74 protein-coding genes and 6 pseudogenes are annotated in these 105206 nt (G+C 65.5%); 50 read left to right on the forward strand and 30 right to left on the reverse strand.

All coding sequences use genetic code 11. The annotated features are described in order from the left end of the window. Positions 1 to 489: 489 nt before the first annotated feature. Positions 490 to 1962 carry a DUF2130 domain-containing protein gene (locus tag FS885_RS06390; RefSeq protein ID WP_144744245.1) on the forward strand — a complete coding sequence of 491 codons (1473 nt, stop codon included), beginning with the start codon at positions 490 to 492 and terminating at the stop codon, positions 1960 to 1962. A 442-nt stretch (positions 1963 to 2404) separates the two neighbouring features. On the opposite strand, the gene FS885_RS06395 is transcribed toward FS885_RS06390, so the two are convergent. Beyond that, positions 2405 to 3298, reverse strand: coding sequence for a D-2-hydroxyacid dehydrogenase (locus FS885_RS06395; protein ID WP_246060832.1), 894 nt, complete (start codon positions 3296 to 3298; stop codon positions 2405 to 2407). 208 nt (positions 3299 to 3506) lie between these two features. On the opposite strand from FS885_RS06395, the gene FS885_RS06400 reads away from it, so the two are divergent. The 10 genes from FS885_RS06400 (at position 3507) to FS885_RS06445 (ending at position 14457) form a co-directional block, all read left to right on the forward strand. Next, the gene (locus FS885_RS06400) at positions 3507 to 4937 is read left to right on the forward strand and encodes an amidophosphoribosyltransferase (RefSeq protein WP_144744246.1); all 1431 of its coding nucleotides are present in this window, start codon (positions 3507 to 3509) and stop codon (positions 4935 to 4937) included. A 3-nt stretch (positions 4938 to 4940) separates the two neighbouring features. After that, entirely contained in the window at positions 4941 to 6410 is a 1470-nt protein-coding gene (locus FS885_RS06405; RefSeq protein WP_144744247.1) for a zinc ribbon domain-containing protein, read from the forward strand. Positions 6411 to 6518: 108 nt separating this feature from the next. Further along, complete coding sequence (thpR, locus tag FS885_RS06410) at positions 6519 to 7073, forward strand: RNA 2',3'-cyclic phosphodiesterase (protein WP_144744248.1); 555 nt, start codon at positions 6519 to 6521, stop codon at positions 7071 to 7073. Between the two features lie 75 nt (positions 7074 to 7148). After that, positions 7149 to 7751: a type IV toxin-antitoxin system AbiEi family antitoxin domain-containing protein gene (locus FS885_RS06415; protein ID WP_222419888.1), complete on the forward strand. Its 603-nt coding sequence runs from the start codon at positions 7149 to 7151 to the stop codon at positions 7749 to 7751. Then, positions 7748 to 8599, forward strand: coding sequence for a nucleotidyl transferase AbiEii/AbiGii toxin family protein (locus tag FS885_RS06420; protein ID WP_222419889.1), 852 nt, complete (start codon positions 7748 to 7750; stop codon positions 8597 to 8599). The genes FS885_RS06415 and FS885_RS06420 overlap by 4 nt, the downstream gene beginning before the upstream one ends. Before the next feature lie 178 nt (positions 8600 to 8777). Further along, the gene (locus FS885_RS06425) at positions 8778 to 10370 is read left to right on the forward strand and encodes an aminotransferase class I/II-fold pyridoxal phosphate-dependent enzyme (RefSeq protein ID WP_144744250.1); all 1593 of its coding nucleotides are present in this window, start codon (positions 8778 to 8780) and stop codon (positions 10368 to 10370) included. 277 nt (positions 10371 to 10647) lie between these two features. Next, positions 10648 to 11118: a deoxycytidylate deaminase gene (locus FS885_RS06430; protein WP_144744251.1), complete on the forward strand. Its 471-nt coding sequence runs from the start codon at positions 10648 to 10650 to the stop codon at positions 11116 to 11118. Between the two features lie 34 nt (positions 11119 to 11152). Then, positions 11153 to 12325 (forward strand): hypothetical protein, encoded by a 1173-nt coding sequence (locus FS885_RS06435; RefSeq protein WP_144744252.1) that lies wholly within the window; start codon positions 11153 to 11155, stop codon positions 12323 to 12325. A gap of 374 nt (positions 12326 to 12699) precedes the next feature. Next, positions 12700 to 13212, forward strand: coding sequence for a hypothetical protein (locus tag FS885_RS06440; protein ID WP_144744253.1), 513 nt, complete (start codon positions 12700 to 12702; stop codon positions 13210 to 13212). Between the two features lie 237 nt (positions 13213 to 13449). Next, positions 13450 to 14457, forward strand: a complete 1008-nt coding sequence (locus FS885_RS06445; protein WP_144744254.1) for a hypothetical protein — start codon at positions 13450 to 13452, stop codon at positions 14455 to 14457. A gap of 240 nt (positions 14458 to 14697) precedes the next feature. On the opposite strand, the gene FS885_RS06450 is transcribed toward FS885_RS06445, so the two are convergent. Both FS885_RS06450 and FS885_RS06455 read right to left on the reverse strand, forming a co-directional pair. Then, positions 14698 to 15258 (reverse strand): ferritin family protein, encoded by a 561-nt coding sequence (locus FS885_RS06450; protein WP_144744255.1) that lies wholly within the window; start codon positions 15256 to 15258, stop codon positions 14698 to 14700. Between the two features lie 295 nt (positions 15259 to 15553). Continuing rightward, positions 15554 to 15964 carry a peptide deformylase gene (locus FS885_RS06455; RefSeq protein ID WP_144744256.1) on the reverse strand — a complete coding sequence of 137 codons (411 nt, stop codon included), beginning with the start codon at positions 15962 to 15964 and terminating at the stop codon, positions 15554 to 15556. A gap of 180 nt (positions 15965 to 16144) precedes the next feature. On the opposite strand from FS885_RS06455, the pseudogene FS885_RS10035 reads away from it, so the two are divergent. After that, positions 16145 to 18121 (forward strand): annotated as a pseudogene (locus tag FS885_RS10035) (Sau3AI family type II restriction endonuclease); the annotation flags it as partial. Between the two features lie 503 nt (positions 18122 to 18624). Next, on the forward strand, positions 18625 to 18819 hold the full coding sequence (locus FS885_RS10190; protein WP_425458925.1) for a DNA cytosine methyltransferase: 195 nt from the start codon (positions 18625 to 18627) through the stop codon (positions 18817 to 18819). An 18-nt stretch (positions 18820 to 18837) separates the two neighbouring features. Here FS885_RS10190 and FS885_RS06475 read toward each other — a convergent pair whose 3' ends face one another. Next, positions 18838 to 20565, reverse strand: a complete 1728-nt coding sequence (locus tag FS885_RS06475; protein ID WP_222419891.1) for a DUF262 domain-containing protein — start codon at positions 20563 to 20565, stop codon at positions 18838 to 18840. Between the two features lie 154 nt (positions 20566 to 20719). Here FS885_RS06475 and FS885_RS06480 point away from each other — a divergent pair, with 154 nt between their 5' ends. Then, positions 20720 to 21049, forward strand: a complete 330-nt coding sequence (locus FS885_RS06480; RefSeq protein WP_144744257.1) for an HIRAN domain-containing protein — start codon at positions 20720 to 20722, stop codon at positions 21047 to 21049. A gap of 172 nt (positions 21050 to 21221) precedes the next feature. On the opposite strand, the gene FS885_RS06485 is transcribed toward FS885_RS06480, so the two are convergent. Both FS885_RS06485 and FS885_RS06490 read right to left on the reverse strand, forming a co-directional pair. After that, complete coding sequence (locus tag FS885_RS06485) at positions 21222 to 21962, reverse strand: SDR family NAD(P)-dependent oxidoreductase (RefSeq protein WP_144744258.1); 741 nt, start codon at positions 21960 to 21962, stop codon at positions 21222 to 21224. Between the two features lie 358 nt (positions 21963 to 22320). Further along, the gene (locus FS885_RS06490) at positions 22321 to 25107 is read right to left on the reverse strand and encodes a DEAD/DEAH box helicase (RefSeq protein ID WP_144744259.1); all 2787 of its coding nucleotides are present in this window, start codon (positions 25105 to 25107) and stop codon (positions 22321 to 22323) included. Positions 25108 to 25320: 213 nt separating this feature from the next. Between FS885_RS06490 and FS885_RS06495 the strand changes: the two genes are divergently transcribed. Further along, positions 25321 to 26352 carry a bile acid:sodium symporter family protein gene (locus FS885_RS06495; RefSeq protein ID WP_144744260.1) on the forward strand — a complete coding sequence of 344 codons (1032 nt, stop codon included), beginning with the start codon at positions 25321 to 25323 and terminating at the stop codon, positions 26350 to 26352. 114 nt (positions 26353 to 26466) lie between these two features. Here the strand turns inward: FS885_RS06495 and trmB are convergent, their stop codons facing one another. Further along, entirely contained in the window at positions 26467 to 27339 is an 873-nt protein-coding gene (trmB, locus tag FS885_RS06500; RefSeq protein ID WP_144744261.1) for a tRNA (guanosine(46)-N7)-methyltransferase TrmB, read from the reverse strand. Between the two features lie 10 nt (positions 27340 to 27349). Continuing rightward, positions 27350 to 28147, reverse strand: a complete 798-nt coding sequence (locus tag FS885_RS06505; RefSeq protein WP_144744262.1) for a class I SAM-dependent methyltransferase — start codon at positions 28145 to 28147, stop codon at positions 27350 to 27352. Between the two features lie 264 nt (positions 28148 to 28411). Between FS885_RS06505 and FS885_RS06510 the strand changes: the two genes are divergently transcribed. From FS885_RS06510 to FS885_RS06540, 8 genes and pseudogenes are all read left to right on the forward strand, one after another. Further along, positions 28412 to 29632 carry an MFS transporter gene (locus FS885_RS06510; protein ID WP_186365803.1) on the forward strand — a complete coding sequence of 407 codons (1221 nt, stop codon included), beginning with the start codon at positions 28412 to 28414 and terminating at the stop codon, positions 29630 to 29632. Between the two features lie 350 nt (positions 29633 to 29982). Next, positions 29983 to 31995, forward strand: coding sequence for an elongator complex protein 3 (locus FS885_RS06515; protein WP_144744263.1), 2013 nt, complete (start codon positions 29983 to 29985; stop codon positions 31993 to 31995). A 9-nt stretch (positions 31996 to 32004) separates the two neighbouring features. Beyond that, a complete protein-coding gene (locus FS885_RS06520) occupies positions 32005 to 33186 on the forward strand; it encodes a spermidine synthase (protein WP_144744264.1) in 1182 nt (393 codons plus the stop codon). A gap of 55 nt (positions 33187 to 33241) precedes the next feature. After that, a pseudogene (locus FS885_RS10195) lies at positions 33242 to 33385 on the forward strand (leucine zipper domain-containing protein); the annotation flags it as partial. 184 nt (positions 33386 to 33569) lie between these two features. Beyond that, on the forward strand, positions 33570 to 34274 hold the full coding sequence (locus FS885_RS06525; protein WP_425458926.1) for an integrase core domain-containing protein: 705 nt from the start codon (positions 33570 to 33572) through the stop codon (positions 34272 to 34274). Between the two features lie 56 nt (positions 34275 to 34330). Further along, complete coding sequence (locus FS885_RS06530; RefSeq protein ID WP_144744265.1) at positions 34331 to 35086, forward strand: hypothetical protein; 756 nt, start codon at positions 34331 to 34333, stop codon at positions 35084 to 35086. Positions 35087 to 35099: 13 nt separating this feature from the next. Beyond that, positions 35100 to 36032, forward strand: coding sequence for a hypothetical protein (locus FS885_RS06535; RefSeq protein WP_144744266.1), 933 nt, complete (start codon positions 35100 to 35102; stop codon positions 36030 to 36032). After that, positions 36029 to 36694 (forward strand): hypothetical protein, encoded by a 666-nt coding sequence (locus tag FS885_RS06540; protein WP_144744267.1) that lies wholly within the window; start codon positions 36029 to 36031, stop codon positions 36692 to 36694. The genes FS885_RS06535 and FS885_RS06540 overlap by 4 nt, the downstream gene beginning before the upstream one ends. A 149-nt stretch (positions 36695 to 36843) precedes the next feature. On the opposite strand, the pseudogene FS885_RS06545 reads toward FS885_RS06540, so the two are convergent. Then, positions 36844 to 37962: pseudogene (locus FS885_RS06545) on the reverse strand (IS1249 family transposase). 356 nt (positions 37963 to 38318) lie between these two features. Further along, positions 38319 to 38681: an ATP-binding protein gene (locus FS885_RS10130; protein WP_281281390.1), complete on the reverse strand. Its 363-nt coding sequence runs from the start codon at positions 38679 to 38681 to the stop codon at positions 38319 to 38321. Positions 38682 to 38788: 107 nt separating this feature from the next. On the opposite strand from FS885_RS10130, the gene istA reads away from it, so the two are divergent. The 4 genes from istA (at position 38789) to FS885_RS06570 (ending at position 43728) form a co-directional block, all read left to right on the forward strand. Next, positions 38789 to 39640 (forward strand): IS21 family transposase, encoded by an 852-nt coding sequence (gene istA, locus FS885_RS06555; RefSeq protein WP_186365804.1) that lies wholly within the window; start codon positions 38789 to 38791, stop codon positions 39638 to 39640. Between the two features lie 57 nt (positions 39641 to 39697). Further along, entirely contained in the window at positions 39698 to 40300 is a 603-nt protein-coding gene (locus FS885_RS06560; RefSeq protein WP_425458927.1) for a Mu transposase domain-containing protein, read from the forward strand. After that, positions 40275 to 41039: an IS21-like element helper ATPase IstB gene (gene istB, locus FS885_RS06565; RefSeq protein ID WP_281281391.1), complete on the forward strand. Its 765-nt coding sequence runs from the start codon at positions 40275 to 40277 to the stop codon at positions 41037 to 41039. Before FS885_RS06560 ends, istB begins: the two co-directional genes overlap by 26 nt. A 319-nt stretch (positions 41040 to 41358) precedes the next feature. Beyond that, on the forward strand, positions 41359 to 43728 hold the full coding sequence (locus tag FS885_RS06570) for a hypothetical protein (protein ID WP_144744271.1): 2370 nt from the start codon (positions 41359 to 41361) through the stop codon (positions 43726 to 43728). 801 nt (positions 43729 to 44529) lie between these two features. Here the strand turns inward: FS885_RS06570 and FS885_RS06575 are convergent. The 3 genes from FS885_RS06575 to FS885_RS06585 all read right to left on the reverse strand — a co-directional run bounded on the left by FS885_RS06575 (position 44530) and on the right by FS885_RS06585 (position 46581). Continuing rightward, a complete protein-coding gene (locus FS885_RS06575) occupies positions 44530 to 45132 on the reverse strand; it encodes a leucine-rich repeat protein (protein ID WP_144744272.1) in 603 nt (200 codons plus the stop codon). 84 nt (positions 45133 to 45216) lie between these two features. Continuing rightward, the gene (locus FS885_RS06580) at positions 45217 to 45414 is read right to left on the reverse strand and encodes a hypothetical protein (protein WP_144744273.1); all 198 of its coding nucleotides are present in this window, start codon (positions 45412 to 45414) and stop codon (positions 45217 to 45219) included. Positions 45415 to 45684: 270 nt separating this feature from the next. Further along, positions 45685 to 46581, reverse strand: coding sequence for a type II toxin-antitoxin system RelB/DinJ family antitoxin (locus tag FS885_RS06585; protein WP_144744274.1), 897 nt, complete (start codon positions 46579 to 46581; stop codon positions 45685 to 45687). Positions 46582 to 47651: 1070 nt separating this feature from the next. Between FS885_RS06585 and FS885_RS06590 the strand changes: the two genes are divergently transcribed. Continuing rightward, positions 47652 to 47942, forward strand: a complete 291-nt coding sequence (locus FS885_RS06590; RefSeq protein ID WP_144744275.1) for a type II toxin-antitoxin system RelB/DinJ family antitoxin — start codon at positions 47652 to 47654, stop codon at positions 47940 to 47942. After that, positions 47935 to 48366: a type II toxin-antitoxin system VapC family toxin gene (locus FS885_RS06595; protein WP_144744276.1), complete on the forward strand. Its 432-nt coding sequence runs from the start codon at positions 47935 to 47937 to the stop codon at positions 48364 to 48366. Before FS885_RS06590 ends, FS885_RS06595 begins: the two co-directional genes overlap by 8 nt. Before the next feature lie 77 nt (positions 48367 to 48443). On the opposite strand, the gene FS885_RS06600 is transcribed toward FS885_RS06595, so the two are convergent. From FS885_RS06600 to FS885_RS06635, 8 genes and pseudogenes are all read right to left on the reverse strand, one after another. Next, positions 48444 to 48968: a type II toxin-antitoxin system VapC family toxin gene (locus FS885_RS06600; protein ID WP_144744277.1), complete on the reverse strand. Its 525-nt coding sequence runs from the start codon at positions 48966 to 48968 to the stop codon at positions 48444 to 48446. Then, positions 48965 to 49315, reverse strand: a complete 351-nt coding sequence (locus FS885_RS06605) for a type II toxin-antitoxin system RelB/DinJ family antitoxin (protein ID WP_144744278.1) — start codon at positions 49313 to 49315, stop codon at positions 48965 to 48967. The genes FS885_RS06600 and FS885_RS06605 overlap by 4 nt, the downstream gene beginning before the upstream one ends. A 98-nt stretch (positions 49316 to 49413) precedes the next feature. Next, positions 49414 to 51855 carry a DEAD/DEAH box helicase gene (locus FS885_RS06610; RefSeq protein WP_144744279.1) on the reverse strand — a complete coding sequence of 814 codons (2442 nt, stop codon included), beginning with the start codon at positions 51853 to 51855 and terminating at the stop codon, positions 49414 to 49416. A gap of 2 nt (positions 51856 to 51857) precedes the next feature. Next, positions 51858 to 53030, reverse strand: a complete 1173-nt coding sequence (locus tag FS885_RS06615) for a LytR/AlgR family response regulator transcription factor (protein WP_144744280.1) — start codon at positions 53028 to 53030, stop codon at positions 51858 to 51860. A gap of 53 nt (positions 53031 to 53083) precedes the next feature. Beyond that, positions 53084 to 54214 carry an ATP-binding protein gene (locus FS885_RS06620; RefSeq protein ID WP_246060834.1) on the reverse strand — a complete coding sequence of 377 codons (1131 nt, stop codon included), beginning with the start codon at positions 54212 to 54214 and terminating at the stop codon, positions 53084 to 53086. 1120 nt (positions 54215 to 55334) lie between these two features. Continuing rightward, a pseudogene (locus FS885_RS10160) lies at positions 55335 to 55886 on the reverse strand (TerB N-terminal domain-containing protein); the annotation flags it as partial. A gap of 412 nt (positions 55887 to 56298) precedes the next feature. Next, the gene (locus tag FS885_RS06630; protein WP_144744281.1) at positions 56299 to 57012 is read right to left on the reverse strand and encodes a DUF554 domain-containing protein; all 714 of its coding nucleotides are present in this window, start codon (positions 57010 to 57012) and stop codon (positions 56299 to 56301) included. 198 nt (positions 57013 to 57210) lie between these two features. Continuing rightward, on the reverse strand, positions 57211 to 57549 hold the full coding sequence (locus FS885_RS06635) for a hypothetical protein (protein ID WP_144744282.1): 339 nt from the start codon (positions 57547 to 57549) through the stop codon (positions 57211 to 57213). Positions 57550 to 58001: 452 nt separating this feature from the next. Between FS885_RS06635 and FS885_RS06640 the strand changes: the two genes are divergently transcribed. From FS885_RS06640 to FS885_RS06650, 3 genes are read left to right on the forward strand one after another with little or no spacing between them, the layout of a single operon-like run. Then, positions 58002 to 59696: an FAD-binding oxidoreductase gene (locus tag FS885_RS06640; protein WP_144744283.1), complete on the forward strand. Its 1695-nt coding sequence runs from the start codon at positions 58002 to 58004 to the stop codon at positions 59694 to 59696. Beyond that, entirely contained in the window at positions 59696 to 60502 is an 807-nt protein-coding gene (locus tag FS885_RS06645) for an electron transfer flavoprotein subunit beta/FixA family protein (protein ID WP_186365805.1), read from the forward strand. Before FS885_RS06640 ends, FS885_RS06645 begins: the two co-directional genes overlap by 1 nt. Then, on the forward strand, positions 60499 to 61728 hold the full coding sequence (locus tag FS885_RS06650; protein WP_144744285.1) for an electron transfer flavoprotein subunit alpha: 1230 nt from the start codon (positions 60499 to 60501) through the stop codon (positions 61726 to 61728). The genes FS885_RS06645 and FS885_RS06650 overlap by 4 nt, the downstream gene beginning before the upstream one ends. Before the next feature lie 2 nt (positions 61729 to 61730). Here FS885_RS06650 and FS885_RS06655 read toward each other — a convergent pair whose 3' ends face one another. The 3 genes from FS885_RS06655 to FS885_RS06665 are packed head-to-tail and all read right to left on the reverse strand — an operon-like array spanning position 61731 to position 63634. Then, entirely contained in the window at positions 61731 to 62060 is a 330-nt protein-coding gene (locus tag FS885_RS06655) for a branched-chain amino acid transporter permease (protein WP_144744286.1), read from the reverse strand. Next, positions 62057 to 62842 (reverse strand): AzlC family ABC transporter permease, encoded by a 786-nt coding sequence (locus FS885_RS06660; protein WP_246060835.1) that lies wholly within the window; start codon positions 62840 to 62842, stop codon positions 62057 to 62059. The genes FS885_RS06655 and FS885_RS06660 overlap by 4 nt, the downstream gene beginning before the upstream one ends. 39 nt (positions 62843 to 62881) lie before the next feature. Then, positions 62882 to 63634 (reverse strand): cyclase family protein, encoded by a 753-nt coding sequence (locus FS885_RS06665; RefSeq protein WP_144744288.1) that lies wholly within the window; start codon positions 63632 to 63634, stop codon positions 62882 to 62884. Positions 63635 to 63914: 280 nt separating this feature from the next. Between FS885_RS06665 and FS885_RS06670 the strand changes: the two genes are divergently transcribed. From FS885_RS06670 to FS885_RS06685, 4 genes and pseudogenes are all read left to right on the forward strand, one after another. Beyond that, entirely contained in the window at positions 63915 to 64667 is a 753-nt protein-coding gene (locus FS885_RS06670) for a DeoR/GlpR family DNA-binding transcription regulator (RefSeq protein WP_144744289.1), read from the forward strand. Positions 64668 to 64717: 50 nt separating this feature from the next. Beyond that, positions 64718 to 65644 (forward strand): 1-phosphofructokinase, encoded by a 927-nt coding sequence (gene pfkB, locus FS885_RS06675; protein WP_144744290.1) that lies wholly within the window; start codon positions 64718 to 64720, stop codon positions 65642 to 65644. Positions 65645 to 65886: 242 nt separating this feature from the next. Next, positions 65887 to 67878: a PTS fructose transporter subunit IIABC gene (locus FS885_RS06680; RefSeq protein WP_144744291.1), complete on the forward strand. Its 1992-nt coding sequence runs from the start codon at positions 65887 to 65889 to the stop codon at positions 67876 to 67878. Between the two features lie 265 nt (positions 67879 to 68143). Continuing rightward, positions 68144 to 69748 (forward strand): annotated as a pseudogene (locus FS885_RS06685) (4Fe-4S dicluster domain-containing protein). An 89-nt stretch (positions 69749 to 69837) separates the two neighbouring features. Here the strand turns inward: FS885_RS06685 and FS885_RS06690 are convergent. The 3 genes from FS885_RS06690 to FS885_RS06700 form a co-directional block, all read right to left on the reverse strand. Further along, positions 69838 to 70662 (reverse strand): HD domain-containing protein, encoded by an 825-nt coding sequence (locus tag FS885_RS06690; RefSeq protein WP_144744292.1) that lies wholly within the window; start codon positions 70660 to 70662, stop codon positions 69838 to 69840. A 134-nt stretch (positions 70663 to 70796) separates the two neighbouring features. Further along, positions 70797 to 74540, reverse strand: a complete 3744-nt coding sequence (locus FS885_RS06695; protein ID WP_144744293.1) for a phosphoribosylformylglycinamidine synthase — start codon at positions 74538 to 74540, stop codon at positions 70797 to 70799. A gap of 735 nt (positions 74541 to 75275) precedes the next feature. After that, a complete protein-coding gene (locus tag FS885_RS06700; protein ID WP_144744294.1) occupies positions 75276 to 75719 on the reverse strand; it encodes a hypothetical protein in 444 nt (147 codons plus the stop codon). A 174-nt stretch (positions 75720 to 75893) separates the two neighbouring features. Here FS885_RS06700 and FS885_RS06705 point away from each other — a divergent pair, with 174 nt between their 5' ends. The 11 genes and pseudogenes from FS885_RS06705 (at position 75894) to FS885_RS06755 (ending at position 99495) form a co-directional block, all read left to right on the forward strand. Then, positions 75894 to 79781, forward strand: a complete 3888-nt coding sequence (locus tag FS885_RS06705) for an SHIRT domain-containing protein (RefSeq protein WP_144744295.1) — start codon at positions 75894 to 75896, stop codon at positions 79779 to 79781. Positions 79782 to 80241: 460 nt separating this feature from the next. After that, positions 80242 to 81426, forward strand: coding sequence for a hypothetical protein (locus FS885_RS06710; RefSeq protein WP_144744296.1), 1185 nt, complete (start codon positions 80242 to 80244; stop codon positions 81424 to 81426). Positions 81427 to 81483: 57 nt separating this feature from the next. After that, a complete protein-coding gene (locus tag FS885_RS06715; protein ID WP_144744297.1) occupies positions 81484 to 83715 on the forward strand; it encodes a hypothetical protein in 2232 nt (743 codons plus the stop codon). A gap of 198 nt (positions 83716 to 83913) precedes the next feature. Beyond that, positions 83914 to 87294 (forward strand): hypothetical protein, encoded by a 3381-nt coding sequence (locus FS885_RS09930; protein WP_186365806.1) that lies wholly within the window; start codon positions 83914 to 83916, stop codon positions 87292 to 87294. A gap of 312 nt (positions 87295 to 87606) precedes the next feature. Beyond that, entirely contained in the window at positions 87607 to 91218 is a 3612-nt protein-coding gene (locus tag FS885_RS06725) for a hypothetical protein (RefSeq protein WP_144744298.1), read from the forward strand. Positions 91219 to 91409: 191 nt separating this feature from the next. Beyond that, the gene (locus tag FS885_RS06730) at positions 91410 to 94364 is read left to right on the forward strand and encodes a hypothetical protein (RefSeq protein ID WP_144744299.1); all 2955 of its coding nucleotides are present in this window, start codon (positions 91410 to 91412) and stop codon (positions 94362 to 94364) included. Between the two features lie 166 nt (positions 94365 to 94530). Continuing rightward, entirely contained in the window at positions 94531 to 95007 is a 477-nt protein-coding gene (gene ispF / locus FS885_RS06735; protein ID WP_144744300.1) for a 2-C-methyl-D-erythritol 2,4-cyclodiphosphate synthase, read from the forward strand. A 253-nt stretch (positions 95008 to 95260) separates the two neighbouring features. After that, positions 95261 to 96727 carry a cysteine--tRNA ligase gene (cysS, locus tag FS885_RS06740; protein ID WP_144744313.1) on the forward strand — a complete coding sequence of 489 codons (1467 nt, stop codon included), beginning with the start codon at positions 95261 to 95263 and terminating at the stop codon, positions 96725 to 96727. Between the two features lie 187 nt (positions 96728 to 96914). Continuing rightward, a pseudogene (locus FS885_RS06745) lies at positions 96915 to 97828 on the forward strand (PDDEXK nuclease domain-containing protein). Positions 97829 to 98018: 190 nt separating this feature from the next. Beyond that, entirely contained in the window at positions 98019 to 99017 is a 999-nt protein-coding gene (locus FS885_RS06750) for a DUF2971 domain-containing protein (RefSeq protein ID WP_144744301.1), read from the forward strand. Positions 99018 to 99024: 7 nt separating this feature from the next. Further along, positions 99025 to 99495 carry a hypothetical protein gene (locus FS885_RS06755; protein WP_144744302.1) on the forward strand — a complete coding sequence of 157 codons (471 nt, stop codon included), beginning with the start codon at positions 99025 to 99027 and terminating at the stop codon, positions 99493 to 99495. Between the two features lie 533 nt (positions 99496 to 100028). Here the strand turns inward: FS885_RS06755 and FS885_RS06760 are convergent. The 3 genes from FS885_RS06760 to FS885_RS06770 form a co-directional block, all read right to left on the reverse strand. Next, positions 100029 to 100583 carry a flavodoxin domain-containing protein gene (locus FS885_RS06760; RefSeq protein ID WP_144744303.1) on the reverse strand — a complete coding sequence of 185 codons (555 nt, stop codon included), beginning with the start codon at positions 100581 to 100583 and terminating at the stop codon, positions 100029 to 100031. Between the two features lie 245 nt (positions 100584 to 100828). After that, on the reverse strand, positions 100829 to 101368 hold the full coding sequence (locus FS885_RS06765) for a methylated-DNA--[protein]-cysteine S-methyltransferase (RefSeq protein ID WP_144744304.1): 540 nt from the start codon (positions 101366 to 101368) through the stop codon (positions 100829 to 100831). Continuing rightward, entirely contained in the window at positions 101365 to 102048 is a 684-nt protein-coding gene (locus tag FS885_RS06770; RefSeq protein WP_144744305.1) for a DNA-3-methyladenine glycosylase family protein, read from the reverse strand. The genes FS885_RS06765 and FS885_RS06770 overlap by 4 nt, the downstream gene beginning before the upstream one ends. 178 nt (positions 102049 to 102226) lie before the next feature. On the opposite strand from FS885_RS06770, the gene rlmB reads away from it, so the two are divergent. The 3 genes from rlmB to guaA all read left to right on the forward strand — a co-directional run bounded on the left by rlmB (position 102227) and on the right by guaA (position 105094). Then, positions 102227 to 103165 (forward strand): 23S rRNA (guanosine(2251)-2'-O)-methyltransferase RlmB, encoded by a 939-nt coding sequence (gene rlmB, locus FS885_RS06775; protein ID WP_144744306.1) that lies wholly within the window; start codon positions 102227 to 102229, stop codon positions 103163 to 103165. 212 nt (positions 103166 to 103377) lie between these two features. Then, positions 103378 to 103959, forward strand: coding sequence for an NYN domain-containing protein (locus FS885_RS06780; protein WP_246060836.1), 582 nt, complete (start codon positions 103378 to 103380; stop codon positions 103957 to 103959). A gap of 148 nt (positions 103960 to 104107) precedes the next feature. After that, positions 104108 to 105094 carry a glutamine-hydrolyzing GMP synthase gene (gene guaA / locus FS885_RS06785; protein ID WP_144744308.1) on the forward strand — a complete coding sequence of 329 codons (987 nt, stop codon included), beginning with the start codon at positions 104108 to 104110 and terminating at the stop codon, positions 105092 to 105094. The last annotated feature ends 112 nt before the right edge of the window (positions 105095 to 105206 follow it).

Below are 105206 nucleotides of genomic sequence, written 5' to 3' on the forward strand. Positions count from 1 at the left end.
CATCTCCACCATTCCTTCAACTGGGAAAATGCCGCCCCCGGGGCCCGGATAGGACCTCGGGGGCGTTCGGTTAACTGCGGGAGCGTGCCGTCAGCTCAATGTGTTCGGTTGGGATCGGAAATCAACCTCGTCTTCGGCTATGAGCACGGTTTTCGCCATGCGCTTCCTTCCCTTTGGCCTGGTTCGCGAACCCTTCCCCTCTCTCGGATACCCGATTCCGCGTCGACGTGCCCGGGTGCCGCCCGGTCGCACGGGGTATCCACAGTGATGAAGGAAAACTTACGACTATGTGGACGAGATGCGGAGGTACGCCCGCCGGAGCGTTTCCGCATGCCGGTGGGACGCGGCGGCCGCACGCGGCGCCCTCTTCGCGGCGTCCCGTCACCTGCCACGCCGCTCCCGGTGCCCGCGCGTTGTGTCCGCGCGGTCGGGTACGCTAGCATGCAGGTGGACATAAGAGCGCCGCGCGGCGCGGGGAGGAGCCAGGCGATGAACGAGATCAAGTGCCCCAAGTGCGGGACCGTATTCCAGGTGGACGAGAGCGGCTACGCCGACATCGTGCGGCAGGTGCGCGACGAGGAGTTCAAGCGCCAACTCGCCGAGCGCGAGGAGCTCATGGAGCGCGAGCGTGCGCAGGCCGTGGCGCTTGCGCGCCAGCAGGCGGAGCAGTCGCTGCAGCAGGAGGTCGCCGGCCGCGACACGCGCATCGCCGAGCTCGAGGCGAAGCTCGCCTCGGCCGAGACCGAGCAGGGGCTCGTGCGCGAGAAGACCGCCGCCGAGGAGCGCGAGCGCGCCCGCGCGGACATCGCCGAGCTCGAGCGCTCGCTCGACGCCCTGCGCGCCCAGCTCGCCGAGCGCGAGGCGGCCTCGAAGGTCGAGCTCGCCGAGGCCGCGTCGCGCCACCAGCAGGACCTCTCGGATAAAGACGCCCAGATCACGGCCCTGAAGGAGCGGCTCGCCGCCGAGGAGGCCGGCCAGAAGCTCGCCGTGGCCCAGGCGGTGTCTGCCGTGGAGCGCGAGCGCGACGAGGCCCGCGCGGCGCTCACGAGCGAGAAGGCCCTGCACGAGAGCAAGGTCCAGCAGATCGAGGCGTCCCATTCGCTCGAGCTCGAGCAGAGCCGGCGCACCACCGCCGAGCTCATCCGCTACAAGGACGAGGAGATCGAGCGCCTGCGCGACATGAAGCTCAGGCTCTCCACCAAGATGGTCGGCGAGACGCTCGAGCAGCACTGCGAGACCGAGTTCAACCGCCTGCGCATGACGGCGTTCCCGCGCGCGTACTTCGAGAAGGACAACGACGCCATGGTGGGCGAGGACGGCAGCCGCGCCTCGAAGGGCGACTACATCTTCCGGGAGCGCGACGAGGCGGGCAACGAGATCGTCTCGATCATGTTCGAGATGAAAAACGAGAACGACGCCACCGCGACCAAGCACAAGAACGAGGACTTCTTCAAGAAGCTCGACCAGGACCGCACCAAGAAGGGCTGCGAGTACGCGGTGCTCGTGAGCCTGCTCGAGCCCGAGAGCGAGCTCTACAACACGGGTATCGTCGACGTGAGCTACCGCTACCCCAAGATGTACGTGATCCGCCCGCAGTTCTTCATCCCACTCATCACGCTTCTGCGCAACGCCGCGCTGAACGCGCTCGCCTACAAGCAGGAGCTCGCGCTCATGCGCCAGCAGAACATCGACGTCACGAACTTCGAGGCCAAGCTCGAGACGTTCCAGGACGGCTTCGCGCGCAACTTCGATCTGGCGAGCCGCAAGTTCCAGACCGCGATCGAGGAGATCGACAAGACCATCAGCCACCTGCAGAAGACCAAGGAGGCGCTGCTGTCGAGCGACCGCAACCTCAGGCTCGCGAACGACAAGGCGCAGGGCCTCACCATCAAGAAGCTCACGCGCGGCAACCCCACCATGAAGGCCGCGTTCGAGGAGGCGCGCCGCTCCGAGCTGGAGTAGCGGCGCTCGGGATGGGCTCGGGGCGCTCGCTCGGCGGCGCTTGCCGCCATGAATGCGTTGCGCGCATCGCCCACGCTGCTACTCGCTATTCTTTTGAACTTCGAATTGCAGGATTCGCGCAACTCGATATTCAAATGAACTTCGAATTGCACGAACTACCATTCGATTGATAATTGAATAAAAGAAGGCAGAGAAGAAGATTAGCGACATGCCGATTACCTGCGGAAATATCAAGCAGATGCAATTCGCGAACTTTATGAACCTCTTTTTTTATTCATTATTCAATCGAATTGCCTTGGCGAGCCTTCTCTCCGCCTAAACGGGACCGATAGGCGCCATCTCGACCGCACGATGGCGGCATTCCCCGTTGCTCGAGTGGCGATGGTCCCGCTTGTTTCCCCGAGCTGTCCCGACGGTCCCGTCACTCGAAAGCACGCGATGGTTACGGCAGCGGCACCTCGTTGAGCAGCGGCTCGCCCGCCGCAAGGCGACGGAGGTTCTCGGCGGCGATGCGCGTGATGTTGTCGAGCACCGTGTAGAGGTGGAACTGGCCGGCGACATGCGGTGTGATGAGGATGTTTGGCGCGTCCCACAGCGGGTCGTCCGCGGGCAGGGGCTCGGGTACCGTCACGTCGAGCGCGGCGCCGGCGAGCCGGCCCGATTCGAGGGCCGCGATGAGGTCCGTCTGCACGACGAGGTCGCCGCGGCCGCCGTTCACGAAGTACGCGCCGCGCTTGCAGGAGCTAAGGAACCGCGCGTCCACAAGACCGCGGGTCTCGGGCGCGCTCGGCAGGATCGAGACGACCACATCGGCTTTGGGCAGCAGGTCGTGCAGCTCGTCCATGGTGCAGATGCGCTCGAAGCCCTGAGGGGCCGCGCCCGCGTGGCGCCGGACCCCCGTGACGTGCGCGCCGTGCGCGCTCGCGAGCTGCGCGAAATGGCATCCGATGTCGCCTGCGCCGAGCACGAGCACCTGCGCGCCCGCCAGCGTGGCCACGGCCCCGCGGTCGGTCCACGCGTGCGCGCGCTGGTCGTCGCGGTAGCCGTCGAGGCGCTTCATGAGCATGAGGAGCATCGCGTACAGGTGCTCTGAGACCGCCTGCCCGTAGGCGCCCACGGCGCTCGCGAGCGCGACGCCGGCAGGCACCGCGCCCGGAGCCATATAGGCGTCGTATCCCGCGGAGTTGAGCTGCAGGAGGCGCAGCCGGCGCGCTTGTGCGAGCCGCTCCGCGGGGAGGTTCCCCACGATGACGTCGGCGGCGGCGACCTGCTCGTCCGTCACGTGGCGGGCCTCGGTGTAGGTGAAGGCGGCACCGGGCGCGCCCGCCTCGAGCACGGCCTACTGGGCGTCATTGAACGGCGGGATCACCAGGATGTTCATTGGGCCTCCAGGATCTGCGGGCGGTCCCGCGCGGGGCGGGCCGGCGGTTCGTCGCCTTCTATCGTATCAAGAAAAACTCGCTAAACCTCGCGGTCCCGGTGCGTGGGCAAGGCGCACGCTTTATACTGGGGAACATCGAAAAGCGCCGATGGGAAGGCATGATATGGGTGGATTCTTTGGCGCGGCGTCCAAGCGCGACGTGGTCCTGGATGTGTTCTTCGGGGTCGACTACCATTCGCATCTGGGCACGCGCCGCGCGGGCATGGTGTTCTGCGACGGCACGGGCGGCTTCAACCGCGAGATCCATTCCATCGAGAACACCCCGTTCCGGTCGCGTTTCGACAAGGACCTCGAGACGTTCCACGGCACGAGCGGCATCGGCTGCATCAGCGACACCGATCCCCAGCCGCTGCTCGTCCGCTCGCATCACGGCACGTTCGCCATCACCACGGTGGGCGCCATCAACAACGCGGACGAGCTGATCGAGGCGTACTTCGAGCAGGGCGGCGCGCAGTTCATGGCCATGAGCTCGTGCGCCGTGAACCACACCGAGCTCGTCGCGGCGCTCATCAACCAGAAGGACGACCTGGTCGAGGGCATCCTCTTCGCGCAGCGCGCCATCAAGGGCTCGCTCACGCTGCTCGTCATGACCGAGGACGGCGTCATCTACGCCGCGCGCGACCGGATGGGCCGCCTGCCCGTGATCATCGGCCGCGACGTGAACGGCGACGGGTACTGCGTCTCGCTCGAGTCGTTCGTCTACCACAAGCTCGGTTACGAGGACGCCTACGAGCTGGGTTCCGGCGAGATCGTGTGCGTGACGCCCGAGGGCTTCGAGACCGTGGCCCCGCCGAGCGACCAGATGAAGATCTGCGCCTTCCTCTGGGTGTACTACGGCTACCCCAACTCCAACTACGAGGGCGTGAACGTCGAGGTCATGCGCTACAAGAACGGGCACGTCATGGCGCGCGATGAGGCGATGGCCGGCACCCTGCCCGAGGTCGACTATGTCGCCGGCGTGCCGGACTCGGGCACGCCGCACGCCATCGGCTACGCCAACGAGTGCGGCGCGACCTTCGCCCGCCCGTTCATCAAGTACACGCCCACGTGGTCGCGGTCGTTCATGCCCACCAACCAGAAGGTGCGCGACCGCATCGCCGAGATGAAACAGATCCCCGTGCCGGAGCTCATCCGCGACAAGCGCCTCCTTCTGGTCGACGACTCGATCGTGCGCGGCACGCAGCTCGGCAACACGGTCGACTTCCTGTACGAGACCGGCGCGGCCGAGGTCCACATGCGCTCCGCCTGCCCGCCCATCATGTTCAGCTGCCCGTACCTGTCGTTCTCGCGCGGCAAGTCCGATATGGACCTCATCGCGCGCCGCGTCGTGCGCGAGCTCGAGGGCCCCGAGGGGGACGAGCACCTCGACGAGTACGCCGACAGCTCGACCGAGCGCGGCAAGTGCCTGCTCAAGAGCATCTGCGAGCAGCTGGGTTTCGATTCTCTGGGCTACCAGAGCCTGCCGGGCATGCTCGAGGCGATCGGGCTGGATCCCAGCCAGGTGTGCACCTACTGCTGGGACGGCAAGGAATAGCCGATGCGGGCCCCGCCGCTCGCGCCCGAGGGCGCCGAGGCGGGGCCTGACCTTATGACCGAGCCGGCGCCTGTGCCGGATGATGACGAGGAGGACGAGATGTTCTGCACGAGATGCGGCGCCCGCAACGACGACACCGCGAAGTTCTGCGTCACCTGCGGTGCCCCGCTCATGTCGGCCGAGCAGCTCGCGGGGACGGCGCCCGCCGCCCCGCAGCCCGCGGCGCCCGCGCCTGAAACGGTCGCGCCCGATGCCGCTCCCGAGCAGGCCGCGCCGGCCCCCGACTTCGCCGCCCCCGAGGGGATGCCCGCCGAGCCGCCCGCGGCCGAACCCGTTGCCGCCGAGCCCGCCGCCGAGCCCGTGAGCCCGGTCGTCGCGGAGGAGCCCGCCGCGGAGCCGGGGCCCGTTGTGGCCGAGGAACCCGCCTCCGAGCCCCAGCCCGCGACCGCGCCGGAGCCTGCCGCGGAGCCGGACCCCACGCCCTTCAATGCGCCCGAGCCCGAGCAGCCCGCACCCTGGGCCCCGCAGCCGAGCGAGGCCGTGCTGAGCCAGCCCGCCCCGTGGGCGCCGCAGCCCAGCCAGCCGGCATCGAGCCAGCCCGCGCCCCAGCAGCCGGCGCCGTGGGCCCCGCAGCCGGGGCAGGCGGCACCGCAGCAGCCGCCTGCGGCGTGGATCGGCCAGCCCCAGCAGCCGCCGACCTTCGAGCAGCCCGGGCGGAAGCGCCGCACCGGCCTCATCATCGGCATCGTCGCTGCCTTCCTCGTCATCTGCGCCATCGTCGGCGTCGTCATCGTGATGGGCGTCGTCAGGCCGTCCTCGGGCACGACCAGCTCGAATGTCGATACGGATGTGAGCACCTCCGCGGCAGCTGAGGTCACCATGCCCGACTACTGCGACCCTGCGTACTTCAGCGGCAAGTCGCTCGCCGACATCCGCGCGGCGCTCGAGGGCCAGGGCTTCGAGATCGTGAGCGTGTTCGGCTACGAGTCCGGCAACTGCGACGTCTCCTTCTCGGGCACGCCCGCCTCGGTGCCCTCCAACTCCGAGGACGACGAGGTCTTCATCTCGCTGTACCTCGACTCGGGGACCGGCGCGAGCATGACCGGCATCGAGAGCGTCGACCAGGTCCCCGCAGACGCGCGCGTCAACACCGTGAGCATCTCCTACACGGCAGATATCGAGCCCGACGACTACATCGTGCAGGCGAAGGGCATCGCCGATGCGTTCGGCCTCGGCAACGTCATGTACGGCGTCACAAACACGCAGGAGCAGCTCGAGGAGGCCGCGGAGACCTTCGATTTCGATGTCGACAGCGGCTGGATCAACGACGTCGAGGACTACGACTTCGACTTCTCGGAGTTCTCCGTCTCGGGTATGTGCGAGTTCTACGGCGAGGACGGCAGCTGGTACGTGAGCATCAGCGATTTCGGCTACGGGACGGATGTGTTCATCAGCTACGACGCGCCGTACTAGCGCAGAACCCGGTGCCGTCCGGCAAGGGGACGTGCAGCCGATTCGACCGATTGAAGGCGGCGAGTGGCGCTCTGCCCTCGCCGCCTCGCGTATAGGGGGGTGGTGCCCATGAGGACCTTCATCGCGTTGGAGCTGCCAGAGCGCATGGTCGACGAGGTCGCGGCGCTCGCGCGGGGCCTGGGCGCCTGCGTGCCCGGGCGCCTCATGAAGCCCGATACCTACCACTTGACGCTCGCGTTTCTGGGAGAGGTGAACGAGCGTCAGGCGCGCACGGCGATGGCGGCGATCGATGCCGCCGCGGGCGGCAGGACCCCGGTGCGCCTCGCGCCGGACGGCCTCGGGAAGTTCGGCAAGCCGCATGACGCGACGCTCTGGCTGGGGATCGCGCCCGCGCCGGCGCTCCTCGAGCTCGCAGACGCCGTGCGCGCGGAGCTCGCGGAGCGCGGCGTGCCCTTCGACCACAAGGCGTTCAGGCCCCATATCACGCTCGCCCGCCGCGCCAAACTGCCGCGCGGCCCGTTGCCGGAGCTGCCGTTCCCCGAGCCCGCCGACGCCACGCGCGTGACGCTCTTCAGGAGTACGCTCGCCCCCGAGGGCGCGCGCTACAAGCCGCTGTACACCGTCGAGCTCGGTTCGGCGAACCGGTCAGCCGAGTCATTCTAGCGAACTCATTGCCATCGCTATAGATTAATAGACACAAAAAGTAGTAGAATGTGTCCAATAATCTAAGAGGTGATGATGAAGTCGATCGATATCTTGAAATTCATCGAAGAGCAGGGCGGCATCACGACTGCCGCTCGGCTCAAGAAGGCGGGCTTCACGCCCGGCAGCATCGACTATGCGTACAAATGCGGTGATATCGACAAGCCGTCGCGCGGCGTGTATTGCTGCTTCGATTCGCTCGATGACGATTTCGTCACCGTGTGCCTGCGCTGGAAGAGATGCATCCTGTCTCATGGCAGCTCTCTCTACCTGCTAGGACTTTCCGATAGGGTGCCGTCCGTGCTCGACGTCACCGTCCCGCATGGATATAACCCGAAAAGCTTGAAGGAAGAGAACCCTGGCATCCGCATCCACCGCGTGTCGCCCGCGCTGCACGGTCTGGGCCTCATCGAGGTGAAGACCCCTATGGGCAACACCACTAGATGCTATGACGCCGAGCGCTCAGTTGCCGACCTCATCAAGCAGAGATCGAAAGGGGGTGTCGACGCTCAGCTCATCCGCGACGCCGTGGGCGGCTACTTCAGGATGGAGGGACGCGACCTTGCGCGCCTATCCCAGATGTGCGAAGCCCTGGGAGTCAGAGACGAACTTCAAACGTATCTGGAGGTGCTGACATGACGACCGAGATCAGAAACGATGCAAGCCTACGGGGAAAGATCAGGGCGGTTTCCAAGAAGCACGGCCTCAGACCGCAAGAGGTGCTGAATATGTACCTCTTTGAACACTTGCTGCTGCGTCTTTCGAACAGTGACTACGCAGACAAATTCGTGCTCAAGGGAGGCCTGCTCATCGCTGCGATCACGGGTATGGCGCGCCGGACCACGATGGATATGGACACGACGGTCCATGGGATGGACATGGACGAGGAGAGCGTGAGCAGGGTGGTTCGCGACATATGCGCCGTCAAAGTCGGCGATGGCATGGAGTACGCATTCGAGCGCATCGCTCCCATCCGCGAGGATGACGAGTACGCGAATTGGCGCGCGCACATCAGGGTGCGCTACGGCCGCATAGACGCGCCTATCAAACTCGACATCACCACGGGCGACACCATCACGCCGAGAGAAGTGGAGTTCGCCTACCCGCTCATGTTCGACGGCGGAACCGTCAGCGTGCTGTCCTACCCCCTGGTAACCATCCTCGCCGAGAAGCTTGAGGCGGTAGTGAGCAGGGGTAGCGGTAATACCCGTGGAAGAGATTTCTACGACATATTCATGTTCATGAGGGCCAAACGGGATTCCATTGATGCCGAGCAGCTGAAGCTAGCGGTCAGCGCTACGGCGGGGCAGCGCGGGTCGACTGCCCTGTTGGCCGATTATGCCGCCCGTCTCGAGGAGGTCAGGAGATCAAAGGCCATGCTGCAGTCTTGGGAGCGCTATGTCGCCGATACGCCGTACGCGCAGGGTATCGGATTCGACGAGGTGGTCGACGCGGCATTGGAGCTGGGGGCTATCGCTATTGGCTAAGCGCGTTGAAGCGGGGGCGGCGGCATGGATCTTGAGCGCAGATCGTCTGAAATGTGAACCCCTGTCGAGGTCTCTTGTGTAGGTTCAATTTATCGATGAAAATTGAACTATGGAATTGAACTCCTGCTACCATGTAGTTCAACGTGAGTTCAAATTGAACCGATGCAAGGCGGAGACCATGGCAGACCAGCGATTCTCGAAACGGTTGGCGAGTGCTCTCGAGCAGGCGGGCATGAAGCAGGCCGATCTGATCCACGCCGCCGCCGAGCAGGGCAAGAAGCTCGGCAAGAGCCAGGTGAGCCAGTACGTGAGCGGCAAGACGGTGCCGCGCCGCGACGTCATGGAGCTGCTCGCCTCCCTTTTGGGGGTGAGTGCCGCCTGGCTGTCGGGGGAGGAGGACGCGCCCCGCGCGGCTGCCGCCGCCCAGGTGCCGCACGGTCCGTCCCCGCAGGAGGGCGGCAAGGCGCCCACGACACCCGCGCGAGCTAGCGCGCGGCCTGCGACCGCGCCTCAGGCACCTGCGACCACCGTCTCGACCCCAGGGAGTACCACCATGCGCCAGTTCAACAAATCATCCAAGCTCGACAACGTCCTCTACGACGTCCGCGGCCCCGTTGCCGACGAGGCCGCCCGCATGGAGAGCGAGGGCCTGCGCATCCTCAAGCTCAACATCGGCAACCCCGCGCCGTTCGGCTTCCGCACTCCGGACGAGGTCGTGCAGGACATGCGCCAGCAGCTGCCCGACTGCGAGGGCTACTCCGACTCGCGCGGGCTCTTCTCCGCGCGCAAGGCCATCATGCAGTACGCCCAGATCAAGGGCCTGCCCAACGTCTCCATGGACGGCATCTACACGGGCAACGGCGTCTCGGAGCTCATCCAGCTGTGCATGAACGCGCTGCTCGACAACGGCGACGAGATCTTGATCCCGAGCCCGGACTACCCGCTCTGGACCGCGTGCGCCACGCTCGCCGGCGGCACGCCCGTGCACTATGTCTGCGACGAGGAGGCCGAGTGGAACCCTGATGTCGCCGACATCGAGAAGAAGGTCACCGCCCGCACGAAGGCCATCGTCATCATCAACCCCAACAACCCCACGGGCGCCGTCTACCCGCGCGAGATCCTGGAGCAGATCGTCGAGATCGCCCGGCGCCACCAGCTCATGATCTTCTCTGACGAGATCTACGACCGCCTGTGCATGGACGGCGTCGAGCACATCTCGATCGCCTCGCTCGCGCCCGACCTGCCGTGCGTCACGTTCTCGGGCCTCTCGAAGTCGCACATGATCGCCGGCTACCGCATCGGCTGGATGGTCCTCTCGGGCGACAAGCGCTGCATGAGCGACTTCATCTACGGCATCAACATGCTCTCGAACATGCGTCTGTGCTCGAACGTGCCCGCGCAGTCAATCGTGCAGACCGCGCTCGGCGGGCACCAGAGCGTGAAGGGGTACGTCGCGCCCGGCGGCCGCGTGTATGAGCAGCGCAACTTCGTCTACGAGCGCCTGAACGCCATCGACGGCATCACCGCGGTGAAGCCCAAGGCCGCGTTCTACATCTTCCCCAAGATGGACGTCAAGAAGTTCAACATCACCGATGACGAGCAGTTCGCGCTCGACCTGCTGCACCAGAAGCGCATCCTCATCACGCGCGGCGGCGGCTTCAACTGGGGCGCGCCGGACCACTTCCGCATCGTGTACCTGCCGCGCATGGAGGTCCTGCGCGAGGCCATGGACGACCTCGCCGACTTCTTCGCGCACTACCGCCAGAGCTGACGTCGCGACTGTAGCCGAGAGTCTGCCCCGTTATCGAGGCTGTAGGAAAACCTGCGGGCAGGATTTAGCAGGAGAGGGGCCATATAGAAGCCGTTTCCTGCTAAAATCCGCCCGCAGATTCGGTTCGGGTGAAATGCAGTGCCGTTCCCGCGAGGCGGAAGCTGCGATCGCCACCGTGCAGGTCGCAAACGCGAAAAAACCGGTGCTTGTTTCGCGGCCCTGCATGCGTCATAGTTGACGCAACGCGGCAAGCGGCCGCTGGGAGCGAGGAGCAGCCATGTCGGAGAAGCGCAACGACGTCATCACCTGGGACGAGTTCTTCATGCGGGTCGCCGTGGCGGCGAGCATGCGCAGCAAGGATCCCAACACGCAGGTGGGTGCCTGCATCGCCGACACCAACAACCGCATCCTCTCGGTGGGCTACAACGGCACGCCCTCCGCGCTGAACGACGACGACTTCCCGTGGGGCGTCTCGGACGACCCGCTCCACGACAAGCACGGCTACGTGGTCCACGCCGAGGCGAACGCCGTCCTCAACTACCGCGGCTCGCTCAAGGACATGGGCGGCGCGACCATCTACGTGACGCTCTTCCCCTGCAACGAGTGCGCGAAGATCCTGGCGCAGGTGGGCATCGGCGAGGTGGTCTACCTCGACGACAAGTACGAGGGCACCGAGGACAACCTCATCTCCAAGCGCATCCTCGACTCGTGCGGGATCCATTTCCGGGGGATGAGCCTCGCAGGCTAGGACCGTCTGCGCCGGCTTCGTGTTAGGGGGCGTGGTGCTCGAAAGCGATTTTTTCACCTATCTGGTGCGGGACAGGGGGCTTAGCCCGGCGTCGGCGGAATCCTCGCTCTCGCGCTGCAAGCGCCTTGAGCGATACGAGGGCGATCTTGACAAGCTTCATGAGCGCGACGGGCTCGGCTCGTTGATCGCGAGCCTGGTCTATTCGACTGAGGATGAGAGCCAGGGCCGGAAGCCGCGGCATCACGTTCCCATCAAGGGGAACGTGCGCACGGGCACGGCCTCGCTCAAGAATGCCGCCGTCCTCTACCGAGATTTCCGCAACGGGGTAACAGAATCTAGTCGGCCTCGGGCACGACGCCCGGCAGGCGTCTCCGGGAACCATACCATTCCAGGCAATGCTGAGAGCCGTCGCAACGAGCGGGCGGACTGGCCGGAGTGGCCCTTGCCATCGCATGACGACGCGCGGATCCTTGCATCCCTGGTCGCTCGGTACACGAGGTTTCTCGATCCGGAAATCGTGGAAGCGCTCGCCAAAGATAACGAGCGGCACGCGCCGGAATGGCGTTTCCGCTTGGAGGCGTGCGGGGTCGATCCCGACCTGTACCTCTGGGAGGGTTCCGCATGCGCCTTTCCAGGCGTCCGGCGTCATTCGGGAACTAAAGAAATCGAAGCGTTTCGCCACGGATCCGTCGAGGCTGCATCGCTGAGCGATGCCGTGAAGCTCGATGACAACTCGTACCCTAAGCAGCTGTGGGCATTCCTCTTCACGGGATGGGCCTTTGGCAAGATAGGGCCGAACGGCTACGCGCTGGCACATCTTCTTGACCATAAGGGTGGCGAGCGATTCGGGCGCGAGGTCGTGGCCGCGAATGGATCGCCTTGCCTGCGCGCGGTTCCCGGGCTCTTCACCGCTCCGAGCAACACCGCTTATATTTGCAAGAGCCTCTTGGATCCAACCGATTTCTCGAGCAGCTTGCGTGCCCTGCTGCAACGAAGGGCGAGGAGCCTGTACGGGGATGTATGCGCCCTGCTGCCTCCGGGGTACGGTCTGGCGCCCTTCGAGCCAGACGAATGGGATGTCGGTGAGTTCGAGTGGTGCGAGCCGTTGGGTGATCTCGGCAGAATGGAGGAGTTCCTCGCCTGGCGTTCAATGGAGCTCGATCGGTTGTTCGACACATATTGCCGGACGAACGTATGGGATGTGTAGCATATGAGATTCATAGACTGGAACGGTGACGGCTGCGTCGATGGGCGCGATGTCGCAATCGATGTTGCCCGAGGCGAGGAGCCCGTGCAGAGGCGGGGCCAAACCGGAGGACATCTCGGATGCACGGGAACAGCGGTCGCGCTGGCGCTCCCTATCGCAGGTTTCGTTCTGTATCTTCTGTTGTAAACCGCGGGCAGGACGCGGAGTCTGCGTCGGTCTATCTTTACCAATCCCTTACATGCCTTTAACACTCGTACGGTTTCGCGCGGGTAGATTTGTGCCAACAGATGGGAAGCATGGGTTCCGCGGCGAGATGGCGTGATGGCCGATCTCGTGCGTCCATGGTATCGAGGTCTGGCGAAAGCGAGGTCGGTATGGATGCGCTGAATGCGATTATCGGTCCGCGCGAGAGCGAGTTCACCGGGCTCAAGGGCCAGGTGCTCCGGTATGTGGGTGCGGCGTTCTTCCTCACGGTGTTCGGCCTGTTCGCCGTGGCCGCGGGCAATCGGCACGAGGGCATCGTCTTCATCACGGACCCGCTGTCCGATGTGCTCTTCGCCTGCGCGGTCGCGCTCTACCCGCTCGTCACCTGCTGGCGCCACCTCGCCAAGATGACGGCGGCCTACCGCGCCGGTGAGCCGTTCGAGCTCGCGGGCGTGGTGCTCGCGCTCTACGGCCGCGACGAGGCCGAGCGCGTGCAGGTCGAGCGTTCTGCGGTGCTCGAGCGCCATGAGCTCGTGGCGGCGATGCGCGCCGAGGGAACGGACGAGGTCATCGCGCGGTTCGGCCGCGACGGGGCCTACCGGATGTGCCGCACGTTCTACGTGGCGGTCATCGCGGTCTCGGCGGCGGCGTTCGCGTTCATGCTCGTGGTGGCGCCGTTCTAGCCCATCGCGTGCCGCAGCGCCCGCTGCCCTCGCCTCCGCGCGTGCCGTATCGCGGCCGGGCATGGGGGACGGCGCGGTGCGGATTGTCCAGCTTTCGTGGTCGCACAGATTGTGCAGCCCGTTGACGTGCGCGACCTCTACACTGAGGTGCGCACGTTTTCGTGCACGGCCGAGAGGCCTCAAGATGGCGGGGCGGTCGAGCCCCATGACAGACGCCGGAAGGCGCAGGAGGAACGCATGTCTGAGTACAGCGAGATCGAGAACATGGAAGAGAACGACGCTATGGAGACGGCCGCGGAAGCTGCCGTCGAGGTTGAGCTCGAGGGCGACGACATCGAGGTCGCCATCGAGGACGACGAGGACGGCATCGAGTCCGAGATCGAGGAGGGCGACGAGGAGGCAGAGCTTCCCGCCGAGGACCTCGATGAGGTGCTGTTCGACAAGGTGAACCGCGCGGCGCGCCTGCTGCGCAACCGCAAGGCGGCTCTCGCCGACGAGGCTGCCGAGGAGGCCGAGCGCACCAAGGATCTGGTCCGCGCCCTCAAGCTCCTCGACCTCAAGCCCCGTATGGAGGAGAAGGAGATGGCCGACCTTCTGGGCATGCGCCTGCGCCTGCTCAACGAGCTGCTGATCGAGGCCGAGAAGAACGATATCGTGGGCCGCATCGAGCCCGAGGACGGCGACATGCGCAAGATCGTCGTCTTCGCGAGCGAGGACGCGGTCGAGCTGGCCGAGGCCCGCGGCGACCGCCGCAAGAAGCTCGTGCCGCAGCTCTCGTCCGATTCCGCCCGCTCCATGATCGAGCTGCTCGATGAGATCATCGACCCGCTCGTCGAGATGGGCTGCGAGAAGGAGCGCGAGGAGCGCGGCGGCGACCGCGGCGGGCGTGGCGGCTTCGGCGGCCGTGACGACCGCGGCGGGCGCGGCGGCGACCGTGGCGGCCGTGGCTTCGGTGGCCGCGGCGGCGACCGCGGCGACCGTGGTGGCCGTGGCGGCTTCGGCGGGCGCGGCGGCGATCGCGGCGGCTTCGGCGGTCGTGGTGGCGACCGCGGTGGCCGTGGCGGCTTCGGTGGGCGTGACGACCGTGGTGGCCGCGGCGGTTACGGTGACCGCGGCGGGCGCGGTGGCTTCGGCGGCGACCGCGGCGGCCGTGGTGGCCGTGGCGGCTTCGGCGGCCGTGACGACCGCGGCGGGCGCGGCGGCTTCGGCGGCCGCGGCGGCGATCGCGGCGGCAACCGCTGGTAAGCCGACCCGCAGCCGGACCTGCGGCTACATAGCTCGATAGGGAAGGGCCGTTGCTCGCGCAGCGGCCCTTTCGCATAGCTACGGCAAGCGGCACTGCCAAAAGTTCCGCCTTAAAAATGGCAACTCTGCCAGAAGTTCCACATGAAAAATGGCAAACCACCTGCTCAAGGCACAAGAAAAGGGCGCACGTCCCAGCGGAACGCGCGCCCTTGCATACCAGAGGGGTATGTGCGCCGGAGCTTAGCCGAAGTAGCGCTTGAGCAGGCCGGCGAACGCCTTGCCGTGACGGGCCTCGTCGCGGGCCATCTCGTGCACGGTGTCGTGGATGGCATCGAGGCCGGCGGCCTTGGCACGCTTGGCGAGGTCGAACTTGCCGGCGGTGGCGCCGTTCTCGGCCTCGACGCGCATCTCGAGGTTCTTCTTGGTGGAGTCGGTCACGACCTCGCCGAGGAGCTCGGCGAACTTGGCGGCGTGCTCAGCCTCCTCATAGGCGGCCTTCTCCCAGTACAGGCCGATCTCGGGGTAGCCCTCGCGGTGCGCGACGCGCGCCATGGCGAGGTACATGCCCACCTCGGAGCACTCGCCCTCGAAGTTGGCGCGCAGGTCGGCCACGATGTCCTCGGAGACCTCGGGGAGCTTGCCGACGCCCACGACGTGCTCGGCGGCCCAGGTCATCTCGGTCTCGGACTGCTTGATGAAGCGGTCGCCGGAGACGCCGCACTGGGGGCACTTGAAATCGGCGGGCAGCTCCTCGCCGTCGAACTCCTCAACGTAACCGCAAACGGGGCAAACGAACTTCATGGTGTACTCCTTCGTACGTGGGCGATGCGTCGCGTCGGTGCGTCCCGGGCGCGGCGCGCTGTGATGCCTATTATGCCGAAATGCTCCCTGTCAGATAGCATATTAGGACAGATTCCTAAAAGAGCGCAGTTCCTTCACAGTAAGTTTGCCGAGGAAAACTGCACGCGACGGCTTCGGCAAACCTGCCCGGGGCGCCTCCGGCACCGGCTGCTGCATCGTTGTCGGCGCGTTCGCCGGGCTGTTCCTCATGGCCCTATTAATCAGCTGCGGAGCATAGGCGGGTTGCGCTGCGGGTCTAGATGACGATCCCGTTGCAGTGGTCGACCTCGTGCTGGATGATCTGGGCGGTATATCCCGTGAACGACTGGGTCTGCGGCGCGAACGCGCCGTCGAGGTAGCGGACCTTGATGCGCCGGAAGCGCGTCGCCGCGCGCACGCCCGTGAGCGAGAGGCAGCCCTCCTCCGTCCGGTACTCCTGGGCGCCCTCGATGACCTCGGGGTTGTACATGAGCAGCTGCCGGTCGCCATCCTGAACGACGATGATGCGCTTGCGCACGCCGATCATGTTGGCCGCCATGCCTACGCATTCGTGGCTGTGCGCGGTGAGGGTGTCGAGCAGGTCCTGCCCGATGGGGGCATCCTCAGGCGTCGCCTCCTCGCTGGGAAGCCGCAGCAGCAACGGTGAGGTGACGATCGGCCGTATCATGCGCGCTCCAAACCACGGGTTCAATCGTCCGCATTATGTCATATCGAGCGAGGCTGGTCTTCCCGACATAGTGCGTGCTTGCTTCGAGAGAGTTGGGTGGCGGAAAGTCTGCGATCCACATAGAACATATGATCGATCGATACAATGGGCCGATCGATCATATGTTCTATGGAGTGGCCCATGCATCTCGAGCGTACCGATTACGATGCCTCTTCACTGGCTTCGATCGTCGAGTACGCAAAGCAGCTCGAGGGCAAGACCCTTCGCGAGGCGTGCGATCTTACCGATATCGAGGATTCGCATAAGCGCAAGGGCTCGTTCGGCGACGCGCTCGAGGAATACTACTTCCACTATGCCAACAACAGCGATCCGAACCCCGATTTCGCCGAGGTGTCGACCGAGCTCAAGTCAACGCCTCTCAAGGTGAAGCGCAACGGCGACCATTCCGCAAAGGAACGGCTGGTCATCAGCCTTATCAACTACATGAACGTTGTTGACGAGACCTGGGAGACGAGCTCGCTTCAGAAGAAGCTCCGGAAGATCCTGCTGGTCGCGTACCAGTACGACAAGGATCTCAATCCCGTCGACTTCCTCATCAAGATCGTCGAGCTGTGGGGGATCCCCCAAGAGGACCTGCCGACGTTCAAGCACGATTGGGATACCGTCGTGGACAAGATCCGTGCCGGTAAAGCGCATGAGCTCTCGGGCTCGGACACGTTGTATCTCGAGGCGGCGACCAAGGCGGCTTCGGCGAAGGACCGCAGGCCGCAACCATTCTCGCCCATCCCTGCCAAGCCGCGTGCTTGGGCGATCAAGCAGTCCTACATGACCGCTACCTTCAACCACCTACTGGACGTTCAGAGCATCCGCCGTGTTCGCGATGAGGGCACGCTCGACTTGCTTGAGCTTGTGAAGCGCCGCTTCGAACCGTACACGGGCCTTACGGAGGAGGAGCTCGCCGCCGTATGCGGGTATTCGTGGACTGGCCGTCGCAAGCCGAAGAACCTCTGTGCGCTCATTACCAAGCATATCTTAGGAGTCGACGAGAACCTCAAGATCGCCGAGTTCGAGAAGGCGGGGATCAAGGCGAAAACCATGAGGGTCAAACGCAACGGCGTCCCCAAGGAGTCGATCTCGTTCCCGGCGTTCAGCTATCTTGATCTTGCCGAGCGCAGCTTTGAGGAGAGCGACTTTCTGGGTTATCTGCGCCAGAAGTACCTCTTCGTCATCTATCGCGAGGACAGGCGCGAGAAGGGGCGCTTCCGCCTTGCCGAGGTGCTGTTCTGGCAGATGCCCGACGCCGATATCGTCGAGGCCAGGCGCTGCTATGAGGAGATGCAACGGAGGGTGCGCGACGGTCATGCCGACCGTTCGGTGACCTCGAAGGAGAACCGCTGCTGCCATGTACGGCCCCATGGCAGGAACAAGGACGACACCCTCCCGACACCATATGGATCTCAGGAGACGAAGAAGTGTTTTTGGATCAATGCGCGCTATATCGGCGAGGAGATCGATAGAGTAAAGCGGGCAGATTCGAGCAGTGCAAAGAAGCGCTGTGCTCATAGTTTAGGGGACGACGTGGCGAAGAATACGATCAAGGTTGCCGAGCTATTTGCAGGTGTCGGGGGATTCAGGCTTGGGTTAGAGGGATATCATGACCCGAAGCGCTTGGAGTTCGATATGCCTGCTGCAGGTCCCTTCACCACGGTTTGGGCCAACCAGTGGGAGCCGCCGGGAACGTTTACCAAGCAGTTTGCCGCCCGATGCTACCGGATGCGTTTCGGCGACGATGCCGTTGTGAACCAAGACATCCATGCGGTACTCGATGCGTACGAAGACGGCGCGATCGATATTCCCGACGTGGACATGGTCGTAGGCGGGTTCCCGTGTCAGGACTACTCCGTCGCGAAGCCGCTTGCCCATGCGAAGGGTATCGTCGGCAAGAAGGGCGTCCTGTGGTGGGACATCTACCGTTTCCTGCAGTTGAAGGGTTGTCCTCGATTCGTGTTGCTCGAGAACGTCGACCGCCTGCTCAAGAGCCCCGCATCGCAGCGAGGCCGCGATTTCGCCATCATCCTTTCCTGTCTCGCGACGCTCGGCTACGCCGTTGAATGGCGCGTGATCAACGGTGCCGATTACGGGTTCCCGCAAAAGCGTCGCCGCGTCTACATCTATGCCGAGAAGACCGATGACGCATGGGACCTGGAGGAGCGTCTGGAGCGCGGCGTCATCGCCGTGGCGTTCCCGGCTCAGCCAGTTGGGAGTATCCGGCACATCGAGTTGTTTTCAGACCCGTACGAGAATTCCGAACACTTCGGTTGCGGTCTCAAGCAGTCGCCCTTCGAAAACGCCGGAGCAATGCAGGGCGGTAAAGTCTGCACGGTTGCGACGAAGGCGAGCTACGACGGGCCGATGATCACCCTTGGCGACGTGCTCGTTCCCGACGAGGAGGTTCCCGACGAGTATTACGTCGAGGACGAGAAGCTCGAGAAGTGGCGCTATTTCAAGGGAGGCAAGAAGGAGCCGCGCGTGAACAAGCAGACCGGCTTCGAGTACCTCTATTCGGAAGGCGCCATGGCGTTCCCGGATCCGGTCGACGCGCCCGCCCGTACCATCCTTACGAGTGAGGGGGGGGGTCTGCCTCACGCTCCAAACACATCGTGCAGGCTGCAGACGGCAGGTACCGACGGCTCGTTCCAGACGAGCTCGACCAGCTGCAGGGGTTCCCAAAGGGCTGGACAAACAGCGGCATGTCGGACAATCAGCGCGCCTTCTGCATGGGCAACGCGCTCATCGTGGGCATCCCGCACCGCATCGGCGAGGTCATCGCGCGGCGTGCGGCTGTAGAGAGATAGCATCGACCAAAAAAGCTCTTATGCCAAGAGGGTATCGATAGTGGACTTCGCAACTCGCTGTGCTCGGTTGTGAATGATGAGATTTGCTTTGTCGAAGTCCTTCTCTCTGATTGCGATGATTGCTCCGTTGAGTTCCTCGGGAGTGAAATACATTGATTCCTGGATGAGCTTCGAATACCTGCCGTCCTGGTTTACGTCGTACAGCGTCTTGTCCTTCTTCTTGTTGTTGTCGAAGCGCGGCAAATACATGCAGTTTCCCAAAGAATTGCCAAACACCTTTTTCACTGGCTGGTTGTCCGAGGAAGAAATGAGTTTACGAGGGATGATGTGCTCAAGCTCGTAGCTTTCTCCATATGAGACTGTTTTGGCCAAGTAGGTAAGGTTGGCATGTATGGTAACGAGTGCGGTGATCTCCTTCGAGAAAATGATTCCGGGCGTGCAATCGGAAAGCCAGTGATTGAACGTGTCCTCAAATGACTTTTGGTCAAGCTTGGTAAGGTAATTTCGCGTCTGCATTGCGCCTGGATAGTAGCTCATAAGGCGCAGGTCACCTTTTGATTGCCAGGTTTTAGCAAGTGCATCATACACGTAATACGCTTTGATGTTTTTCAGCGAGCGCTTGTACTCTGCAGATTCGGGATCAAGGTCCCAAAGGGCGGCGAAATAGGAAAGCGTTTTGAATGTCGTCGAGATACCAAGCGCGTATTCATTATTCTTGGACGACTTGAACCGTTTGAGCAACTTGGAAAAGACGTCCTGCAGGTTCTTGCAAATCCTGTTGACCTTATCAAGGACGACTTGGAGATTCGCATCGAGATAGGGAACGTGATTAATTAGGGTGCTGAGCTTGCGGTTATCCGTGCCGGTCGCAATGCCAAGTACGCCAAACCCGATTTCAGCGACCGCGTTGTTCGTTTGCGGAACGAGCGCGCATAGGTTATCGCAGATATATTTTCCTAGAGCGATTCCAAGCTCGGAGAGGGTAATCGTTCGCTCTTGGGTTAATTGATCTTCGGAGAATCCGTCAAGTTCGAATTCCGTAGATTGGCCCATATCAAGGTAATGCTGTTTAACGTTCGAGAGTATCTCGTCCTGGATGGGGGAAATGGCAGCCGAGGCCAGATGGATCTTCGTATTGCTCCACGCTGCGCTAAAGATCTCATATTTCGACAAGGGAACGCCGCCTTGGTTTAGATTGGCGAAGACGTCGGCGATTCTCTCTTGATCCCCACGATACTCAATTGCGGGTATTTTCAGGCTTTCAAGGCTTACGTACTCACGCATCATCCTTCTTGTAGCCTTGATTAGCTTTCTTACTGTCTGGCGGTTTTCAATGGGATTAATTGGATCGAACCAATAATCGAGTTGATCATCGCTGCTATTCAACAGATCGTCGAATCTCGTCTCATCGAGCTGCATGGTTTCGTCGAGATGCGCATTTACCATCTTCAGCTGCTCGAGGTACTTGTCATATTCCAACGACTTCCAATAGGTGAGTGGATGCTGCTTGAATTCCCTGATTGTAGAAAGGCGTTGCTGTCCGTCAAGGATAAGAAGCGTGGAGTTAGCCTCTTTGGTCTTTGGATACACGAGAACAGCACCAAAAGGAAGGCCCTCATGAAGCGTTGTGATGAAGGCTTCTTTCTTCTTCGTGTTCCATACAAAGCGGCGTTGAAATAAAGGAAGATCGATGCGCTCGAGGTCGGATATGCTCATATTGATGATTTCGTATTGCGGCGCAGTCATGCTACATCCTTCCGAGAGCCTGAGATCATGATCTCACACGCATCTCGAAATTCAAGATCTAGCAGCTATCCAGTTTTGTCCGGGCGGCGCGATACCTTGGCATCGTCAAAAGAAGCCGTCGGTTGGCCGGCGGCGCGGGGCCAAGGAGGCAACCATGTTCGAGCCGTCACGCAATCTCATGTCGTTCCACATCGCCGGGTTCCAGTACTGGGACGGCGCGCTCGTCCTCGACCAGCTCAAGCCGGGCCAGCAGCTTGAGCTCGTTCCCGAGTTCGAGAACCCGCACGACCCCGAGGCGGTCGCAATCTACTTCCAGGGCGTGAAGCTTGGGTTCGTCCCCACGGAGATGAACGGCACCATCTCGCCGCTCCTCTACTTCGGACACGGTGACGCGCTCGAGTGCCGCGTGCAGCAGGTCGCGCCCGAGCGCAGCCCGTGGCACCAGGTGCGCGTTGGAATTTACGTCACCGATGCGCGTGGGTAGATCTGAACATCGCCTAACGAGAAGGCCTCATAGCGGGAAGGCTCTATAACAAGAAGCTCCCTCCGTTGGGTTGCTGCCAAACTGGAGGGAGCTGTCTGCTCGAAGAGTGCTTGAGCCTTGCGAGCCTACGCGGATCTTCTGCAAAGAGCTTTCGCGAGTGCGGGTTCGGGCGCTAGACCGTCATACCGCCGTCGACTGCGAGCACTTCGCCGGTGACGTACGAGGCAAGGTCGCTCGCCAGGTAGACGAAGGCGTTGGCAACGTCCTCGGGCTGGCCTACGCGGCGCAGGGGGATCCCGGCGGCGATGGGCTTGATCATCTCCTCGGGCAGGGCGGCGACCATGTCGGTTGCGGTGACGCCCGGGGCAACGGCGTTCACGCGGATGCCGCGCGGACCCAGCTCGCGCGCGAGTGAGATTGTAATGCCGTTCACGGCGAACTTGCTCATGGGGTACGCCACGCCGGAGGGCTGGCCCATCTTGGAGACCATGGAGCTCGTGTTGATGATCACGCCGCCCTCGCCGAGCACGCGCGATGCTGCCTGGCAGCCGTTGAGCACACCCTTGATGTTGATGTCGATAATCTTGCCGAATTCCTCGGGCGTGTAATCGCCAAGCGGGGTCGACTGCGAGATGCCCGCGTTGTTGACGACGATGTCCAGCCCGCCAAAGCCCTCGGCGACGGCGCGGAATGCCTCTTCGAGCTCCGCCTCGTTGGCGAGGTTCGGCCAGATGCCCATGACGGGCGCGTCGGGCGTCTCAGCGAGGATGGCGTCGACGGCCTTCTTGGTGGTCTCTTCACGGCTGCCGCAAAGGGCCACGTTGGCGCCCTCTTCGAGGAAGCGCTTCACGATCGCGAGGCCAATACCGCGCGAGCCTCCGGTCACAACGGCGGTCTTACCTTTGAGTAGCATAACTGTTCCTTTCACTGCGCGAGCAGGGTGCCCGCGGCGTTTACTCATTGAACCAATGCTACCCAGGCGGCCGCGCGTTATGCCGCCGCATGCGGTTTGCTCGACATGCGGCGCACCGAGAATCGGCAACCGGGTTTACGGTTGTCGGCTTGTGACACGCCTAGTCTCGTAAGACGAAACTCCTCATGCGGCTGTCTCGCACCTGCGTATCGGAAGCGAAGTGAGATTCACTTCCGTAATAGCGAAATAACGGAAGTGAAATACAGTTCGCTTCCGTTAACGACTATCTAGTGGAAGCGAAGTGCTGTTCACTTCCGTTGCGTTGACGAGAGCAAGGGGTAGGAAGGGAGAGCCGGGGTTATTCAGAGTCAAGCAGGTCCTCGATGAAGCCGACGCGGTAGTTCTTGAACACGGCCTCGCTCTCCTCCTGCGTGGCGTCCAGGTCGACATCGGCCATGATCCCGAAGTCGTGGTCGCCGTCGCCGTCGTGGAAGACCTGGTGCACGTGCCAGACGCGGCCGGTCTGCTCGTCTGCCTCGTCGATGCTGAAGAACGCCGTCGAGCGCGCATCGGCATCGGTGAGGAGCTCCTCGTGCGCTTCGTGGAACGCCTCGAGCGCGCGCCTCCACTTGAGCTCGCCCATGCCCCACGCGCCGTCGAGCTCGCCGAGCTCCTCGACCTTGCCCTGGGCGGCCAGGCGCACGCGCAGGAAGAGGGCGTTCCGCACGAGCAGCGTGCAGCCGCGCCGGTCGGCGACCACGGCCTCCGCGGCGGAGGGCGGCGCGGCGTCGAGGGCGGCCGGATCGCCCGCGGCGGCCCACTCGTCCACGAGGCTCGAGTCGACGCTGCGCACCACGAAACCGAGCCACGAGATGATGTCGTCCAGCTGCTCGTTGCGCTTGCTGGCGGGGATGGTGCGGTCGAGCGAGCGGAACGCCTCGGCGAGGTAGCGCAGCAGGATGCCCTCGGAGCGGGCGATGCCGTAGCGCTGGATGTAGCCCTTGAAGTCCGAGGCGCCCTCGAGCATGTCGCGCAGGACGCTCTTGGGGCTGAGTGCGTAGTCGGCCGCCCAGGGCACCTTCACGCAGTACTGCTCGAACGCGGCGTCGAGCAGGTCCTCGAGCGGCTTGGGGTACGTCACCTCGGCGATGCGCTCCAGGCGCTCCTCGTACTCCACGCCGTCCGCCTTCATGGCGGCCATCGCGGCGTCGCGGGCCTGACGCTCCTGAGCGCGCAAGACCTGCTTGGGGTCCTCAAGCGTGGCCTCCACCATAGAGATGAGGTCGAAGGTGTAGGTCTCGCTCTCCGGGTCGAGCAGCTCGAGCGCGGCGAGCAGGAAGGGCGAGAGCGGCTGGTCGAGGGCGAAGTCCTCGGGCAGGTCGACGGTGAGGGAGTACTCGACCCGGGTCTCGCCGTCGGCTGCGGCGGGGGTGGGCGCGGGCCCCTCGGCATCCGGCGCCGCGGCCGCGGTCCCCTCGGCGCCCGCCGCCGTGTATGCGCGATCGGCCTCCTCGGCATCTGCCGCCGGAAGCTCGCGACGCACGACCACGCCGGTGTCGATGAGCGTGGCGAAGATCTCGGTCGCGCGGGCTTCGAGCTTGAGCTTCTCCTCGGGCGTCTGCAGGCTCGCCTCGATGAGCTCGCTCACGCGCGCCCGGGCGTCGCCGCCGCGCTCCACCATCGAGAGCACCATGGAGTTCGTGACGCGCAGGCGCGGCTTCAGGGTCTCGGGCGCGGCCTCGCAGAGCCGCTCGAAGGTCTGCTTGTTCCAGGTGACGAAGCCCTCGGGCGGTTTCTTCTTCTTGAGCTTGCGCAGCTTCTTGGGGTCGTCGCCGGCCTTGGCAACGAGCTTGGCGTTCTCGATGTCGTGCTCGGGCGCCTCGGCGATGACGAGGCCCTCGGTGTCGAAGCCCGCGCGCCCGGCGCGCCCGGCGATCTGGTGGAACTCGCGTGCCCGAAGGCGCCGCATGCGGTAGCCGTCGAACTTGGTGAGCGCGGTGAGCACCACGGTGTGGATGGGCACGTTGATGCCGACGCCCAGCGTGTCGGTGCCGCAGATGACCGGCAGGAGCCCCTGCTGGGCGAGCTTCTCCACGAGCAGGCGGTAGCGCGGCAGCATGCCCGCGTGGTGCACGCCCACGCCGCAGCCGATGAGGCGCTTCAGGATCTTGCCGAAGGCCGTGGTGAAGCGCGTGCCGCGCGCGGCCTCCCTGATCCGCTCGCGCTGCTCTTTGGTGGCGATGCCGAAGTTGGCGAGCGACTGCGCGGTGGAGAGGGCCGCGTCCTGCGAGAAGTGGACGATGTAGAGCGGGGCCTCGCCGCGCCGGAGCGCGAGCTCGACCGTGCCCTCGAGCGCGGTGTCGACGTACTCGTAGGCGAGCGGCACCGGGCGCGGGGCGTCCGTCACGGCGTCGACCGTGCGGCCGGTGCGCTCCTCGAGGGCGCCGGCGATCTGCGTGACGTCGCCGAGCGTGGCGCTCATGAGCATGAACTGCGTGTGGGGCAGCGTGAGCAGTGGGACCTGCCAGGCCCAGCCGCGGTCGGGGTCGGCGAAGTAGTGGAACTCGTCCATGGCGACGACGCCCACGTCGGTGTCCTCGCCCTCGCGGAGCGCCTGGTTGACGAGGATCTCGGCCGTGCAGCAGATGACGGGCGCCTGGGTGTTGATGTGCGTGTCGCCGGTGATCATGCCGACGTTGTCGCGGCCGAGCACCTCGACGAGGTCGAAGAACTTCTCGGAGACGAGCGCCTTGATGGGGGCGGTGTAGTAGGCGCGGTGGCCCTGCGCCATGCCGAGGAAGAGCATCCCGAGCGCCACGAGCGACTTGCCCGAGCCGGTGGGCGTGCCCAGGATCACGTGGTCGCCGGCGGCGAGGTCCATGAGGGCCTCCTCCTGGTGGGGCCAGAGCTCTATGCCGCGCTCGTCGCACCAGCCGAGGAAGCGCTCGAAGGTCTCGTCAGGGCTGAGCCAGGGCTCGGGTTCCTCGCCCTCCTCCGGCTCCCACCAGCTGGGCGAGAGCGCGCCGAGCGAGCCGTGCTCGCCCGTGGTGCCCGTGCCCGCCGCGAACGAGCTGGAGCTGCCTGCGCCGTGCGCGGGGGTGCCGCCGGCGTCGATGTCCTGTGGGGTGCTGCCGCTGTGTGCCATGGGGCCTCCTTTTCCGGCTCCCATTATCGCCGAAGCCGAGCCGCCGTGCCGCGCTGGCCCGTATCGATGGCGCGCTCCGGGAAAATGGCCGCCCAGTTTTGGCGGCACCATGTCGAAAACGTTGCGAGTGGGCGCATTTTCGCGATCGGGCGGGCGTCGGCGCGCTCGGGTGCTATAGGTAGAAGGACGCAACCGACGGGGAGGGCATCGCATATGGGGATCATCAGGCGCGCGGGAGGGTTCGTGGGCTCGCACATGCCCGTCGTCGTGCCGTGCTGCGTGGTGCTCGGCGTGCTGCTGCCTGAGGTCTTCGGCGTCTTCAAGCCGGTGGTCCCGTTCCTGTTCGCCATCATCACGTTCCAGGGCTCGCTCAACACCTCGCTGCGCCAGATCGTGCGCACGTTCCGCCATCCGCACGAGCTCATCGCGATCCTCGTGGCGTCCATCGTGGTCATGCCCGCGCTGGCGCGCCTCGCGGGAGGGCTCGTCTTCCCGGATTTCGAGATCGTCGCGGGCATCGTGATCGAGTACAGCATCCCCGTAGCGGTGGTGAGTTTCATGTGGATTGACATGTACCGCGGCAACGCCTCGCTGGGGCTCGCCGCGATCCTTCTCTCCACGGTGCTCGCGCCCGTGACGCTGCCCGTCACGATCCAGCTCCTCATGGGCACCGCGGTCGAGGTCGACGTGGTCTCGATGGTGAAGGACCTCGCCGTGATGGTCGCCGTGCCCGCGCTCGCCGGCGTCGCGGTGAACGAGCTCACGGACGGCTGGGGACACGAGGCGCTCTCGCCGGCGATCTCGCCCGCGTGCCGGCTGCTCGCGGTGTTCGTGATCCTGTGCAACTCGACGGGGATGTCCGCCTACGTGCTCGCGTTCGACCCGGTCGTGGCGCAGGTGGCGCTCTTCATCCTGGTGTTCGCGCTCTTCGGCTTCATGCTGGGGCTCACCGTCGCCTGCCTCATGCACGTGCCGCCGGCCGACCTCTACTCGATGGTCTTCTGCGTGGGGCTGCGCAACATCTCGTCCGGCGCGGTCATCGCGGCGGAGTTCTTCCCGGGGGCGGCGATCATCCCCGTGATGATGGGGACGCTCTTCCAGCAGGTGCTCGCCGCGCTGGTGAGCGCCGCGCTCCAGCGCCTCACGGACGAGGAGCGCGAGCGCGGCCGCAGGCGCGTGCTCATGGCGCGCTTCCTGCAGCGGCGCGGGGTGCGCGGTGGGGCACGTGACGGGGGCGTGCGGTAGCGCGGTGCGCGGCGGCGCGGCGGGGCTCAGGCGCGGAGACGCGGCGGAGTGCGGGCGCGGTGCGCGGTAGTGCAGCGGGGCTCAGGAGCGGAGGCGCTACTCGCCGCGTACCGGTTAGGGGATGCGGCGGCGCCCCTTGCGCTCGCGGTTGCGCAGGTTGGTGACGGCGCCCTCCATGCCGAGCGGCACGTAGCCCAGGTTGTCGAGGTCGTCCGGCAGATAGGCGACGAGGCTCTGCTCGGCGGCGCGTGCCGCCCGGATGCGATCCTCGTGCGGCGCGGCGCCAGGTGTCGCGCAGATGCCAAAGATCGCCGCCCCGCGCTCGACGGTGCGGCGCTCGTACTCCGTCTCGGGGAAGCCGGGGTGCTCGGCGCGCACGTCGCGCGAGGTCCAGAGCAGCCGGTAGCCGGCTGCCTCGAACTGCGGGACCGAGTACTCGAAGAGCGGAGCGCTGTCCGTGCGCAGCGTGACGGTGCCGCCGGGCGCCAGCAGGGCGCGGTAGCGCAGCAGGTGGTCGATGTGCGTGAGCCGGCGCTCGGCGTGGCGGCTCTTGGGGTAGGGCGTGGGGAAGTTGAGCGTGATGGCGGCAAGCTCGCCCGCGGCGAAGACGCGCCCCGCCGCCGCGGCGCCGCGGGGCAGGACCACCGCGTTGGCAAGGCCCGCCTCGGTGATGTACTGCGCGCTGTAGGCGACGCAGATGGGCTCGGTGTCCATGCCGATGAAGAGCGCGTCCGGCTCGCGCCGGGCGCAGGCGATGAGGTAGGAGCCCTTGCCGCAGCCGAGGTCCAGGTGGACGGAGCGGAACGCGCCCGTCCGCCCGGCATCGCCTGCCGGAGCGGGCGCTCCCGCCGCATAGCCCAGCGGCCAGCAGGCGTGCGCCCAGTGCCCGCGGTAGCGCTCGGGCTCCTGCTCGATGACGGCGCCGTAGCGCTCGAGGCGCTCCTCGAGCACGAAGTTCTTGGGGGTGCGGATGTGCGTGAGGCCCATGGTCGCCTTTCTAGCCGCGCGCGCAGCGCTCGAGGATGAGGTAGCGGTTGAGGTCGCCGGATCGCCCGTCGGCGGAGAAGCGCGCGATCTCGCGCGCCGCGCCCGCGGGGAGGGTCGCGACGAGCCGGTCGATCTCCGCGTCATCGAAATGGTGGCAGTAGCGCAGGGCGCGCTCGCTGTCCTGCCAGGGGAGGAGGTAATCGCCGGCTTCGAGGGCCGCGCCGCCGGGGATGGGGGAACCGGGCCCGCCGTGCAGCGAGGCGGCATGGGCCTCCGTGATCGCGCGCGCCTTGCGGGCGAGCCGTTCGTCGTGCATGAACTGCCAGAACGATATCGCCACGACGCCTCCCGGCTCCGTATGGGCTAGGAGCGCGCCGAGCACGGCGCGGCGTAACTCGAAGCCGGGCACGTGGTGCATGAAGCCGAAGCAGACGGCCGCGTCGCAGCGGGGGATCCCCGCGAGCGGGTCCTTGCCTGTGAGGAGCTCACACAGGATGTCCGCGGTATGCAGGCGGACGGCGCTCTCCGCTGCGGGCGCATCGACGAGCTCCGGGCAGTTGTCGACGGCGTGGAAGGCGAGGGTGCAGCCGGCGAGCTCGGCCGAAAGGAAGCGCTCGAAGCGCAGGTTGCCGCAGGCGAGGTCGAGCACGGAGAGGGCGCCTGCCGTCCGCGCGCGGTCCCGCACCAGGCCGGCTACCTGCCGCCAGCCCTGCCAGGGGGCCTGGCGGGTGGCCGAGAAGCTCTCGGCGTGCGCGCGGTAGAACGCGGTGTCGAGCTCGATGAGCGCGCGTGCGGTCGCGGTGTCCACGGGCCTCCTTCAGGGTACCGGTTGGGTTCGGGTGATGCTCGGCGCGGGCGGCCGACGGTGGCTCGCCGCATGTGCCGGGGCCGCCGGCGTCGCCTGGCCGCTTTGCCCCACGTATCGTAGCGCGTCCGCCCCGCGCGAGCGCGCCGTGCGCAGAAACAGCATCGACCGCGTGGCGCGCCCGGAGCCCCGCGCATCTTGAACTCGCGGCGCGATGCGGGTATCGTGGTCGCGGTTCGTCGGCCACGGGGCTCGGGGAGGGGCGCCATGCCAGCGGGATTGCTGCCCATCATCTACCTTGCGTTCATCAGCCTGGGGCTGCCCGACTCGGCGCTCGGCTCCGCGTGGCCGACCATGGCGCCGGAGCTCGGCGCGGGGATCTCGTGGGTCGGCATCGTGACCATGCTCATCTCGGTGGGGACGATCGCGTCGAGCCTCATGTCGGTGCGCGTGGTGGAGCGCTTCGGCACGGGCGCGGTGACCGTGGCGAGCGTCGCCCTCACGGCGGCGGGCCTGGTGGGCTTCTCGGCATCCGACGCGTTCTGGCAGCTCTGCCTCTGGGCGATCCCCTACGGCCTCGGTGCCGGAGCGGTCGACGCGGCGCTCAACTCCTTCGTCGCCGTCCACTACGAGTCGCAGCACATGAGCTGGCTGCACTGCATGTGGGGCGTCGGCGCGAGCGGCGGCCCCATGATCATGGCCCAGTGCCTGGGCGCGGGCAGCTGGTCGCTCGGCTTCTTCGTGCTCGGCGCCATCCAGGTCGCGATCGCGGTGGTGCTCACGCTCTCGCTACCGCTCTGGCGCGACCGCAAGCTCCCGCGCGGGGAGCGCGGCGCTGCGGGCGAGGGGGTCTCTCCCGAGGGACCTTCGTCCTCTGCGGCGGCAGTCGCCCACCTCTCGCGACGCGAGCTCTTGCGGCGCGACGGCGTCGTGGCGGTGCTCGTGTGCTTCTTTTGCTACTGCGCGCTCGAGTCCACCTGCGGCAACTGGGCGGCGACCTACTGCACGCTCGGTCGCGACGTCCCCGCCGGCACCGCGGCGAGCTGGGCGTCTTTGTTCTACATCGGCATCACGGTCGGTCGCGCGGCGAGCGGTTTCCTGTCGCTCAAGGTGTCCGACCACAACATGATCCGCCTGGGCCAGGTGCTCGTCGCCTTGGGTATCGCGCTCATCATGCTGCCGCTCGGCGGCGGGGCGCTCCTGGCGGGCCTCGTGCTCACGGGCGTGGGCTGCGCGCCCATCTACCCCTCGATCATCCATGCGACGCCCGCGCGCTTCGGCGACGACGTGGCGCTCGCGCTCACCGGCATGCAGATGGCCTTCGCCTACGTGGGATCGCTCGCCATGTCGCCGCTCTTCGGCGCGCTGGCCGAGGCGCTTTCCGTCGAGCTGTACCCGCTGTACCTCGGTGCTCTGCTCCTCGTCATGGTCGCTTCGGGCGAGAAGCTCAACGCCGTGATGCGCCGCAAGGCGGTGCGGGCACGGTAGCCGAGTTCCCGTTGCGGCGTTATCGCAGGTAGTGGTGATTTATATATATAAATGGAATAAGCCCCATCGCGTTTTGAAATGATTTTGGCGACATTCGATCAAGAATACTGTGGGTAATTTGGAATCTGCCGTCGAGACGCGTGTCTGATACGCGGTTATCTGGGGTTTTATTAGCCGATCTTCCGGGTCTCGGCGGCCTGGCAACAACAAGGCACAGTATTCTTGTCTGAAGTGATTCGGGAGGGCTTCGTGGCCGGTCCGTTCGCGCCGCAAGCGCGCTCGAGGCATCCGGGCCGCCTACATTTGCTAGCTGGGCGGGTGCCGCCGCGCCTCGCGGTAGAATAGCTGCCATGGAAGACATCATCTTGCAGATAGCCGCGGCGCTGCGCCGCGGCGAGACCATGGGCGAGCGCGAGCTCGTGAAGCTGATCCACGCGCAGGCCAAGCGGGCCGGTGGGGACAAGCGCGCGTTCGCCAAGCGCAGGCTGCTGCCGTTCTACCAGCGCGTCAAGCGCGAGGAACCCGAGCGCTGGGCGAGCTGGGGTATCACGCCGGAGCTCGAGGAGCGGCTCGTGGCGGCGCTGCGCATCAAGCCGCGACGCTCGGCCTCGGGCGTGGCGACCATCACGGTCATCACCAAGCCGTGGCCGTGCTCAGGCTCGTGCGTCTTCTGCCCCAACGACATCCGCATGCCCAAGAGCTACCTGGCGGACGAGCCCGCCTGCGCGCGTGCCGAGCAGAACTTCTTCGACCCCTACCTGCAGGTATCGGCGCGGCTCACGGCGCTTGCGCAGATGGGGCACGCGACCGACAAGATCGAGCTCATCGTGCTCGGCGGCACGTGGAGCGACTATCCGGTCGAGTACCAGACCTGGTTCGTGACCGAGCTCTTCCGGGCGCTCAACGACGACGCGGTGGCCGGCGTGGCGGCGAACCCCATGCTGCGCGGCTTCCCGGCGGAGGGGTCCGCGCTGGAGGAGGGTCCCGAGCCTGCGGAGGGGGCCGCGCTGGAAGATAGGGCCGCCTCCGCGGCCGCGCCTGCGGACCCGATCCCCGCGGGCGTGCGCGAGCGGCGGGACCACTACCGCGCCAGCGGCATCGAGCGCTGGCACACGGAGGAGGGCGCCGCCCAGGTGGACGCGCTCCAGCCGCTGGTCGATGCCGGCGAGCAGACCTACAACCAGGTGATCGGCCGGCTCTTCCGCACGGCGCCGGCGTGGCGCGACGCCGCGGCCTGGCAGCGCGCCACCATGGACGACCTCGAGCGCGAGCAGCGCCGCAACGAGGGCGCCCGCCACCGCGTCGTGGGCCTCGTGGTGGAGACCCGCCCGGACGCCATCACGCCCGCCGCCCTCACGCTCATCCGCCGCATGGGCGCCACCAAAATCCAGATGGGCGTCCAGAGCGTGGACCAGGAGACCCTCGACGCGAACGGCCGCGGCATCGCCACGGAGCGCATCGCCCGCTCGTTCGACCTGCTCAGGCTCTTCGGCTTCAAGATCCACGCGCACTTCATGGTGAACCTTCTCGGCGCCACGCCCGAGTCCGACAAGCGCGACTACCGCTCCTTCGTCACGGACCGCGCCTACCTGCCCGACGAGGTCAAGCTCTACCCGTGCGCGCTCATCGGCAGCTCGCGGCTGCGCGAGCGCTACGAGGCGGGGGAGTGGATGCCCTACACGGAGGACGAGCTCGTGGACGTGCTCGCCGCCGACGTGCTCGCCACGCCGGAGTTCTGCCGCGCGTCGCGCATGATCCGCGATTTCTCGTCGCTGGACATCGTGGCCGGCAACAAGAAGCCCAACCTGCGCCAGCTCGTGGAGCGGCGCGTCGCGGCGACGGGCATGCCGGTGCACGAGATTCGCTACCGCGAGATCGCCCTTGACGCCGTGGACCCCGCCGAGCTTGAGCTCAAGGTCATGCCGTACGAGACGGCCGCCACGAGCGAGCGCTTCCTGCAGTGGGTGACGCCCGCGGGCCGCATCGCCGGCTTCCTGCGCCTTTCGCTGCCGTACGAGGACGCCGTGCGCGCCCTCGCCGACGGGATGGCCGCCAGTGGGTCGAACGGCTCCGTTCCCACCGCGCCGGGCGGGACGAGCGTCCCCGTCCCCGCCTGCCCGATCGCGCCGGGCGAGGCCATGATCCGCGAGGTCCACGTGTACGGCAGCGCCGTGCCGGTCGGCGAGGAGGGCCACGCCGCGCAGCACCAGGGGCTCGGCCGCCGGCTCGTCGAGCGCGCCTGCGAGCTCGCGCGTGCGGCGGGCTACGCGCGCATCAACGTGATCAGCGCGGTGGGCACGCGGGAGTACTATCGGCGCCTGGGTTTTCACGACCACGGGCTTTACCAGCAGCGCGAGCTCTAAGGAGGCGGCATGGCGAACGGCGGCATCACGCCCTCCCCGGGCGGCTCGGGCGAGGGCAACCCCCTCGAGTTCATCTACACCATCGCCGCGCTCGCGGTCGTGTGCATCGTGGTGGTCCTGGTTGAGCTCTGGAAGTACCCGTGGCAGGTCTCGGCGTTCTTCGGCGGCTGCTTCTTTCTGGGCTACGTCTGCATGCGGTTCTGGCCGCATACCGTGAAGACCGGCCAGGGCCGCGCGTTCATCTACACGGTGCTCGTGGGGACCCGCCTCGTGCGCGTGCTCCGCCTGGGCGGCGTCTACCAGTCGGCCACCAACCTGGGCTTCCACTGGGCGGAGCCGGTCTTCGCCTATCACCGCGCGTTCGACGCGGTCTTCGAGGCCGACCGCGTGCTCACCTCGATGTACGGCCACGGCGTGCGCCGCGTGCTCGCGCTCGGCGGCGGCGGGTTCGCCTGGCCCAAGCACGCGCTGCTCGCCCGGCCCGACCTGGTCATGGGCGTGGTCGAGCTCGACCCCAAGGTCATCGAGTGCGCCGAGGCGTGGTTCTACGTGGAGCGCCTGAAGAAGCTCGCGAAGCGGCGCCTGCATATCATCGAGGGCGACGGCCGCGCGTACCTGGAGGAGCGTGCCGAGCTGATCGCGCAGGCGGAGCGCCTGCTCCCGGAGGGCGACGCGGCAGGGGAGGCGCGTGCCGAGGAGCCGTGCGTCGAGAGCGCCCCGGCCGAAAGCGCACCCACCGGCATCGCCAAGCGCGCGCTGCACCGGGGCCGGAGCGCCCGGCCCCGCCGCACGCGCCGTTTCGACGCCATCGTGAACGACACCTTCACCGGAGACGAGCCGGTCCGTGCGCTCGCCACGGTCGAGTGCGCCCGCGCGGTCAAGGACTGCCTCGTGCCCGGCGGCGTCTACGCCATGAACGTGGTCTCGCGCGACGACGGGCAGGACCTCACCTTCCTGCGCGACGAGGTCGCCACGCTCGCCGAGGTCTTCGCGCACGTGCACGTGCTTCCCGTGGACGAGACGGTCTGGGCCGGCGAGGACAACTACATCGTGCTCGCCACGGACGCGCAGACCGTGTTCGACGGCACCATCCCCTACGACGAGAACTTCTTGGGCACGCCGATGCACGACGAGGAGCATTCCTGCTGTTCAGTGCCAAGACGTTGTTTACGCCCGGAAGATGACAAATAGGGATGGCTCCCGCATGCTGCGAGTTGTTCAGGCTTGCAGCGAAGGGGGCCATCCCATGTCCCAACATCCTAACGCAAGGCTCGCGCCCAGGGGGCGGGAGACGCTCGTCTCCCGCATAGAGTCCGGGGCCGGCGTGGCGGAGGCCGCCCGCCAGATGGGCGTGAGCGGGCAGACCGCCTCGAAGTGGCTCGCGCGGGCGAGGCGCGGGGAGCCGATGTCGGACCGCCCGAGCAGGCCGCGCAGGCTCGCGAGGCGGACGCCGGCCGAGGCCGAGGGGCGCGTCCTCGAGGCCAGGCGCGCGATGCTGCTCGCCCCGCTCGCGCTCGCCGCCGTCACGGGCGTCCCCGCGCGCACCTGCGCCAGGATCGTGACGCGCGCAGGGCATGCCCCGCCTCGCCGACGTCGACCGCGTGACCGGGGAGGCCCGCCGCCGCGGCCCGGTCACGCCCGTGCGCTACGAGCGGGAGCGCCCCGGGGAGCTCCTGCACGTCGACGTCAAGAAGGTCGCGCGCGTGCCCGCGGGCGGCGGGTGGAGGGCGCGCGGCGAGTCCGTCCTCGCGCACCCGGACTCCGGCGCAGGCTACGCCTGCCTGCACGTGGCCGTGGACGACTTCTCCCGCGTCGCCTACGCCGAGCTCCTCCCCGACGAGCGCAAGGGGACCACCTGCGCCTTCATGTCGCGCTGCCTGGCCTTCTTCTCCGGGCTCGGGGTCGAGGTCGAGCGCGTGATGACCGACAACGGGAGCTGCTACCGCAGCCGCGAGTTCAACGGGATGCTGGCCTCCGGGGGGATCCGCCACGTGTACACGAGGCCCTACAGCCCCTGGCAGAACGGGAAGGTCGAGCGGATGAACAGGACGCTGGCGCAGGAGTGGCAGTACGGGCGGGCTTGGGACAGCGAGGAGGGCAGGGCCGAGGCCCTGCCCTCCTTCATCGACCGCTACAATAGGGAGCGTCCTCACAGCGCGTGCGGGGGCATCCCGCCCATGTCGCGCATCCCGGATGTAAACAACCCATTGGCACACAACAGACTTTTTAGAGGCTTCGTTTCGTTGGCAAGGGTTGGAGAATACTTCTCCAGCTTCTGAGAGAGATATCATCAGACAATCTTGATATTGTTCTCATGTATGGGGGCAGCACTGCTATGAGATTGGTTAGCCGTTCCGATCTGGATAAAGAGTTCGATCCCTCTATGCAGGAGCCGTCTCGCGAGAACGAGAGGGAATATCAACGGCTTTTACAAGTGCTCGCTACGGTCGAAAAAGCAACTAGACGGGGGATATTTACCTCGCGACATACAATTGGTGTTGACGATAAGTGCGTGCTTGAAGACAGGTTTTTCGGAGCGCATCCAGGCTATATGGGTACCGAGCAAAGCATCAAAAGTGTGCATAATGACAGTGCTCCCGATATATTAATTGCGCGGGATAACTTCGTCCTAGTTATCGATCATTTTTGCTTTGATTGCACGAAATGGTCGAGGAAGGGATCGCCTCTCCAGGCGCTCTTATCAAATCATAATGCTCAAGTTAAGTCTTTTTCTGGTAATGAGCTCATCGAATTATTGAGAGGTAGGGACGTCAGGTGCTCCGAAAAAGAGCATATTGACAACTTAAGACAAATGATAAAAACAAAGTTGGAGAAAGCGAACGGATATTTTGATGCCATTGACCATTATTTGATTGAAAAGGACAGGATGAAGCAGAAAGAACTGTGGCTGTTCGCTGAGGATGTACTTCCAATCGGAGATATTGACCTTGTAATAGAAGAAGCGCTTAGACAGTTCGACGTATATCCGAAGCTGGCTGGGATGATTTATGTTCGGGATGTAGTGCCTTTTACAATTAGTGAGAATATTGACGACATCAGATTTATCTACAACTGCAACAACGCGCAATGAGCGGGGGCAAGCGATGGGACTGATTAATTATATAACAGGAAGAGATGACCAAGGTTTCGACCGAGACGGTTACGACAGAGCCGGATATGACCGAGACGGCTATGACAGATTTGGGTTCAACGAGGCGGGCTACGACAGGGATGGCTACGACAGATTCGGAATTGACAAGATGGGCTACGACAAGGAGGGCTTCAACAAATCTGGTTTCAACCGAGAGGGATACGATAAGGATGGATTTGATTCTGAGGGTCTAGATTCAGATGGCTATGACCGCTCTGGCTATAATCGCCGCGGCTACGATAGGGATGGGTACGACCGAAGAGGATTTGACCGCTCTGGCTATGACCGCTCTGGCTATGACCGCTTTGGTTATGATTGCGATGGATTTAATCGCCGCGGTTATAACAGGCAGGGTTTCAACCGTAAGGGGATTGATATAGATGGTTTTAATTGCCTCGGATACAATTCCCGCGGCTTTGCCCGAAGCGGTATCCATAAGAACGGAACGCGGTTTGATGAAATGGGCTATGACATCGATGGATTTAACCAGAATGGTTATGACTCGGATGGCTATGACAGGGATGGTTGGAACTCGGAAGGTAGAGACCGTGCCGGACTGGATATGACCGGTAGGGACATAGAGGGTCGATATCAGGTTTGGAGATTCTCGTATGAGAGAGAGCGTTTTGATGATAATGGTAGTTGGCGAACTAGCTTTAAAAAAATGATCGAACACGAAGTTGTAATAACGTCTTCATATGAGAACGACGATGGATTGCTCCATGCGCTATTGGGCTTTGTGTTTGAACACGGGGTAAAAAAGCCGATCAAGGAACCGACAAAAAATCTTCTTCCAACACGCTCTCAACGTCAAGCTTTTTTACGGCTTTCCCCCAATATCCCGATAACTATCGTGCAAAGCATTTTGCAGGCGCGTTTAGCTTGAGTTTTCTAAAACGGGTCGATGCCGATGGATACGATGATGCCGGCTTTGATATAGATGGATATGATCGAGATGGATATAACGCAGACGGTGTAAACCGAATAGGTTTATTGAGGCATGGGTTTAACTCTAATGGAATATGGTCAAACGGAACCCTCTATGATGACGAGGGGTATGATGTTGACGGTTACAATTCAGATGGATATAACCGTCAGGGCTTTAATCGTGAGGGCTTTGATAGGCGCGGGTTTAATAAACAAGGTCTTCACCGAAACGGTACTCGAATCGATGGAGAAGGATACGATGCCGTCGGCTTCGATCAGCAGGGATTTGACAGGGATGGCTATGATTCCGATGGAAAAAACCGTTGGGGCGTAACACGTACCCAGATTGAAGCGCAAAAAAAAGAGGATAGTGCCCAGCGGATGAAGGAGCTTGGTGCGGCATCAATAAAGGAAAAGAGTGGAGAGGGGATGCAGGTAGAACATAAAAAGAGGGTCGTGGGAAAAGTAACTCAGTTTCGTGTGGGAGACACCGTTTTTCATCGCAGGTATGGTAAAGGGATTGTCTTACGATTGAAAGGAGAATCGGCTGAGGTGGAGTTTGTTAGATCTGACAGCAAGAAAGAAATAATGATTGATAGTCTAACTCCTGTAACTGATTGATTTCCAATACCTCATCGATGTCCTAGGACGGTTGGCGCATAGCAAGATAGCGGGAAGCGTGTATGGAAGCCTTTCCCGTGCCCTTATTATCTCTTTGATTCTCATGGAGGCTTATAGGACAAAATGTGTGTCCCGATAGAACACATGTCCTAGTCCAGCCAGAAGGGGTACGGGTCCCTGTGGTGCAGCTCCTCCCAGACGACCCGGTCGCCCCACTCCGGCCCGCCGTCCTCGCGCTTGGGCGACGCCGAGTAGGTCCTGTAGAGGAAGTCGATGTCGTCGTCGGTGGGCATGGAGCGGAGGACCTCCCTCGCCGGCCCCGGGCTCTCGGTGTGCATGTAGCACCACCAGAAGACCGCCTTGACCCTGCGCATGAGCGACAGCCCGCGATGGCTGCGCAGGACTTCCCTGAGCTGGGCGTTGACCCCTCCCTCGATCGCGTTGTCGGTGCGCGGCAGCGGCCCCTCCGCCGTGAGGGCGGGGTCCAGGCAGGTGAACAGCGTGCCGGCGCTCACGAGCCTCGAGAGCGACGAGCGCGCCTTCCTGAGCCTCTCGTGCGTGAACTGGCGCCTCCCGTCGACCACGCTCACGTCCTCAAGGAAGTCGGCCCAGAACGAGCACCACTGCAGGTAGCGCTCGACCCACCGGTCCGCCTGGCGGAGCGTCTCGAGGTGCATGAGCTCGATGGAGAGGGCGCAGGGCTCCCTGCCCGCCTGGAGCCTCGGGTGCGAGGTGGTGTAGCGCCTCACCTGCGAGAACGCGTGGAAGAGGCACCTCTGTACGCGAGTCCCCGGCCAGGCGCGGCGCCTCGCCCTCTCGAAGCCCGTCCCGCCGTCGCACACCACCACCTCCGGGGCCGGGATCGGCGCCATGAGCGCCTCCCAGGCCCTCGATGTCTCCGACTCGGCCATGTACTACGGGACCACGTGCTCCCCGTCGTAGGCTATCAGCACGACGAGGCTCCGGGCGAGCCAGATCCCGTCGACGAAGAGCACCCTGTGGACCTCGCCCGTGGGCTCCGGCATGGGCCAGATCGGCCAGAAGCCCGCGGCGAGCCTCCTGAACGTGCGCCCCTGCCCGGGCATGTCCGCCTGCGTCGCCTTCGAGAGCAGCCATGCCAGGAACTCGTCGAGCCTCGCCGCCGTGTCGTCGTAGGAGACCGTGGTCGAGGCGCCGCACGCCCCGCACCTCCACCTCTGCGCGCCCGCGCTCGTCTTCCCGTTCCTCTTCATCTCCGCCCCGCAGGAGGGGCACCTGACCGCCTTCATCCCCAGCTCCTCGGTAATCGGGGTTTTAACGGCCTGATTTTCAGTCATCTGCCTGCGGGACGGGTGCGAATCCGGACACACTATCTGTCCGAGTGGTTAAATTCCCCCCGCAGATTTAAGCGCGTGAAAAAGGGGCATCGACCTGCGTCGATGCCCCTGATTCGGACACACATTTTGTCCTATAAGCCGGCGACGGCGGTGCCGGGCGCCACGCGCCCCTCCAGCTCGGCGTCGACTGCTCGTCCGTGCGGTGCTGTTACCGTCAATGTATTTTTCGCCAATCGCGGAAATCTATCGGCGCCGATCGCGCTAACGCATTCTCGCCGGTTCCGCTAACGCGCTTTCGCCGTTTTCGGCTACTCGGCGTCCCTCCTCTCGCGCGGCAGGTCCTTGAGCCGGTAGGACCTGCTCGCGGTCTTGATGACGCGGCAGCGGTGGCACACGCGGCCCGCGATCGCGCTCGCGGCACCGCCGTCGCCGAACACCTTTCCCCACCCGCCGATGTCGACGTCGGCGGTGATGGCCGTCGAGCGCCGCCCGTGGCGCGTCGAGATGAGCTGGAAGAGCGGATCGGTCCCTCTCTCACCCATGCCGAGGTACCCCAGCTCGTCGATGACGAGCAGCTTCGAGCACAGTCCACGCCTCTGCTGCGGTGAGCGGTGTGTTTGATAGCCTCGAAGTTGCGGGCTTGAGCGTCGGAAAGTTTCGGGCCTGAGCACGAAAATCTTTCGGCTTTGAGCATGGGCACGCCGACCATCCGCAATCGGCCCAACAATGTCGTTGCTTCCGTTTACGACGTGAGGAGGGCCAGAGGGGAATGATCGGCGTGGACAAGATAGAGGATATACGCAAGAGCGCCAGGGGCGGCGAGCCAATCGCCTCGATTGCGAGGGCGGTCGGCGCGTCGGAGCCGACGGTCAGGAAGTACGCCAGGATGGAGGACCTGTCGCCCGAGCCCCCGAGGCGGCGCGAGCCCGAGAGCGAGGTCCTCGCGCCATACGAGGAGACGATCGACTCCTGGCTCGACGACGACTGCAGGAACTGGCGCAAGCAGCGCCACACGGCGACGAGGGTCTACGTGAGGCTCCGCGACGAGGAGGGCTACACGGGCAGCTACTCCACCGTGCGGCGCTACGTCAAGCGCCGCCGCGAGGAGATGGCCCGCGAGCGCGACCGCAGGGACGCCGAGGGGTTCCTGACGCTGAGATGGCTGCCCGGCGAGGTCCAGGTCGACTTCGGCGAGGCGGACTTCAGGGTCCGCGGCGTTGTCACCAGGGGCGAGTACCTGACGGTCACCTTCCCGCACCCCGACGTCGGGCTCACCCAGGTCTTCTGGGGCGAGACGGCCGAGTGCGTCTGCCAGGGGCTCCGCAACGTCTTCGAGTTCGTCGGCGGCGTGCCCAGGAGGGCGGTCTTCGACAACGCCGCCGAGGTCGGCAGGCGCGTCGGCGGGGAGGCGAGGACGTCCGAGCTCTTCCGCCGCTTCGCGGCTCACCACGGGCTCGACCACACCTTCACCAACCCCTACCCGGGCAACGAGAAGGGCAACGTCGAGAACAAGGTCGGCTGCCACAGGAGGAACCTCTTCGTCCCCGTCCCGTCGTTCCACGACGTCCGCGCGCTCGACCGCAGGCTGCTCGAGGACTGCCTCGACCTGAGTGAGGGCAAGCGCCACTGAAGGCTCGGCACGCCCGAGTCCGAGCTGTTCGGAGGGGACAGGGAGGCGCTCTCGCCGCTGCCGCCGGCGGCGTTCTCGTGCGTGAGGTGGGAGGCCAGGAGGTGCAACAAGCAGGGCACGATCACGGTCGGCGGGGTGCACCGCTACTCGGCCGGCCCCGCCTACGCGCGCCGCGAGGTCGCCGTCGCGCTTGGCGCCTTCGACGTCGCGGTCTGCGACTGCGAGACCGGGGAGGTCGTTGCCGTCTACGAGCGCGAGCGGGGCGGGGCCCCGACCGACAGCTCGGGCCCGACGCTGCAGCTGAGGCTCCTGTGCATGAGGCCCGCCGGGTGGAGGGACTCGAGCGCGAGGGCGTCGCTGCCCGCCGGGCTCGTCGCCTTCCTCGACTCCGAGGCGCCCGCCGACCTCGCCGCCGACCTCAGGGTGCTGCGCGACGAGAGCGCGGGGGGGGGGTGGGGCGCCGCCGTGGAGGGCATGTCGCGCTCGCTCGCGGCGACCGGAGGCGTCGACCGCGCCTCGGTCGCCCTCTCGGCCGCCAGGGCCGCCTCGGGGGACGAGCGCGTCGAGTACGACGAGGAGGTCGACCTGGGCGTCTACGACAGGGCGCTGAGGCTGCTCGGGGGAGGTGGGCGGCGTGCCGCGGACGAGCTCGGAGCGTGAGGCCGCCCAGGCCGCCTTCCGCGGCGCCGCGAGGGCCCTCTTCATGTCCGGTGACACGATCGGCGCCTTCCTCGCCTCCGCGACGCCGGGCCAGGTGGCCGCGTGCACGGCGATGCTCGAGTCCGAGATCGCCCACCGCGACAGGGCGAAGCGGGCGCGCCTGCTCAGGCAGGCGAGGTTCCCCGTTCCCAAGTCGGCCGAGGGTTTCGACTGGTCCAACGTCGCGTTCCCCGACGGCTGGGGCCGCGACGAGATGCTCTCGCTGGCGTTCGTGCGCGACGCGGAGGACCTGGTCTTCTACGGCCAGACGGGGCGCGGCAAGACCCACATGGCCACCGCCCTCGGGATCGCCGCGACCTCGGCGGGCTACCCCGTGAGGTTCTGGCAGACCGCGCAGCTGGTGCTGCGGCTCGGCAAGGCCAAGCGGGAGGGGACGCTCGACCGGCTGCTCGCCGACGTGGCCAAGGCGAGGCTCCTGGTCCTGGACGAGTTCGGCTACGTGCCCTTCGACGTGGACGGGGCGAGGCTCCTGGACCAGGTAATATCGGACAGCTACGAGAGGAGGAGCGTGATATTCACCACCAACGTCGAGTTCAGCAGGTGGGGCACGGTCTTCGCCGACGACAAGCTCGCGGCGGCCATCGTCGACCGCGTGGTGCACCACGGCAGGCTCGTGGAGTTCGGCGGACCCAGCCACAGGCTCGAGGAGTCCCTCATGCTGGGAAAGTCGGGAAGGTAGAGACGGCGGCGCGCCCGTGACGAAACCCGAAAAAGTTGCGTGCCGAAACCCGGAAGAAATCTGTGCTCAAAACCGAAAGTCAGGCTTGACTAAACACAAAGGCGTTCCGCGAGGGCGGGCGGGCGGTGTACGATACGATCCTGGGCCGCAGGGAGCGGCTCGGGCCGGCCGCCTAGGCCTGTCCAAGAATTCGTCCGCATCCCCATATTGGAACAAAGAAAAACCGAATGTAGATATTGAGAGAGCAGGAAGAGTGGTTAGGCTCAACCAATCAATATAATATCTACATCGAATCCAATTCCCAGTTAAGGGGAAGGCAATGAAAGACATTTCTACAATCGCATCCCTAGAGCAACTTCGCGAAATCAGCTTCTCTGATCTCTACTATTCCTTAGAAAACAAAGAGAACAAGGCTGACGTTGTAAAACGCGTGATTGCCGCAATCGATTCCGGATTCATTCCGACGGTTCTACAGCAGCGGAGGCTCGTGATACTCCTTTCAATGATTCGCGATGCCGTTGAAGACAAAAGAATGCAATACCAAATAAAGCTTCAGAAGAAAGAAGAGGAGCTAGAAAAATACAAACAACTAGATGAGCTTTGCTCATCAGTTGGTCGAGTTAGCGGGCTTTACAGCATGGTGAAGCGCGCGGAAGAGCTTAAAGAGATTCAGAAGTCTATTGGTAACGGGAGAACAACAGCTGGCGGTCTTGGTATAAAAATCAAGTATTTGAATGACGATGAGCTATTTGATCAAATCAGAGATGATTTCATTAGCGCATCGGTCGAGCATATTGACGCCCTTGTGGCTGACGATGAACGATACTCGGCGTTCATGGCAAATCTCAACGATACAATCCAGCAGCAGTTGGTGATGAGCGGGAACAAGGTACTTAAGGGGCTCTATATGCTGCCTCTTCTCGGGGACGATCAAGAGCTAATCATCTTTTTCGTAAGTGCTTTTCATGCCACTTTTTCTAATACTGATGCATACACGGGGCTCCTGTATGCGTCGGAGTACTTCGAGCATGATGGATCATATTTAGGCGCAGCTTTTTTACAATCCTCAGAAGAGGAGAAAACGCAAATTGTACGGGACGCCAGAAACGCACGGGATTATGAATATGCACTGAGGCTATTGAGTGAAGAGAGATATGACGAAGCTGCGAAAGCATTTGATGCTCTTGGGACATATAAAAACTCGAAGTCTATGTCGGATAAAGCTTTAGCAGCTCGAGACGAAGCCGCTAAAGCGAAAGTCTATCAACGGGCGATAGGCCTTCTGTCCGAAGAGGAGTTCGATAAAGCCGCAGAATTGTTCGAAGAGTTGGGCGATTACTCGGACTCACTTAGGATGCTCGAGAAAACTGTCAATTTGCGTGACATTAAGCAAAACGACTCACTTTATTCAGAGGCGGAAAGAGATCTTCAGGAATCAAGATACTTAGACGCGGAAAACATTTTTCTCAGCCTAGGCGAATGGCGTGATGCACCAAGTAAGGCTCTCGCTGCGCGCGAGGCATTCAGCGAACAGCAATATAAGATGGCGTCCGAACTAAGAAAGCAAGGAGAGTACGACAAGGCCATTGAGCTATATTCCCAGATTATTGACTATTCAGATTCTAAGGAGCAACTAGCTCGAGTTAAGTTCGAAAAGGTTGAAGATGAGACATGGAGAGAACGAGAAGAGGAACAGCAGCTCAAACGCGTATACGATAGAGGAAAAAGCTACTTCGAGAAAGACCAATTTGAAAAAGCCGCCCGCCTATTCTGTGACCTTGGCGACTATGAAGATGCGCCACAGCTGATGAGGGCTGCACAGTGTTTGGCGATACAAGAAAAAGCTTATTCTGAGGCTTTGACTCTCCAGTCCCAAGGAGATTATCAAGCTGCTGCAGCTGCTTTTTCTGCTCTAAAGGGGGAGGATGGAGCATGGTATCGGGATTCTCGTCAACGAGAGAGGGAATGCCAAGAAGCTTATGAGAAAGCGCTGGCGGCGTCTTACGAAGAGGCGAATCTCCTGATGGCTTCTGGAAAATACAGAAATGCGGAATTGCGGTATAAAAAGTTATCCGGCTATCGGCAGTCTGATAAGAAGGCGGAACAGGCATCTCTATTGTTGGCTGCGACAAAAACGCTGCTTGCAGGGCAATACACAATAGTTCGGCAGATTATAAACAATCCAGCTATTGCAGCTCTAAAAGCGACGGACGAAATCGGCAGGGATATTCAGGAAATTGAAACTCTGCTTAAGCAAGTGTCAGACAAGCAAGAGGAATTGAATAACGTACATAAAGAGTTAACGAATGTACAGAGAAAGCTAGCTTGCAATGCGGGGAAGCAGCTCGATCTTGAAGAGGGGGCCGTGGCGATAGTTCCTTCTCAGAAGGAATATGAGACGACTTGTCAAGCAATTAAGCTTATCCGACTGGAGTTAGAGAAGCTAGGCCTGTTTGAGTTCAAGAAAAGGCGAGCGCTTGAGAGTGAATTACACCTCAAGATGGAAAAGCGAAACAGGTGCATCGTTGCAATCCCCGTCGAGAAAAAAGAATTGTTGGAATCCCTACGTCGAGAGAGCGACCTTCTTAATGAGCAGAAGTTTCGCGCCGCGAGAAGCGAGAGTTTGCTAGAGGAACAAGTGAGGTCATGTGAAATGAAACTGTTGGAAATAAAGGGGAAGTACCAATAGGGATTCGATAGGCGATCAGCTTTGCGTCGCGTCTGCACCCAAGAGCGGTGAACAATCTCGCGCTCGGGCTCGTCCAGATGGATTCCCCAAGAAACAAATTACCCTGTCTTTGGCACTTCTTTGTCTTGATAACTCCAAAAATGACAGGCTAGGTCGAGTGTTCCCTTTCGTTGGCAATACGCGAGCTCTTGCTTGGCTTCCGCATATTTCGCACAGCCGTGAGCATATCAGGCGAGTTCTACTTTGGATAACAGTTTAAGCTTGGTATGGGGCGGGGCAGACTGCGGTTACTTTGTGCCTAACAGGGTCGCGAGCGGGGGCTCCCGCCGCTACCTGGACGCGATGCTGCTGGAGGGGCGGCAGTACCGGAGGGCGGGCCTATGGGGCTGTCGGAAAGTGCGCAAGAATCTTGACGGCACCAGTACGCCGCCTTCCAGGTGTTCGTGCTCGACGAGTGGCTGCTTGACCGCTCGGACGAACTGTTCCGGGCCTTCCTGCTGGAGCTCATGGAGAACAGTTGCGGGTCGGCCTCGACCGTGTCCTTCACGCAGTTCCGGCAGGAGGATTGGCACTATCGAGCTGTAGGGCTTCCCGCAATCTGAGACCGTTTCACCGTGTTCCTGTGCCCCAATGACTTGGATATCAAAAGGCAATGTCGAGCAAATCCGTGTGCGTTTATCGCGTGATTGATGACGCTCCTGTGGCGTATCGAGCGTTCTACGGACGGCAGGATTACGCCCGGCTTGGATGTAGGCTGCAAGTTGCAGGACTGATATGCCTACATACGGCAAGGCGGAAGGGCTAGATTTCGGTTACCTTTGTGGGGCTCGAAAACGAGGCGAATTCATGCTGGCGCACTGGGCTCCAATCGTTTGATTTCTTATAGCTACAAGAACTAGGGACGTATGCAGTTACAAGTGAGGAGCAGCCTCGGAATGCGCTTGCCCCAAGCTGCTGCAGTGAACGAGGAAAATCGATTTTCTGTAGCGAGACGCAGCCTTCGAACGCGCCAATCTCGATAGTAACTACGTTGTGCGACATGTCGATAGTGCATAGCGAAGTGCAGCCTCGGAATGAGTTGGTCTCGATAATCGTCACGCTGTCAGGGATAGTGACCGTTGAGATAAACTTGTTTCCCTGGAATGCTTCAGAAGAAATCGCTGTCACATGTGCCGGGACGATAACATGCGGCTTTGTGCCCTTGTATGCCGTGAGCGTGGTCCCAACGATAATGAAGTCGGATAGATCGGCGTCGCCTGTGGCCATCTCGGGCATCGCGGCGAACGCATAAGCTGCGTCGCGCAGAAACTTGCTGCCGCAGTAGGGGCAGAAGAACTCGGTTTCCTCCGCCGGAATCTCAATGCTCTTGGCGCATGCGGGGCATTTTGCTGAAACGAATCCCATGATCGGCTTCTTTTCGTTAGTTAAGAGACTAGATAGCCGGCGTGGCCGCGATTCCCGTCGCGGCCACGCCGTAAACGTGGGCGGTTACTTGCGGTTCGAAGAGCCGCCTTTCATGTAGAAGTTGCCCGAGGTGCTGCTGCGCGTTTTAGTGAACCCGCCGAAGCTCTGTCCCACGTGCTGGTGGGCACGAGCCGCCGATACGTAGGTCCCGGTGCGGTGGTTCGTAAAGCCGCCGCCTGAGTAGCCGCTCCTGCCGCTTGAATAATGTCCGCGATACGCCATGATGGTCTCCTTTTCTTCCGGGCATCCTTTTGATGCCGTGCCGTTGATTGGATTGTTGAGCGGATTTGTCATCTGTTATCTTCTGAGCTTTTCAATCACCCCTTCTTCATGTAGTAGTTCCCGGTGGTGGAGCTCTTGGCCTTCGAGTAGCCGCCGAAGCTTTGGCCGGTGTGCTGGTGTGCGCGTACCGCCGATACGTACCCGCCTGTCCGATGATTCGTGAACCCACCGAATCGGGCTCCTCGACCGTAAGAGCTTCCGCCGCGATAACTAGTCACCCTGCTCATCCCCCTTGTTCTTATCGAGGAGTGCGGGCGCGACGCCCGTGTTGTACTTGACGTCGAGATTGCATTTGGAAAGCATGTCCTGCGCAGCCGAGGCGGCGGAAAGGGCGATTGCGAGGGCGCTCCCGCCGACCTGTCCCGTGTACCGCAGGACGATGCTGTCGGGGTTTTCGCTGTAGGTCTCGACGGCGTATCCGAAGAGCTGATCCACGAGGAGAACGCTGTTCTCTCGGGTGATGGTGAAACCCTCGTCCTCCGTCGTATCGAGATCGAAGACGGTACCGAAAAGCTCGAGGATGTTGACGTCGAGGTTTTCAGCTATCTCGAAACACCCGTCGAGAATCTTCCCGTCAATCGACTCGAGAGTTTCCCTATAGGCGGTGAAGGGCTTTACATCTTTGTCACCGGCGAACCGCTTCTCGATGCCGGAGACGCTTTCCAAGAGCATGGAGACCTTCACGTGAGTCGCGTTGAGCGACTTGTCGAACGTCACGTCGCCAAGCATGTCGTTTGCGAGCTCGATAACCGTGGGGCTGGTTCCGTCGATTTCGGCGACGAGCATTTTCGCCTCGATTTCACCGCTAATTCCAGTGATGAGCTTGCCGATTTCGGTATAGAGGTTGATGGCCGGTTGGATGATGCCGGAGTCGACGATTCGCTTCGTCTTGTACGCTCGGTACTCAGTCGCCCAGAACTCGGGATCGGCTTTCTGGGTGAACGGGATCTCTCGGTCCTGCGCGAGCTGGCGCAGGCACATTCCGATGTAGGCGCTCATGTTGAGGCCCATGTTTGCTAGCACCGACTCGGCCGACTCCTTCACCACGGGGTCGATCTTGAGGTTGACGTTCTGGATGGTGACCTGCGTGTCCTTGGTTGCCTTCATTTCCGTTTCCTTTCTCTTTGCGGGTTCCGCTTGTCGGCTCCCTTCGTTGATTCATAGTAAAACACCGAGTAAAGAAGAAGTCAAGAAATAACTAAGAAATTTTCTTTGAAACAGATTTAATTCTACTAACTCAATCAATCAGAGGGTGCTGCCTGCGCCTTTTCGAGCTATGGGGTGGGTAGAGATTGCATTCTTGCGAAGGGGAGCGCGAGGTGCAGGAACGTAAACTATAGCTTGCGTTCCGGAGTTGTCGGCACAGTCGACGGGATACATAAGACTTGTCTCATGTATCCTGTTTTCTAAGATAGGTCTTAGGAAAAAGGACCCTCAACGGGAGATTCGATTTCTTGGGTGAGGGGCCCATGGCCAGCTTGCAGGGTTTCTCGATGTCGGCAATTGGGAACATTCTCATCTGCTTCACAGGGTATTCGAAGGATTGGGTCAGGATGCTATGACGGGGTTGCTATTCTTGGTCATGAGCCCACTCCTCGCGAGGAACTACGGTTGCGTCTTGTCATGTAAGATGCCCGCCGCGTTGATTGCTCATAACGTGGCAGGCATCTGCGCGCTTATCGCCATTCTGCGTTGCGTTCGGTATGCCTAAATCCTGACGGCAATTCAGAACGCTGAAGCCTGCTTGCGAGCTACGCAAACTCCAGTGTGGACAGCGCGAACTCGAGGTCATCGCTCTACATGCCGGCATCGCTCGCCCGGTAGGAGATCGTCACGCGGACGAGCTGGTCGTTGCGGGGGAAGGCGTACACACGTTCACGCGGGTTGTCTCGCTATCTTCTCCGGCGCGGGAGTAGCTCATGTGCAGGCACGTGGTCCCGTTGAGCCGGAGGAACTCGAGCGGATACCAGTCGATAATCTCGATACCGCCATTCGCAAGTTGCGTGCGGGTCTCCCACTTGAAGTAGACGTCGAGCTCTTCGATGTCGTCCTCGGTGAAGTTGCCGGGATTCGCATGGTGCCGATGCCGGGGAGTGGCCTGGCGATTTGCCAATCATTGCCGGTGGGAACAGCTGGGTGTCGTATACTGTAGACGCGTATACAACAAGGGGGTTGCCATGGCGACGGCGGTGATTTCCGGCAGGGTCGACGAGCGGGTCAAGGCCCGGGCAGAGGTGTTCATCCATGCAGCCGGACTTTCGGCGGGCGATGTCATCCGCATGGTGTGGGAGCGTATCGCCCAGACCGGGGAGATTCCCGACGCGGCGGCCGCGTTGGAGGGAGCTTCGGATGCCGATGACCCGCTGGCGCGGCTCGGCGAACTCCGCGCGGCGTTCGGGTCTTCAGAGGAGCTCGTCAGCCTCACCGATGCCCAGATGCGAGAGATGATCGCGGGTCGCTATGCGTAACTTCAACGCGCGCCGCCTGCTGTTCGACACGAACGTGCTGCTTGATGCCCTCATCGAGGGGAGGCCGGAATCGGCTGAGGCGTGGGAGGTCCTCAAACGCTGCAATGGTGGCGGCGAGATGGGCCTCGTTACATCTGGATCACTCAAGGACGCGTACTACGTGCTCGGCCGCGGCGGACGGGAGGCCGCGGCCCGCGAGGCCGTCGGCCTGCTCATGGGGCTACTCGTCATAGCGCCTGTTGGGGCGGAGGAGTGCGAGCTCTCCATGCGGTCGGGCGAGCCGGATTTCGAAGACGGTCTCGTGCGGGCGTGCGCTGAGCTGAACGATGTCGACTTCATCCTCACTCGCGACGAGCGGGCTTTCCGGACATCGCGCGTCCGTGCGCTTACGTGCGGGGAGTATCTGGAGCTGTTTCCACAGTAGGCACTGGATGGAGACCGCGTATGAGGGTGCGGCAATATGCGTTTCGGCACGTCGGACCGTGAGCCAACGGGTTCACGCTACATCGCGTCAAGTTCATCCAGCAGCTGGAGCCCCTCTTCTGCCGTGATGCAAGACTCTCCAATATGCCGCGCAAGTTTGGTGTCATGCGTCATGAGCAAGTGGCCGTCTGCCGCATCGAGTGCCGCGAGAACGAGATCGTCCTCGAAATCGTCGTGCATGCGCTTGTAGGTGAATGCGCCCAGCACCTCCGCCGCTCCCGTTGGAGCGACTAAGGCCTTTTCGAGCACATTCCGAACGCAGCCCCATGCTGTTTCTCTCGCTGCCGCGGCGATATCCGGCGTGATTTCCCTCCCAGCGCGCCTCGCGTCGAGCTTCATGAGGTTGGCGATCTGATACGCGAGGTCCTTGAGGGAGAGCGGTGATACGTACAGCACGATATCCTCACGTTCGAACGCTCTCGCAACGAAAGTGCTGACAGCGCGGTGGTGGTCGCCGCGCGCGAGATAATAGTCGAGCAGGATATTGGTATCGACCATGATCTTGATAGGTGAGATGCGCTCGTTGGGGTGAATGCCCGTCATGCGAGCCCCCACTTCTCCAACTGCTCGGCGGCGGCAAGCTCGCGGAGCTCGTTGTAGTCGACGATGCCTTCCGTGGGCTCCTCGATTCCGATCCGCTCGTAGAACGATGACACGATTCTGGTGCCTTCCGCCGCCTTCCCAGACTCACCATCGATGTCTGATGCGGCGGTGGTTTTCGCGCCCTGCAGAATGTGCGTGAGTGCTGCGGGGAGGGTTCCCTGTACAGTTGCAAACTCCCACAACGCGCGCACGACCTGCGACGGTGTGTATCCGAGCTCGGCGATGACGGCGTTGCCCGATGCCTTGAGCGCGGAATCCAAGCGGATGTTCATCTGAGCGGCAGGCATATCGACTCCTTGCTATACGTATCTGAGATTTAGTATAGCACCTTAAATCGAGATACAAGGTGCCTGGGACTTGAGGAGGTGGTTTTGCTTCATCGTGGCTAGCGCCGCTCCGCGCACCACTGGCGCACGCGCTCGCGCATGCCCTCGATATCGAGCACGCCCTCGGCGAAGCCCTTGCGCACGAGCTCGGCGGGCAGCAGCTCGTCGTACTTGTTGAAGTACGGGACCTCGCTCGGATACACGAGCTCGATGGGATCGAAGTCGGCCTCTGCCTCTGCTGCCAGCACGCTCCAGAACGTGTCCTCGTCCGCGCGCATCCTGAACTGCATGTAGTACGGGCGCGCGGGATCGAGCCCCTTAAGCCCCAGCTCGCCGGCGCATTTGATCTTGAGCAGGCGCTCGAGCGCGAGGAAGGCGTAGCTCCCGAGCCACGGGAAGAGCACCCAGGTGTCGCCGCCAAGGTTCACGAGGGGGCGCTTTGCGGCACCGCTCTGCTCGGCCGTCCAGCGCGCCTGGCGCAGACGCGCCCGCGCGTTGCCCAAGAGGTAGGGGTAGGGCGCGTGCTCGCGGAGCACCTGGCGCATGCGCTCGAGCACGTGCGTGTCGATGTCGCCCGCGCAGTCGCCGAAGTACGCCGGCACGCGGCCCTTGACCTGCGTGCAGTACACGAGGTGCCGTTTCCAGTCGACCTCCTCCACAAGCCAGCAGGCACCTGCGATGGCGATGCGCTCGCCCGGGGGCGGCGGGTTCACGATGGTGCCGAGCTCCGCGCTCTCGCAGCGCACCGTGAACTCCTCGTTCTCCTGGAAGACGGCGTAGAACTTGAACGAGTTGGTCACACGCTCGCCGGCGAGCCCCACGATGAGGCCGCCACCCTCGGTGAGCTGCACCTGCTCGGTCTCGATTAGGTGGCGCAGCAGCACGCGCAGGTCGTCGGCGGAGACGCGGCGGAAGTACGAGAGCGTGAGCACGCGGCCCGCGAGCTCGGCGGGCGAGAGCTCCCCGCACGAGGCGAGCGTGGCCATGGTCTGGTGGTAGAGCAGGCTGTAGGGCAGGCGGTCGAGCCGCGGAGGCTCCACCCAGCGTTCCTCATGGTAGAGCTGGACGAGCGCGATGCCCTGCAGGAGCTTCCAGGGGATGGTCTCGGGCATGGTGGTGCGGGGCTCGGGCTGCTCCTCGCGCATGACGAAGTGCATCTCGGGCGGGCCGCCGCGCCGGCCGGTGCGGCCCATGCGCTGCAGGAAGCTCGACACGGTGAAGGGCGCGTCAATCTGGAAGGCGCGCTCGAGCCGGCCGATGTCGATGCCGAGCTCCAGCGTGGCGGTGGTGACGGTGGTGTCGAGCCGCTCGTCGTCGCGCATGATCTCCTCGGCAGACTCGCGCAGGCTCGCCGAGAGGTTGCCGTGGTGGATGAGGAAGCGGTCCGGCTCGCGGTTGGCCTCGCAGTAGGAGCGGAGCATCGTGCAGACCGCCTCCGCCTCCTCGCGCGAGTTCACGAAGACGAGGCACTTGCGGCCGCGTGTGCGCTCGAAGATGTAGGCGATGCCGGGGTCGGCGTTCTCGGGCGCGCGGTCGGTGGGCGAGAGCAGCGCCTGCTCGCCGACCGCTTCCGTCGCCTCGGAACTCGCAAGCACTTTTTCGACGGTGAGGGCCTCCGGAGAGGCCGGTTCAGTCGATTTCCTGCTTGCGAATGCGCCGGTGGCGGAAGCGGTCGGATTGTCGACGGGAGCGGTCTCGGCGGTCGGCGCGGCGGCCACGGGCTCCACGGCGAGGACGTCCGCCTCGACGGTGCCGTCCGCGCGCATGCGCTCGGCGACCTCGCGCGATGCCGCCTGCGGGCCCGCTACGTAGAAGTGCTCCATCGAGAGGCGCCAGACGCGGCCGGGCTCCTCGAAGCGCGGGATCACGCAGCCGCGCCCGGTGCCGCTCGAGAGGAACGCGCCCGTTCGATCCGGCTCGCCGATGGTGGCCGAGAGCCCGATGCGCCGAGGGTTCACGCCCGCCATGCGCGAGAGGCGCTCGATGAGGCAGAGCGTCTGCCCGCCGCGGTCGCCGCGCAGTAGCGAGTGGACCTCGTCGATCACGACGAAGCGCAGGTCGCAGAAGAGCCGGGGCACCGCGGCGTGCCGGTGCATGAGGAGCGCCTCCAGGGACTCCGGCGTGATCTGGAGGATGCCGCTCGGGTGCTTGAGCAGCTTTCGCTTGTGCGATGCTGCGACGTCGCCGTGCCAGTGCCACACGGGGATGTCGGCCTCGGCGCAGAGGTCGTTCAGGCGCAGGAACTGGTCGTTGATGAGCGCCTTGAGCGGGCCTATGTAGAGGGCGCCCACGCTCGCGGGCGGGTCCTCCCAGAAGAGCGAGAGGATGGGGAAGAACGCCGCCTCGGTCTTGCCGGATGCCGTGGAGGCCGTGAGCAGCACGTTCTCGTCGGTGTTGAAGATGGCGTCGCCGGCGGCCACCTGGATGCCGCGCAGGTTCTCCCAGGCGTGGTCGTAGATGAAGTCCTGCACGAAGGGTGCGTAGCGCTCGAAGATGCCCATGGCTACCCCAGCTTGGCCACGGCGTCGCGCAGCTCGGGCAGGCGCCGGCGGCTCACGGGGAGCAGCTCGCCCGTGTCGAGCTCGACGCCCCGCGCGGTGACCTGCCGCACGTGGTTGAGGTTGACCATGATGGAGCGATGGCAGTAGGCGAAGCAGTCGCCGGGCAGCTCCTCGGCGATCGCGGAGAGCGTCATGTCGATCTGGACGGACTGGCCGTTCGCGAAATGGATGCTGCGCACGCGGTTGAGCGAGTCCACGTGCGTCACCTCGTCGGGCAGGAAGCTCATCGCGCGGGTCGGCGTGGCGAGCACGATGGGCTGCGCCTCCTCGGTGGGCGCGGGCGCGTCGTCGCGGCCCATCTGCCGCTCGAGCTCGTCCACGCGCTCGCGCGCCGCGCGGAGCTCGCTGGCGAGGGCGTTCTGCGCGGTCGTGCGCTCGCGCAGCGCCCGCTCGAGCTTGGCTTGGCGGTTCGTCTGCTCCACGGCGAGGCGCACCATGCGCAGCATCCACCACACGAGGATCACGCTGTCGAGCGCCAGCACGAAACTCAGCGTGATGAAGAGCCCCGAGTTGTCGAGGGGCGGCAGCCAGCCGCCGACCACGAGCGTGAGCACCAAGATGAGCGGGAGCACCGCCATGCGCCACCAGATCCCCGGGGCGACGTGGGCGGCGAGCAGGCGCCTGACGGAACGCGCCACGGGCGCCAGCGCGAGGAAGAAGACCGCGTTGGCCGCCGCGAGCACGGCGAGGCGCGGCGGGTGGTACAGAAAGCCGTCGCTCCCCTCCGCAAGGCCCATGAGCAGCGAGACATGCGACGAGAGGAACGTGACGAAGAAGCCGTAGAGCATGGCGACCGAGAACACGAACGTCTTCTGCGCGGGCCCGGCATCGACCACGTGGATGTAGAGGGCGAAGAGCGCCCCGACGTCGGCGAGGAAGATGAGGTTCTGGAGCGTCTTCAGGGTCTCGCTCGGCTCGCCGCCCGAGGCGACGTAGAAGCCGACGAGGACGCCGATGAAGAGCGCGAGCCCCGCCGTCATGATGCCCGCGGCGGCGAGCCAGGCGCGGTGCGTGCTCGTGCGGAACCTGCCGCGGAACGGCAGGAGGCAGAGCACGGCGCAGGGCAGGATCTGCACGAGGTAGCCGATGATGCTGCGCGCGACTATCGCCTCCACGGCGCCCTCCTCTCTGCAGACGGAACGTACGGCTCGCGTTTCAGGTTACCACGCTAGATGGTGAACTCGGCGAACTCCGCCGAATCGCGCCCGGCGGTGGCAGGGGGTGTGGGGGGTACTGCATGTTCGCCGGGCGCGCCCTGCCCGCCCGCGTCACCGCTCCCGGCGACACCGCTCAGCAGGGTCTCCACCGGCGCGTCGGGGTTCTGGTACGCGATGTCCAGAAGCTCGATGAAGTCACGGATCACCTCGCGCGGCGTGAGGTGCGTGTCCGCGCCCACGCGCCCGAACTCGATCTTCAGGAACTCCACCAGGTGCGCCGTCTCGAGGCGCGGCCGGTAGCCGAAGTAGCCCGCGTGGATCTGCTGCAGCTTCTCGATGAGCACGAGCAGCTCCTCGTAGGTGAGCGGGTGCAGGTGGATGATGGGCGCGAGCATGTCGCGCATGCCCTCCGTGGCGAAGCGGCCCTGCGTGAGGCGGCTCCGCAGCGCCTCGTAGGAAAAGACGCCGCGTCGCCGGTCCTCGATGCTCTGAGGCGTCCCGCCCATGATGATCCCCAGGTGGCGCGCCTTGCCCTGCAGCGTATCGTTGTACATCGTGAGGATCTTCTCGTAGTTGTACTGGCGCGTGATGCTGTTGGGGATCTTGAACAGGTTTACCAGCTCGTCGATGAGGACGAGAAGCCCCTTGTAACCGGCACCGGTGAGGAACGCCGCGAAGAGCTTCACGTAGTCGTACCAATCGTCGTCGCCGATGATGGTCGAGCAGCCCAGCTCCGCCCTGGCCTCGGTCTTGGTGCGGTACTCGCCGCGAAGCCATTTGAGCACGTACGACTTTCGCTCGTCGTCGCCCTCGAGGCTGGCCTCGCGGTAGGCGCGGAGCATCCGCGTGAAGTCGAAGCCGTGGACGAGCTCCTCGAGCGGGGTGAGGGCGCGGCGCATGACGTCGTCGGGGCCTGCGCCCCCGTCCTCCGCGTCGCCCGTGGTGGCGGCGACCCAGCGGTCGAGCACGAGGCCGAGCGCGCCGCCCTCGGGCCGCGTCTTGGTCGAGAGGTTGCGGATGAGCTCGCGGTATGTGGCGAGGCCCTGGCCCTGGCCGCCCTGCAGGCGCCGCTCGGTCGCCGGCGAGGAGCGCCGCGAGGTAGGCGCGCTCGGCGGCGTCGAGTGCGGCGGCGGGTCCGGCATCGGGTGCGGTGCCGGTCCTGTCGGCTCCTCCTTCCCCACCCGCCGCGGCGCTTTCCGCATCTGCGGGCGGAATGGAGCAGGAAACCGCCTTCTGTGCGCCCGGTTCCTGCTTTTTCTCGCCCGCAGATTGGGGCGCTGCGAGTTGGGGCGCCGCGGTTTGGGGTGCCGATGCCGGGGCCTGGAGCGGGGCCGGCGCCGCGACAGGCACCGCAGCGGGTCCCGCCGTCGCGACCTCTTCAGCGGTGCCTCCGTCCCCGCGCTCCTCGTCCGTGAGCAGCGCGTCGCGCGCCCACGCCGCGGCGCTGCGGATGCCCGCGAGCTGCGAGAGGTCGATCTCGACCGCGCGGCGCGCGTGCTCGGCCTTCCAGGCGGTCCAGGCCGCGACCTCCTTGTCGATCAGCTCGTTGAGGTACTTGGGGAGGTCCTGCTCCTTGAGCGGATGCGGGTAGCCCAGAGCGTCGCGCAGCTTGCGGTCGACCGCGCGCATGACCTTGCCCAGAACGGGGCTCTTCTCGCGCGCGCCGTACACGCGGATGCAGCGCCAGGTGCCGCGGCGGCACTGGTACCAGTGGATGGCGTCGAGCCGGTAGTCGACGGAGGGGTGCTGGCGCGGCTCGAAGAACACCGCGCTCGAGAACATGGTGTAGCTCATGTTCAGCTCCTCCCCGAAGAGCGTCTCGACGAAGCCGCTTCTGCGGTAGCGCCTATAGTACCGGAGCAGCCGGACATACACGGCGCAGGCGACGTGGCGCAGGTCGTCCGGCGTGTCCTTGTACAGGCGCGAGAGGCGGATGCGGTACGACGACAGCGCATCGATCGCCGCGAGGAGCGCCGCCTCGTGGGCGGCGTCCGCCGGGAGGGGGAGCGCCGAGGCCTGCACCCGCCGTCCGCGCCAGCATCCTCCCGAGCCGCCCTGCTGCGTCCCCTCGGCGACCTGCGCCCAGGAGGCATCGAGCGAGATCGCCTCGACCTCGTCGTCATCGTTCGCGACGATGATATCGATGTTCTCCAGGAGGTCGGGGTCGAAGGGTGCGCTCTGGCTGACCAGCTCGAGCAGCGCCCGGTCGAAGACGATGTCGGCGCACTCGCCCAGAAGCGCGGGGTCGAGCCCGTGGTAGACCACGTAGTCGCGCAGCCAGGTGCGCGCGTAGCGGTCGATGCCCGGCGCGATCTCGCGGTACGCCCGCCAGAAGGCATCGAGCTTGCGGAAGCCGTCGAGCGCGTCGGTGGCGCCGACGCCGTTGATGAGCTCGTAAAGGTACACGTACGCGTAGGCGAGCGGGCCCTCCTGGATGTCGCCGCGGCGCACCGCCGCGCGCCACGTGAAGTAGCCGCGCAGCTGCCGGTCGCTCATCGCGTTGTAGGTGGGGTAGTACGAGTCGAAGGCGCCGTGGTAGGGGCAGTCGTCCTCAAAGTCCTCCATGAAGCGCGCCTGCCGGTAGAACAGCTCGGCCTCGCTGAGCCAGCGCCCGCGCGGCGACCCCTCCTGCCAGCGCGAGATCTTGCGCATCTCGCGGTAGCGCTCGGGCAGGTAGCCGGCCATCTGGCGCCCGGTGGTGATGATGGGCTCGTTGCGGTAGACGGCGCTGGAGAAGTGCGAGCTGCCGCGTAGCCGCTCGCTCGCGTTGATGCGCTCTATGAGTTCATGCACGTCATGCACGATGCCATCCATGCGGCCACCTCCTCCGCGTGCCCGCCGGTCGCTTTGGGGGCGGCGGACGGTTTTCGCTTCGATTGACCTTCCATTGTACTACAGGTACAAACACCTGTTCGTATGAATGCTGTGGCGCGTCACTGTGCTGCGCTCGCGGGTCACGGCCATGGGCTTCTCGCGAGATCCTGCAGGCTCAGGCTCGGCAATCGGGCATCTCGAGGTGCGTTCGGAGCCGATTTGGGGGTTCTTATTTATATAAAAATCAAGTAGTAGGTACCTTTATTCCAACCGGGCGAGTATACGGGCGGTGCACGGAAGCAAAACCGCAGGGACACCGACTTCCATGTTTCGCGCTACTTCGCCATGAGGCGAAAAGGTACCGACTATCGAAAAAAGTTGGCGGCCGCACCCGCGATGGGGCGGTTTTCAGCTACACGAAGGCGAGCGCGACGGCGACGACCACCGCGGGCAGCATGTTCGCCGGCTTGAACGTCCGCTCCCAGATGAGGTTCACGCCCACGCAGAAGATGAGGATGGAGCCCACGAGCGAGAGGTTCGCGAGCGCCGCATCGGTCATGATGGGCTGGATGAGGCGCGCGAGCAGGGTGATGCTCCCCTGGAACACGGCGACGGGCAGCGCGGAGAAGATGGCGCCGCGTCCGAGCGAGGCGGCCATCGTGCAGACGATGAGCGCGTCGAGCGCGCCCTTGAGCGCGAGGGTGGACCAGTCGCCCAAAATGCCGTCCTGGATCGAGCCGACGATTGCCATCGCGCCGATGCAGACCGTGAGCGACGTGCTCACGAACGCCTTGACGAAATCGCGGTCGCCCTCGCCGCCCACCTTGCGCTTGAGCCATTCGCCCAGGGTGACGAAGTGGCGGTCGATGTCGATGAGCTCGCCCACGAGCGAGCCGATGGCGAGCGACGCGACCATCATCATGCTCCCGCCGCTCACGAGCCTGCCGTCCTGGATCGAGAGCATGCCGCTGAGCGCGCCGGCGAGCCCGACGAAGATCACGCTCACGCCGGCTGCCTTCATGAGGGTGTCTTGGACCTTGGGCGTGAAGAGTCGGCCGCCGGCGAGTCCCACGACGCCGCCGACGATGATGAGCGCCACGTTGATGACCGTCCCGAGCCCGACCACGATGCCTCCCGTGCGTGCGGGCCCCGCCGCTCGCACGGCAGGGCCGAAGGTTCCGCTGCGCCCGCGCTCCCGCCCTTGGGGCGGAGCACCGGGCCTATCGCATCGTAGCAGATGGCGCGGGAGGCTGTGGGGTGCGGGCTGGGTCTGGGCGAAGGCCTGCGGGCGACCGGGCGCGGGCCGCGGGCGCGGTGCGCGAGGCTAGGCGGCGGGCTGCGCGCCGCCACCGCCCGCGGGCGCGGTGGGGACGAGCGAGATGCCCATGGCGCGCGCGTACTCGGCGAGGTGCAGGTCCTTGTCGAGGCGCCGCATCAGGCGCTTGCGGGCGGCGATCGCCTCGGGCGTGTCGGGCGGCACCGGTACGCCGGCGGCGGCGCCGACGCGCTCGGCCACGCGATGGAACGCGACTGGGTCGCAGACCTCGGCGCTGGTCACGGTCACGATCGTGTAGCCGGGAAAGGCGTCCAGGTCCGCGGGGAGGCTCAGGGGATCGTCGACGATCTCGATAGCCACCTTCGCGTCGGGTAGGTAAACGGCCATACGTCCTCCTCTTCCTCGCGCCCGCGGGCGGATCGGGCGCCGCGTTTCCGCAAGCGGCCAGGGCGCCGCGCATCTGCAGGAGCCGCCGAGTGCCCCGCCTCCCGCGGGCATCTCTCGTGCCATGGAGGCTAGCAGGCGAATCAAACGGATTTGGCAGCGGTTCTTACCGGTTTCTCACCGCCGCAGCGCCACGGGTGCGAAAAATCGATTGTGTGAAAGCCGTGGACGTCTGGCCAGCAAACCGTTTGCGCATCGTGCCGGGATGGCGCACTCGGCGCCGTTGCGGCGCGGCATCTGGCAGGCGAGGGCTTGCCGCGCCCCGCATCCCGTTCGCCGAACCGCGCCGCCCGCCGCCCCGATTGTTTCCAAACCGAAATCGGAAGCCGGGGCGCAAGGTAGCGGCGATGCCCGGGGATACAATGGCAGCAGATGCATCAAGGGGAGGTGGGGTCATGGGCAGCTCCCAGGCCCGTATCGATGCGATCGGTCCCGCGTTCGGGGACTACCTGCACGATGAATCGAGGAACACCGGCTTCGCGGACACGATCTCGTTCCCGCGAAGCGAGGACGAGGTCCGCGCGGTGCTGCGTGCGCTGCACGGGCGGCGCGTCCCCGTGACGGTCCAGGGCGCCCGGACGGGTCTCGCCGCCGGCGCGGTGCCCCACGGCGGGCACATCATGAACCTCTCGCGCATGAACCGCGTGCTGGGCCTGAGCCGCGACGGGGCGGGTGCGTTCGCCGTGCGCGTCGAGCCGGGCGTGGTCCTCTCGGAGCTGCGCAAGCACCTCGCCGCGAAGCGCTTTCCTGAGGACGGCTGGGACGAGGCCTCCCGCGCCGCCGCCCGCGCGCTCGCCGAGGCCTCCGAGCAGATGTTTCCCACCGACCCCACCGAGTCGACAGCCTGCCTGGGCGGCATGGCGGCGTGCAACGCGTCGGGCGCGCGCAGCTACCGCTACGGGCCCATGCGCCCGCACGTCCGGGCGCTCCGCATGGTGCTCGCTGACGGCGACGTGCTCGCGCTGCGCCGCGGCGAGGCGCGCTCGCGCGGCCGGTCGCTCGAGGTCGTCACGGAGGCGGGACGCACGATCGCGGTCGAGCTGCCGACCTACACCATGCCGCACGCGAAGAACGCCTCGGGCTACTACGTCGCCGACGACATGGACGCGATCGACCTGGCGATCGGCTCGGACGGCACGCTCGGCGTCATCACCGAGCTCGAGCTCGCGCTCATGCCCGCGCCGCCGGTGATCTGGGGCGCGAGCTGCTTTCTTCCCGACGAGGAGGCGGCGCTCGACGCGACGGTCGCCGCGCGCGAGGGGCTCCGCCATGTGGCGGCCCTCGAGTACTTTGATCCGGCGTCCCTCGACATCCTGCGGCGCGCCAAGGCGGGCGGTGCGGCGTTCGCGGCGCTCCCCGAGCTGCCCGCGGATGCGGCATGCTGCCTCTACGTCGAGCTCCACAGCGCGAGCGAGGACGAGGCGGCAGACGACCTCGCGCGGCTCGCGGGGCTTCTCGGGCGCGTGGGCGGCGACGCGAGCCGCACGTGGGTCGCGCGCACCGCGCTCGACCGCGAGACGCTCACGTTCTTCAGGCATGCCGTGCCGGAGAGCGTCAACATGCTCATCGACGAGCGCCGCCGCACCGACCCCGCGATCACCAAGCTGGGCAGCGACATGTCCGTGCCCGACGAGCGCCTGCGCGACGTCGTGGCCATGTACCGCGCGACGCTCGCCGAGGCCGGGCTCGAGTCGGCCGCGTGGGGGCATATCGGCGACAACCACCTGCACGTGAACGTGCTTCCGCGCTCGCAGGGCGACTACCTGCGCGGCAAGGAGCTCTTCGAGCGCTGGGCGCGCACCGTCACCGAGCTGGGCGGCGCCGTCTCGGCCGAGCACGGCGTGGGCAAGGTCAAGCGGGATTTCCTGGCGGTCATGTACGGTGAGGCGCACGTGCGCGAGATGGCGCGCGTGAAGCGCGCGTTCGACCCCTTCTGCCAGCTGGGGCGCGGCAACCTGTTCGACGAGGAGTTGCTGGAAGATAGTGCGCTCGACGGGGCGCCGGGCGAAGCCGCCTGCGCGGTCGCGCCGGATGGCGGCGCCTGCGCGGGCCCCTCGGCATCCGCCGCCTGCGGGGAGGTGCGTGCCTGATGCATATCGTGGTCTGCGTGAAGGCGGTGCCGGGAAGCACCGAGGTGCGGATGGACCCCATCACTCACACGATCGTCCGCGACGGCGCTGCCGCGGTGGTGAACCCCTTTGACGCGACGGCGCTCGAGGTCGCGCTGCGCATCAAGGACGAGCGGGCGGCCCGCGGCGCCTCGACGCGGGTGAGCGCGCTCTCGATGGGGATCCCCGTCACCGAGGCCCTGCTGCGCGACTGCATCGCCCGCGGGGCCGACGATGCGCTCCTGCTTTCCGACCGGGCGTTCGCGGGGGCGGACACGCTCGCGACGAGCTACGCGCTCTCCTGCAGCCTGCGCGAGCTCGCCCGCGGCGCCGCGCCCGACCTCATCCTCTGCGGCAAGATGGCCGTCGACGGCGACACGGCCCAGATCGGGCCCGAGCTCGCGGGCCTTCTGGGCCTCGCCTGCGCGACCGACGTGCGCGCGGTCGAGTCCTGCACAGACGGCGCGGTCATTGTGCGGCGCGCCACCGACTCGGGCCTCGAGCGGGCGGAGGTGCCGCTGCCGGCGGTCCTCACCATGGCGAAGGACGCAGCCCAGCCCCGCATGCCGAGCATCCTGGGCGTGCTCGCCGCCCGCGGCGCCGCGGTGCGCGTGCTCGGCGCGCGCGAGGCCGGTGCCGACCCGGCGCGCATCGGGCTTGCGGGTTCGCCCACGCAGGTGGTCCGTTCCTTCGTGCCCGAGCGCGCGGCCGAGGCCGAGGATATCGCGGGCGGCGTCGCCGAGCAGGCGGCGCGTGTGCTCGAGCTGATGGGAGGTGCCGGCGCATGAGCGGGCTTGCGGTCGATACCGAGCGCTGCGTCGGGTGCGCCCGCTGCGTGCGGGCATGCGCGTTCGGCGGGATCGAGGTGCGCGACCGGCTCGCGCGCCCCACCGACGCCTGCACGCTGTGCGGCGCCTGCGTCGAGGCCTGCCCGACGGCTGCGCTCGCCGTCGGGCGCGACGTTGCCGGTGCTGCGCCGGGGCGGCTCGATGCTCAGGGCCTCGCGGGCTTCCGGGACATCTGGGTCGTCGCGCAGCGGGATGCCGCCGGCGCCGTGCTGCCGGTGACCTTCGAGCTCGTCGCCAAGGCGCGCGAGCTCGCCGCCGCGCGCGGTTGCCGCGTCGTGGCGGTGCTCGCCGAGGGCGCGCAGGGGCCGTCCTGCGCCAAGGCGCTTCTCGCCGCGGGTGCGGACGCGGTGCTCAGGTGCCGCGACGGGCGCCTCGCGGAGCAGGATGCCGAGGTCCTCGCCTCGCTGCTCGTCGCGCTCGCGCGCGACCGCAGGCCCGAGGTCGTGCTCTTCGGGGCGACGGCGCTCGGCCGCGAGGTCGCGCCGCGCGCGGCGGTGCAGCTCGCAAGCGGCCTCACGGCGGATTGCACCGCGCTTTCCATCGACCCTGTGACCGATCTTCTGCAGCAGACGCGCCCTGCCTTTGGCGGCAACCTCATGGCGACGATCGAGTGCCCCGCGCACCGTCCCCAGATGGCGACGGTCCGTCCCGGCGTGTTCGCCGGCCCGCATGACGCCGGCACTCCGCGCGGCGCCGCGCCCGCTTCCGGCCCTGTCGAGGACGTCGTGCTCGACGCCGCGGTGGCGCCCCGCGTGCGCGTGATCGAGCGCGTCGCCGCAGCAGGCGGCCCCTCGATCGCGCAGGCCAAGCGGCTCGTCGTCGTGGGGCGCGGCATCGGAGGCAAGAAGAACCTCCCGCTCATGGAGCACCTCGCCTACCTGCTCGGCGCCGAGCTGGGCTGCACGCGGCCGCTCGTGGAGGCGGGCTGGCTCGACTATGCGCACCAGGTGGGGCAGACGGGCGTCGCGGTGGCGCCGGAGCTTATGCTCAGCCTCGGGGTCTCCGGCGCGGTCCAGCACCTGGCGGGCATCGGCGGCGCCCGCACCGTCATCGCCGTGAACGAGGACCCGTCCGCGCCGATCTTCGGCGCCGCGCGCTACCGCGTCGTGGCCGACTGTATGGAGCTCACCCGCGAGCTCGTGCGCCGTCTCGAGGCCCGCCGTTAGGCCTACAGGAACACCAGGTTCACGAGCGTCATGTAGAGCCCCGTGCCCGCGAAGATCGAGAGCAGCATGTTGCGGCGCCACAGGTAGAGCGCGCCGGTCACGAGGATGCAGATGAGCTCGGGTGCCGCGTGGTGCCCGGTGAAGAGGCTCACGTCCTTCAGGCAGTAGACCACGAGCAGCCCGAAGACCGCGCCGGGGAGCGCGCGCCCCAGGTAGCGGATGTAGCGCGGCGCCTCGCGCCCGGAGGGGAAGGCGAAAAACGGCAGCGCGCGCGTGAGCACGGTCGCGGCCGCGGCGACGGCGATGGTGGCGATCATCTGGGGCGTCGTCATCGCGCATCGCCTCCGGCGGCGTCGTCCGCGGCGGCATGGCCCCCATCGCCGGCGCCGTTGCCCCCGGCACGCTCGGCCTGCTCGCTCCCCGACACCCCGAGCACCGGCTCGAGCCGCCCGCGTGCGAGCGTGACGGCCGCCAGGATGATGAGCATCGCCGGAATCATGAAGAGGTCGGCCCCGAACGCCCAGAGCGCGACGAGTGCCGCGCCGACGCCGATGATCTCGCTTGCGGGCACGGGGTCCTTCTGCCACTGGTCGATGAAGATCACCGTGAAGAGCGCCGTCATCGCGAACGACACGCCCTCGACCTCGAGCGCGACCATGCTGCCGAAGAGGCTCCCCAGCGTGCAGCCCACGACCCAGTAGAGCTGGTCGAGCAGGCTCACGAAGGTCATGAACCAACCCTCGTCCACGCCTGCGGGCACGCGGGCCGAGAAGTTGATCGAGAACGACTCGTCGCACATCGCGAAGATGAGGTAGGGCCGCTTGGCGCCCTGCCCGCGGAACCGCTCGAGCATCGAGAGGCCGTAGAACAGGTGCCGCGCGTTGATGACGAGCACCGTGAGGAACACCTGCACGGGGTTGAACGGCGCCGTGAGCATGGACGCGACGACGAACTCGGCCGAGCCGGCGAAGATGAGGCACGCCATGAGCGGCGGCACCCACCAGGGGAGGCCGAGCGACGTCGCGTAGATGCCGCAGGTGATTCCCAGGAACAGGAAGCCGGCGAGGATGGGTATGGTCGGCGGGAACGCCGCCTTGAGGGCGGCGAGGCGCACGGATGCGCCGGTACGCGGGGCGGACAGGGCGGCTCGCCTCTATTCGAACACAGCGACCACGCGCGCGGGCAGGCCCGTGGCCCCCTCGATGTGCGGCCAGCTCACGAACACGATGGCGCCGGTGGCAGGCACCTGGTCGAGGTTCGCCATGACTTCGACCTGCAGGTGGCCGTTATCGAGGATCCAGCGCTCGCAGGCGAGGTCGCCGGCCTCGGCGGCGAGGAAGGAGGCGTCGGTGTCGAACGTCTCGTGGCCGTTCATCTTGATGTCGCGCTCCTCGTAGAGGAAGCGCACGGCCTCCATGGACCAGCCGGGACAGTGCTCGCCGCCGTTTTTGTCGAAGTTGTTGAGGGCGTCGTTGTCGGGCCAGCGGTGGGACCAGTCGGTGCGCAGGGCCACGAAGGCGCCCGCGGGGATGCGGCCGTGCTCGGCCTCCCACGCCTCGATGTCGGCGACGGTGACGGCGGTGTCGGGGCCCTTGGCGGCGATCTTGGGCGTGAGGTCGATCACGCAGAGCGGCATCGCCATGTGCTCGGGGCCGTAGGCCTCGGCGCCGACCTTGCCCGGGGTGAAGTGGCTCGGGAAGTCGACGTGCGTGCCGAACTGTCCGGGGAACTTGTAGGTGTGGATACGGCAGGAGAGCATCTCCTCGTCGTAGTCGAACACGGTGCGGCACAGCTCGACCGAGCCGGCGGGGATGCCCGCCCAGTAAGGGCTCTCGTTGGTGAGGGGGTGGGAGAGCTCGACCCACGTGCAGTCGTTCAGATGCTCGAGTTCTTGCCACAGGCTCATGGGGACCTCCTTGCTCGTGCCGGTGCGGGCGCGCCCGCGTGCTCGCCCCATCATACCAAGCGCGCTGCCCGTGTCGGCGCGCCGGCGCTCGCCGTTCGCCGGTCGAAACATACCGTTGACCGGTCGTGAACGATTCTGGGCGGTTGTGACCGTTCATGGGCGTATAGTCATGGTGACCGGAAAAGACCGTTTGTGAGTGGTTGTGACGGGAAGGCGGCCGCAGGACAGCGCGCGCCACCGCCGACCGGAGCGCCGTCGCAGGTACCAGGGAGGAAGCGCCATGCTCGCCGAGGATCGACTCGACCGGATCGTCCAGATGGTGAACGACCGCGGCTCGGTGACCGCCACCGAGCTCATGGAGGCGCTCGACGCCTCCGAGTCCACGATCCGCCGCGACCTCACGCGGCTCGCGCAGATGGGCCGCATCGCGCGCGTGCACGGCGGCGCCACGGCGCTCGCCCGCACCGTGGTCCCCGCCGACCAGACCGTCAGCGAGAAGCGCCGCCTGCACCTGTGGGAGAAGGCCGCCATCGCGCGCCACGCCGCGAAGCTCATCGGCCCGGACGACTTCGTCTACATCGACGCCGGCTCGACGACCGGCTGCCTGGTCGAGGCCATCACCGAGACGCGCGCGACCTACGTCACCAACTCGATCGCGAACGCGCACGTGCTGCTCGAGAAGGGCTGCCGCGTGCTTCTGCCCGCGGGCGAGCTCAAGGCCATCACCGAGGCGCTCGTCGGCGAGCAGACGGTCGCCTGCATCGAGCGCTTCCGCTTCACGATCGGGTTCTTCGGCACGAACGGCGCCACGCCCGAGACGGGCTTCACCACGCCCGAGGTGGGCGAGGCCTTCATCAAGGAGGTCGCGCTCAAGCAGACGCTGCGGCCCTTCGTGCTGTGCGACTCGAGCAAGTTCTCGAACGTGTCGCCGTGCGCCTTCGCGGCGTTCGAGGCGGCGACGATCATCACCGACTCCGTGCCCGATAGCCTCGCCGACCAGGGCGACATCGTGATCGCGGACCCCGCCGCCTAGCTGCCCTTCCAACCGCGCCCCGTCGTTCGCCAGCAAAGAGAGGATTCGCCATGATCTACACCGTCACCTTCAACCCGTGCCTCGACTACATCGTGCGCGTCGACGGGCTCGAGCTCGGCGCCGTGAACCGCACTGCGCACGAGGAGATGCTCGCGGGCGGCAAGGGCGTGAACGTGTCCATCGTGCTCAGGAACCTGGGCCACGAGAACTGCGCCCTCGGCTTTCTTGCCGGCTTCACCGGCGACGAGATCGCGCGCCGGCTGCGCGCGTCGGGCGTCGCCGCGGACTTCATCCACGTCGCCGAGGGCATGAGCCGCATCAACGTGAAGATCAACGCCGACGGCGTGGAGACCGAGGTCAACGGCATGGGCCCCGCGATCACGGCGGCCGACGTCGAGGCGCTCTACGCGAAGCTCGACGGCCTCGCCGCGGGCGACACGCTCATCATCTCGGGCAGCGTGCCGAGCGTGCTGCCCGGAGACATCTACGAGCGCATCATGGCCCGTCTCGAGGGGCGCGGCATCGACATCGTGGTCGACGCGACGCGCGACCTGCTCGTCAACGTGCTGCCGTACCGGCCCTTCCTCATCAAGCCCAACAACCACGAGCTCGGCGAGATCTTCGGCGTCTCGCTCTCCACGCGCGACGAGGTCGTGCCCTACGCGCGCAGGCTGCAGGAACGCGGCGCGCGCAACGTGCTCGTCTCCATGGCAGGCGAGGGCGCCGTGCTCGTCGCGGAGGGCGGCGGGGTCTACATGAGCGAGGCCCCGCGCGGCATCGTCGTGAACTCCGTGGGCGCCGGCGACTCCATGGTGGCGGGTTTCGTTGCTGGGTTCATGGAGAGCGGCGGGTCGCATGAGCAGGCGTTTCGCATGGGCGTCTGCACCGGGTCGGCCAGCGCGTTCTCGATGGGGCTCGCCACGCGGCCCGCGGTCGAGGAGCTGATGGCGCGGCTGCCGCAACAAAAAATCAAGTAGTAGGTACCTTTTGGCGGACTGTCCGAGTAGCCGGAAGACCTTGAAGATTCCAACCAGCGGTTTCCCTGCAAAACCGGACCGGTCTATCCGCGCGTGTCCCAGTAACCCACCTACTACTTGAAAAAAGTGTCCACCTAGCGATGCGAACGCCGTGGGTCCGCGCTTCCCGGCGGGAAACCCAGGGCCGTCGCGAACCGATCGAGGTAATTCCATCCGGCGCGAGCCGGGGAAAGGAGCTTTTCATGCAAATCACCGGATTGCTGAAGAAGGAGGGCGTGAAGCTCGGTGTCGCCGCCGCGACGCAGGCCGAGGCCATCGACGCGCTGGTCGACCTGCAGGTGGGCATCGGGACGATCGCCGACCGCGAGCGGTACCGCGACGCGGTGCTCGCACGCGAGGCGGAGTTCTCCACGGCGGTGGGCGAGGGCGTGGCGATCCCGCACGCCAAGACCGATGCCGTGCGCGAGCCCGGCCTTGTGGCCATCACGGTCCCCGGCGGCGTTGACTGGAAGGCGCCCGACGGGAAGCCGTCCGACCTCATCTTCCTGATCGCCGCGCCCGAGACCGAGGCGAACGTGCACCTCGAGGTGCTCGCGAAGCTCTCGGCGCTGCTCATGCACCCCGAGTTCCCGGCCGCGCTGCGCGCCTCGAGCAGCGTCGATGAGTTCCTCGCCGCGATCGATGCCGCCGAGGCCGCCTACGACGCCGACCAGCAGGCGAAGGCCGCCGCGAAGGCCGAGGCCGCGCCCGCTGCCGAGGCCGCGTCCGGCCTGCCTGAGATCCTCGCGATTACCGCGTGCCCCACGGGTATCGCGCACACCTACATGGCTGCCGAGAACCTCGAGAAGGTCGCGGGCGAGATGGGTTACACCATCAAGGTCGAGACCCAGGGCTCCGTGGGCACGAAGAACGCCCTCACCGCCGAGGAGATCGCCGCGTGCAAGGGCATCATCATCGCGGCCGACAAGGGCATCGAGCTCGGCCGCTTCGACGGCAAGCCGCTCTACTCCACGAACGTCTCCGCCGGCATCAACGACGCCGAGCGCCTCATCAAGATCATCGTGGACGGCGAGGCGCCCATCTGCCACGCGAAGGGCGGTTCCTCCGCGCCGGCGGCCGCCTCGGGCGACGGCATCGGCTCGCAGATCTACAAGCACCTCATGAACGGCGTGTCGCACATGCTGCCGTTCGTCGTGGGCGGCGGCATCCTGAAGGCCATCGCCTTCTTGGTGGACACCCAGGGCATGGGCACGGCGGCCTACGGCAGCTCCACGCCCATCGCCGCGTTCTTCAACCTCGTGGGCGGCACAGCGTTCGACTTCATGCTGCCCATCCTCGCCGCGTTCATCGCGATGTCGATCGCCGACCGTCCCGGCCTCGCGCCCGGTCTCGTGGGCGGCTGGCTCGCCAAGCAGGGCTTCACGCTGGGCTATCTCGCCACGGCCATGGATGCCGAGGCGCAGGGCGCCCTCATCTCGGGCGGCTTCATCGCGGCACTCTTCGCGGGCTTCGCGGCAGGCTACCTCACGCTCGCCTTCGAGAAGGCCTGCGACCACCTGCCGAGCTCGCTCGAGGGCATCAAGCCGGTGCTGCTCTACCCGCTCGTGGCGATCTTCGCGATCGGCTTCGTGATGCTCGCGCTGAACCCTGTCTTCGCGGCCATCAACTCCTGGCTCACCGGCGCGCTGAACAGCCTCGGCACGGGTAACCTCGTGCTTCTGGGCGCCGTCGTGGGCGGCATGATGTCGGTCGACATGGGCGGTCCCTTCAACAAGGCGGCCTACGTGTTCGGCACCGGCATGCTCGCCGCCGGCACCACCTCCGCGCAGATCGTCATGGCCTCCGTCATGGTCGGCGGCATGGTCCCGCCCATCGCGGTGGCGCTCTCCACGACGTTCTTCAAGAACCGCTGGACCGAGGCCGACCGCAAGGCCGGTATCGTGAACTACATCATGGGCCTCTCGTTCATCTCCGAGGGCGCGATCCCCTATGCCGCCGCCGACCCCGGCCGTGTGCTCCCGAGCTGCATCATCGGCTCCGCGCTGGCCGGCGCGCTCTCCGCGCTCTTCGGCTGCACGAGCCCCGCGCCGCACGGTGGCGCCTGGGTCATCGCCGTCATCGGCAACCCGGTCATGTACCTCGTGGCGCTCGTCGCGGGTTCCGTGGTGGCCGCGCTCATCCTCTCGTTCCTGAAGAAGCCGCTCTCGGCTGAGGAGGCCGGGCTGGCCAGGTAGCGGGCGCGCCGCCGCGTCGGGGCCGGCGCGCAGCGTGCGAGCGCGCTCGCGGCGGGCGAAGGCTCGAATGCGTACCCGATCGACCGGGCGTCTGCCGACACGGCGGGCGCCCGGTCGCTTATCATCCGCCCCTCGGCCCGGAAACGCCCGCGAAACATGTGCCGCAGGCCATCTAGCGCCCAGTGCGGCCCCGGTATACTGGTGCCATCGCATCCTCGATAGGCATACCGCGGCGGGCCGGCGCCCGCCCGGAGAGGGGGCTTTTATGGCAGAAGCGATGCGCGGGGTCTACACCAGCCTCGCCAAGATCCGCCGCACCGTGTTCCGCGAGGTCGCGCGCGTGGCCTACGAAGACGACGACGGTGTGCTCGACGAGCTCAACGACCTGCCGTACGAGATCATCTCGGGCGACGTCGCGACGTACCGCGAGAGCGTGTTCCTCGAGCGCGCCATCGTGGGCGAGCGCATCCGCCTGGCGATGGGCCTGCCGCTCTAGGGCGCCGACCGCCCGGCGAGGATCTCGGAGGGCACGGAGCAGGCGGCGAAACCCGAGACCTACTACGAGCCGCCGCTCATCAACATCATCAACTTCGCGTGCAACGCGTGCGCCGAGGAATCGTACGTGGTGTCGAACCTCTGCCAGGGGTGCCTCGCGCACCCGTGCCGCGAGGTGTGCCCCAAGGGCGCCATCACCTTCGTGGACAAGAAGGCCTACATCGACCAGGAGAAATGCATCAAATGCGGGCGCTGCCGAGAGGTCTGCCCGTACACGGCCATCGCGCACTGGGAGCGCCCGTGCGCGGCGGCGTGCGGCATGGACGCGATCGGCTCCGACGAGCAGGGGCGCGCCGTCATCGATTACGACAAGTGCGTCTCGTGTGGGCAGTGCCTGGTGAGCTGCCCCTTCGGCGCGATCGCCGACAAGAGCCAGATCTTCCAGATCATCCAGGCCATCCGCGCCGGCGAGGAGGTCATCGCGGCGGTCGCCCCGTCGTTCGTGGGGCAGTTCGGCGGCCGCGGCAACGTCGACAAGCTGCGCGAGGCGTTCAAGACGCTCGGCTTCGCGGGCGTCGAGGAGGTCGCGGTCGGCGCGGACCTGTGCGCCGTGCAGGAGGCGGGCTACTTCCTGGAGGAGGTGCCCGAGAAGATCCCGTTCATGGCGACGAGCTGCTGCCCGGCGTGGTCGGTCATGGCCAAGAAGGAGTTCCCCGAGTTCGCGGGCTGCGTCTCGATGGCGCTGACGCCGATGGTGCTCACCGCGCGCCTCATCCGCGAGCACCATCCCAAGGCGAAGATCGTCTTCGTGGGACCGTGCTCGGCCAAGAAGCTCGAGGCGATGCGCAAGAGCGTGAAGAGCGAGGTCGACTTCGTGCTCACCTTCGAGGAGATGGCGGGCATGATGGACGCCAAGGGCATCGAGTACACCAAGCTCACGGGCGACGGCGCGACGGATTTCGAGACGGCGAGCGCCGACGGGCGCGCCTTCGCGGTGGCCGGCGGCGTCGCGCACGCGGTGGTCGACGCCATCCACGAGCAGCATCCCGACCTCGAGGTCAAGGTCGAGGCGGCCGAGGGCCTCGAGAACTGCCGCAAGCTCATGAAGGACGCCGTGAAGGGCAAGTACGACGGCTACCTGCTCGAGGGCATGGCGTGCCCGGGCGGCTGCGTGGCGGGGCCCGGCACCATCCAGGGCGTGAAGAAGTCCGCGGCGCAGGTGCGCGCCTACGCGAAGAAGTCGCCGCACAAGGTCGCGACCGAGAACATGCACAACCGCTACCTCGGCACGCTCGAGCGCGCGAACGACGGCATCCGCGAGGAGGACGCCGTGGCCGAGACCTTCGAGGCGCAGCGGGTGGACGCCGACGCGTAGCAGGTCGCCGGTGCTGGACGCTGCGCTTCAGGGGACGATGCGCCGTCGCCAACGCGCGGCTCAGCCTGCCGGCGGGGTGCCCTTTCGCGCTACGCCAGTCGCTCGTCGATCCAGGCGCGCAGGTGGCCGTCCATGCGGTTCATGAGCATGCGCGTCGCGGGGTCGGTAAACGGCGCCTCGATGCCGAACGGCCGCTCGAAAGGCAGGAACATGAAGCCCTGCTCGTCGGCGATCATAAGGCTTTCGGGGTAGACGAGCTCGTAGGTGAAGCAGGCGAGCGACACGAGGAAGTCCGCCGGCGTGGCGCGCTCCTCGCGGCGCACGGTGCGGTGCGCGAAGAACGCGTCCTCCACGGCGGGGGAGACGGTGCTCGCGAGGAGCTCCGCCTCGCTTGCGCCGAGGACCGTCTCGACCGTGTCGGTGCAGGTTACGCGCAGGATATCGATCTTGTCGGCATCGCGCACCACGTCGCAGACGGCGCGCGTGCGCACGTCGAGCTGCTCGGGCAGACGGAAATCGCTGTGGTAGGCGACCGCCGCGCGGACGATCCGCTCGAGCTCGGCGTCGGGGTCGATGAAGCGGTGGACGAGCGGCCGCTCGCCATCTGCGGCGCCGAAGAGCACCTCGACGCCGAGCGCGGCGTGGCTCGCCGACGCGGCGTCGCTGAACGTGTCCCACCGGCGCAGCTGCTCGAAGCGGCCGATGTCGTGCAGAAGGCCGCACAGCCAGGCGAGGTCCGCACCTGCCGGGGTGAACCCCGCCCCGCGCGCGATGCGGTCGCAGAGCTCCGCCACACGCAGCGTGTGCTCCACCTTGAGCGCGATACGCGGGTTCGCGGCATCGTAGGGCGCCACGTAGGCGTCGAACGCCGCGCGCGCCCGCTCACGGTCGATAGCATCGATGACGTTGGCCATGAAGGCTCCTCTCGATGGACCGGCAGCTAGGGTCGCCGGCGTACAGAGAAGGCCCTCCGCGGGCTCCGCTGCCACAGGGCGGCGGGAACCGGCGCGAAGGGCCTGCTACTTCGGGACCCTACCGGTGCCGGGGCTTACGCGAAGTACGCGACACCGCTCTCGAAGATCGGCATGTACTTGCGGCCGGGCACGTTCCGGTACAGACCCTCGCCGCTGCGCTCGACGTGGCCCATCTTGCCGAAGACGCGGCCGTCCGGCGAGGTGATGCCCTCGATGGCGCACACGCTGCCGTTGGGGTTCACCGCGAGGTCCATGCTGGGCGCGCCCGCCGCGTCGACGTACTGCGTGGCGATCTGGCCGCCGGCCGCGAGCTGGCCGAGCACCTCGTCCGTCGCGACGAAGCGACCCTCGCCGTGGCTGATGGCCACGGTGTAGACGTCGCCGACCTCGCAGGCGGAGAGCCAGGGCGAGAGGTTCGACGCCACGCGCGTCTTCACGAGGCGGCTCTGGTGCCGGCCGATGGTGTTGAACGTGAGCGTGGGCGCGTCCGCCGTGGCGGGCACGATGTCGCCGTACGGCACGAGGCCGAGCTTCACGAGCGCCTGGAAGCCGTTGCAAATTCCGAGCATCAGGCCGTCGCGGTTCTGCAGCAGGTCGCGCACGGCGTCGGTGACCTCGGGCGCGCGGAAGAACGCGGTGATGAACTTCGCGGAGCCGTCCGGCTCGTCGCCGCCGGAGAAGCCGCCGGGGATCATGACGATCTGGCTCTCGCGGAGGCGGCGGGCGAGCTCGCGCGAGCTCTCGGCCACGGCCTCGGGCGTGAGGTTGTTGATGACGAAGGTATCGGCCACGGCGCCGGCGCGCTCGAAGGCGCGGGCGCTGTCGTACTCGCAGTTGTTGCCGGGGAAGACCGGGATGATCACGCGCGGGCGGGCGAACTTCTCGCCGGTGTAGACGTGCGGGGCGGCAGCGGTGAACGTGATGGGCTCGACCGCGGGCAGCGCGGCCGCCTCGGCCGCGGGCGTGCGGTAGGGGAAGACGCCCTCGATGCCGCGCTCCCAGGCTTCCTGCAGCTCGGCGAGGTCGATCTGCTCGCTCGCCGTCTCGAGCACGTAGCCCTCGACCGTGGTGCCGAGCGGCTCGATCACGACGCCGTCCGCGGCGCCCTCGAGCACCGCGTCCGCGTCCTCGGTAAGCTCGACGATGAAGCTGCCGTACATCGGCTCGAAGAGGCTATCCACATCGACGTCGTCGGCGAGCTCGAGGCCGATGCCGTTGCCCACGGCCATCTTGAAGAGCGCCTCGGCGCTGCAGCCGTAGCCGGGGGTGTCGATGGCGAGCGCGGCGCCGGCCTCCGCGAGCTGCTCGACGAGCTTGAACGCCTCGAGCAGCTGGGCGGCGTCGGGACGCCAGTCCTCGGCGTAGTCGGCGGGCGCGATGCGCACGACGCGATGGCCCGCGCCCTTGAACTCGGGCGAGACCACGCGGTCGAGCTTGCCCGTGGCGACGGCGAACGAGACGAGCGTGGGCGGCACGTCGAGGTCCTCGAAGGAGCCGGACATGGAGTCCTTGCCGCCGATAGCGCCGATGCCCAGGTCGATCTGGGCCATGAGGGCGCCGAGCACAGCCGCGGCGGGCTTGCCCCAGCGCTCGGGCACGTCGCGCAGGCGCTCGAAGTACTCCTGGAACGAGAGGTAGGCGCGCTCGTGCTCAAAGCCGGTGGCCACCAGGCGGCTCACGCTCTCCACCACGGAGAGGTAGGCGCCGGCGAACTGATCGGCGCTCATGAGGTAGGGGTTGAAGCCCCATGCCATGCCCGAGACCGTGGTGGTCTCGCCGTCGACGGGGAACTTCGCGACCATCGCCTGCGCGGGCGTGAGCTGGGTCTTGCCGCCGAAGGGCATGAGCACCGTGGCGGCGCCGATGGTGGAGTCGAAGCGCTCGGCGAGGCCCTTGTTCGAGGCGACGTTGAGGTCGGAGACGAGTGCGCCCATGCGCTCGGCGAGCGTGGTACCCTCCCAGGCGGGTTGCCACACGGAGCGCGGCCCCACGTGCACGGCCTGGTGCTTGGGCGCGCCGTTGCTGGCGAGGAAGGCGCGGGAGAGGTCCACGATCACGTCGCCGTTCCAGGCCATGCGCACGCGCTTCTCGTGCGTGACCTCGGCGATGACGGTGGCCTCGAGGTTCTCCTCCTCGGCGTAGCCCATGAACTCGTCGACGTCGTCCTCCGCCACGGCCACGGCCATGCGCTCCTGGGACTCCGAGATCGCGAGCTCGGTGCCGTCGAGGCCCTCGTACTTCTTGGTGACCTGGTCGAGGTCGATGTAGAGGCCGTCGGCGAGCTCACCCACGGCGACGGAGACGCCGCCCGCGCCGAAGTCGTTGCAGCGCTTGATGAGGCGGCACGCGTCCTCGCGGCGGAAGAGGCGCTGGAGTTTGCGCTCCATGGGGGCGTTGCCCTTCTGGACCTCGGCGCCGTCCTTCTCGATGGACTCGACGTTGTGCGCCTTGGAGCTGCCCGTGGCGCCGCCGATGCCGTCGCGGCCGGTGCGCCCGCCGAGCAGGATGATCTTGTCGCCGGGCTGGGGCTCCTCGCGGCGCACGTGGCTCGCGGGCGTGGCGCCCACGACGGCGCCGACCTCCATGCGCTTGGCCACGTAGCCCGGGTGGTAGAGCTCGGAGACCTGCCCCGTGGCGAGGCCGATCTGGTTGCCGTAGCTCGAGTAGCCGGCGGCGGCGGTCGTCACGAGCTTGCGCTGCGGCAGCTTGCCTGCCATGGTCTCGGCGACCGGGACCGTGGGGTCGGCCGCGCCGGTCACGCGCATGGCCTGGTAGACGTAGCTGCGGCCGGAGAGCGGGTCGCGGATGGCGCCGCCGATGCAGGTCGCCGCGCCGCCGAAGGGCTCGATCTCGGTCGGGTGGTTGTGGGTCTCGTTCTTGAAGAGGAAGAGCCAGTCCTCATCCTTGCCGTCGACGTCGACCGTGACCTTCACCGTGCAGGCGTTGATCTCCTCGGACTCGTCGAGGTCGGTGAGCAGCCCCTCGTGCTTGAGCCACTTGGCGCCGATGGTGCCCATGTCCATGAGGCAGACGGGCTTCCCGTCGCGGCCGAGCTCGTGGCGGATCTCGAGGTAGCGGTCGAAGGCCGCCTGGATCACGGCGTCGTCGATCTGGACCTCGTCGAGCACGGTGCCGAACGTGGTGTGGCGGCAGTGGTCGGACCAGTAGGTGTCGATGACGCGGATCTCGGTGATCGAGGGGTCGCGACCCTCCTCGGTGAAGTGCTCCTGGCAGAAGCGGATGTCGGCGAGGTCCATAGCCAGGCCGCGCTCGGCGATGAAGGCGGCGAGGCCGGCCTCGTCGAGCTCGCGGAAGCCGTCGAGGATCTCGACGGGCTCGGGATCGGGAATCTCGGTGGCGAGGGTCTCGGGCTTCTCGAGCGAGGCGAGCCGCGCCTCGACCGGGTTCACCACGTAGCGCTTGATGGCGTCGAGGGCGCCCTCATCGAGCGCACCCTCGATGAGGTAGACCTTGGCGGAGCGCACGGTGGGGCGCTCGCCCTGGGAGATGAGCTGGATGCACTCGCTCGCGGAGTCGGCGCGCTGGTCGAACTGGCCGGGCAGGAACTCCACGGCGAAGGTCGCCGCGCCCTCGGCCTGTGGGAGCTCGTCGTAGGTGACGTCGACCTGCGGCTCGCTGAACACGGTGGGGATGCAGGAGCGGAAGAGCTCCTCGTCGATGCCCTCGACATCGTAGCGGTTGATGAGCCGGAGGCCCGTGATGCCCTCGATGCCGAGGATGGTGGTGAGCTCGGCCGCGAGCTGCTTGGCCTCGACGTCGAAGCCCGGTTTCTTCTCCACGTAGATGCGAGAGACCATGGATCCTGCCCTTCCCTAGGGTGGTTGCATACCGTCTCCATGATACGACAGGGCGCGTGCGCGCAGGCCCCGCCCCGCGAGGTTCACGAGGTTTCTGCGGCAGCCGGGTGCGTCGCGGCCTTTCCGGTGTCTTGCGCGGCAAGGGGGAGAGCGTTCGAGCAAGAATACTGTGCCTTATTCGGGAGGACCGGTTTAGCCGCCGCGCTTGCGTCGAGAAGTCGCAGGATTCTGCTTTGCGTTGCGGCCGTTAGCGGGGTAGCTGCGATTTTTCGCACAGTATTCTTGTCTGAACATGCGCCCGCGTCGCGCTCATCGCTCCAAACCGCCCGAGTGCGTCGCCGGGGTGAGGCCACCCGTTCGAGCGTCTTGGCGGTGGATGCTATCAAAACCAGCGGGTAGAGCGGCTCGGCGAGCTACGTTTTCCTGCGGGTTCTTTTGGGGTTGGTCAGGATGCGCCCAGACGGTCCGATAGTACCCACCGCCAAGATGCCCGAACTCTCAGGAACGGGGCTCGATACGGCATATGGAGGGCGCTCGGCCGCCGGCCACCGCCGTTCGCATCATAAGATTTTTTAAAAATCATTCCGGCACAGAACGCAAAGTAAGAGATAACAAGAAAGAGGTGAAAAAAAGAGGGGGGGGTAATTCGATTATGACACTATATATAATACAAACCAGCAGGATATATACCCCGAATAGGTTTGAACAAGAGAATCGGTTCAGCTGTTTGCGTCGTTATCGGCTGATGGGCCCGTTCGCGTCATCGAACCCGTTGCCGCCCTGCGGAGCGGAGCGCTGCTTCCCACCGGCGATGGGGCCCGAGAGCGGGTCGGTTGCCGTCGCATCACGCTCATCGCGCCGCGCGAGGAAAAACAGGATCGCACCGATGAGGGCGAGCGCTGTCGTGGTGATGGGAAGGACCCGGCTCAAGACGAAGACCACTAGGTAGATCGGCAGCGCGAGCATGACAAACCAGCCCGTGCCGGGTCCGTCGAGTCCGAACTGCACGTCGAGGTAGGCGACTATCGCCCAGCAGATCAACGCGCAGACCAGCGATAGGGCGGCGAGCCCGAAGAGGACAAACGCCGCGGTCCGTTTGCCGTTTGGCTTGTTGGGAGGCTGCGTGAACGGCGGAGGGGAGACCTTCTCTGGGCCTGTTTGATTGCGCGGAGGATGCATGGCGGTTCCTCTCGAGTGGATGCTGGCTCCATTGTACTAGCGGATAGGGCTACGCGGTACGGTTCCCAACAGGCAAAGACCGGCGGATTGACAAAACCTTATTGAGGGGGGTACATTTCAACTAAATGTAGGTCAAACGCAGCACTATGCTCTGTTTGTTCGGGGGAATTGAATATGGTGACCTCACCGCAGCCGCGCAACGTCGTCGCGAAATCGCTGGGCATGCTTGCATGCCTGGTCGCTCTGTTCATCTTCACGTCGGTGCCGCTCACGGCGGGTGCCGAGGAAGGTATCTCGGGGAGCGGCCAGGGTTCCGCGCCGGCGTCTGTCGAGAGCGTCTCGCCGCAGGCGGCGGGATCCGCCGCGCCCGCCGCGGCCCCGCGCGCGACGTACAGCCCCGTCGAGCAGTCAGACGGCACCTGGCTGTGCACGGTCAAGAGCGAGTGGGAGTACGAGAAGGCGCTCGACGAGATCGCCGGCGATGTCCCGGAGGGCGCCGAGGTCACCATCTGCGCGACCGCGTCCTTCAGCGAGAAGGAGCAGTACGACGTCGAGGGCGTCGCGGGCCGTAGCATCACGCTGACGGCGGACGAGGGCGTCACCTTCACCGTGCGCCTGGGCGAGTCTCTTGAGGGCGACCTCACGCTCGACCGCGTGCGCCTGAACCTCTCCTACAACTCCGACGAGACCTGGTGCAACGGCTTCCACTTCGAGACGACCGAGAACACAACTGCCTATATCTCGGGCTCCTCTATGGTCTATGGCACGACGAACCTCTACGGCGGCTCCGATGGTACGGATGTCGCCAGCACGGATATCGTTCTCAAGGGCGGCGCGTTCGAGAACGTCTACGCGGGCGGGTCGGACGGTGGCGCCGTCACAGGTGACACAAGCCTCGTGATTGGTGGATCCGTGACAGTGAAGAAAGCCGCTTTCGGCGGCGGCCTCGACGGCACGGTCGGCGGGGATACCCACGTCACCCTCGAGGACCAGGCGTCCGCCAAGGTCTTCGGCGGCGGCGAGGACGCGAATCCCGACGTCTCCGATACCTCCGACGCGACGCGCACGGATGCCGCCGTGGCCGGGACCGCCTACGTCACCGTGACGAGCTCAGCGAACGGCGGGACCGTCTACGGTGGCTCCATCCACTCGACCGTGGGCAACGTGCGCATGGACGTGACGAAGGCCACGGGCTGGGTCTACGGCACCGGCGAGCACGACACCATCAAGGGCACGGTCGAGATCAAGTACAACTGCAGTGGCGTCTCCGAGGCCAAGATCAGCGGCACGGGCGACTCCGGCTACAATACCGGCGCCGGCCCCATCCGCGTCCTCAACGAGGGCCGCTCCGATCAGGCCATCACCATCGACTACACCGCTGCCGTCGCGGGCGGCGTCACCGACTTTGGCGGCTCCGTCTACCATTTCAGTGGCGGTGATGCCGAGGTCAAGGGCGACGTCGTCGCCAACATCTATGGCGGAAGCCCGGAGAGCCTCCAGAGCAGGAGCTCAACCGTCGACGTGACCGTGAACGGCGACACCGTCTACAACATCCTCGGCACGACGCATACCTACTACGTCGAGGGCCTGCGCGCCGAGGCCGAGAGCGATGACACCACCTACACCACGTCCGTGAACGTGGCCGCGGGCGTCACGTTCACCACGAGCCTCGTCCAGCAGGTCGACCTCTTCGACATCGCCGACGGCGCCGACGTGCGCATCACCGGCTGGAGCCCCGCCTCCAAGAACTGGGGCAACGACCCCTTCCAGGGCACGGTGAGCCTCGTGCGCATCGGCGCGAACGCCGTGCTCGACACGAATCCCCAGGGCTGCTCGCTCTCCGGCTCCGTGGAGATGGATGAGGGCGCCACCTGGCGCGTGCGCGGCCCCATCACGGTCGAGGGCGACTTCACCATCGATGGCGCGGCAAACCTGCAGCTGCCCGTAGTGGCCAATGGCAAGAACTACCACGATGAAGGCGGCACCATCCCCCTGCGTATCGAGGGCGCGGCCTCCGGCACGGCGAAGGTGCAGCTCATGGCGCGCGACTTCGCGGCGTCGGGGGAGAGCGTCCCCGTCAACGTGGCCGCCGCGGCCGACATTGAGGAGGGCCAGGACTACATCATCGCGCGCGGGAACGGCGACGATCCCGTCGCGGGCACCTTCACGCTCGCGAACGCCGACGTTCCCGAGGGCCTCTCGCTCGGCCGCGTGACCGACCCCAAGGCAAGCGACAACTACCTGTGGCAGATCGTGGCGGAGCCGGTCGAGGCCCATGTGATCTACAGCTTCTCGAGCGGCACGCGCGGGGGCAGCCTGCCCGATGAGGTTACGGACCTGCTTCCCGTGGACGGCACGGTCTACAGCGAGGGCGAGACGGTGACTGCGATCCAGCCGGAGCACACCACCGTGCTCGGACCGAAGAACTCCAGCGACGACACCCCGGGCGTGTGGACGTTCGAGGGCTATAAGGTCAACGGAGAACCTGCCGACGAGGTGGTGCTTTCCGAGGACGTCCTGAACAAGGACGGCTACGTCGAGTTCAAGGGCACGTGGACCTGGAGCGCGCTCGTCGAGGACTCCCTTTCCTACGACAAGAACGCCGACGCCGCGACGGGCTCGACGGGGCCCTCTGAGGGCTATGAGGGTCAGCCCGTTAAGGTGGCCGAAAACGGATTCACGCGTGTGGGTTATACGTTCACCGGCTGGAACACCGAGGCGGACGGCTCCGGCGATGATGTCGCCGCGGGCGATGAGTACACCCTGACCGCGGGCGAAGACGTCCTCTACGCGCAGTGGGAGTGCACCGCGGAGCCGCTCGTACCCACGGCCGTGTCGCTCACGGCCTACGAGGGCGGCGCCGGCTCCTCGGCCAACCCCGATGACGCCCTGCCCGAGCCGGTGTGGCTCTTCGAGGCGGAGGACTGGACGCTCTACATCGACGGCGAGGAGCAGGACGGCGACGCCGCGGCCTTCCAGTGGGGCTATTTCGTCGAGGGCTCGGCTGACGAGCAGACCGGCGCCGCCACGCGCGGCGTGTACGAGCTGCGCGTCTGGCCGCTCGCGGGCGATCCCGAGGTCGTTGCCGTGGCGGCCGACGGCGAGCAGTTCATCCTCGACCTCGACGGCGAGACGGCCGTGAAGGACGAGGCGGGCGAACCCGTGACCGTGGCGGTGCGCGACGTCACCGACGACGACGCGGCCGTGTCCCTGTCCGAGGAGCTCTTCCGCCCGGTGTACGGTGCGGCGTCCTCGGTGAGCACGATGAGCGCGCGCTCGGTCCGCGCCACCGCGGCGTGCGACGGCACGTGCGACACCACCGCCCCGCACGCGCACGTGGCCGAGGGCACCACGTTCGAGAGGAACGCGATCGACGGCCTCGCGGTGAACGCGGAAGCGAACGTGCAGCTGCTCTTCGACGGCTTCATTGACGGCGTGCTCGGTGATGCGGGCCGTATGGACGTGCTCGATGGCAAGGCTCGCGCGGCTGCCGGCAGCGCCTTCGGCGGCGACGCGGTCGAGCATGACTTCCGCTACCTGGACCTCGTCGACACGAACGACGGCAACGTGTGGGTGGCACCCGCCGACGGCAGCTCCGTCACGGTCTTCATCCCCTACAGCGGGACCATGACCGCCGAGAGCGAGATCGCGGTCGTCTACTTCGACGGCCTCACGCGCGACTACACCATCGACATGGATGCCGCCGACCTCGATGCCGAGATCGCCGGCACGAACGCCCACGCGCTCAGCGTGACCAAGACGGCGGATGGCATCACGTTCGAGGTGCCCTATTGCGAGTTCGGTCCGTTCGAGATCATGTGGGTCGACGCGGAGCAGACCGGCGACGATACCCCGACCGGCCCCGTTACTCCGGTGAACCCGGACATTCCCGCCGGTCCTGATGGGCCTGCGGGCGGGCAGGGGAGCGGCTCCGCTCAAGCCGGCAACGGCGGCACGCTCGTCGCGACGGGCGACGCCCTTCCCATCATGGGCGGTGCCATCGCCGCCGCGGGCGCGGCGCTGGCGGCTATCGGCGTCGCGCGGAGACGCCATAGCAGGTAGAGCGGCACGCGCTCGCCCTTTACCAACATAACCGAAGGTCCGCGCCCGGCCGCCGTGTCCCATCGGCGGCCGGGCGCGTCCTTGTGCGCCGAGCATTCGTTGCGGTATTCGGTGTGAGATTTCGAAGCGAGGCTGGAAGGGGAGATTTCAGACAAAGAAATCGCAGGTCAGCGAGGCGGGGTAAATCGGCATCTCGGACGGTCTTGATTTCTCACACCGAATTCCGTAACGAGCGTTCGAAACGGGCCGATGAGGGCCGTTCGGCGCCGGCGCCGATCGCCGTCTTGAGACCTCTGGCGCGGGCGCGCCGCCCGGGGCTCATCCGAATAGGTTGTAAACCGTTATGTTGGGAGCTGGAAACTTATTTCTGGTGGTGACAAGGGAATATCCGTGTCTCATAATAGGGGGGGGTAAATTAATATTACTTGGCAAATCGCACTTGAATCGTAACGGAGATGCCATGAAGAAACCTGCCGATATCCAAACGACGCTTTGCCGCGCGCTCGCCGTGCTTGCCGGTGCGGCGTTCCTGGTCGTGTTCACGTCGACGCCGCTCACCGCCCAGGCGGCAGGTGGGGCGGGGTCGCTCGCCGGTTCCGCAAGCGAGGCTGCGGACGCAGCACACGAGTCCGGCACCGCTCCGCAGGCCACCCGTGCCGCTAACGAGTACGAGGTCGGCAGCCCTCAGGACCTCACGGAGGCGATCGATGCGATCGAGCGCTCCGGAGCGACCGAGGCGACCATCGTTCTCACGGCGGATGTCGACGGCAACGTCCAGTTCGCCGGTATCGCCGGGGTCCACGTCACCGTGCGTAGCGAGGGCGACGCGGTCCATCTTCTGGACATGAAGTCCACCACGTCGCTCTTGGGCGGTCTCACGCTCGATAACGTGCAGGTCACGGCCAACACGATCTACGCCTGCGGTCATGATTTCGAGACCACCGACTCCTTCGCGGACAGCTTTCAGAACTTCTACGGCGGCGGCCCCGAGGGCGTGGACGTGACGGGCGACCCGACCATCACCATCCGGGGCGGCAGCTTCCAGAGCTTCTACGGCGGCGGCAAGGACAGCGACCTGGACGGCAGCGTCCACATCGTCGTCGACGATCCGGCGACGCGCGCGGGCGTCTCCTCCTTGAGTGGAATCAATTCGACCATCGGGAACTTCCATGGCGGTGGCCATGCGGAAGATACTCCCTCCGGCAAGGTGACGGGCGACGTCACCGTCGACTTCAGAAGCGGCTGGAACCTCACCTTCTTCGGCGGCGGGCAGAACTATTTCAGCGATACCGACGGTGAGGGCGACCGCGAGCCGGCAAGCGTCGGCGGCACCGTGACCGTCAACTTCAGCTACGAGGGCGCTCCGAGCGGATGCGTGTGGCCCGGTACGGCCATGCTCGCCGTCCATGGCGGCTCGGAGCACTCGACGGTCGGCGACATCCGACTCTACGTTAACGACGGAACCAACAACACCGGGGGCAACGGCGATACCGATTTCTTCGGCTGCGGTATTGAGGACACGGTGCGCGGCACGGTGGAGATGCGGATCACGGGTGGCGACTTCGGGGAGTGGTATTCGGCCTTCTTCGGGGGAGGCGATGAGGAGTCGCAGCTGCCCATCAGGGTTCTGAACGAGGACAGGTAGGGGACCGCCGTCTCCATCGTCTACGACAACTCGCAAGAACTCGACGGAACGTCGCCGATGCGCCGGGTGATCGCCGGGTCCCAGGGCAACGTCGAGACGGTCTATAGCGGCGACGTGAAGATCGAGATCCGCGCGGCAGCGCTCGACGCCGTCGCGCTCGACAACGAGGACCCGGGGTTGTTCTCGGGTCAAGAGAGCAACCTTACCGTCAACGGCAGCTCCCATATCAGCGTGGCGTCGGGCCACGTGTTCCGCATCCAGGGGCATTATGCAGAGTACGAAAGCGGCGAGACCGACGAGCTCACCACGGCGAGCATCACGGGCGGCTCGGAGGGGTCTCCCATCGAGATAGGGTATTTCAACCGTCTCGACCAGGTGACGATCGGGTCGGGTGCGAACGCGCTCGTTGACTCATATGGCCTCTTCGATGTTGAGGAGCCCGGCAAGATCGTTCAGAAGCCTTTCTACAACACCGACGAGCTCCATGTGGAAAGCGGGGCGACGCTTACCACGCGCGGCAACGGCCAGGCACGGGTGCTGTCCGGGGTCTACCTGGCGGGTACGTGGAACCAGGAGTACGCGAGCGGCACGACCATGGCGGGCGACAGTGATCGTTCCGCTGCCGACCTGCGCATCGGCAACTGGCTCGAGGTCGACGGCGGCACGCTGGTGAGTCACGGCACCGCGCACGTGTACAACGACGTCGAGTGCACGGGCGGCACGCTCGTGCTCATGGGGCAGACGATCTTCTCCATGACGGGTTCGAACAACCGCGAGGTGAGCTTCGACGGGACGGAGCTGTACCTTCCCATCGTGCCCTCTGCGGGCGAGGGCTATCCCGAGGCGACGGGCGAGCCGATCCGCCTCGCCTGCGGCGACGCGCTGAGCGGCACCGTGAACGTGCACCTCTTCGAGGACCCGGCGGCGTGGTCCACCGATGCGGTGATAGCCGACGGCCATGTGGGCACGAACTACATCGATGCCAGCACCGAGCGCTCCGACCTCAAAGCCACGCTCCCCAACGCGAACGCGGAGGAGGACGGCTACTTCTTCCGGCGTGTGGCCGACGCGGACAAGACGGACGCGGCAGGCGAGGACTACGACATGTGGCAGATTGACGCCTACGACGTCATGCTCGATCCTCTCGACATGGTCGCCTATACCGGCGGCGCCTCGCAGGGCGGCGACAGCTTCCCGGCCACCCGCTATCGGGTGTGGCTCGCCCCGGATATCGACGCGGCGGATGTCGAGATCGTGGTTGACGGAACGGCGCATGCGCTGCCCGATGGGACCGCGAGCGGCGACGTGGTCGCGCTGCCGTGGCTACCCGACGTGTTCACGCTGAGCGACGGGTCCCAGATGGGCGGCGCCGAGGATGGCGAGGGTGAGGTCGCGACGAGCGACCTGGCCGCGGGCGAGTACGCGGTGAGCGTGGACACGTCGAGGGTGGACGTGACCGCCGCCGGGAAGCCCGCCGACTACCGGTTCGGCACGTCGACCCTCACGGTGCGCGACGTCTCCGAGCCGGAGGGCGTGGTGAGCGGCGCTGTGGACGTGGCGCAGCCCGTGGTGGCGGATGCCTCTCAGGTGGATACCGCGGGCGGCATCGGCATGGCGGTCATCGACGAAGGCACGCGTTACTTTACGAACGGCCGCGAGGAGCTGGGGCTCCTCGGCAACGGCGAGGACGACGCCCAGATCTCCCTGCTCTTCGACGAGCTGCTGCCGGGCGACGGCACGGCTGATACGGCCGAGTACCTGCGCGAGCGCGCGGCGGCCGACGGCCACGTGCTCACGGAGGAGAACTCCGAGTTCCGCTACCTCGACCTTGTGAACGAGAACGACGGTAACGCCTGGGTGAGCACCGAGGACGGTGCCCAGATCGAGATTTACTGGCCGGTGCCCGAGGGTGTCGACCCCGAGGCGGTCGAGTTCTCCGTCCTGCACTTCCAGGGGCTCCACCGCCAGTACCGCGACGACCTCGCCGATCAGATCGCCGCGTGCGAGATCGAGGTGATTGACGCGCGCATCGAGGGCGATAACGTCGTGTTCACCCTCACCGGCGACCAGGACGAGGGCTGCTTCAGCCCGTTCGCCCTCACCTGGACCGCGCGCGGCGACCGGCCCGTCCAGCCCGGGCAGCCGGGTGACACCCCGGGTACGTCCGCCGGCAAGACCGAAGGCCTTGTCGCGACGGGCGATACAATCCCTGCGACGATCGGAGCCGTGGCGGTTGCGGGTACGACCCTGGTGGTCGGCGGTATGGTTGCTCGCCGACGCGACGGGTAGTTTCCGTCGCAGCGAGCTCTGATGAAGGCTCTTTAGCATAGACCCCCTTGGCAAGGGCACCGCATCTGTGCGGTGCCCTTTCTGTTAGTGAATCCGGGGCATCTTCTTTGACAAAGGAATAGGGGGGGGGTACAGTGATTTCATCAGCGCTCAAAGCTGCAATGTACCACGCTGATGCCTAGCCCAAAGGGGGACAAGATGAAGAGTTGCCGCCGTATCGTCGCGACGGGGGCCGGGCGCATGCGTCTCGCGGTTGCCGTGCTCGCACTCACGCTCGCGGCGTTCGTCGCTCCGGTGCGCTCCTATGCCGAGCCCGTCGAGGTGACGTCGTGGGACGAGCTCGCGACTGAGCTCAGGGCGCATTATGCCGAGGTCGTCGTGACCGGTGAGATCGAGGCGGATTCGGTGATCGTCATCGACGGGTCGCCCACGATCACGTTCCAGGACGCGACCATCACGCGCACGTCATCCGATGCCGGTATCCGCGTGTCCAGCGGGACCGCGATGCTCGCGGGCGCCGCGACCGTCACGGGTGGATCGGAGAGCTTCATCTCCGTCGAGCAGGGCGCATCGCTCGTGCTCGAGGGCTCGCTTTCCGCGTCGGGCGTGAAGGGCTCGGAGAGCTTCCTGGATGTCTCGGGCGACCTCTTCCTGCACCAGGGTGCGAAGGTCTCGGGCTGGCGGTCCTCCGGCGATGGCGGCGGCATCCACGCGGACGGCGGCACTATCGAGATGACCGGCGGCGAGATCTCGGGCAACAGCGCCCGCAGGGGCGGCGGCGTGTGCCTCACGAACGGCGCGTCCATGACCGTGAAGGCGGGCTCGATCAGCTTGAACACGGTGGGCACGAACAGCAGCAGCTCGTATGGCGCCGGCGTGTACGTCGGCGAGGGCTGCTCCTTCGAGGCCGCCTCCGCCGACAGCGAAGACCCCATCCAGATGAACAAGAACAAGGCGCAGGCCGACGACTACGCCCAGACCGAGGGCGGCGCGATCTACGCCGAGGGCGAGGGTACCACGGTGACGCTCACCGGCGCCACCTTCGAAGACAACCGCGCCATGAGCACGAACGCCCGCGGTGGTGGCGCGGTGAACGCGGCGGACGGCGTCGTGCTCACCGTCACCGGCTGCACGTTCAAGAACAACGCCTCCTTCCTGGACGGCTATACCGGGCCCGAGAGCGGCGGCGGCACGTTCTTCATCGATGACGGCTGCGCGTTCACGCTGACGGACTCAACCATCACGGGCGGCAAGAGCCGTTATGGCGGCGGTATCAACCTCTATGGCAGCGACATGACGGTCGAAATCTCGGGCTGCGAGATCTCGGGGTGCGTGGCCGACGCCGCTCGTGGATACAATCCGCTCATCGGCGGCGCCATCTTCGTCAACGTCTCCGGCCAGAGCGCGGTCTCCATCTCGGGGACCGATGAGCACCCGATGACGATCTCGGGCAACGAGGCCACCCAGGGCGGTGGCGGCGTCTGCGTGCTCGCCGGCACGGTCGAGATGGACGACGTGAGCGTGATCGACAACGAATCGCCCCTGGGCGGCGGCATCTACGTCGAGGGCGACGGCGTGCTCACGCTGGACGGCTGCGAGGTGACGGGCAACACGGCTTCGAACGGTGCCGGCGTCTACACCAACGGCGAGCTGAACATCATCGATACCGCGGTCGACGACAACTCCGCTACCGTCGCGGCCGGTGGCGTCTTCACCGAGGGCGAAGTCACGCTGACGAGTGGCTCCATCTCGGGGAACACCGCCCCTGAGGGCGCGGGCGTGGCGGTCGTCTCGCATACGTTCGACATGCTGGGTGGCTCCATCTCAGGCAACGTCGCGAGCGGCATGGCCGGCGGCGTCGAGAACCTCGGCACCTTCACCTTGAGCGGCGGCGACATCACGGAGAACCAGGCGAACGGCGCGAGCGACGGCATCGGCGGCGGCGTGGCCAACCTGGGTACCTTCACCATGGAGGGCGGCAGGATCTTCGGCAACACGGCCGCCTACGGCGCGAACGACTTCTACAACTACTCCGAGCTCGAGGATGAGGGTGGTCAGGAAGGTGGCGTTGTTGTCGATCCAGGCTGGGATGGCGACCATAACATGGGGCTCGAATCCCTGAGCGACGACGGCGCCTCCACTCGTGCGGGCGAGAAATACGGCACGTTCACGCTCATCGATCCCAGCGGTTTCGGCCTGGGCGCCAACGGCTGGTACGAGGACGAGCCGGGCGCGCGCTATGCGGAAGCCGACCCCGAGGACCGCAGCGTCTACACGATCGTCGAGGATGACACCTCCGAGCAGTACCTCACGCTCGGCGACCCCGTCACGGCCGGAACGCTCACGCTCGAGCCGCAGGACATGGTGGCCTACACCGGCGGTGACTCCATGGACGGCGACAACTTCCCCGAGGTCCGCTACAAGGTGACCGCGGATGCCGAGCTCACCCAGGCGCTCGGCAGCCAGGGCGTCACCATGCAGGTCATGGTCGACGGCCAGCCGGTTGCCCTCTCCGAAGCGGACGCCACCGTGGGCGAGGACACCGTCATCATCCCCGAGCTCGGCACCATGTTCACGCTCGAGGACAACGAGAGCGATGACGACGAGGTCGCGGGCGTCTACCAGATCGCCATCACCGGTACCGTGACCGCGGTGCTCTCCGACGGGCGCTTGGTCGATGTCGTGGTCGCGACCGCCGACGGCGAGCCGGCGACGCTCACCGTGCGCACCGTCTCCAACGCGGGAGACGCCGCCGGCGAGGGCCAGGCGGGCGTCGTCGCGGCGAGCCCCGTGACCGTGGGCGACGCCGCCACCGACGCGCAGGACCCCGCGATCGCGACCGCGACGGTCTCCGAGGGCGCCAGGTTCTACACCAACGGCGACACCGCGATGGGCCTGCTCGGCACCGACGCGAACGACCCCGATGCGGGCGCGCGCATCTCGCTGCTCTTCGACGACCTGCTGCCCGCCGCGGGCGGCACAGCCGATGACACGGTCGCGGCCCTCGCCGCGCGCGCCGGCATCGACGCCCGGAACGCCGAGTTCAAGTACCTCGACCTCATCAACGAGCACGATGGCAACGCCTGGGTCTCCACCGATTCGGACGTGACGGTCTCCTGGCCGGTACCTGCGGGCGTCGACGCTGACGAAGTCGAGTTTACGGTCTACCACTTCCAGGGACTGCACCGCGAGTACGGCGGCGCGGGCTCGCCGGATGCGGCCGACCAGATCGCCGCGTGTCAGGTCGAGGTGATCCCGTGCGAGGTCGTCGACGGCCGCGTGGTCTTCACGCTCGACGGCGATGCCGAGAACGGCTGCTTCAGCCCGTTCGCGCTCACGTGGAGCGCCGCCGGCGAGGGCGGGGAGCAGCCCGGTGGCGAGCTGCCCGGCGGCGGACAGCAGCCCGGTGGCACGCAGCCCGGCCAGCAGGCTGGTAAGCCCGCCGGTTCCGGTGCGGACGCCGGCACGCTCGCCGCGACGGGCGACGGCGTGCCGGTCGTGGTCGGCGCGGTGCTCGCCGCGGGTGCGGCGGCCTTCGTCGCGGGCATCGTCCTCAGGAGGCGTTCGGCGCAGAGGTAGGCGGAGACCATGAGGCGGTAGTCGCTCATAGGTTCAGTAAACGGGGCGTTCCAGCGGGCGCCCCGTTTTCGTAGCGTAGGGCTTGTCAAAACTGCCGCCCGCTCTGTCTTATCTGCACGTTGACGCGGAAAAGATGGAGGGGGTATATTCAACTTAATTGGCTGTAGAGGCATGATGCGCTATCCCCGCGCGCGCCGCCGCCCGGCACGGACGGGCACCTCGTGGACGCGGAGCAGGGGCGCGGCATCGCCTCAGTGTATCGGGGGAGAACCTATGCCCGTATCTGCTTGTTCACGGAGCCGTTTTCGCTGGATGAAGGCGCGCGTCGTCCTCGCCTTTACCGCCCTCGCCTGCTTGGCGTCACTCGCCCTGCCCCAGCGGGCGCTCGCCGCGGGAAACGAGTACACCGTGGGGTCGAAGGAGGCCTACGAGCAAGCGGTCGCCGATATCAAGGCGAACGTCGAGGAGGGCAGCGAGGTCACGTTCGTCCTCACGGCCGACCTGGGCCTCACCTCGGCGAACTACCAGCGCGCTCCCGTGGAGTTCGGCATCGAGGGCTATGACGTCACCTACACGAGTGATGGCAACGGCCCGTGGGCGCTCGGCGCGAAGAGCTACTACCTGCAGTGCGCCGTGGGCGACGTCACCTTCGATGACGTGTGGCTCGCCGTGGGCCAGCATGCCCAGCGCGACCAGGGCACCGTCTCCAGTTTCTACGCCCAGGGGCACACGGTCGAGTTCGCCGAGAACTTCGACCAGCCCATCGCCCAGCTCTATGGCGGCTCGAAGGGCGGGGCGGTCGAGTCCACCCACCTCATCATCAACGGCGACGTGATCGGCGGGGTGGGGAGCTCCACGGCGCAGAACTGGCATGTGTACGGCGGCGGCTGCTACAGCGGTTCGGGCACCTCGTCCACAGACGGGCTCGTGAGGGGCGACGTCACCATCGACCTGGGGCCGAACTCCCGCGCGCCGTGGGTCTACGGCGGCGGGAAGGATGCGCAGGTGGGCGGGAACGTCACCGTTAACCTGCGCGGCGATGCGAGCGACGCGGACCATCACATCGGCAACATCACGGGCGGCGGTTCCGTTACCGATGACGGACCCGCGAGCTCGAGCTATCCCGGGCGCTATGCGGGCGTGGTGCTCGGCGACATCACGTTGAATCTGGAGAGTGGGCGCACGGCCGGCGTGGCCTCGGGCGGGAGCTACGTCTCGAGCGGGGGCGACCAGGGGCAGGCCCCCGAGGACATCCAGGCGCTCAACGACCGCTATGCCCGCTACAATTACTACTTCCTCGGCACCGTGGCGGGCAACGTGAACGTCATCATGGGCAGGGAGGGCGACGATGCCGGCACGCTGGTGCTCGAGACGACCGTGAACAACAGCGGCGGCTCCACCTACTCGGTGATCCAGGGCGACGTGAGCCTCGTGGTGAACGATGGCGCGCAGATGGAGGACCTCCAGGGCATGGGCCGCAACGACATCGTGGAGGGGACCGTCGCCATCACCGTGAACGGCGGCGTGGTCGAGGGTACCGTCTGGGGCCTCGGCGAGGCGTGGTACTCCAGCGACGGCGCCCACGAAGTGGGCCGCGGCGACGACGAGAACACGGCCGGGATCTACCTCAAGGATGCCGTCACCGTGACCGTGAACGGCGGCGAGGTGGGCTCGATCGCGTGGTTCGAGCAGTACCTGTACGACGGACGCGGCGTCAAATACGGCACGCCGCAGATCTACGGCAACGTGACCCTTAATGTGAACGGCGGCACGGTGGGCCGGGTCTACGCGGGCAATCCCGCCGACGCCGACCCGACGGGCTGGGAGTCCGGGCACGTCAAGCTTGCCTACGTGCGCGGCGACCGGGGTATCGAGCTCCACGTGCGCGGCGGCGAGATCACGGGCCTGCCCTCGGTCTACGCCCACGAGCTCAACACCGTCTACCGCGGCCAGCGCATCTACTTCGAGAACGACGCGCCCGTGCGCCTCTACCAGATCGTGGGCGCCAACGCGCGCAACAACGAGGACTTCGCCGATGCCGCCAGCGAGAGTGCGGCGCACATCGTCGTGAAGAACACCGCCCCGGCCACGCTCATGTACTACGAGAACAGCCGCGGTACCGCCTATCCCGTGTTCGGCCCCGTGAATGACGCGGACGAGACGTGCGGCAGCATCGACGTGCAGTCCGGCACGCTCGCCATGGCGGGCGAGGCCACCATCCTGGGCGATCTCACGGTGCACGAGGGCGGCACGCTCGCGATGCCCTCCGTGACCGCCACAGAGGGGTTCGAGACCGCGCTTAACGTGCGCGGGGAGGCGCTGCTCGCCGATACCGCCGCGGGCGGGAGCCTCAAGACCACGGACGCCGCCCGCTACGACTGGTCGAGCGGCTCCTGGCGCATCTATCCCTCGACGAGTGAGGTTGCGCCCGAGGTGGGCGAGGTGTTCGTGCGCTCGCAGAAGACCAACGAGCCCGCTGACGCCGAGTCGGACGCCGAGCTGCTCGGCCTCGTGAGCGAGCCCGGCGTGGCGGCCGGCCTGTACGTGGAGTACACGCAGGAATCCGAGGCGCTCTCCGGGGCGGACGGGACCACCTACGCCCACGCCTGGCGCATCGCAAAGGGCGAGGTGCCCGAGCCCGACCCCGTGCTCGAGATCACGCTCACCTCGCAGGACATGGTTGCCTACACGGGCGGCGACTCGCTCGGCGGCGATTCCTTCCCGGCGACGCGCTACGAGGTGACGGCAACGCTCGACGGGGCGGCCACCGATATGGACCTCTCCGACGTCGCCTTCACCGTGAACGGCGACGAGCGCACCCTGCCCGATGGCACCCAGAGCGGCGACGTCGTGGTGCTGCCGTGGGTGCCGGATACCTTCACGCTCGCTGACGCCTCCGAGATGGACACGACGGGCGCCGTGGCCGAGGGCGATGCCGCGACGGATGACGTGGTGGCGGGCGATTACGCCGTCGCGGTCGACGTGGATGCGATCTCAGCCGAGGCGGATGGCTACGAGGTGACGGTCGAGGCGGATGCCGGCGAGCTCACCGTGCGCGACGTCTCCAAGCCCGAGGACGTCGCGGCGGGTTCAGCCGACGTGGCGCAGCCCGTGGTGGGAGACGCCGAGCAGGTGGATACCGCGGACGGCATCGGCATGGCGGTGATCGCCGAGGGCACCGAGTTCTTCACCAACGGACAGGAGGAGCTCGGCCTGCTCGGCGACGACGATTCCGACTCGCCCCAGGTGGCGCTGCTCTTCGACGAGCTGCTGCCCGGCGACTCCGACGAGGACACCGCCCAGCTGCTGCGCGACCGCGCCGGCGAGCTCGGCCACGAGCTGACCGCGGAGAACTCCGAGTTCCGCTACCTCGACCTCGTGAACGAGAACGACGGCAACGCCTGGGTGAGCACCCAGGACGGCGCGACGATCGAGATCCACTGGCCGGTGCCCGCGGGCGTCGACCCCGAGGCGGTCGAGTTCTCCGTTCTGCACTTCCAGAACCTGCACCGCGAGTACCGCGACAACCTGGGGGAGCAAGTGGCCGCGTGCCCGGTCGAGGTGATCGACGCGCGCGTCGAGGGCGGGAACGTGGTCTTCACGCTCACCGGAGACCAGGACGAGGGCTGCTTCAGCCCGTTCGCGCTCACCTGGACGCAGGTCGACGACGGCGAGGAGCCGGGCGGTGAGCAGGAGCCCGGCGATGGGGAAGAGCCCGGCGGCGAGCAGCCCGGTGGCGGGCAGCAGCCCGATGGTACGCAGCCCGGCCAGCAGGCTGGTAAGCCCGCCGGTTCCGGTGCGGACGCCGGCACGCTCGCCGCGACGGGCGACAGCACGCCGGTCGTGATCGGCGCGGTGCTCGCCGCGGGCGCGGCCGCCGTCGCCGTGGGCGTCGCCCTCGGGAGGCGCTCGGCGCAGAGGTAGCGGCCGCGAGGCGGTAGCCGCACATAGGTTCACGTGAGCGGGGCGTCCGGCGGGCGCCCCGTTTCCTGACCGACGGGTTGCCCAGAATGTGCCGTTTTGAACTGCGGACGCCCGTTGCGCGGAAACAGTAGAGGGGGTATATTCAATTTGACGATTGCAGCTCAAACGTACAACGTCGTGAGGGGAACAAGATGCACAGGAGAATAACGGCCCTGCTCGCCATCGCGCTGCTGCTCTGCGCGGCGCTGGTTGCACCGCAGGCAGCGTTTGCGAGCGAGGAGGGGACGCTCGACACGGTGTACCTCGGCAGCACCGCGGACGTCGAGGCGAGCGACGTGAACGACGGCGCGACGGCGCAGACTCCCGTGGCGACCTTCGACCGCGCGCGGGACCTGCTGGCGAACGACGGAACGATTGTCCTGCTCTCGCCGCTCAGGCCCCAGGGCGAGGTCACCTACTCGCTCGAGGGCAAGGGCGACGCGAAAGTCGTGCCGTATCGGCACGAGGGCGGTTTCGCCGGGAGCCTCCTGTTCATCTCGGGCGATGCGAACGTCACGCTCGAGCACATCATCGTCGACGGCGGCGGCGAGTCCGACACCATGGACTCGACGGTGAACATGGAGGGTGGCACCCTGACCCTCGGCGACGGCGCGGTGCTTCAGAACCGCAGCTGCAACAAGGGAGCGTTCGGCATCGCGATCGAGGCGATGAACGGCTCCCACATCACCATGCTCGACGGCTCGGCCATTCGCGACAACCACGGGGAGGACCACAAGGTCGCCTACGGCACGGTGTTCATCGCCAACGACTGCGTCTTCGATATGGAGGGCGGCGTCATCGAGGGCAACAGCGCCTCGCGCGGCGGCGCGGTCGCGGTGGTGAGCTCCACCATGAACATGAGCGGCGGTACCATCCAGAACAACGCCGTCCACAGGGAGAGCAGCCAGGGCGCGGCCTACGGCGGCGCCATCTACGTCTCCAACTACGAGGAGTACACCATCGCCGTGGGGTCGGAGCAGCCGATCAAGTGCGGCGACTCCAAGTTCACCATGACCGGCGGAACCATCCAGGGCAATTCTGCGGATGTGTACGGCGGCGCCATCTGCACGCTGACGAACGGCAACGACGGGTCCACCGGGACCTGCTACGTCGACATCCAGCACGGGACGATCACGGGGAACAGCGCCGGCACGGGCGGCGGTGCGATCTCCGTCTGGGACCTGGGTGGCAAGCCCACGTCGAACCTCTCGATCTCCGGCGGGGAGATCACGGACAACAGCACGGACGGCAACGGCGGCGCCATCCTCGTCTACGGGCTCGACGGCGAGGACCAGGCCGTCATGACGTCCGGCACCATCTCGGGGAACAGCGCCGATGTCGCCGGTGGCGGCATCATGCTCTACACGGGGACCGGGGCGCGCATGGCGGTCTCGGGGGGATCCGTTACCGATAACGTCTCGCCCGTCGGCGCCGGCGCGTTCGTGGGAGGGGACTGCACCCTCACCATGACGGGCGGCACCATCGAGGGCAACAACGGCGACGAGGACCAGAGCACCACGCGCGGCGACGGCGTCTATGTTGGCGGCACCTTCGAGGTGGACGACGGCGCCGCGGGCGGCCCCGTGGTCGATCAGGACAACGACGTCTACCTGCCGAGCGGCCATGTGATCGACGTCATCGGCGCGTTCACCGGCGCCACGGCGGCAAACCCCATCAGCATCACGAGCGCGGACCTCGCGGTCGAGCCCAAGGACGCCTCGACGCCGGGCACCAAGCTCGTGCACTACCACGACGCGGCCGGCGGCGTCGATGCCGCCGAGCAGGCCGATGCGGACGGCATCTACGTGCCGAGCGCCAAGATGTACGAGCGCGACGCGACGCTCGTCATCGGCAAGAGCATGCACGGCGACCAGCTCGACTACATGACCTACGTGACCGAGGACCCCACGCTCACGCTCGGGGTGCTCGACATGACGGCCTACACCGGCGGCGACTCGCATGATGACGACCCGTTCCCCGCGCCGCGCTACCGCGTGCGCATGAACGCGCCGCTCTCGAACGCGCTCGGCGCTGACGGGCTCGACGGGCTCACGCTGACCGATGCCGCGGGCGATGAGGTCGAGCTTGTCGAGGTTGCCGACGGCGTGGTGATGATTCCCGGCGTGGAGGAGGCCTACACGTTCCAGGGCACGGCCGCCCAGGGCAGGTCCGCGCGCTCCGGTGCTGCCGACGACGCGCAGGCAGGCCTCTACGAGGTCGCACTCGAGGCGGGGGAGAGCCTTGAGGCGACGACCGATGGCGGCTCGGACGTGGCGGTCGAGGTCGACCCCGGTACCCTCACGGTGCGCTATGTGAACGATGCCGACGAGGTCGCGTCCGGTGCGACCGAGCTCACGACGGCCGTGCTCGCCGCGGGCGACCTGGCCTCGTCCGATACCTCGACGTTCCGCGCCGTGGTGGACGGGTCCGCCGTGTTCACGACGAACGACCGGGCCGAGCTCGGCCTCGCGGGGACCGACGGCACCGCGGGTACGGCCGAGCCCGCCCTCTTGGCCGACGAGCTGCTGCTGGCCGACGACGGCTCGAGCCGCGAGCCCGCTATGCGGGCGCGAGCCGAGAGCTACCTGGAGGGCCAGGGTGTCTCGATCGCCGACCGCTGCTGGGACTTCCAGTACCTCGACCTGGTGAACGCCCACGACGGCAATGCCTGGATCGCGTCGAGCACCGGTGCGGACGTCTATTGGCCCTACCCTGAGGGCACGGACCAGAACACCGAGTTCACGCTCGTGCGCTACAGCGATCTCTACCGCGAGTACGGCATCAACGGCGTCGAGGCGATCGACGAGGCGCTCGCGACGACCGAGCTTTCGACCGTGACCGTGGAGAACACGCCCTACGGCATCCGCTTCCATGTTGACACCGACGGCTACGGTCCCTTCGCCCTCTCCTGGGTGGGCGACGGCGGCCAGAGCCCCGCTCCCGACCAGACGCCCGCGGGCCCCCAGGCGCCGAGCGCCACCGTGCCCGGTAAGGAGACCATGCCGGGGACGGGTGACGCCACGCTCACGGTCGTGGGCGCGGTCCTCGCCCTGGGCGTCGCCGCCATCGCGGGCGGCTCGCTCGTCGCGCTGAGGCGCCGGGAGTAGCTGGATCCCTGGCTGGCGCGATATCTCGCCCCCTCTCGGGACCCCGTCCGGTAGCTCCGGGCGGGGTCCCTCTACATGGCGGGCCGGTCCCCGCGCCGCTCGCCCCGGTGGCGCCGCGCCGAGGCCGCGCTATGATAGGGAAGGTTCCCGAGGAGAAAGGCCCGACATGCTACGCATCGGTCACGGTTACGACGTCCACCGCCTCGTCGAGGGGCGCCGCTGCATCATCGGCGGCGTGGACATCCCGCACGACAAGGGCCTGCTCGGCCATTCCGACGCCGACGTGCTCTCGCATGCGCTCGCGGATGCCATCTTGGGCGCCATGCGCGGCGGCGACATCGGCAAGCTCTTCCCCGACACCGACCCCGCCTACGAGGGCGCCGACTCGCTCAAGCTCCTCGCCGAGGTCATGGCCTACGCGCGCCGCGAGGGCTATGAGCTCGTCGACGCGGACTGCACGCTCGCCTGCCAGGAGCCCAAGATCAGCCCCTACCGCGAGCAGATGCGCGAGAACCTGAGCGTCGCGCTCGGCGTTCCCGTGGAGTGCGTGGGCGTGAAGGCCACCACCACCGAGCAGCTCGGCTGGGAGGGCGCAGGCGAGGGCATCGGCGCCTGGGCCGTGTGCCTCCTGGAGCGGCGCTAGCCTCTGTTTTGCAGGCTGGAAATCCTCTATTTTATGGTCAGATAATCCTCTCTTTTATGGCCGGAAAATCCTCTATTTTCAATTCTGCAGCTTGGAAGCTAAGTCTTAGTCCGTCCCCTACTATAGGCGGCGCTGGGGTACCATGGACAGGTACGACACAAGGCGCCCTGCCCGTCGCGCGAGCCGCGCCGGTGAGCCAGCAGGGGCCGCTTGAGCCGAGCAAACCGGGATGAGACTCGATAAGGAGCCGCTCGTGAAGATCTACAACAGCGCCACGCACCGAAAGGAAGCGTTCCAGCCCATCGAGGCGGGGAAGGTCCGCATGTACGTGTGCGGCCCCACGGTGTACGACAACATCCACATCGGCAACGCGCGCACGTTCATCAGCTTCGACGTGATCCGCCGCTGGCTCATCGCCTCGGGCTACGAGGTCACGTTCGCGCAGAACCTCACCGACGTGGACGACAAGATCATCAACCGCGCCAACGAGCAGGGCCGCACGGCCGAGGAGGTGGCGACGGAGTTCTCGGACAAGTTCATCGCCGTCATGCACAAGGCCAACGTGCTCGACCCCGACGTGCGTCCGCGCGCCACGAAGGAGATCGGGCCCATGATCGGCATGATCAAGAGCCTGATCGAGCAGGGCAACGCCTATGCCGCCGAGAACGGCGACGTGTACTTCGCCGTGCGCAGCGACCCCACCTACGGCGAGGTCTCCGGGCGCAACATCGACGACCTCATGGTGGGCGCGCGCATCGCCGCAGGCGAGGAGAAGCGCGACCCGCTCGACTTCGCCCTGTGGAAGGCCGCCAAGCCCGGCGAGCCCATGTGGGACTCGCCGTGGGGCAAGGGCCGCCCCGGCTGGCACACCGAGTGCGCCGCCATGGTGCATCGCTACCTGGGGACGCCGATCGACATCCATGGCGGCGGCTCCGACCTGGCCTTCCCACACCACGAGAACGAGTGCGCGCAGGCCACGTGCGCTTGGCATGAGGGTTTCGCCAACACCTGGATGCACACGGGCATGCTGCTCGTTGACGGCGAGAAGATGAGCAAATCGCTCGGCAACTTCTTCACGCTCGAGGAAGTGCTCGAGAAGCACTCCGCGGCGGCGCTCCGCCTGCTCATGCTGCAGACGCACTACCGCTCGCCGCTCGATTTCAGCTGGGAGCGCCTCGAGGGCGCCGAGAACTCGCTCGTGCGCATCGCCGGTACGGTCAAGAACCTCAAGTGGGCGGCCGACCACGCCGAAGGCGAGCCGGATGCCGGGCTCGCCGCCGGGCTCACCGCCGCCATGGAGCGCGCCGCCGCCGAGTACGAGGCGTGCATGAACGACGACTTCAACACCGCGGGTGCCATCGCGGCGTACTTCCAGCTCGTGACCGAGGCGAACACGTACCTCGATCAGGCTGCGGGCGCGGTCGATCCCGAGGCGGCGCGCGTGTGCGGCGCCGTGATCGCCGGTGCGCTCGTGCAGCTGGGCGTCGAGCTTCCCGTGGTGGAGGAGCCGCTGCCCGCGGGCCTGCTCGGCGTGGCCGCGGGCCTGTGCGCCTACACAGGCGATGACGTCGACGAGGCCGCCGAGCAGATTCTCGCCGCCCGTGCCGAGGCCCGCGCTGCCAAGGATTGGGCAACCGCCGACGCCATCCGCGACCAGCTCCGCGACATGGGCCTCGCCATCGAGGACACCGCAGCCGGGACCCGCATCAAGCGCGCTTAGCATATGGTGCTGGTCTCCAGCTCTGCCTGCTAGCGGCTGAGCGTGACGCTTGTAGCATATGCGAATTATGGGAACCGCTCCTCAGGGGGCGGTTTTTCTTTATGAAGACGCCTCCATAAATTCGAACATATGTCCGCATGAGCATATAGCATTGCGACATGGTGGAATCCTCGGATGGGAGGCGGTCATGCTGGAGAACGGGAACGAGTATCTGCAAGTATTGAATCAGGTGAAGCGGGAGATCACGCAGACGAGGGCGCGTATCGCCGTTGGTGCAAACGCCGAGGTCATCAAGCTATATTGGCGTATTGGAAAGGTGCTGATCGATAGAAGCATCTATGGAACCCGCTACATCAACACGCTTGCACATGATTTGCGAGTTGCTTTTCCTGGGCTAAAAGGGTTTTCCGCGCGAAGCTTGCGCTATATGGCAAAGTTTGCGCGTGAAGTAGATTCCGAATTTTGCAACAGCTGTTGCAAAATCCCATGGGGGCACATCACGCATCTGCTCGATAAGACAAAATCAAGCTTCGAACGCGAATGGTATGTTCAGGCTGCTATAGAAAATGGTTGGTCTCGGACGGTGCTGGTCCATCAGATCGAGTCTCGTCTCTACGAACGTCAAGCGCTGTCCGGTACGGTGAGTAACTTTAGCCGCACACTGCCAGAACCTGAAAGCGAACTGGCGCAACAGGCCCTCAAGGATCCGTTTATCTTTGATTTCATCACGGCACAGCAGGGTCGCAGCGAGCGCGATATCGAAGAACAGATGGTCGAGAACGTGACGAGGGTGCTGCTTGAGCTGGGAACTGTTTTGCATTCATGGGTAACCAGTACCATCTCAGCGTCGGCGGCGAGGACTTCTACATCGACCTGCTGTTCTACAACGTGCGGCTGCACTGTTATCTGGTGGTGGAGCTCAAGAACGAGAAGTTCCGCCCGGAGTTTACCGGAAAGCTCGGGTTCTACGTTGCCGTTGTAGACGACATGCTGACGAATGAGTTCGACAACCCCACCATTGGCCTCGTGCTCTGCAAGGAGAAGAACGACGTGGTGGCGGAGTACGCGCTGCGCAGCATCGACCAACCGGTAGGGGGGTAAGCTCCTATTACTTGGGCGACGAACTGCCCGAGGACTACCGGGACGTACTGCCTTCTCCGGAGGACTTGCAGCAGAGGATTTAATTTGGATAGACCAGCAAAAATAGGTCGCGCGATCCCCACTATAGTGGGGATAAGCCTCCCTTTACAGTGAGGCTTATTGCTATCTCCAAATGCAATAAGGAGCGCGCATGGGACTCGTCTACCACTACACCTCTCCCCAGGGTGCGCTGGGCATATTGCAGAACAAGACGCTTTGGTTCACCGATTGCGAGTTCATGAATGACCCAGGGGAGCTAGCGTATTGTTACGAATTATATGATCGAGCGTGGGTCGAGGTTTGCCGAGAACTCGGAGTGCCTGAGGCTCAGATTGAGCACGAGATAACGAGGTTTGCGAATCCGTATGAGTGCAGGGCTGAGTTGGGTGACGAGCTTGGTTTTGATATCCCCGCGCGCTACTACAGCTTTTCTACCAGCTTTGAAGCTGACAGCGTAGCGGTGTGGTCGAACTATGCAAGTAACGGATCTCAAGCGGGCTACGCACTAGGGTTACATTTTGGAGCCTTGGAGAACGGTCTTCTTCGCATCTCCGAGTCTGTCGCGACGCATGGCATGATCGTCGAGGTGTCAGCTGGTAAGGTAATCTACGATAGGGGTGAGCAACTGGCCACCCTAAAAACCCTCATCAAGGATTATCTTGCGATGAGAGATGGGATTCTGCTGAGCAATACCGATGCAATCGATCGGGTGATGGCGAATGAGGTATCCCAAGATTGCCATTGGTCGCAGATTTGCTCTATTGCTCCGTTTATTAAGCGTCCCGGCTTCGAGTATGAGCAGGAATATCGGTTTGTGCTTAAGGTTGCACAACTCGAGCCTGGGCAAAAAGCAATGTTTGCTCCAGACAAATACGCCGTTAGCGAACAGGTTGGCCCGCGCAGGTGTTCGGACTGTCCTGTCTTCGCTATGTCACCAATTAGGCTGTGCTTTCGCGAGGGGTTCGCGGGGGCGATAACGCCTTATTTTGAAGTCAGGCTTGGCGATGAGTGGGTGGACATGCTGTCTGTGTTGCGAGTCAAATCGTATGCGGCCCCTGACCTCATGATAGATGGAATGGTTCAGTTGGCGGAAGAGTTGGGATACAAGGGTCTTTCTATTGAGGTATCGAATAGTAGTTTGAGAGGCTAGGAGAGGTATGTCACAAGAAGACGTGAAACCGGGCAGCGACACTCAGGAAGGCAAAGAGAAACGAAATACCGATGTTGGCGATGTGGTGTGCGTCTTGTGTATTGGCTGGTGCATTTGCGGAGCAGTGTGGCAGTTTGTTGACTTTGGGCTTTTGGGCGGAGCTCAAATGGTTAGTGACACATTAAATATCGATAGTACTGTGGTTTTGCTTGGAATGCTAGCGAATGTGGGCGTATGGGTTACCGGAGCGTGCATTTGCTGGGTGGTTAAGAGCGAGTGCCGTTGGACCGCTGGGGCTCGTGCGATTGCCGTAATAGCGACTGCATGTGTCGCCCGATTGCTTGTTTGGCTCATGGCTCAACTGCTCGGCATGTATTTCATTAGTGTGTATTGGGCGGGGGCTTATCTTATTTCGTGTCTCCTGCTTATTTTTATAGGCTGGACGTTCTTCAAATTTATTTCCGAAATAGAAATATAGACTTCGTGAGTTTATGCTTGGCGATATGCGACTTATCGCCTTCCTGATCCGGGCGGAGGAGGATTTCCCGAGCTCGCGGGCCACGGCGGGCGGCTCCTTGTGCGAGTCGATGTAGACCACTATGCAGAGCTTCTGCTTCGAGAGACCGCACCTGTTTGTAGCCGTAGGAGAAGTCGGCATCGGCTGGCATCCTGGGAAAATGCCACTTTTTACCGTGCGCAATTGGGGACTGCGGACGAAAAGTTGGACCGGGAGGTCCGGTTTGAAGGTCCGCGGGAGACCGTGGAGCTGGCGCTGGCGGCTTCATGGCCGAGCTCAACCGCTGGCTCCACTGGTTCCGTTCGGGGCGCGCGTCCCAGCGCCTGGACCGGAGGACTCCGAACGGGAACCGCGCGCTGCTCGGCTACGCGGTGTAGCATGTACAAGAAAACGTCCGCGCTCCCGTTCAGGGAAGTGCGTAAGAAAATGCTTACGTATTTCTATGTGTGCGATATGAACATTTCTTGATGCGTTGTGTGCGGATGCGGCCGATACTATCCACGCAATCCAAGCTGCTCGAATAGGGGCTCAAGGTACGCACGGTTGCAATCGTCAAAGCCTTTGCGCATGCCGTCGAGCGAGATGCGGTTGCGCTTTCTCACGCGCTCGTCGCCGCGTTTGATTTCGCCTTCAAGCATCTTGAAATAGATGCGCATGGCTATCTTGTCCACGGTGCTGAGTCGTTCGAAGTGGAAACCGCCGCGGCAGTATACCCAAGGCAAGTCGGGGTAGCGGTCAGCCGGGAAGGAGCGACGGAACGCCTCCTCGTGCTCGGATGCAGGCCAAAGCTCGCACGGCATGGGTGTTGCTCCCACGCCGACCACGGCGTAGCGCTTCTGGGGGTGTGCCGCCATGTAGGCTTGGAACTTCTTGCAACCCTTGATGTTCGCCGCATGGAACCAGCCCACGAATACCACGAGCTCGGCGCCGTCAGCTATGGTTTCGATGTTATCGAGCGACGTAGGCGAGCAGCCAAGTTCTTCCGCCATCCAGCCGGCGTACTTCCTGGCTGAACCGGTTTGAGAACAGTACACAACAGCTGCGTTCATGGTGTCTCCTTAGGTCACGACTCTCGATAAGTATGCCGCGTATGATTGCTCGCGCCACAAGCGCGCGAAAAGCCTTACCAAGAGATGATGGATCCTCCGTTTGCCAGCGGAATGCTACCGCTTGGAGGGAGATCTAGGTTGTCGTCTGGATTGTCTGGGCGGTTATCTGAGGCGAATCATGGCCCAGACCGCCGCCGATGCCCACCGCATCTCGATATCCTGCTTGGGTGCGAAGCCGTGCTGCCTTACAGCGCCGTGCTGTGCTTCGGCGCAAAGAGCTTACTTGTGTCTGTCCTCTCAAGCTCTAGCAGCCGAATCTTCTTGTCGATACCGCCGGCATAGCCGGTTAGACTTCCGTTCGACCCCACAACGCGGTGGCAGGGGATGATGATCGAGATGTGGTTGCGCCCAACGGCGCTGCCGACCGCTTGGGCGGACATATGCTCCGCACCGCGTCCTGTTGCGATTTGCCGCGCGATCGCACCGTATGTGGTGATTTGTCCGTAGGGGATCTGCAGCAGGATGTCCCACACGGCATGTTGGAATGGCGTGCCTGTAGGATGCAACGGCGGCAGAAAATCCGGTTCGCGTCCGGCAAAGTATACGTCGAGCCAGCATTTCGTCTCGACAAGCGCGGGCGTTTCGTGTTCGATACATTCTTTCGGGCTCGCCAGAGAGTCAGCGAAGTATTTCTGTCCCATAAACCATAGTCCGACTAGACCCTGTTCGTCGGTAGCAAGCAACATATCGCCCAACGGTGAGTCATATACCTGGGTGAACGTCACGTTTCGCTCTTCTCTACCCGTTGAGCTTTCACTTTGGGCTTTTTCGGATTTTTCGGCTTGTAGTCGCGCATCTCCGGGATGGCGCCACCGGCGACGGCCCATAGGTACAGACTCGCAACGCTGCAATACGGCGAAAACCGCCGCCGGTACTTCTCGAACAGCTGCCGCGTGATCTTGCGATGGTGGTAGACCATGCGCAGGCCGCGCTGGATGGCGAGGTCGTCGAAGCTGAACACGTTTGGCCGCTGAAGGCAGAACAGCAAGATCATCTCGGCCGTCCATACGCCGACGCCCTTCAAACTGCTGAGCATGCGAATCGCATCCTCGTCGGACATATGCTGCACGGCATCGAGGTCGAACGAGCCTCTCACAACTTGTTCGGCAAAATCGGTGATGTATCCAGCCTTGCGAAAGGTCATACCGAACGATTGCAGCTGCGCAATGCCGGCGCTCAAGATGCTCTGAGCGTCCACCTCGCCGAGCACGTCTCGCATGCGTCGCCAGATGGTTGCCTGCGCTTTGGTGGAGATTTGCTGCCCCACGATGTGATGCGCTACGGACGAGAATAAATCAGGGTCGACCTCGCGCTCGATGCGTCCTACGCGATCGATGACCTCGCGCATGCGCTCATCCTTTTCCCGCAGGTAGGCAAGCTCAGTTTCTCCGTATTCGAAGTACATGCGCCCGACCTCCGCAAGTTACCGCTCCTTACGGTATAGATATAGCGCTCGCGTGTTTTTCTGGCAAATTTGAGCCAACGCGCTGTCATGGAGATAGGTGCTCGATGACCCGTGAGGTGCACGCGCGGCACGGGGTCTCGTATACTACGGGTCTGATAGGTATCTCGAAAGGAAGCATATGGCTCGCCAACAGCAGGGGAGTAGGCAGAATCGGCAGCGTTCGGGCGGCGGTGCCTCCCAGCGGCGAACGGGGGTGCGTTCGAATTCAACGGCCGCGAGCCAGGGTGCGCGGGGTCGCGAGGGCACGGCACCGGCCGCCCGCGAGCGCCGGGGCCGCACGGGCAGTGCGGATGGAGCGCAGTCTGCGCGCCCGGCATCTCGTCCCGCCGGCTCGTTCATCGAAGGCCGTCGTGCTGCGGCGGAGGCGCTGCGCACGGGCTTCCCCGTCAAGCGCGCGCTTGTAGCCGAGGGGGAGGATCGCGACGCCGCCCTCGCCAAGCTCGTGGCCGATGTGCACGCCGCGGGCATCCCCGTACTCCGCGCGCCGCGTGCGGAGCTCGATGCGCTGTCGAGCCATGGCGCGCACCAAGGCATCGCGCTCGAGGTGGGCGCTTTTCCCTATGCCGAGCTCTCCGACGTGATCGCCCGTGCGGGCGACGGTCCCGCCCTCGTGGTGGTGCTCGACCACGTGACCGATGCCGGTAACTTTGGCGCAATCGTGCGCTCAGCGGAGGTCGTGGGCGCAGCGGGCGTGGTTATCGCGAGCAGACGTGCGGCGGAGGTCACGGTGGCAACGTACAAGACGAGCGCCGGCGCCGTGATGCACCTGCCGATCGCCCAAGTGCCTAACATCGCCCGCGCGCTCGAGGAGCTCAAAAGCGCTGGATTCTGGGCGGTGGGTGCGAGCGAGCACGCCGAGGGTATCTGCTGGGACATGTCGCTTAGCGGTCGCATCGCGCTCGTGATGGGGTCGGAGGGCGACGGCTTGAGCCGGCTCGTGCTCGAGACCTGCGACGATCTCACGAAGCTGCCGCAGCATGGCAAGACGGAGAGCCTTAACGTTGCACAGGCGGCGACAGCGCTTTGCTACGAGTGGCTCCGGCAGAACCGCGCGTGATGGGTCATGTTGGGACGGGGTCGTTATGACTCCTTTGGGGCCAAAACGACCCCGTCCCAAATTGGACCACAGGTACAACACGTTCGTGAAAGGGCATGATGGGTAAGAAGAGCCGGCAGAAGGCGAAGGCAAAGCGGTTTGGCGAGGGTTCGGCAAAGCCAATCGTGAGCGCGCAGACGTATGGCGCGGGCAACGCGTTTGCCACGGCGTTTATGAGCGAGAACGTGGTCGACCCAGCCCGGGGCACGAACGCGCGTGGCCAGCGCGAGCTCTTGGTGGTCGACGGCTACAACGTGATCCATGCAAGCCCCCGCTACGAGAAACTCATCTTCGACCGGTCGGACGATCCCTATTCCAGCGATGTGTACGACCGCGCCCGCACGGCGCTCATCGCGGACGTCGCGGCGTTCGCGCTGCGACGCTACGACCCGGTGATCGTGTTCGACGGCGCGGGCAACATCTCCCCCGATCGTCCCAACCTGCCGCAGGCGGGCGTGCGCATCGAGTTCTCGCCCACCGGGGTCTCGGCCGACACGGTGGTGCAGCGTCTGTGCACCGAGGCGCGCGAGGCCGGCCGCGCCTGCTCGGTGGTGACGAGCGACGGCACCATTCAGGCGACGGTCATGGGCAAGGGCGTCACGCGCATCTCCGCGCGCATGTTCGTTGAGGAGATCCGCCAGGTGGATGCTGACGTGGCGGAGGCCGAGGCGGCGCCCGACATCAAGCTCACGCTCGGCAGCAGGCTCTCGGTGGACACGCTCGCCAAGCTCCAGGCGCTGCGCGGCCGCATGTAGGGGCTTCGGCCGTTGAGCGGTGGCGGCCCTGAGCGCCGCCTGTCGCCGCGTCCGTCCCACGTGGCGCCGCTGGCCGAAGCGCCGCTTCCTCCATCTGGTGCAGCCGATACACTGATTCCAGGTATGGCCCGTCCGAAGGAGTTACGTCATGGAACTACCCAGCAAGCGTCCCGATGATATGGTCCGCATCACCACGCCCGAGCTCGCGCAGGCGTTCATCGACGAGCAGGTCGAGGCCCTGCGCGCCCAGATCGGCGACGGCAACGTGCTGCTCGCGCTCTCCGGCGGCGTCGACTCCTCCGTGGTCGCGGCGCTCCTCATCCGCGCGGTGGGCAAGCAGCTCATCTGCGTGCACGTGAACCACGGCCTTATGCGCAAGGGCGAGTCCGAGCAGGTCATCGACGTCTTCCGCAACCAGATGGACGCGAACCTCGTCTACGTGGATGCCACCGACCGCTTCCTGGGCCTGCTCGAGGGCGTGGCGGAGCCTGAGGCGAAGCGCAAGATCATCGGCGCCGAGTTCATCCGCGTCTTCGAGGAGGAGGCGCGCAAGGTCGCAGGCGAGGTGAGCTTCCTGGCGCAAGGCACCATCTACCCGGACATCGTCGAGTCCGACGGCGTGAAGGCGCATCACAACGTAGGCGGTCTGCCCGACGACCTGCAGTTCGAGCTCGTCGAGCCCGTGCGCCTGCTCTTTAAGGACGAGGTGCGCCAGGTTGGGCGCGCGCTCGGGCTGCCCGAGTCCATGGTCGAGCGCCAGCCGTTCCCGGGCCCCGGTTTGGGCGTGCGCTGCCTAGGCGCGATCACGCGCGACCGCTTGGAGGCACTGCGCGAGGCCGATGCCATCCTGCGCGAGGAGTTCGATGCGGCAGGGCTCGCTGGCAAGGTGTGGCAGTACTTCGTCGTGGTGCCGGACATGCGCGCGACCGGCGTGCGCGACGGCAAGCGCGCCTACGAGTGGCCCGCCATCATCCGCGCCGTGAACACCGTCGACGCCATGACCGCAACGGTGCCGGAGCTCGACTGGTCGCTCATGAAGCGCATCGCCGATCGCATCTTGGCCGAGGTGCCGGGCATCTGCCGCGTAGCGATGGATCTCACGCCAAAGCCCATCGGAACGATCGAGTGGGAGTAGGCCGATAGGGTTCTGACCTGCATTTTTGAGTGCCGCGCTGTGCCGCTGAGTTTCGTTTCGTACGACAGTCATGGCAAAGCCACCGGCGACGGCGGTGAGTAAATACGATAAT

Origin of the sequence: Enorma burkinafasonensis (assembly GCF_902150035.1) — a bacterium.
In the GTDB taxonomy this organism is placed as follows: Bacteria; Actinomycetota; Coriobacteriia; order Coriobacteriales; family Coriobacteriaceae; genus Enorma; species Enorma burkinafasonensis.

Excerpts from the sequence above, each read along its gene's own strand:
- pfkB (WP_144744290.1), top strand. The coding sequence starts at position 64,718 with ATGATCTACACCGTCACCTTCAACCCGTGCCTCGACTACATCGTGCGC.
- FS885_RS06445 (WP_144744254.1), top strand. The coding sequence starts at position 13,450 with ATGTCTGAGTACAGCGAGATCGAGAACATGGAAGAGAACGACGCTATG.
- FS885_RS06420 (WP_222419889.1), top strand. The coding sequence starts at position 7,748 with ATGACGACCGAGATCAGAAACGATGCAAGCCTACGGGGAAAGATCAGG.
- FS885_RS06425 (WP_144744250.1), top strand. The coding sequence starts at position 8,778 with ATGGCAGACCAGCGATTCTCGAAACGGTTGGCGAGTGCTCTCGAGCAG.
- FS885_RS06655 (WP_144744286.1), bottom strand. The coding sequence starts at position 62,060 with ATGACGACGCCCCAGATGATCGCCACCATCGCCGTCGCCGCGGCCGCG.
- FS885_RS06400 (WP_144744246.1), top strand. The coding sequence starts at position 3,507 with ATGGGTGGATTCTTTGGCGCGGCGTCCAAGCGCGACGTGGTCCTGGAT.
- FS885_RS06595 (WP_144744276.1), top strand. The coding sequence starts at position 47,935 with ATGCGTAACTTCAACGCGCGCCGCCTGCTGTTCGACACGAACGTGCTG.
- FS885_RS06510 (WP_186365803.1), top strand. The coding sequence starts at position 28,412 with ATGCCAGCGGGATTGCTGCCCATCATCTACCTTGCGTTCATCAGCCTG.
- FS885_RS06405 (WP_144744247.1), top strand. The coding sequence starts at position 4,941 with ATGCGGGCCCCGCCGCTCGCGCCCGAGGGCGCCGAGGCGGGGCCTGAC.
- FS885_RS06450 (WP_144744255.1), bottom strand. The coding sequence starts at position 15,258 with ATGAAGTTCGTTTGCCCCGTTTGCGGTTACGTTGAGGAGTTCGACGGC.
- FS885_RS06730 (WP_144744299.1), top strand. The coding sequence starts at position 91,410 with ATGCACAGGAGAATAACGGCCCTGCTCGCCATCGCGCTGCTGCTCTGC.
- FS885_RS06390 (WP_144744245.1), top strand. The coding sequence starts at position 490 with ATGAACGAGATCAAGTGCCCCAAGTGCGGGACCGTATTCCAGGTGGAC.
- FS885_RS06665 (WP_144744288.1), bottom strand. The coding sequence starts at position 63,634 with ATGAGCCTGTGGCAAGAACTCGAGCATCTGAACGACTGCACGTGGGTC.
- trmB (WP_144744261.1), bottom strand. The coding sequence starts at position 27,339 with ATGGGCCTCACGCACATCCGCACCCCCAAGAACTTCGTGCTCGAGGAG.
- FS885_RS06635 (WP_144744282.1), bottom strand. The coding sequence starts at position 57,549 with ATGGCCGTTTACCTACCCGACGCGAAGGTGGCTATCGAGATCGTCGAC.
- FS885_RS06640 (WP_144744283.1), top strand. The coding sequence starts at position 58,002 with ATGGGCAGCTCCCAGGCCCGTATCGATGCGATCGGTCCCGCGTTCGGG.
- FS885_RS06755 (WP_144744302.1), top strand. The coding sequence starts at position 99,025 with ATGTCACAAGAAGACGTGAAACCGGGCAGCGACACTCAGGAAGGCAAA.
- FS885_RS06605 (WP_144744278.1), bottom strand. The coding sequence starts at position 49,315 with ATGCCTGCCGCTCAGATGAACATCCGCTTGGATTCCGCGCTCAAGGCA.
- FS885_RS06575 (WP_144744272.1), bottom strand. The coding sequence starts at position 45,132 with ATGGGATTCGTTTCAGCAAAATGCCCCGCATGCGCCAAGAGCATTGAG.
- FS885_RS06620 (WP_246060834.1), bottom strand. The coding sequence starts at position 54,214 with ATGCCGGACCCGCCGCCGCACTCGACGCCGCCGAGCGCGCCTACCTCG.
- FS885_RS06705 (WP_144744295.1), top strand. The coding sequence starts at position 75,894 with ATGGTGACCTCACCGCAGCCGCGCAACGTCGTCGCGAAATCGCTGGGC.
- FS885_RS06570 (WP_144744271.1), top strand. The coding sequence starts at position 41,359 with ATGAAAGACATTTCTACAATCGCATCCCTAGAGCAACTTCGCGAAATC.
- rlmB (WP_144744306.1), top strand. The coding sequence starts at position 102,227 with ATGGCTCGCCAACAGCAGGGGAGTAGGCAGAATCGGCAGCGTTCGGGC.
- FS885_RS06520 (WP_144744264.1), top strand. The coding sequence starts at position 32,005 with ATGGCGAACGGCGGCATCACGCCCTCCCCGGGCGGCTCGGGCGAGGGC.
- FS885_RS06485 (WP_144744258.1), bottom strand. The coding sequence starts at position 21,962 with ATGCTACTCAAAGGTAAGACCGCCGTTGTGACCGGAGGCTCGCGCGGT.
- FS885_RS06490 (WP_144744259.1), bottom strand. The coding sequence starts at position 25,107 with ATGGCACACAGCGGCAGCACCCCACAGGACATCGACGCCGGCGGCACC.
- FS885_RS06750 (WP_144744301.1), top strand. The coding sequence starts at position 98,019 with ATGGGACTCGTCTACCACTACACCTCTCCCCAGGGTGCGCTGGGCATA.
- ispF (WP_144744300.1), top strand. The coding sequence starts at position 94,531 with ATGCTACGCATCGGTCACGGTTACGACGTCCACCGCCTCGTCGAGGGG.
- FS885_RS06645 (WP_186365805.1), top strand. The coding sequence starts at position 59,696 with ATGCATATCGTGGTCTGCGTGAAGGCGGTGCCGGGAAGCACCGAGGTG.
- FS885_RS06700 (WP_144744294.1), bottom strand. The coding sequence starts at position 75,719 with ATGCATCCTCCGCGCAATCAAACAGGCCCAGAGAAGGTCTCCCCTCCG.
- FS885_RS06780 (WP_246060836.1), top strand. The coding sequence starts at position 103,378 with ATGAGCGAGAACGTGGTCGACCCAGCCCGGGGCACGAACGCGCGTGGC.
- FS885_RS06535 (WP_144744266.1), top strand. The coding sequence starts at position 35,100 with ATGGGACTGATTAATTATATAACAGGAAGAGATGACCAAGGTTTCGAC.
- FS885_RS06580 (WP_144744273.1), bottom strand. The coding sequence starts at position 45,414 with ATGGCGTATCGCGGACATTATTCAAGCGGCAGGAGCGGCTACTCAGGC.
- FS885_RS06710 (WP_144744296.1), top strand. The coding sequence starts at position 80,242 with ATGAAGAAACCTGCCGATATCCAAACGACGCTTTGCCGCGCGCTCGCC.
- thpR (WP_144744248.1), top strand. The coding sequence starts at position 6,519 with ATGAGGACCTTCATCGCGTTGGAGCTGCCAGAGCGCATGGTCGACGAG.
- FS885_RS06680 (WP_144744291.1), top strand. The coding sequence starts at position 65,887 with ATGCAAATCACCGGATTGCTGAAGAAGGAGGGCGTGAAGCTCGGTGTC.
- FS885_RS06590 (WP_144744275.1), top strand. The coding sequence starts at position 47,652 with ATGGCGACGGCGGTGATTTCCGGCAGGGTCGACGAGCGGGTCAAGGCC.
- FS885_RS06430 (WP_144744251.1), top strand. The coding sequence starts at position 10,648 with ATGTCGGAGAAGCGCAACGACGTCATCACCTGGGACGAGTTCTTCATG.
- FS885_RS06480 (WP_144744257.1), top strand. The coding sequence starts at position 20,720 with ATGTTCGAGCCGTCACGCAATCTCATGTCGTTCCACATCGCCGGGTTC.
- FS885_RS06455 (WP_144744256.1), bottom strand. The coding sequence starts at position 15,964 with ATGATACGGCCGATCGTCACCTCACCGTTGCTGCTGCGGCTTCCCAGC.
- FS885_RS06525 (WP_425458926.1), top strand. The coding sequence starts at position 33,570 with ATGCCCCGCCTCGCCGACGTCGACCGCGTGACCGGGGAGGCCCGCCGC.
- FS885_RS06600 (WP_144744277.1), bottom strand. The coding sequence starts at position 48,968 with ATGACGGGCATTCACCCCAACGAGCGCATCTCACCTATCAAGATCATG.
- FS885_RS06715 (WP_144744297.1), top strand. The coding sequence starts at position 81,484 with ATGCGCCGGGTGATCGCCGGGTCCCAGGGCAACGTCGAGACGGTCTAT.
- FS885_RS06695 (WP_144744293.1), bottom strand. The coding sequence starts at position 74,540 with ATGGTCTCTCGCATCTACGTGGAGAAGAAACCGGGCTTCGACGTCGAG.
- FS885_RS06515 (WP_144744263.1), top strand. The coding sequence starts at position 29,983 with ATGGAAGACATCATCTTGCAGATAGCCGCGGCGCTGCGCCGCGGCGAG.
- FS885_RS06760 (WP_144744303.1), bottom strand. The coding sequence starts at position 100,583 with ATGAACGCAGCTGTTGTGTACTGTTCTCAAACCGGTTCAGCCAGGAAG.
- FS885_RS06530 (WP_144744265.1), top strand. The coding sequence starts at position 34,331 with ATGAGATTGGTTAGCCGTTCCGATCTGGATAAAGAGTTCGATCCCTCT.
- FS885_RS06670 (WP_144744289.1), top strand. The coding sequence starts at position 63,915 with ATGCTCGCCGAGGATCGACTCGACCGGATCGTCCAGATGGTGAACGAC.
- FS885_RS06610 (WP_144744279.1), bottom strand. The coding sequence starts at position 51,855 with ATGGGCATCTTCGAGCGCTACGCACCCTTCGTGCAGGACTTCATCTAC.
- FS885_RS06585 (WP_144744274.1), bottom strand. The coding sequence starts at position 46,581 with ATGAAGGCAACCAAGGACACGCAGGTCACCATCCAGAACGTCAACCTC.
- FS885_RS06650 (WP_144744285.1), top strand. The coding sequence starts at position 60,499 with ATGAGCGGGCTTGCGGTCGATACCGAGCGCTGCGTCGGGTGCGCCCGC.
- FS885_RS09930 (WP_186365806.1), top strand. The coding sequence starts at position 83,914 with ATGAAGAGTTGCCGCCGTATCGTCGCGACGGGGGCCGGGCGCATGCGT.
- guaA (WP_144744308.1), top strand. The coding sequence starts at position 104,108 with ATGGAACTACCCAGCAAGCGTCCCGATGATATGGTCCGCATCACCACG.
- FS885_RS06725 (WP_144744298.1), top strand. The coding sequence starts at position 87,607 with ATGAAGGCGCGCGTCGTCCTCGCCTTTACCGCCCTCGCCTGCTTGGCG.
- FS885_RS06440 (WP_144744253.1), top strand. The coding sequence starts at position 12,700 with ATGGATGCGCTGAATGCGATTATCGGTCCGCGCGAGAGCGAGTTCACC.
- FS885_RS06770 (WP_144744305.1), bottom strand. The coding sequence starts at position 102,048 with ATGTACTTCGAATACGGAGAAACTGAGCTTGCCTACCTGCGGGAAAAG.
- FS885_RS06495 (WP_144744260.1), top strand. The coding sequence starts at position 25,321 with ATGGGGATCATCAGGCGCGCGGGAGGGTTCGTGGGCTCGCACATGCCC.
- FS885_RS06475 (WP_222419891.1), bottom strand. The coding sequence starts at position 20,565 with ATGACTGCGCCGCAATACGAAATCATCAATATGAGCATATCCGACCTC.
- FS885_RS06415 (WP_222419888.1), top strand. The coding sequence starts at position 7,149 with ATGAAGTCGATCGATATCTTGAAATTCATCGAAGAGCAGGGCGGCATC.
- FS885_RS06690 (WP_144744292.1), bottom strand. The coding sequence starts at position 70,662 with ATGGCCAACGTCATCGATGCTATCGACCGTGAGCGGGCGCGCGCGGCG.